Raw genomic sequence first — 115,343 nt, forward strand, 5'->3', positions numbered from 1 at the left:
AAAGACGCATTTGACTGCAATTTGATTCACCATAATATGTACAGTTAGCTTAGATTTATTTCTCCCAAAAAATGCTACTGTTGGAGAGGAGTAAACTTCACCTTGAACAGTTACAGTACTTTGGTCTTCTGCCTCGTTTAAATCTATAACAGTATTATCCTCATAACGCGTAGGTAAATATAGTATGAGATCTTCGACAGTGTTAATATTTAATTCTTGTAATACAGCTAAACGCTTCGGTCCTATACCCTTAATTTGATTTAATGGATAGGGACTTTCTATTAAATTGACTTTCGCCATATTCGATCACCTTGTTATGTATTAATCTTTAATCTATATTGTCACTTAAATAATACATTCATTCTACCATTTAGTTCCTTCAATGGTGGATTAAAACGCATTGATGTATTTTAGTTTACATAATATTTTTACGGACTATATACTATAGTATCTTAATGCTATTGTTATATGATGATTAACAAAAATAAAACGAGATAAAAGTAGTCAGAGTATTATTCTGAATATACTTTCAATCTCGTTTTATTCATTAAATATGTTTATTCAACAGCAAATAAATACTGATAAATAGGTTGTTGACCATTATGTTTTTCAATTTCAACATCTGGATACGTAGATTCTATCCATTCAACAAGTTGATCTGTTGTTTGTTGATTTGCATCTTCACCAACAATAATTGTTAAAATTTCACTATCTTCAGAAAGCATGGCTTCTAACAATTGTTTAGTAGCAGTATATTGATCAGCATCGCTTGTTATGATTTTATCTTCAACAAGACCCATAAATTCATCTTTTTTAATTTCAACACCATCAATTTTAGTGTCTCTCACTGCAAATGTAACCGAACCAGATTTAACGACATCTAATGCAGTAACCATATGACTCTTATTATCTTCTAATGAAGAACCTTCGTCATATTGGAATAAAGCTGCAATACCTTGAGGAACAGATTTTGTAGGAATCACTACTGCCTCTGCATCAACAATTTCTGCTGCTTGTTCACTGGCCATTAAAATATTTTTATTATTTGGTAAAATAATCGCACGCTTACATTCTGATTGCTCAATGACTTTAACTATATCTTCAGTAGATGGATTCATTGTTTGTCCACCACTGATAATATGTGTAGCTCCCATTGATTTAAATAAATCTGAGATACCATCACCCATAGAAATAGTAATAATAGCTGTTTCGACAGTTTGTGGTGTGTCATTTTTATGATTATTCGCTTCTTTTTTAATTACTTCACGGTGTTGCTCTCTCATATTTTCAACTTTAAGTTTAATTAATTCTCCATATTGTTGTCCGTAATTAAATACTTGTCCAGGATATTCTGTATGAACATGCACTTTAACAATTTCATCATCATTGATTACTAATAATGAATCGCCAAATTCGCTCATATCTTGACGGAATTCATCTTCTTTAAATTCTTTCTTATCTTTACCAAAACGAACCATCATTTCAGTACAATATCCATAAACAATATCTTCTGTATTAATCACGCCATGGAAATCATGCTCGTCATTAACTAACGTATCTGTATCTAATTTAGGTTTACTTGCTTCAATCGTTTCGCCATTTAAACCTTTTAAGAATCCTTCATATACAGATAATAATCCTTTACCACCACTATCTACAACGCCAACTTCTTTTAATACAGTTAGTAAATTAGGTGTATTGTCTAATGACTTTTCAGCAGCTTCAATCGTTGCTTCCATGATTTCAACACAATCTTTAGATGACTCAGCTTTATCAATAGCTGCTTGAGCTGCATCTTTAGCAACAGTTAAGATCGTCCCTTCAACTGGTTTCATTACAGCCTTATAAGCTGTTTCGACACCTGCTTGAAGACTTTCAGCTAACTGTTGTGCATCAATTTCAGATTCTGTCTCGATATTTTTACAGAATCCTCTAAATAATTGAGATAAAATAACGCCAGAGTTCCCTCTTGCACCCATTAATAAACCTTTAGAGAATGTTTTACCAAGTTCTCCAATATTTTGAGATAAATTATTTTCAACTTCCTCACGACCAGAAGTGATTGTTAGATTCATATTTGTCCCTGTATCTCCATCTGGAACTGGATATACATTAAGCGAATCCACTAAATCTGCATTATTAGATAAATTTTGTGCCCCTTGTATAATCATATCGGCAAATAATTTACCATTGATTTTGCTAATCATTTCACGTTGTCCTCCTAAATCTTTTTGCCCGTTTGGTTTAATCTAACACCTTGTACAAAGATATTAACTGAATTCACTTTTACATTAAGCGTAGACTCTAATGTATATTTAACAGTTGACTGAACATTGTTCGCCACTTCTGAAATTTTCACACCATAACTTACTATAATATACATGTCTATATCAACATTTCCGTCCTCTTCACGAACTTTGATGCCTCTTGCATAATTTTCATGGCCTAAAATTTCTGCGATGCCATCTCTTACTTGCTGTCTAGATGCCATACCAACAATGCCGTAACATTCAACAGCTTTTCCACCTACAACTGAGGCAATGACTTCATTCGAAATATCAATTTTACCGTAATCATTTGAAATTTCTAATGTCATATTAATATTCCTCCTGAAAATAAAAGTTATGTGTTTCTTGTCTTATATAGATAAGCAATCTCTTTGCTAGTCTGCATTAATTATTATTACTAATTCATTCGAATTTTTAATGTTTAAATTTCCTATTTCTTTAAAGTATCATACTATATTACTCCACAGCTTACAATTATATCATAATTTATCAAACGTTTCTGTATATAATTCATGATTTATATAACTATTTATTGCTAATCTTAAACAATTGTGGTATCTTAATAAAGTATATAAGTTGTGACGTGTATTTATATTTATTAAAGGAGGTACTTTCATGGGTAAACAATGTTACGTAACAGGTCGTAAAGCTTCGACTGGTAATAATCGTTCACACGCTTTAAATGCGAACAAACGCAGATGGAACGCTAACCTTCAAAAAGTTAGAATTCTTGTTGACGGAAAACCTAAAAAAGTTTGGGTTTCTGCACGTGCTTTAAAATCTGGTAAAGTTACTAGAGTTTAATAAATATAATGCACATATAAATAGTCCTTATGTGGAGGACATATTTTAAAAGAACTTAAAGGATATCCTTTAAGTTCTTTTTTTCTACAAGTCTTTACTTCTAATTTGTAACACAAGACCATTATGAATTTCTATTTTGGCATTAGGTTTTTCAACCTCATTAGAAATCGTTAATGTCGATCCCCTTACTAACTTTTCCTTTTCCAAATTATATTTAAATCCTGCCAACGTTAATACAGGTTCTCCACTCACGGGTATAAAGGAAACATATTGATATTGCGCATGTGGTGATATATTGTGCATACCAGAAGTCAATAGTATGATTTCATTTTGCTCATCTATTATTTTAAATTTGATACCTTTATTAATATATTCTGATTTCAACAAAATTTGAATGACACCCATAAAATGATCTAATCGACCACCAGTAGCACCATATATATGAATATCTTGATACCCCTCTTCAACAGCTTGAGCAACGCCTAAACCTAAATCTATATCATCTTTTTCAGCTTTAACAGGATGAATATTCAATTGTGTTGCTAAAAGTTGACGTTCTTGATTATTAACAGAATCAAAATCCCCCACTGAGAAAACAGGGTCAATTTGATTCTGAATTAAAATCAATGCTCCCCTATCAATACCAGCCCATGTTTCTTGAGCATGATGTTGAAATAGATCTTTAGGGATATATCTATCTGAACATAATAAATTGATTTTCATATTCAATCAGCCCTTTAACTTTTGTGTAACAGCTTGATAATCATCTTGTTTGAAGAAGTATGAACCTGTCACTAACATCGTAGCGCCATTTTTAACGCAAATTTCGGCTGTTTCTGCATTAATTCCACCATCAACTTCAATATCAAAAGTGAGTTGCTTTTCATTTTTTAAAGTATTTAATTCCAACACTTTATCCACACAATCCTCAATAAATGATTGGCCACCAAATCCAGGATTTACTGTCATAATTAAAACATAGTCCACTGCATTGATAATAGGTAAAATTTGGCTCACGGTTGTTCCCGGATTAATCACTACGCCTGCTTTTTTCCCTTTATTCTTAATTTGTTCGATAGCTCTATGGATATGTGCAGTCGCTTCTAAATGCACAGAAATTAAGTCTGCACCATGATCTGCAAAAAGTTCAATATACTGTTCTGGATTTTCAATCATCAAATGAACATCAATTGGTAACTTTGATTGTTGTCGCACAGCGTCTAAAATAGGTATGCCAATTGAAATATTTGGCACAAATTGTCCATCCATTACATCGAAATGTAAGCCATCTACACCTGCTTCTTCCAATTTAACTAATTCATCCTTTAAATTTAAAAAATCTACTGATAATAATGAAGGTAATACTTTTGTCATTTAATATCGTACCTTTCTTTCTGAAATTTCATTGAATAACTGTAAATAATGTTCATATCTAAATTGAGCAATATTCCCAACATCTAATTCTTCTTTGACTTTACATTTCGGTTCCTTTAAATGATTACAATTACGGAACTTACATTGTGTGCCATATTGTGCGATTTCGATGAAGTAATCTTTAAGTTCATCTTTATCAATATGATCAAAATCTAATGCGCTAAATCCAGGTGTATCTGCAATAAACCCATTAACTGTTTCGTGAAGTTCAACATGTCTTGTTGTATGTTTACCACGATTCAAAGATTTTGAAATATCGTTTGTATCAAGATTTAGTTCTGGTTTAAAACGATTTAAAAAGGTTGATTTACCAACACCAGATTGACCACTTAATACAATCAAACCCTCTCCCCATTCTTGTACCAAAGCATGTTGATCGTCATTAATACCAACAAATTGAGTTGAATAACCTATTTCTTCATATATAGCTAAATAACTATTGATTTTTTCAATTTGATTATCGTCAGCCATATCTTTTTTAGTAACTAATATTCTAGTATCTAAGCCGTAAGAATGTGCTATGACTAAGAATCTATCTAACAATTGAGTAGAAAACTGTGGTTCAACTGCACTCATGACTATAACTAATGTATCTATATTACTGACAGGTGGTCGTTTTAAAGCATTCTCTCTTTCATGAACATGTTGGATGTAACCTTCCGTTTCATTTTGAACATCAAAGTCAACAATATCGCCAACGATTGGTGAAAATTTCTTTTTTCTAAATAAGCCACGAGGCTTGGTATTATACCTTGTGCCATTCACATCAACTTGATAAACACCACTTATCAATTTTACAATTCGACCAGTCTTCAAAAGGACACCTCTCAATTTTATTTTACTGTTATTAGTATATCAAAATCATAACTATTTATATATCTTTCTATATATAAAAAGACGGTGAGTATTATTTTCAACTCACCGTCTGACCTGTTGTACTATATTGTATAGATTTAATCATCATATCCTACATCTTTATCTGCAACAACTTTATTATCTACTCTGATAGTATAACCAGCTGTTTTGCCTTTTTCGATTTTCATTGGAATATTGATAGATTTATTATCTTTGATTTCAAAGGATTGTATAGCCTCAGAACCATCATTATCTTTATCTCGAATATAAACTTCTACTTTTTGGCTTTTTCCTTTTTTACCAGAATAAGGTACTTCAACAGATTCATTGTAATTTTTTATGCCTTTTGCTGATGAATCCTCTGAATCATCTTCCTTAGATTTATCGTCATCAGAATCTGATTCTTTCCCCTTTGAAACGACTAATGAGATAGTAGAGCCTTCATCAATAGATTTACTCTTAGGTGATTGTGAAATAACATTGTTCTTTTTCATACTATCACTATACGTTTCAGAAACCTTTACTTTAAACCCTTTTGATTCAAGTTCTTTTTTAGCTGTAGAATATGATTTGTTTTCATAATTACTAACATAAACTTGTCTGACACCAAGTGATTCATAAATCTTTATATTATGATCATTTAATTTCACTTGTTTGTTAGCAGCAACATTTTGGTTAGCAATATAACCTTTTGGCGTATTCGCATTATAGGTTTGTTCAACAGCAACATCTTTAAGCCCTACTTTTTCAAGTTTATTCAAGGCTTCATTTTTTGATAATCCAACGACACTTGGCATTTTGACTGTTTCAGGTCCTTTTGATAAAACAATATCAATTTTGTCACCACGTTCTACACGTTCCCCTTTACCTGGACGTGACTTAATAACTTGGTTTTCAGGATATTTATTACTATAATCTCTCGAAATATCTCCAAGTTTTAATTGGTGATTTTTTAATATTTTCTCAGCTTGTTTTTCAGTTTTTCCTGATACATTTGGCATTTCCTCATATATACTACCGAATACAGCCATGCTGATAAAGGCAATCAAACCAATCAACAATAATGCGAAAATAAACGCAAATAAAAATTTCTTTTTCTTAGAACTTTTTTTACGAGGTGGCTCATAAATTGGACTTTCCATACTTTGAAATTGTTGATGGTTGACTTTTTGATCCATAATTGGAATTTGCATCGTCTCTTCAATGCTTTTTTCTTTTGGTGTATCATCTATTTTTTTAGAAATTTCATCCTTCGAAAACGACATTGTCTTTGTTTTCGTTTGATCTAACTCATATTTTTCTTCATTTGAACGATTTTCGTGTAGCGCACTACTTAAATCATCACGCATTTGTTGAATGGTACGATATCTATCTGCTCTATCTTTTTCCGTTGCTTTAAGTACAACGTTACTCAAAGCTTGTGGTACCTCTTCACGTTTTTCAGTAGTGATATTGGGAATCGTGTCCTGAATATGCTTAATGGCGATACTTACTGCTGTTTCACCATTAAATGGCGGTTCACCAACAAGCATTTCATAGAGTACAATACCTATTGAATAAATGTCAGTACCTTCATTAGTCGATTCACCTTTAGCTTGTTCAGGTGATAAGTATTGTACCGTCCCGAGCACATGGTTAGTTTGTGTCAATGATGTTTCACTAATCGCTTTAGCAATTCCAAAATCAAAGATTTTAAGTGTTTTATTTTTATCTATGAGTATATTTTGCGGTTTAATATCCCTATGTACAATTCTATTATCATGTGCATGTTTGATACCTTCAAGAATTTGTTGGGCAAATTGAATTGCTGTCTCTATACTTAAAGGTCCATGATTTTGAATATATTCAGACAATGTTGGACCTTCTATATATTCCATCACTAAAAAATAACAGTCGTCCTCTTCAGCTACATCATACATGCTCACAATATTTTTATGTGCTAATTGTGATGAATTATGCACTTCTCTTTCAAATCGACGTAGTGTTTCTTCCTTTTCTCTTGGAGGTATGGAAATCGCTTTGATAGCTACCTTGCGTTTAAGAATAAGATCTTCAGCAAGATACACAATGCTCATGCCACCTCCACCAAGTTTATCGATGACTTTGTAGCGTTCGTCAATCAGTTTATCGATCATACTCTATCACCTTCGATAGCAGATAAGATAAAACTGATATTATCTTTTGAATCATGAGCGAATGCTATACGCATGATACGCTCACCATGATCTTCTAAAGAGGCGTCTTGTTTTAATTCCTCTTGAATTTCCTCATTTCTAACATAATCTGTTAATCCATCAGAGCATAATAGTAAGAAGTCATAAAAATTTAAGCGCTTAATAAATAAGTCTGGTGACACGCGTTTATCAGTGCCCATAACTTTTGTAATAATATTTCTTTGTGGGTGACGGTATGCTTCTTCTTCTGTGATTTGACCTGTCATCACTAAATGATTGACAAAGGAGTGATCACTAGTAATTTGATCGATTTGCCTACTGTTTATAACATATGCACGAGAATCACCCACATTGGCAACGACAACAGTTTTATCAAATACTAATGCACAAACACAAGTCGTTCCCATACCATAATAATTTGGATTTTCTTGAGCATAATTGTACAAATCAAAATTAATATCTTTAATATTTGTACGCAACCATTCTTCAGCTTGATGTTCTTCTATTAAGTTTTCTGATTCAAAACGTTTTTGTAGCTCATAAGTAACAAACTGACTTGCAATTTCACCAGCTCTATGACCACCCATACCATCACACAAAACTAACATTTGTTGGTTGGTTTGGTTATAAAAAATACCACCTGCATCTTCATTCTTATCTCTATGTTGTCCAGTATCAGTGAAAAATTGTGCATTTAGCATTGCTCTTACCTCGTTTCTACTTGTCGTTCCTTCGCTCTTAATTGACCACATGCTGCATCAATATCTGACCCTTGTTCACGTCTTATTGTAGCATTGATGCCTAATCGTTTTAACTCTTTTTCAAATTTAAAAATGTCATCTTTAGGTGTTTTAACATAATTTCTTTCTGGAACATGGTTCACAGGTATTAAATTCACGTGACAATTTAACCCTTTAATGAGATGCGCTAAATCTCTTGCATGTTCCAATTGATCATTCACACCGCCGAATAAGCCATATTCAAATGTAATTCGTCGATTCGTCTTCTCTTGATAATATTCAATGGCTTCCATTAACTTTTCAACATTATATGCTCTGTTAATCGGCATTAATCTTGAACGCACTTCATCTTTTGCGCCATGTAAACTAACGGCAAAGTTAATTTGAATATCTTCCTCTGCGAAATCATAGATTCTAGGAATAATACCTGATGTTGATACAGTAATATGACGTGCACCTATATTTAAACTATTATCATCATTGACAATTCGCAAGAAATCCATCATTTCGTCATAATTTTCAAATGGCTCTCCGATTCCCATAATAACGATTTGAGAGACACGCTCTTCAGTTTCATCTAACGCCTTTTGTACAGTAAGCACTTGTGAAACAATTTCACCTGCTTCTAAATTACGTTTTAATCCTCCTAATGTTGAGGCACAGAATGTACAACCGATACGACAACCTACTTGCGTTGTTACACATACAGAATTCCCATATTCATGACGCATTAATACTGTCTCAATTGTATATCCATCTTGCAATTCAAATAAGAATTTAATTGTACCGTCTCTACTTTCTTGTTTAACTACAGTAGTTAATGTTGTCATAGCAAAGTTATCTTTTAAAAGTTGTCTTAAATCTTTAGATAAATTCGTCATTTCATCAATACTATCAACACGTTTTTGGTATAACCATTCAAATATTTGTTTTGCTCTGAACTTTTGTTGGCCATGTTCGATAAGCCAATTTTGCATTTCATCATATCTTAATGAATAAATAGACTGCTTCTCAAAATCAGGAAGGAATTTATTTTTCTTTTTCTTTTTATCAGTAATCATTTTAACTTTCCTTTCTTTTAATTCTAGCGATAAAGAATCCATCTGAGTGGTAGTCTTGAGGGAATACTTGTAATGTCTTCACCATTTCCCCTGTCATTGGGTGTTGGAATGGTTCGAATTCGAAATCTTTATTTTGTTTTAAAAATGTATAGACAACATTTTCGTTTTCCATTTGTTCAATCGTACATGTTGAATAAATAATTGAGCCACCTGGCTTCACGTTATGCTTAACATTCTCCACTATTTGTAATTGCAATTCAACTAATGATTGTATAGAATTTTTCGACTGCGTGTATTTTATTTCAGGTTTATGTCTTAATACACCAAAGCCACTACAAGGTGCATCTACTAGAATCTTGTCATATTGATTATTATAAGGTTTGGTTGCATCATGTTGATAAGCTTTAATATTTTTCAATCTAAGCTTTCTTATATTGAAATCTATTAATTTAATTTTATGGTCATGGATATCAGTTGCATCCACATGTCCCTCCGGAGATAAAATTTCGGCGATGTGACACGCTTTTCCTCCTGGTGCACTACATGCATCAAGGACTGAATCATCTCTGTTTAAGCCCATAATATGTGCAACAAACATAGAACTTTTATCTTGAATTGAAACTAAACCATCCTTAAATGCTCTTGAATTAACAATCGGTTTGCCTGAAATATGGAGACAAAATGGTAACACATCATCTCGTTCAACAGTATAATTCTCTTTCTCTAATGCACTAATAATGTTATCAATAGAACCTCTCGTAATATTTGCTCTAACAGTGGTTGCTACTGGCTCTAAAAATGACTGTGCAATTGCTTCTGTTTGTTCTAAACCGTAATGTGTTACCCAATGATCAACAAGCCATTTTGGTAAACTATATTGAATGGCGATACGTTTTTTATCATCTTGTATATCTTTAACATCAGGCAATTCACTTCTCATGATTGTACGTAGAATACCATTAACCACATTGCCGGTATAATAGCCGCCTTCTTCTTTTGCAATCTCAACCGCTTCATTAATAATGGCATGATTCGGTACCTTATCTAAATATACATATTGATAGATACTCATCCATAACAACTCACGTACCCAACCTTTTATCTTAGTTTTTAAGAAAGGCTTCAAATAAAAATCTAACGTGTATTTGCGTTTAACAGTCCCATATACAAGTTCAGTGAAAAGACCTTTATCTAAATCACTAATCTCATAAGTAGAGAGTACTTCATTGATTTCTAGATTGCTATATGCACCTTCATCTAATATTGCCTGTATTGTCTCAAATGCGAGACCTCTTATCGAATTTGTCATACTAATTTCTTCCCAACTAGTGATTCTTGAACACCACTTAAATAATTTGCTACTTGCATACGTTTTTTACCGGCTAATTGTATATCAGTTAGTGCAATACATTCATCTGAAGCTGTTGCAACAACAATTGCTTTTTTAGTCGTTTCTACAATCGTTCCAGGTTCTCCTTGTTTACCAGAAACGATGTGCGCACTATATATTTTTAAATTTTTATCATCCATGATGGTATAAGCTACTGGCCAAGGAGATAAGCCACGAATATGATTATGAATTACCTGTGCATCTTGGTTCCAATTAATTTTTTCATCTTCACGACTAATATTAGAAGCAAATGAAGCTTGAGCTTCATCTTGAACAATACTATCGTTTGTACCATTTAAGATAGACGGTAAAGTTTCTTTAAGTAAATCAGCACCTAAAAAACTTAGCTTATCATGCATAGAACCAACATTATCATCTTGTTCAATTGCAATTGCACGTTGTGAAATAATATTTCCTGCATCTAATTTTTTCACCATATACATGATCGTGATTCCTGTTTCTCTTTCACCATCAATAATCGCTTGGTGAATCGGTGCACCGCCACGATATTTAGGTAATAAAGATGCATGTACATTAATAGCACCTAATTTAGGTGAATCTAATAAAGATTCAGGTAAGATTTGCCCAAATGCAGCTGTAACAATTAAATCAGCATCCATGTCTAATAAAGTTTGTAATTCATCAGAATCTTTTATTTTTTCAGGTTGATATACTGGTATATCATGCTCTAATGCTACTTTTTTAACTGGTGGTGGTGTCATGACACGTTTTCTACCTACTGGTCTATCTGGTTGCGTTACTACTGCAACTACTTCTTGTTCTGCGATTAGCATTTCTAATACTTTTGTCGAAAAATCAGGTGTCCCCATAAAAATTATTTTACTCATATTCGAAATACGCCTCCATTTCTTCTTCACTTAGTATACGTTTAGCCTTTTCTGTGAAAAATATGCCATTGAGTTGATCTATCGTATGTAAAATCATTCTAGCTACATCATCATATGCTGTAAGTTCAACAGTATTCCCATTGATATCATTACTTTCTACAACAATCATTTTGCTACGTTCAACTTCACCAAACACATTTGGCAAACTGACTGACCCTTCTAAATCAGTAATGGTTTCTTCAGATTGTTTTTTTATTTTCGGGTTAATCAGTTGTAGCAATCCTTCCATTTCCATATCTACAATCGCTACTTGTTGGTTAATGCCAATTTGATTAGCACTGAGTGCAGACCCTTCCAAAGCATATAGACTATCTTCTGCATCTATTAACGTTTGCTTTAATTGATCATCAAAATGTTTAACTGGATTTGCAGGTTGATTAAAAATTGGATGTTCTGATTTTACTAATTTTTTTACTGACACATTTAACGCTCCTCATTAAAATTCATCAAACCATTATAACTTAATTAGCACAAAATTGCGACCTCTCCTAATCAGACTATAGGATGAGGTCAATGTCTTTGACTTTAATATTATATTTTATAAAATATAAATGAGTAGTATGTTTTGAAAATAGAAAAGTCTTTCAAAATCATTAATTTATTTTTTATAAAGTGAGGTGTAACCATTATGGAAGTCAATAAAGTCATTTACATTTTATTAGCAGTGTTTTTAGGAAGCTTTGGAATTCATAAATTCTATGCTGGTAAAACGATGCAAGGCATCTTACACATCTTATTCTGTTGGACAGCGATTCCTCATGTATTAGCAATTATTAGTGCTATTCTAACATTATTCAAGCCTGCAGATGAAAATGGTAATGTGACAATGTAATTTAGCATTGCACTACAACCTAACAAATAAAGCCATTGTGTGTCATCTTTATGTCACACAATGGCTTTTCTATTTACATCATCATTTGCGGATTAATGTCGATTTTTAATGCTAATTTGTCCTTAACATATTGATCATGATAGTAATCGTCTAAATATTGAAGTGCTTTATGAAGTTCAGGCTCCCGTTTGTATTTAACTAAAATTTGGAAACGATATTCGTTATTAATTCTAGATAGTGCTGCGGGTGATGGCCCTAAAACAAGCGCTTGATCTGTTAGGTGTTGTAATAAGATTTTATGAATATGCTTAGAAGCTTCCATTACTTTTTTCATTTCTTTATGTGAAATCGTGAAGTTAATTAAAAAGTAATACGGCGGATATTTTCCTAGTTTGCGATAAGTCATCTCTTGTTGATAAAACGTTAAATAATCATTTTTCTTAACATCTTCAATGGCATAATGTTCTGGATTATACGTTTGAATAATTACTTTACCTTCTTTTTCATGTCGACCTGCACGACCTGCCACTTGTGTTAATAATTGATATGTTCGTTCACTCGCTCTGAAATCAGGTAAATTGAGCATGGTATCTGCATTGAGCACCCCAACAAGAGTGATGTTTGGATAGTCTAGCCCTTTGGCAATCATCTGTGTGCCTAAAAGTATATCACCTTTACCATTTTCAAAATCATTGAGTAACTTTTCATGCGCACCTTTACGTGAAGTCGTATCAACATCCATTCGAATAATTTTGGCCTGTTCAAATTCTTGTTGTAATAACTCTTCAACTCTTTGTGTTCCCGTACCAACTTGTCTAATATGTTCACTCTCACAATTAGGACATCGATTAGGTGGTGTTTCTTGATATCCACAATAGTGACATTTCAGTAGATCTGTCGTCTTATGGTAGGTTAAAGAAATATCACAGTTCGGACATTGTGGTACATGACCACAATCACGACATAACATAAATGAAGCGTAGCCTCTTCGATTTAAGAATAATACAATTTGTTCATTGTTATTTAAACAATGTTGAATCGCATCTCTTAACGTTGATGAGAACATTGAACGGTTGCCTTCAGCGAGCTCTTCGCGCATGTCCACGATATCAATTTCTGGTAATGCTTGATTATTCACTCTATGTGGTAATGCAAGTAATTGATAGACATTTTTTTCAGCACGTGCATACGATTCTAAACTTGGTGTCGCACTGCCTAATATGACTGGACAATGGTGATAACGACTTCTCCATTGAGCAATATCTCTAGCATGATATCTAGGATAATCTTCTTGCTTATATGTAGACTCGTGCTCTTCATCGATGATGATTAATCCTAAGTTTTTAAATGGTGCGAATATACTAGAGCGTGCACCGACACTAACTTGTGCACGTCCATCACGAATTTTTTGCCATTCATCGTAACGTTCTCCATTTGATAAACCTGAATGTAATACAGCAACATCATCACCAAAACGACGTTTGACTCTTAATACCATTTGAGGTGTTAAAGCAATTTCAGGTACAAGCATCATAGCTTGTTTACCTTGATTTAGAGCGGATTCAATTGCTTGTAAATAGACCTCCGTTTTACCAGAACCTGTCACACCATGTAATAAAAAGGTTCTTTCTTCGTTGGCATCTATTTTCTCTTTGATTGCATCAAAAGCGCTTTGTTGGTCATGTGTTAATTGACGCTTATCTTCTTTCTCAAAAATTCGATTCGCAAATGGATCTCTTTCTATTTCAGCATCATATTTTTCCAAGTATCCCTTCTTAATAAGGGTATCTAAACTTGATTTAGAGAATCCCATTTCTTCAATTTCTTTTAAAAAGACATCTCTATGACGTTCATCTAATAAGTACGCATATAAATCATATTGTTTAAGCGCTTTTTCCAAATGATTAAGTATCTCATCCGGATTTCCTATTTCTGTCACTTTAACGGCACGTTGCGTTTTCTTCTTAATATTTTGCGATAAAATTGTTGTTTCTTTTATGATGTCTTGCTTTAGTAAATCATTCAACGCTTCTAAATCATCATTTTTTTGAGCATCTTTATAGAAATAATAACCTTCTTTATTAAATCGCTTTAAAAGTAATTCAGGTATATCATCACCTTTAAGAACCTCAAATGCCTTTTGATATTTAGCTTTTATTGCATTCGGTAACATCACTTCTAAAACAGATATACGTTTTGTTAAATGATAATGACTAAGCCATTCACTGAGTTCAATTAACTCAGGTGTTAGCTCTGGTTTAATATCTTGTATTTCTTTAATTTCCTTTAGCTTACTGATATCAATACCTTCATCAGGTTGACTTTGAATACTCATCACATAGCCTTGTATTGTTCTTGGTCCAAAAGGTACAATCACTCGCACACCTATTTGAACAAATGATTGCAGTCGTTCGGGAATGATATAATCAAACTTAAAGTCGACGCTTTTCGAAGGTATGTCCACAATAACCTTAGCTATCATTATTGCCACCTAGTTTCTAATTCGTCTAAAATATCGTTGGCAATTTCAACTTTTTTGCCTTTCTTAATATTGATCATATCTTGATTTTTAAAATGCATTGTTAATTCATTTTCATCTGAACTAAATCCAATTGAGTGGTCGCCTACATTATTTGAAATAATCACATCTGCATTTTTACGTTTTAATTTATCTTGTGCATACTTTTCAATATTTTGTGTTTCTGCTGCAAACCCTACTAAATATTGATGTGTTTTATGCTCACCAAGATATTTTAGTATGTCTTGTGTTCGTTTGAAATTAACAGTTACATCACCATCTTGTTTTTTCATTTTATGGTCTAGAACTTCTGATGGCGTATAATCTGAGACGGCAGCCGCTTTCACAACAATATCTTGCATATCATATCGTTTAGCGGTTTCCTGAAACATCTCTTCTGCGCTTTCAACATGAATAACTTCAATACCTTCTGGATCTGCCAATTGTGTCGGACCAGTGACCAACGTAACATGTGCACCACGTTTTTTTAACGCATTAGCAATAGCAAATCCCATTTTCCCTGAAGATCGATTAGATACAAATCTAACTGGATCAATAACTTCAATCGTTGGCCCTGCAGTAACTAATGCATGTTTATCATTAAATGAACTTTCCACTTGAATCTCTTGTTGATGGAAATATTGATTGATGACTGAAACTATTTGTAAAGGTTCTTCCATTCGTCCTTTAGCGACATATCCACACGCTAAGTAGCCGTCTCCTGGCTCTATAAATTGATAACCATCAGCTTTGAGCGTTTCTATATTATGTTGCGTGCGCTTATTTTCATACATATGTACATTCATTGCAGGTGCAATAAACGTTTGTGTTTCTGTTGCTAATAACGTTGACGTAATCATATCGTCTGCAATACCCACACTTAACTTCGCAATTGTATTGGCAGTTGCTGGTGCAACAATAATGACATCTGCCCAATCCCCCAATGCCACATGTTGAATTTCTTGCGGGTTTTCTTCTTTAAAAGTATTTGTATATACTGGATTTTTACTTATAGACTGAAAAGCCAATGGTGTTACAAATTCTTGTGCATGATTTGAAAGCATGACACGCACTTCGTAACCAGCTTGAGTAAGTTTACTTGTTAAATCAATTGCTTTATATGCTGCAATACCGCCTGTTACTGCTAATAAAATATGTTTCATTATCTACTTCTCCTTAAAACATTCTCATTTCACTGAATTCATTTCTTTAAATGAGGATATTCACACAATTTATATTCGCATCTATGTTCAAATTTATATTAATTATACACAAATTGTCGCTAATATAAAAAAAACACACCTCATCTACATGATATATCCATCACAAGATTGTAATGAAATATCTTCAAAAAGGTGTGTCATAAAATTAGTATATGATTATCCTAAAAATTCTTGCGGGATAACTGGTGATACTTTGCCATCTGCAATTTCTTCTAATGCTTTACCAACAGGCTTAGCTGAATGATATTCAGTTTCTAAAGCTGTTTCTGGTCTTTCGTCTAATTCACGAGCTCTTTTTGCGGCAGTCGTTGCGATAAGATATTTAGATGTAATCTTACCTGTTAATTGGTTTAATGGTGGATTTAACATTATTTTTTAGCCTCCAGTATCATTTTTCTATATTTAGCTTCTATACGCTCACGTTTAAGGTGCTCAGCTTCGACAATAGACTGAATTTTATGTTTAGCTAATTCTACTTCGTCGTTTACCACTACATAATCGTATAAGTTCATCATTTCTACTTCTTTACGTGCTTCGGCAACACGGCTTTGAATTTTCTCATCTGATTCAGTGCCTCTACCAACTAAACGATCCCTTAAATCATCAAGACTTGGTGGAGCAAGGAAAATAAATAATGCTTCAGGGAATTTCTTTCTTACTTGTTTTGCACCTTCGACTTCAATTTCTAAAAATACATCATGTCCTTGGTCCATAGTATCTCTAACATATTGAACAGGCGTCCCATAGTAATTACCTACATACTCGGCATATTCAATAAATTGATCATCTTTTATTAATGCTTCAAACTCTTCTTTCGTCTTGAAAAAGTAATCTACACCATCAACTTCGCCCTCGCGCATGCTACGAGTTGTCATTGATATAGAGTACTTATACGAAGTGTTTGGATCTTCAAATATTTTTTTTCTAACAGTTCCCTTACCAACACCAGAAGGACCTGAAAGAACAATTAACAATCCTTTTTCATTATCCATGCCTTACGACCTCTCTAAGCTATTCTTCTATTATTTAAATATGATATCATATTGCACTTGAAATTGTATAGAGATACTTTGAGCAGTTATCCTCATTTTTCAAATATTCAATGTTTTGAACACGATGTATGACCATTAGCACAATGCATGTTACAATAATGAGAATGAATAAAATGAAGGTGGCAGATAATTATGGCATATGATGGCCTATTTACAAAAAAGATGGTGACTTCTTTACAAGATTTAGTTACTGGACGAATCCATAAAATCAATCAACCAGAAAATGACACAATCATCATCGTTGTTCGCCAAAATCGTCAAAATCATCAATTACTTTTATCCATACATCCAAGCTTCTCTAGATTACAATTAACGAATAAAAAATATGATAATCCATTTGATCCCCCAATGTTTGCACGTGTCTTTCGTAAGCATTTAGAAGGTGGCATTATTAAATCCATTCGTCAAATTGGTAATGACCGAAGAGTTGAAATCGATGTACAAAGTAAAGATGAAATCGGTGATACGATACACCGTACAGTTATTTTAGAGATTATGGGCAAACACAGTAACTTGATCTTAGTAGATGACGAACGAAAAATTCTCGAAGGTTTTAAACATCTTACACCGAATACAAATCAATACCGTACAGTTATGCCTGGATTTAAATATGAAGCTCCACCTACACAACATAAACTTAACCCTTATGATGTATCAGGTGAAGATGTTTTAAAATATATCGATTTTAATGCAGGTAAAATTGCTAAACAGTTACTTAATACATTTGAAGGTTTTAGTCCTCTAATTACAAATGAAATTGTAAGTCGACGTCAGTTCATGACACCTGACACCTTACCAGAAGCATATGATGAAGTGATGGCTGAAACGCTTGAAGCTCCTACACCTGTATTTCATAAAAATCATCAATCAGGTAAAGAGGATTTCTACTTCATGACATTAAACCAATTTTATGATGATAAGGTTACCTATGAATCACTCAATGAATTACTTGATCGTTATTATGATGCGAGAGGTGAACGTGAACGTGTCAAACAACGTGCTAACGATTTAGTTCGGTTCGTTCAACAACAACTTCATAAATATCAAAATAAATTAAGTAAATTGTTACAAGAATACGAAGGTACTAAAGATAAAGATAACTATCAACTCTATGGCGAATTAATAACCGCTAATATTTATCGTATAAAACAAGGTGATGAATCTGTAACTGTACTTAATTATTACAATAATGAGGAAATCACTATTCCTTTAAATCCAACTAAATCTCCATCAGTGAACGCTCAATATTATTACAGACAGTATAATCGCATGAAGACTCGTGAACATGAGCTCCAGCATCAATTACAATTGACTAAAGAAAATATTGATTACTTTACAAGTATAGAACAACAACTTGAACATATTACTGTCAATGAAATTGATGATATTCGTGATGAATTAGCAGACCAAGGATTTATGAAGCAACGTAAAAATGTTAAGAAGAAGAAAAATGCTAAAATCCAATTACAATCGTATATATCATCAGATGGCGACACTATTTTAGTTGGTAAAAACAACAAACAGAATGATTACCTTACAAATAAAAAAGCACAAAAAAATCATATATGGTTCCATACCAAAGATATACCTGGTTCACACGTAGTCATACTTAACGACTCACCGTCAGAGGAAACGATTAAAGAAGCGGCGATGTTAGCCGGATATTTCTCTAAAGCTGGTAACTCTGGACAAATTCCTGTTGATTATACAGAAATTCGCCATGTGCATAAACCTTCTGGCGCTAAACCTGGATTTGTTACTTATGATAATCAAAAAACATTATATGCTACGCCTGATTACGACCATATACAAAAAATGAAATCTGACAGTTTAAATTAAATAAAGTAAAAGCACTGATTATGCATCATTAAATGCTAAAATCAGTGCTTTTTTATGTTATAGATTAATGTTTTTCTGGTAAAGCCAATTGGAAACTGACACCAAACTTATCTTGTACCCATGCAAATTCTCTATACGGAGGCATTTCTGTTTTAGGCATCAAAATGGCGCCCTCTTTTTTCAGACCGCTAAATAATCTTTCCATTTCCATAGGATCTTTAACAGTGACATAAAGTGACATCGCAGGGTTCATAGGTAATTCTTCACCATTGTTCGCATCAATAGCCATAAAAACTTGGCCATTGAGTGTAAATATTGAATGTTGGACGGTACCTGGTGTGCCTGGTCCATCTTCATCGTATTTAACCATTGTTATAATTTCACTGTCTTCAAATAAACTTGTATATAAATTGATAGCTTCTTCAGCTTGATCATTAAACATTAAAAATGTTGTTATTTTTGGTATTTCCATTTTAATCCCCCTAAAGGTATGTTTATTTTTCTTTAGTATAGTTTAACATGTGTAACGATTATTTTCTGTTATAGACCTTTTAAATCAGTGAATTCATAAAACTTTTTCAGCATATAAGTTGATAAATTTTGACTTATTATCATGAACAGTTAAAATTAAACTAAGTGAAAAGGAGGCCATAACATGACACATGTACTTATACCTTTATTAATATTAGTAATTGTTCTACTCATTGGATGGCTATTAACTAAAATATTCATTCGTTAATACAATATAGAGCGGTGTCCAATCTTTGTTTAAACACATTGACTGTACACCGCTCAACTATTATTATCACTTATTAACATGTAAATTCTCTAGAGCCTACTTACAACTCGCCTTTAACACGTAGGTTTTGCTTTGCTTTTTTAAATATATCACTTGAATGCACAAACGCATCTCGGCTCATCTCTTTCTGAAATTGAACCATCGTTGATTCATTAGTCTGAGCATCGGTGTATACATTTTCACGATAGTCCTCTTCTCTACTTAAAAATGCATTACAATGTTTTAAGGATGTATACAAATTATTATTATTGTTTTGTTTTTTCATGGTCATCCCACCTATGCTCTTATCTTATGATAAGTTATCTCTCCATTCAACTAATGTCTTAATATCATCTTCAGAAATTTCTCCTTGCTCTTTAGCAACGTCAATTAACTCATTATAATTACTTAATGTATAGAAAGGTATCTTCGCTTCATTAAATGTTTCATCAGCTTTGGCTAATCCATAAGTAAAGATAGCTACAACACCTAATACATCTGCACCACTTTCTTTTAATGCATCTACTGCAGTTATTGAAGAACCGCCAGTTGAAATTAAGTCTTCTATAACTACGACTTTCTTACCTTCACTTTTCGCACCTTCGATTTGATTTTGCTTACCATGACTTTTACTTTTTGAACGTACATAGTTCATAGGTGATTCCATTTTTTCTGAAATATATGCAGCGTGTGGAATCCCTGCTGTCGCAGTTCCTGATATCACTTCTACATCTTCGAATTTTTCGTTAATTAATTTGATTAAACCATCTCTAATCGCATTACGTACGAGTGGATAACCTAATGTAACACGATTATCACAATAGATAGGTGATTTAATTCCTGAACTCCATGTAAATAAATCATTGGGTGAAAGTGATACTGCCTTAATATCTAATAATGCCTTTGCAATTTCTTTAGCCATTTAACCTAACCAACTTTCTTTAATAATTTGATAACTTTTAACTGGATCATCACTCTGTGTTATAGGTCGTCCAACGACAATATGTGTTGAACCTAATTGTTTTGCTTGCTCGGGAGTTGTAATACGCTTTTGGTCGTTTTGAGCGGCACCTTCTGGTCTAATACCTGGTGTAACCTTCATAAAATCTTTACCTAGTTGAGCAGTTATTAACTCCGCTTCAAGTGGTGAACATACCACACCATCTAAACCAGCTTGTTGACTTAACTTAGCATAGTTTAATACAGCCTCTTCAATTGTCGTTTGAATGTTTTGTTCTTCGTGTAACTGTGTCTCTGTAGTTGATGTTAACTGAGTCACTGCAATGATTCTGGTATGTTTATTATGTTGACGTAATCCTTTAATAGCCGCTTCCATCATTGTCTTACCACCAGCTGCATGCACATTGACTAAATCCACATCTAGCTTCGCTAAACCTTCCATGGCTTTACTCACAGTGTTTGGAATATCATGTAATTTTAAATCCAAGAAAATACTATGTCCTCTATCTTTAATAGATTTAATCAGTTCAGGTCCGGTTTGATAGAATAATTCCATACCAACTTTAACAAATAATGGTTCATCGAATTGATCTAAAAATGCATTTACTTTATCAGCTGATTCAAAATCTAATGCAATAATTGGTAATTGTTTCATCGTGTAACTCCTTATATTGAAAGTTCTTCAACCATAGCTAAAAACTATGAATTGAAGAACTTATCTTAAAATAAATGTAGACTTTAGCTTATTTAATTGAACTTGTTTTACATATTTCTCATTGTAAATGTCATACTCTCTATAACATTTGTTAATGCACTTGCAGTATCAAGTGATGTAAGACATGGGATACCATTTTCTACCGTAGTACGACGAATTTGGAAGCCATCTCTTTCCACTTCTTTACCTTTTGTCATTGTGTTGATCACGATTTGTACATCACCATTTTGAATACGAGTGAGTAAATCATTTTCACCACCGATTTTGCCTACAACTTCTACTGGAATATCATTTTGATTTAATTTTTCAGCAGTACCTTTAGTGGCTAAAATCTTATAACCGACTTCATTAAGACGATGCGCAATTTTAACAATTTCTTCTTTATCTTTATCACTTACAGTCATCAATACAGTTCCATGATCTTTAACTTCAAATCCACTACCTGTTAACCCTTTGTATAGCGCTTTTTCTAATGTTTGATCTTTACCCATTACTTCACCAGTTGATTTCATCTCAGGTCCTAAAGTGATATCAACATTTTTCAATTTATTAAAGCTGAATACTGGTGCTTTAACAAATACCCCTTCTGAATACGGTTGAATACCTTCTTTATAACCAAGTGAAGATAATTTTGTACCCATAATGGCTTGCATTGCGAGTTGAGCCATTTGAATATCAGTGATTTTACTTAAGAATGGTACAGTACGACTTGAACGAGGGTTTACTTCTAAAACATAAACACCGTCATGTGCAATCACAAACTGAATGTTAATTAATCCAACGATATTCAAGCCTTTCGCTAGTCGAATCGTATAATCTTCTAATGTCTCAATTTCTTCTTGAGATAATGTTTGAGGTGGATATACTGCGATAGAATCACCACTATGGACACCTGCACGTTCAATATGTTCCATAATACCTGGAATAATTACTGTTTCACCATCTGAGATAGCATCGACTTCGATTTCTTTACCAGTTAAGTATCTATCAACTAACACTGGATGTTCTGGGCTAGCTTTAACTGCTTGTGTCATATAGTTTTCTAATTCTTTATCATTATCAACAATTTCCATTGCACGACCACCAAGTACATATGAAGGTCTTACAACAACTGGGTAACCAATATTACGTGCATTTTCTAATGCTTCTTTTGGTGAAGTCGCAGTTTTACCTTGAGGTTGTGGTACGTCAATTGTATGCAATAACGCTTCAAATTCTTTTCTATCTTCAGCTCTGTTTAAATCTTCTAAAGATGTTCCTAGAATTTGCACGCCATGTTTAGCTAATTTATCTGCTAAATTAATAGCTGTTTGTCCTCCAAATTGTACAACGACACCTTTTGGTTGTTCTAGATTAATGATACTCATCACATCTTCTTCAGTAAGAGGTTCAAAGTATAATTTATCTGAAATAGAGAAGTCAGTTGATACTGTTTCTGGGTTATTATTGACAATAATTGCTTCATATCCAGCATTTTGAATTGCCCACACAGCATGTACTGTTGCATAGTCAAATTCAACCCCTTGCCCTATACGAATAGGACCTGAACCTAAAACTAAAATTTTCTCTTTGTCTGTAACAATGGATTCATTTTCAGTTTCATAGGTACCATAATAATATGGTGTTGTTGATTCGAATTCAGCCGCACATGTATCTACCATTTTGTATACTGGCGTAATATTGTTGTTAATTCTCAATTGATAGACGTCTTCTTCTGTCATATCAAATCGATGAGCAATGACTTTGTCACTGAAACCATAATCTTTAGCATATTTAAGATATTCTAAATCGCCTTGATGTGCTTTTAATTCATGTTCAATATTAATAATATTCTGGAATTTATTTAAGAAGAAATAGTCAATTTTAGTCATATTATGAATTTCTTCTAGTGTTGTACCACGACGAATGGCTTCACCGATGAAGAATAATCTTTCGTCATCCTGATGACTAATTCTTTCTTTAATGTAATCTAAATCAAAACTTTCTCCATTTGGTAATCCTAAGTGATGCACACCATATTCTAATGAACGAATTGCTTTGAGTAATGATTCTTCGTAGGTACGGCCGATTGCCATTACTTCACCTGTTGCTTTCATTTGTGTGCCTAATTCGCGTTCACCTTTTTCAAATTTATCAAATGGGAAACGTGGAATTTTAGAGATTACATAATCCAATGTCGGTTCAAATGCTGCATATGAAGTACCTGTAATTGGATTTAACATTTCATCTAATGTTAATCCAACAGCAATCTTTGCAGCTAGTTTGGCAATTGGATAACCTGTTGCTTTAGATGCTAATGCTGATGAACGAGATACACGTGGATTGACTTCAATAATATAGTAATTAAATGAATCTGGATCTAACGCTAACTGAACATTACATCCACCTTCGATGCCTAAAGCTCGAATAACTTTTAATGAAACGTCTCTTAGCATTTGGTATTCCACGTCTGATAATGTTTGACTTGGTGCAACCACAATGGAATCACCTGTATGGATACCCACTGGGTCAATGTTTTCCATATTACATACTACAATGGCATTATCATTTTTATCACGCATAACTTCATATTCAATTTCTTTAAAACCTGCAATTGATTTTTCAATTAAACATTGTGTAGCTGGACTATAATGTAAACCATTTGTTACAACTTCTTTTAAATCATCATCGTTATAGCAAATACCGCCACCTGTACCACCCATTGTAAAGGCTGGTCGAACGATTAATGGATAACCCACTTCTTCTTTAAATTTAAAAGCTTGTTCAACTGTATTTACAATATCACTTTCTGGTACAGGAACATCTAAATCATTCATCAATGTTCTAAATAGTTCACGGTCTTCAGCTTGTTGAATTGATTCTAATTCAGTTCCCAGTAGTTTCACATTATTAGCAGCTAATACACCACTGTCATGTAACTGAATTGCCATATTTAAACCTGTTTGACCACCTAAAGTTGGTAACAAAGCATCAGGTTGTTCTTTACGAATGATACGTGCGATAAAATCATGTGTTAAAGGTTCAATATATACTTTATCTGCAATTTCTTTATCAGTCATAATTGTAGCTGGGTTAGAGTTAACCAAGATCACTCTATACCCTTCTTCTTTAAGTGCAAGACAGGCTTGAGTTCCTGCATAATCAAATTCCGCAGCTTGGCCAATAATAATTGGGCCCGATCCTACTACTAAAATTGTTTGAATATCGTTACGCTTAGGCATTTACATTACGCTCCTTTTCGATGAACTCATTCATCATAGTAATAAACTCGTCAAATAAATAATTAGAATCACTTGGACCTGGTCTTGCTTCTGGATGATACTGAACTGAAAAGGCAGGTAACGTTTTATGTCTTAAGCCTTCAACAGTACCATCATTTAATGCAATATGAGTGACTTCTAAGTCTGTATTTTCTAATGAATCTCGGTCAATTGAATAACCGTGGTTTTGACTTGTAATGTCGACTTTACCTGTTCTTAAGTTTTTAACAGGGTGGTTGGCACCTCTATGTCCAAACTTCATTTTGAATGATGTAGCACCTTGAGATAAAGCAAATAATTGGTGGCCTAGGCAAATACCAAAGAATGGAATTTTGCCAAGAATACCGTTAATCATTTTCACAGCAACATCAATTTCTTCTGGATCTCCAGGACCATTAGATAGCATTACACCGTCTGGAGACATTTTGATGATTTCTTCTGCAGATGTGTTATAAGGTACAACAGTCACATTACAACCACGCATGTTTAACTCTCGAACGATATTTTGTTTTTTACCAAAGTCGAGTAAGACAACACTTAAATCTGAACCTGTAGAAACATAAGGTGTTTTTGTAGAAACTGTCGATACTTCATCTCTAGGTAATTCAGTCGTTTTTAAATGTTGGACTAAGCTTTCAATGTCAGCTTTGTTATCTGTGAATCCGGCTCTTAATACACCGTGTTGACGAATCTTACGGGTAATACTTCTTGTATCTACCCCTGAGATACCTGGTATTTGGTATTGTACTAATACTTCGTGTAAAGTCTTTTGATTACGAAAATTACTAGGATGTGTACTTGCTTCTTTCACAACAACACCATTCAATGTTGGAGTTAAAGATTCAAAATCATCTCTATTGATACCGTAATTTCCAATTAATGGGTACGTAAATGTAATAATTTGACCCGTATATGATGGATCCGAAATCGTTTCTTGATAACCTGTCATAGCTGTATTAAATACAATTTCGCCAATTGAAAGTTCATCTGAACCTAATTGATACCCTTCATAATAAGAGCCGTCTTCAAATACTAGATAACGTTTTGAAAGCATCTATTTTTCCTCCTTAAATACTACTTCACCTTTAACCATTGTTAATACCGGATGTCCGAATACTTTTTCACCAATAAATGGTGTGTTGTCAGCTTTAGATAAGAAATCTTCACTTTTAATTTCTTTTTCATTTTCTAAATCAATAATTGTGATGTCTGCGTAACTATCTTTATGCAACTTACCATAATTAAGATTAAAGATAGTTGCTGGTTTAATTGTTAAGTAATCGATTAATTGTTTTAATGACCAATTACCATTTCTAACAAAGTGCGTATATAATAATGGGAATGCAGTTTCACTACCTACAATACCGAATGGTGCTTTTGTCATTGGTTGTTCTTTTTCTTCTTTCGCATGAGGTGCATGATCAGTTGCGATACAATCAATTGTTCCATCTAATAAACCTTCTAATAATGCATCACGATCTTCTGTACTTCTTAATGGTGGATTCATTTTGTAATTTGCATCATCACCTGGCACATCATTTTCAGTTAATAATAAGTGATGAGGTGTTACTTCTGCAGTTACATGAATGCCTGCTTTTTTAGCGTCACGAATGACACGAACACTTTCTTTAGTAGAAACGTGACATACATGGTAATGACAACCTGTCGCTTCTGCTAATAGAACGTCTCGGGCAATTTGAACTGATTCACATACATTTGGGATACCTGGAATACCTAATTCCTCACTACGTTTACCTTTGTGCATAGCACCACCGTATATTAAACTATTATCTTCACAATGTGCTACGATAGGTTTTTTCACTTTTGCAGCTTGTTTCATAGCAGCATACATCATACTTGCTTGTTGTACACCAACGCCATCATCAGTAAAGGCAAACACACCTTCATCTGCTAAAGCTTGGAAATCTACTAACTCTTTACCTGCTTGTCTAGTTGTAATAGAAGCGTATGGTAAGACACGAATTTGTGCTGAATCTTTGATTTTTTCTCTTAACGCTCTTATATTTTCCACTGAATCTGGTACTGGTCTTGTATTTGGCATTGGACAAATAGTTGTAAAACCACCTCTTGCAGCTGCTTTCGTACCAGTTTCAATTGTTTCTTTATGTTCTCCACCTGGTTCACGTAAATGTACATGAACATCTACAAATCCAGGCGCGATTAAATTTCCTTTAGCATCTATAACTTCAATATTTTCAGATGAAGAATCAATTTTACTGCTAATCGTTTTAATTCTTTTACCGTCAATAAGAATATCCGTATTTTTTAATTTTCCATTTTTTATAATTTTACCGTTCTTAATTAGTTTCATGATTTAAATACCCCTTCCTTATTTTAAAAGCTCATCAATGACTGCCATTCTTAAATACATGCCATTTTCCATTTGTTTAAAGATGCGTGATTGAGGTGCCTCTACTAGGTCACTTTCAATTTCAACACCTCTATTGACTGGAGCTGGATGCATGACAATAGCTTCTTTCTTTAATTTATCATATCTTTCCTTAGTTAACCCATATTGTTGATGATAATTTTCAGCTTCAAAGTTAGCTTTTCCTGTAATGCCGTGTCTTTCGTGCTGAACTCTAAGTAACATCACAATATCAACTTTTTCAATCACATCATCAATGTTAACGTATGATGCTTCTATTGTATCATCTACCCATTCATCAGGACTCGCGAACATGACATTTGCACCTAAAGCTTTTAAACTATGGAAATTACTTCTAGCAACACGTGAATTTTTAATATCACCACAAATTAATACGTTTAAACCTTCGAATTTTCCATATTCTTCATAAATAGTCATTAAATCAAGTAGGCTTTGAGTCGGGTGTTGTCCACTACCATCACCACCATTGGCAATAGGTATATTTAGTCCTTCCAAATCGTCATAATATGCATTTTGAGAGTGTCTGATTACTAACAAGTTTACACCAATACTTTCTAATGTCTTACAAGTATCATATAGTGATTCTCCTTTTTGTACAGACGACGTACTCGTTTCAAAATTAACTAAATTCAATCCTAGTTTTTGTTCGGCAACTTCAAAACTACATTTTGTTCTTGTTGAATTTTCAAAGAACAAATTAGCTACAAAATGATTTTTGTATTGTGGTACATTAACTTCTCCAGATTTAAACTGACTTGCTTTTTTGACTAAGCTATAAATTTCATCGTTTGATAAATCTTCCATTGATAATAAATGTTCCATTGTTTGCCTCCTCAGAATATCTAACTATTTTTTAGGTAAGATTAAATTTAAGATAATGCCTGATAAAGCTGATAATGCCATTCCTTCAAGTTGTAAGTTAACGCCGATACCTTTTAAATTGATTAATAAATTTCCTATTCCAATAACTAAGATGACTGATGCAATCACTAAGTTTCTATTGTTAGCAAAATCAACGTTGCTTTCTACAATCATTCTTAAACCACTTGCTGCGATAATGCCAAATAATAATATTGACACGCCACCCATAACCGGTGTTGGTATGGAAGAAATAAGTGCTGTAAATTTACCAATGAATGCAAGTACGATTGCGATGACTGCAGCACCACCAATGACATAGATACTGTAAATTTTCGTGATCGCTAATACACCAATGTTTTCACCATAAGTTGTACTTGGTGGTCCACCTATAATACTTGCAACCATTGTGGATACACCGTCACCTATGATTGATTTATCTAAACCTGGATCTTTAAAGAAGTTTTTACCTACAATTTTGTTGATTACCATTTGATGTCCGATGTGCTCACTGACAGTTACAAATACAACTGGAATCATGACAAGCACTAATCCTAAATGGAAGGAAGGTACATAATCTTTAAATGGTAAGTAAATATCCGGGAATGCTAACCATTTTGCTTTTGCAATCGGTGCAAATTTAACCAATCCCATAAAGATAGAGACGATATAACCCACTATGATCCCTATTAATACAGGAATTAATGATAAGAATCCTTTGAAGAATCCTTGTACAACGATTGTTACAATCAGCGTAATTAATGCAACGACTAAATAGCTTAAGTTATAACCTTTCATGTCTGCAGAATTTTCATACATTGCCATGTTAACTGCAGTTGGTGCAAGGCTTAATCCAATGACCATAATGACAGGTCCAACTACAACTGGTGGTAATAAGTGCATCAACCAACCTGTCCCACTAAAACGGATTAAGAAACCAATAATGACGTACATTAAACCACTCATGAAGAGTGCGACTAACATGTCTCCTAAACTATGTGTACTTAATCCCGTAATGATTGGTGTGATAAATGCAAAGCTAGATCCCAAATATGCTGGAATTTTAGCTTTGGTAATAAGTATGTATAACAAAGTTCCAATTCCTGATGCTAATAATGCTGCTGAAATAGGCAGTCCGGTTAAAAATGGTACAAGTACTGTCGATCCAAACATTGCAAATAAGTGTTGCAAGCTTAAAAACGCCCACTGTGCTGGCTTTGGTTTGTCTTGTACATCTAATACTGGTTGTACCGTTCTTTCAAACATTTGTTCATTTTCCATGGTGATTCATTTCCTTTCATAAAAAAATCTCTTTACATACAGTTATGCAAAGAGACTAAAGCGAATGATATGAAGTATTTAAGCTATTTAAATACAGTAGTTAACATAATAATTCTATTGTAACTACTTTGCTCATATATTCATTTCACCTTTTTCAGTCTCTCGTACTGCTTTAAAAGGGATATTATTCTATTATAACTGCATTAGTTGAATCCTTTTCAGTTAAGTATACTTTAACGGATTCATCGCGTGCAGTTGGTATATTTTTTCCTACAAAATCTGCGCGAATTGGAAGCTCTCTGTGGCCTCGATCAACTAGCGTAGCTAATCCAATTTTAATTGGTCTCTCATGTAATAAGATGGCATCTAATGACGCTCTAACCGTTCTTCCAGTGTATAAGACGTCATCAATGATAATAACAACTTTTCCTGTAATATCTACATCTATTTCAAAAGCTTTGTCGAATGATTGCTTCGAAACATGATCGATATCATCACGGAATTGTGTAATATCAATTGTGCCTGTTGGTAGAAGTTGTTGCTCTATCATATTTATTTTTTCTTGAATACGATAAGCTAAATATGCACCACGTGTTTTAATGCCTAGTAATACCAAATTCTCAGTACCTTTGTTATACTCTAATATTTCATGTGCAATTCGAGTAACTGTACGTTGAATTGCTGCTTCATCCATTATGATACGTTCAGACATTGTCTCACCTCTATCTCTTATTCATATCAAAAAAACCTCACGTCTTTAACAAAGACATGAGGTTGATATATAGATAATGCGTGATATCAATTTAGCCCTAGTGTAACTAAACAATATTCCACACATATTCTTAACTGTTTGTTATGCAATCATTCAATGATTGATCGTTAGTTATCATCTCATTAAATTAATAACAATCATGTATATCAGTATCATTTTCATGTCTTTGAAGCCTCTCTGGACTTATCTTTAAAGACTACTTTTATATTTAAACTGTTATTAGTTTAATCCTAAAGTTGCAAATAGTCAACGTCTTTTCTAAGAAAATACTTGATTGATTAACATTTTTTAAATGTTTACTATATTATGTCATTTGCATCGCTAGCGGTATTTTATTTAATCACAGACTTGGTACGTTTTTTTTATATTTTTATAATACAAAAGCATAACTAAAATATTTGCAATTGCGATACTGATAATCATTACATCTTGATAACCATTAAAAAACATACTAATGATAAATGATAAAACCAACAGTATTGCGCCGATTATAATATAATTGATGTTTTTAAGTTCTTTATGAAAATATGTCGTATTAATCCAAACACCAATATAAAATAATAAAATACTACCATGCATCATACAGATTTCAAACTTTGAACTTAACTGATGAGAATCACTAAAAATAACAGCAGCATTTAAAATACCTAATGCGATATTAATTAATAAGTGTGTATAAACGAGTTGGAAACCAATGGTCGTTTGATGTAAATTAATATGACTTTCAGTCACTAACCAATATGTTCCGAATAAACTTACAACGATTAAAAATTGAAATATATAAATATAATTGAAATGCTCAATACTAAATATAGATGTTAAACCAACTAAAACCTCACCAAATATAATAATCGTCAACAACGAGAATCTTTCAACTAAATGTGATAAATTCACAGGTGATTGATATAAATATTTTCGGTATGGAATCAAGCCTGTTGAAGCAATAAATAATCCTAAAAACCCTGGAATATAATGAATACTTTTTGGTAATACAAGAGATACTAATGAAAGGATTGCAACGATTAATGCAACAATTGCAAATGCCTGACACGTTTTATAATCAGATTTATGCTTTGTTTTATTTAAATGCAAACTATATTGAATACTTATACTCAAATATAGAATTCCAATACATAGAAAGAATGGAAAGAATGTCTTTTCGAAATCAGGATATAAACTATTTGATAAAAATACTAATACAAACAAGTTAAACATCATAAATATGACATCTTTAGTTGTCGTTTCTCCAAATCTATTTGTATAAAATGTTTGATGCGACCATAATATCCATAAAAACACACTCATAATGATATACTTTAAAAATAATTCAGATGATATGGTCCCCCCATGTACATTTAAAATGACATGTGCCATCTTCTGCATTGCATAAACAAATATTAAATCAAAAAATAATTCATGAAATCCCGCACTTTTCTCTTGTAAATGTCGAGGTTGATACGATGTTTCCATTTAGTTTGTTCCTACTTTCACTTTGTTTTCAACATATCATAGCATATTACATGTTATGTTCATATATTTTATTCTATAGAACCTATAACTCATTTTATAATTACTCTATAAATGAACTTCCTACATTATTTAACATATTTCTTTTGATTATAAAAAAGCCCCTAAATGACAATGGGACATCATTTAAGAGCTGTGATAGTATTTATTATTTTTATGCCATTTTCTAGGCATCTCTTTTTCTAATATCGGCTAATAAATCTTCAAATTCTTGAGGTAACTCTGCTGTTCTTTCAATATATTCATGAGTAACTGGATGCTCAAATCCTATTACACCTGCATGTAAGGCTTGTCCGCCAATATCTAATGTTTTTTTAGGACCATATTTAGGGTCTCCAACTAATGGGAAACCGATATATTTCATATGCACACGAATTTGGTGCGTACGGCCTGTTTCGAGTTCACATTCTATTAAAGTATAATCTTTAAAATGTTCTAAAACGTTAAAATGTGTTACTGCTTCTTTTCCATCATCTACTACTGCCATCGCTTGACGGTCTTTTTTATTACGTCCAATAGGTGCATCCACTGTTCCATAGTCATGTGGAATATTACCATGAACTAATGCAACATATTTACGCTTAACTGATTTAGCCATTAATTGTTCAACTAAACCACGGTGTGCAATGTCATTTTTAGCAACCATCAATAAACCAGATGTATCCATATCAATACGATGCACGATACCTGGACGAATTTCACCGTTAATACCAGATAAATTTTTAATTTGATACATCAACCCATTAACTAACGTACCAGTGTAATGGCCTGGTGATGGATGAACTACCATCCCTTTTGGTTTATAAACAATAGCTACATCATCATCTTCATAATATATATCAAGATTTAAATTTTCCGGTGTGATATCTGCTTCAACGACTTCTTGTTCAGTCACAACGATATTGTCATTTTGCTTCACTTTATAATTGGGTTTGACCACTTTGTCATTAACTTTCACAAGATCTTCTTTAATCCAATCTTGAATTTGGCTACGTGACCAATCACTATTTAATTCTGGTAATACTTTATCTAATCTCTGTCCAACATGATTACTATCTGTAATCGTATATTCATACGTTTCCATAATCAGACCTCCTAACCTTTATTTGTTGTATCTTTAAGTAGTGCAATAATGACTAATATCACACCAATTGTTAAACTTGAATCGGCTACATTGAAGATAGGAAAATCATATCCAAAAATATTTGTATCAATAAAATCAACAACTTCTCCATTTAATAAACGATCAATGAAATTTCCTAAAGCACCTGCAAATAATAAACTTATCGCTAACTGCATAAATAAATTATATTGCGCTTCTTTTATAAAGAACAATACGAGCACAATTAAAATAATCACTGTAATAATATAAAAGAAGAACATTTTACCGCTTAATATTCCCCAAGCAGCACCATTATTTCTATGTGACGTTATATTTAAAAAATTGGGTATCACTTCGTAAGAATCGCCTATTTTCATTGAACTAGCAATAATCCATTTTGTCACTTGGTCAATGACTATGATTAAAAAGGCTACGAGTAATGAAATACCGACATAATATTTCTTTTTCATTCATGTTCCTCCATTCAGAACCATTCATCACTTTTTACAACAACTTTCATTATATCTTAAACAAGAGTATAAAAACAGGTTAGCTTCATAATAAATATTTGCTAAAACATATAGGAGTAAGGCAGAAATAATAAAGAAACACTAATCATTTATGATGTAGTGGTTCTTACGCATTAGCCGCAGCTAATATGTACTTTAAAATAGAAATACATGAGTGAAACTCATGCATAAGAAATACTAATTTCTAAAGTAAAAGTATTTCTTTATTGTTGTCCATCCCCAACTTGCATTGTCTGTAGATTTTCTTTTCGAAATTCTCTATGTTTGGGGCCCGTCCCCACGGCAAGGTTGACTAGAAACGAAAAAGCTTGGTACATTAGACCGTCTTTGTAATTTATTACTTAGACGGTTTTATGCATGAACTTTAGTTCATGTATACCTCTAAAGCTTAATTTGAACACATGAGTCAATACTCATGTGTAAGTCACCTACAGCCTATATATGAATGTAACTTGAAATATATTAATATCCTAGCCTGCACTCATTTCATCATTAGGATATATGTTGATTTTCTTTAGGATGAATATATTGATATTGATCAACGTCATTCGCTGGTATAGTTCTATTTGATATTTCATATGGCTTTTTAAAATTCATTTCTGAAATGTATAATGATTGATCCTCGTTCACTTTTTCAATATAGGCTACATGACCATATTTCCCTTCAGTCGTCTGTAAAATCGAACCTTCTTTAGGATGTTGATTGACTTTATATTGATCTTTTTTAGCATTTTTCGCCCAATCTTTAGCGTCATGCCAAGAGTTTGCAATTTGATGATGGTCTTCTCTCACCTTATCGAAAACATAATATGTACATTGTCCTTTTTGATACGTATTATATTTCATCGGATTAAAATCGAATAAATGATTTTTAGGTTCAGTCATATCTTGATTATTCAAACCATCAAAAATTGCTGCTAGCGTTAGGCTAATCGTAATAAATAACATCCAAACAATACTTTTCTTCACTTCATCACGCTTCTTTTATAAAATTAAATCTAAAGTATATCCCATCTGGTCCTTTGATATTTAAATGTGTCGTTTCAGGATAATGAAAGTCTACAAGCGCTAAGCCATAAGAATGTGCATTATCCACCCGTTTGGTTCCAGAAATCCATTGATTTAGTGCTAAATGATGATGATAATGTTGTGAGGATAAAAAGAGCGAGTAATCATCCATATATGCAGATTCTTCCAAACCAAAATAATTGAAATAGTATGGTTTAACTTCAGAAATACGAATCGACTTCAAATGCAAGGTACCTATTTTTGTGTCATCTGGTATACCATGCCATTTTTCATCTGATACTTCATTTAATAAACGTGGTACATTAATTGGTACGATATTAAGTAACACTTTGTCATCTTCATAATGCCATTCTTCAAAATCTTGATCGACATAGAACTTCAAACCATTTCCTTCTGGATCTTCGATAAATAGAGATGTGGCTACACTTTGTTCCCCACCATTTACCGGGATTTCATAGTCGCTTAATTGTACTAACAAATCAGCTAAATCCGATAATGAAGGCAGCATAATGCCTATATTGAATAACCCAGCTTCTGACATTAGAGGTTCTCTACCATTAGCAATTTCATTTAAAGTAATAAAATGGTTTGACATGCCCACTTCATATTGAATACTTGTCATCGTTTCATTGACAATATTAAATCCTAAAATCTGTTCGTAAAATGGTTTGAGCGCATCTTTATCTCTCACATTAATCGTTATTCCGTTGACAAAATTTGCATCTTTATTATGAAACATTCCATGTACCTCTTTCAAAATAACTTATCTATATAACTATCTTTACTTATGAATTATGACTCATATTTTAAATATTATGCAAAAAAATCAAAACAAAAGCAACTTAATTGCAATGCTTATCAATACGATTTATTTATACCCATACTGTCTCAAGTCATTGCAAAATAAAAACTGTTAGCAAAATCATTCGACTTTGCTAACAGTTTGAATATTACATTAACGATTAAATTAGTGTTTTAACGACTTCTTGGCAACGTGGACATAAATGATCTAGTTCACCAACAGAACCTAATTGATCACTATAGTTCCAACATCTTTCACATTTTTCACCTTCTGCATGTTCAATACGGATGTCACCATGTTGATATGATACGCCGTTATCAACTTGATCAACAACCTCCGCTTGTGACGTAATGAATAATTGTTGTAAATCATCAAATTGTTGTAAGAACTCTGTAGCATTAAAGTCTTGATTACTACCAATCACAACTTTAGCTTCTAATGATTTACCAATTACTTTTTCATTACGTGCTGCTTCTAAAGCACGGTTCACATCATCACGTAAATTCATAAATGTATTCCATTTATCTAATAATTGTTGATCTACCTCTTCAACTTTAGGCATATCAGCTAAGTGAACACTTTCCTCTTTAACGTGAGGTGTATGTGACCAAACTTCCTCTGCTGTATGCACTAAAATTGGTGCAAGCAACTTAGTCATATCAACTAAGATTTGATAAAGTACTGTTTGCATACTACGACGTTTATGTGAAGAACGTTCTTCGATATATAGAATATCTTTACCATAATCTAAGTAGAAGTTACTTAATTCAACATTAATAAAGTTTTGAACTTCTTGATAGATATTAAGATAATCAAAGTTTTCATAATTGTTAATTGTGCTTGCAGTAAATTCACGTAAACGATGTAATAAATAACGATCTACTTCTAATAACTCCGCTTCAGCAATGCTATCAGTTTCAGGATTGAAATCACTCACATTACCTAACATAAATCTTAATGTATTTCTGATTTTACGATATACATCAGATGTTTGTTTTAAGATTTCATCTGAAATACGTACATCTGCTAAATAGTCTGTACTACTTACCCAAAGACGTGCAATATCAGCACCTTTTTGTTTAACGACTTGATCAGGAACGATGACATTACCTAATGATTTACTCATTTTCTTACCTTCTCCGTCCATAACGAAACCATGAGATAATAAGAATTTATATGGTGCTTGTCCTCTTGTAGCAACAGAAGTTGTAATAGATGAGTTAAACCAACCACGGTATTGGTCACTACCTTCAAAGTATAAGTCAGCTGGGAAACTTAATTCTGGACGTGTTTCAAGCACACCTCTATGAGATGAACCAGAATCAAACCAAACATCCATGATGTCATTTTCTTTCGTAAATTCACCATTTGGACTACCTGGATGTGTGAAGCCTTCAGGTAATAAATCTTTGGCTTCTTTTTCAAACCAAATATTAGAACCATGTTGTTCAAATAAATCTGCAACGTGATTTACAGTTTCTTTGGTCATGATGATGTCACCATTTTCTGCATAAAACACAGGAAGTGGTACGCCCCAAACACGTTGACGTGAAATTACCCATTCACCACGGTCACGAATCATATTATAAATACGTGTTTTACCCCAATCTACTTTAAATTGAGTATCTTCAATTGCATCTAAAATGTCTTGTCTCACTTTATTAATAGATGCAAACCATTGTGGTGTTGCACGGAAGATAACTGGTTTTTTCGTTCTCCAATCGTGAGGATAACTATGCGTAATAAAGTTTAATTTTAACAATGCATCTTTCTCAGTTAATAAGTCTGTTACTGCTTTATTCGCTTTATCATAGAACATACCTTCAAAAGGTCCACCTTCTTCAGTGAAGACACCTTTATCATTTAATGGACTAATCACTGGTAAATCATATTTTTGTCCAACAATGTAGTCGTCTTCCCCGTGTCCAGGTGCTGTATGAACACAACCTGTACCAGCATCAGTTGTAACATGTTCACCGTTAATAACTAATGAAGTACGATCTAAGAATGGATGTTGTGCTTCAACATATTCTAATTCTTTACCTGTAAATTCTTTTTCAAGTTGAATCGTATCTTGATCCCATTCTAAAGCTTCTGCTACTGTTTCAGCTAATGCTTGAGCAATAATATATTTTTTGCCATTTACATTGTATTGTCCGTATTTTAATTCCGGATGAACAGTAATCGCAACATTAGAAGGAATTGTCCAAGGTGTAGTTGTCCAGATAATGAATTGAGCATCTTTATCTACTACACCTTTATCATCTTTAACATCAAATGCAACGTAAATTGATGCTGAACGTTTATCATGATATTCGATTTCCGCTTCTGCTAGAGATGATTCACTAGATGGTGACCAATAGACTGGCTTTTTACCTTTATAAATAAGTCCTTTTTCTGCCATTTCACCGAATAATCGAATTTGAGCAGCTTCATATTCAGGTTTCAATGTGATATATGGATCGTTAAAGTCACCACGTACACCTAGACGTTTGAAATCTTTCTTTTGAATTTCAATTTGCTCTAGAGCGAATTCTTTACATTTTTCTCTAAATTCGGCTGTAGACATTTTTTTACGATCTACACCTTTTTTAGTCAATGCTTGTTCAATTGGAAGACCATGTGTATCCCAACCTGGTACATATGGTGCATAAAAACCTTGCATTGTTTTATAACGTACAATAAAGTCTTTAATAATTTTGTTTAATGCATGACCCATATGTAAACTACCATTCGCGTATGGTGGTCCATCGTGTAAAATATATGAGGCATTACCTTTGTTTTTCTCTAAAGCTTTTTGATATTGATTGTCTGCATCCCATTGCTCTTGGATTTTTGGTTCTTTATTTGGTAAACCGCCTCGCATTGGAAATTCTGTTTTGGGCATTAATAACGTATCTTTATAATTCATATACTTTCATTCCTCCTAATTATAAAAAAGAACTCTAAGTTCAATTAACAGGGACGGTTATACCGCGGTACCACCCTGATTAACTCAACTTAGAGTTCTCTCTTGGTTCTTTATTCATCATTATCAGTCAGTGATATAAGAAACAGTCTTATATTAGGCTCCCACCATTTCCTAATTCGCTGTAATAAGTGTAGTGTTTCTTACGTGTCTGACTTCAAATTTAATTATTATTTTAAACTCGTTGATTCGGATTGACTTGTACTTGTTGAATCGCTTTGAGACGTTGATGTAGTCTCTGAAGTTTGTGTTGATTGTGATTGACTTTGCGCATTATTTTTCATAGCTTTTTCTTCTTCTGTTAAATCGTTATCATTCAAATGATGAATATCTTCTAAAGTGACCTGTTCAGCATCTAAATCATAATTTAATAAGTAATCCCAATCTTCATTCTTTAATAAGTCTAATTGCGCTTCAACTAGCATACGGAAACGTGATCTAAATACTTTAGATTGACGTTTCATATCTTCAGTTTGGAAAGCTAAGCGACGTGCTTTCTCGATTGCATCGTTAACAATTTGGTCTGCTTGCGCTTGTGCTTTAGCAATTGTTGCCTCTGCATCCTTATTCGCTGCTAATTTTGTTTCTTCACCAGCTTTTTGAGCTTGTACTAAAGCATCGCTAACTGATTGGTGAACATCTTGATAAGACTTAATATTAGTATCTCTTTCTTCGATGACTTTTTCAAGTTGTTTTTTATCTTCTTTTAAACGTTCTATTTCAGTACTTAACTGGTCTAAATAGTTTGCAACTTCAGTAGGTTCTAAACCATTTTTCACACGAGTAAACTCTTTGCTTTTAATTTCACTTGGTGTAAAAGGCATTGTGTATCCTCCTTAATTTTACACTATTTAAATAATGTATGATAGGTTATGTGTATTTTATCTTTTTTCGTTCTTCCACCAATATCGGTTACTTGAGCTCTTCCGAATCCTTGTATGGAAAGTAAGTCATTCATTTCTAATTGAAAATCTGGTGAATCAATAATGGTATGATTCACTTTGACTCTCTTCTTCTCTATAAGTTGTTTCGCAATAGATCTTGATTTATGAATCATGTCTTTTAATACAACATCAAGTCTAAGTGCACTCACTGTTGAACTGTGAATCTTCCAATTCTCTTCTGATTGTATCATATCTTTCAACGGAATAGAATTAAGTTTAATTGTAGCACCTTTGATTCTAGTGAATTCTAACATAATAAATGATTCTAATGCTTTTGTCAAAACAAATTGAATACGTTCTCCAACAATGATATCGCCAAGTTGACTTCTATCGATTCCTAAAGACATCAACGTACCTAAAACGTGTTGATGTTGAATAGTTACAAACTTTTCAGGATAATCTATTTCAATTAATGTGAGTTCAAAGTCACTTTCATCTGGTTCATAATATGATGGTGCAATCACGGCACGTTGTCGTTCTGCTCTCGGTCCACCATTAAAATATACTTTCAAATCTTCGTAACTGCCGACTATCACTTCTAAAATATATTGCCCTCTTGGGTCTAGGAATGTGGTTAGTACAGGCGAATAGTGACGTTCAGCTTGTTCACATTTATCAATTAAAATATCAATCATGCTTTGTTCTTCTTTTCTAAAATGTTGATAAATATCGATTGCTCATCCCTCACTTAACTTTAATGTGATTTATTTAAAATATCATTTTTATAACTAAACAATAATAAAACGAGGCAACATGGAATGCTTCCAATCACCTCGTTTATGATCATCATATCTATATTGCTGTTTATTCTAACTATCTCGCTAAATAAGCTAAAATCATGTTAAAAATAGTTACTAGTCCTCTTTGGAATAAAACTAATACTATAATTGCAGCAATTGATGAAATATCAATCATTCCAATCGGAGGAATGATTTTTCTAAATGGTTCTAAAAATGGTTCATAAATTTTTCCCAGTATTTCACCAAATTTAGATTCACGTATACTTGGTACCCAAGATGTAAAGAAATATACAATCATACCAAAATAATAAATTTGGACAATCCAAATGATAAATTGGAAAATTGTATTAAGTAATCCAATGTCCATACGTTAGCTCCTTATTCGTAATGTTGCTCCATGTTTTCAATATGATCTGTAATACTACCAGCAACTTCGACGTTATCAGGCGTACATAAGAAAATATCTGTACCAACACGTTGGATATCGCCACCAATGGCATAAACAGTACCACTTAAGAAATCAATGATACGTTTTGCAGATACTTTGTCGATTCGTTGTAAGTTAACTAATGTCGCACGACGATTTTTTAATTCATCTGCGATATCTTGAGTATCTGAGAAAACACGTGGTTCAAATAAACACATTTTTGAACTTTCTTGTGCAGCGTAATTTGATTGAACGTTATTATTCATTGTTACAACATTTCTTGTATTCGATTTAGAATTATTACTCATACGATAATTCCTTTCTTCGGAAGTTGTATTATATCTTGATGTACTTTTTTGAGGTACAGATTTAATCGCACTTGTTTTAGATGCTGCTGGTTGTTGCACAGGTTCTTTTGGCGATTCTACTTCACGTTCTGGTTTACGATCACGCTCAGGTTCACGTTCCTCAGGTACTTCCACTTCTTCTTCATCTTCAACAACAAAAAATCCATTAAATAAATCTTTTAAAGCCAAGGGGCTCACTCCTATTCTCCTACAAGTTTAGTCCCAATTCTCACAAATGTTGCACCTTCTTTAATTGCAATTGGATAGTCATTACTCATACCCATCGACAATTCTTCACATGGTGCATATTCTAAATTGAGTTGTTTAATTTCATCTCTTTTTGTTCGTAATTTTCTAAATAATGACTGTATGTACCCATCGTCATCTGTATATGGTGCCATCGTCATTAAACCGACTATTTTTATATTTTCGAATTGTTTAATTTCATCAATAAAAGCATTTACTTCATCTAAACTAATCCCATGTTTGGATGATTCACCTGAAACATTCACTTGTAAGAAACAAGATATTGTATGCTCGGCACGCTTATTAATTTCTTTAGCTAAACTCATTCTATCTAAAGCATGAAAATAATCAACATCATTGATGACATCTTTAACCTTTCTAGATTGTAAAGAGCCAATAAAATGAAGTACAGCATCTTTTGGTAATGCTTCTTTTTTCTCTTTAAACCCTTCAAGTCTATTTTCTCCAAAATGTCGAACTCCAGCTTGATATGCTTCTTTAGCTCGCTCTATTGTAACATACTTTGTTACTGCAATCACGTTAGGCTGTGTTGAAATGTTACTTTTTTCTCTATGCTCATTGATTTCTGAATTGATTTGTGCGAGATTCTCTTTCACTTCATGCATTATGAATCACCTTGCTTTCTTCCTATAAATGCTAACATTCGTCCAGTTTGTCCTTTTTCAACTCTATAAGAAAAGAAATAATCTAAGTTTTCAGATGTAGCATAGTCTGTAATATAAATATTACTTTCCGGTACACCTACACTTTGTAATAATAATGAGTTGGCCTTTTTTAAATCTATACCGTGTCTATCACTATCACGTGTATCAATAAATTGAGTTGTATCAATATCTAGACTTTCAAATTTCATTTTAATATCATCATTAATCTCATATGAATTAGATGTAGCTGGACCGATAACTACATTTAAGTCAGTTAAATCAAAATCAATATGTCGAACCATTTCTTTAACGATTTCTCCGTATGTACCACGCCAACCTGCATGAGCGAGTCCAATATAATGATGCTTCTCGCTATAGAAATAAACAGGCACACAATCTGCGTAACACATCGTTAATAATATATTGGGCTCATATGTATACAATCCATCTATACCATGTAAATCATTCGTAATAGCATCAATATTTACACCTTTATCATTCGATGTTATCTTAGCAATTTTATTCTCATGTGTTTGTATCGGAAAAACCCATTCATTACGGGGGAAGCCAATCATATTAGCTAATATGGTTTGATGATGTGTAATGTTTTCTTGTCGATCATCAACATATCTAGCCATATTAAAGGCTTTTTCAGGATACATACTTAAGCCACCCTCACGTGTCGTAAAACCAAGAGTAGTATGTGTCATTTTATCGTCTTTATATGCTAAAAAATGATTTTGTTTTATAAATTTTTCAGTCAACTATTTCACAACCTTAAGTATGAATTTTCATTAATAACGATTAAAGTGTCTAAATATGTTTTATAGAACTATTATATAGCATTCTTATTCGTATTTAAATTAAAACTATTATTTCTATTCTTAAAACTAATTATTTTAAAAACAATTAAATTATGCTTCAACGACTATTTAAAAATCACTATTCAAATAAATTAAAAAGTCATCAGAAATAATTCTGATGACTTTAAATATTATGGTTAAGATACGATTAACGTCTTGTTCTTCTTGAACGTCTTTCTTCTCTATTTCTGATAAAGCTTGGAATATCATCGTCTTTAGTCGTATGACTTCCTTCAGTCGCACTATCAGATGATGAACTTGATGCAGAACTGCTCATTGATTCTTCTTTACCAACTGAAGAAGTTGATGAAGTGCTATTTACACTTGAACCAAATCCAGTACTAGACGCTTTACGACCTTGAGATGATGGTTTATCTTCAAATCCAGTAGCAATAACTGTTACTACAATTTCATCTTGTAATTCTGGATTGATTACTGTACCGAAGATCATATTTACATCTTCATCTGCAGCATCTTGTACGATATCCGCAGCTTCTTGTGCTTCGAATAATGATAGTGATTCGCCACCAGTAATATTCATAAGCACACCTTGAGCACCAACAATTGATGTTTCAAGTAATGGGGAAGAAATTGCTTTTTTAGCTGCTTCAACTGCTCTATTTTCACCAGATGAAACACCAATACCCATTAATGCTGAACCTTGGTTAGACATGATTGTCTTAACGTCAGCAAAGTCTAAGTTAACTTCACCAGATACAGCAATTAAATCAGAGATACCTTGTACACCTTGACGTAATACGTTGTCAGCTTCTTTAAATGCTTCCATCATAGGTGTTGATTTGTCTACGATATCTAATAAACGGTCGTTAGGAATAACGATTAATGTATCTACAGCAGCTTTCATTGATTCAACGCCGGCAGCAGCTTGTGTTTGACGTTTACGTCCTTCGAAACCAAATGGACGAGTAACAACACCAACTGTTAATGCTCCCATTTCTTTAGCAATCTTAGCTACTACAGGAGCAGCACCAGTACCAGTACCGCCACCCATACCTGCAGTTACGAATACCATATCTGCACCTTGGATAGCATCTTCAATTTGTTCGCGTGATTCTTCAGCAGCTTTTTTACCAATTTCTGGGTTAGCACCAGCACCTAATCCACGAGTTAATTTTTCACCAATTTGGATTTTTGATTCAGCTTTAGATAAGTTTAAAGCTTGTCCATCCGTATTAATAGCGATAAATTCTACATTATTCATTCCGTGGTCAATCATACGGTTTACAGCATTGTTACCGCCGCCACCTACACCGATGACTTTTAAAGTCGCTAAATGATTAAATCCTTGTTCAAATTCTAACATTTAAATTTCCTCCTAGTTTTAATGGCCAATAATCATTCAAATAAAGATTTCATGAGTTTTTTAAATTTACCTTCTTCTTTGTCTTTACCTTGAGCATTATGATGATCTTCTTCTAGATGAGCTTCGCGGTCGTCATATTCTTCATGAGGTGCTTCAGGCTCATCCTCATAAACATCTTTTTTGTTCGATTTGCGTTTGAACCAATCGAAACCGCTTGATTTAGAGTCAGTATCTCTTTCATCAGATTCGATAACTTCCTCTTCAAATTCCTCATTATCATGATAATTAATTGTAACATAATCTAATAACTCATCAAAAGTGATACTACTAGAAATAGTAGAAATCGCAGATGAAAATTCTGGTTTTCTAATTCCCATTTGTGAAGGTGTGTGAATTCTCACTTTTTCACTAACCATATCTTGTAATAATTCTCTTACGCCTAATAGATTAGCTGAACCACCTGTTACAACGAAACCACCGTTAACTTTAGTTAAACCTAACTCTTGTAATACATCAAATACTTCGAAGAATATATCTTCAACTCTTGCTTCAATAAAGTCGCTTAAATCTTTTTGAGTATACTGAACATGTTCTTCACTATCAATTTGATCTACTGTGAATACATCTTGGCTTGAAGCTGAATCATAAAATGCATGTCCATATTGATGTTTTATCTTTTCAGCCGTGTCATATGACGTATTTAAACCTTGTGCCACATCATCAGTAATATCACGACCAGCCATTTCTATTGAATCAGCATCTACTAATTCGCCACGTTCATAGAAGGCAATTTGTGTTAAATCTTCACCGATATCAATCACACATGCGCCAAGTTCTTTCTCAGTTGCTGATAAGATTGATCCGTAGTTATATGCATCAGAATATACATCTAATACATCTACACCACATGATTCAACACATTTAATCATATTAATTAAAATTGATTTTTGAATAGCAATAACGCCAGCATCCACTTTAAGTGAGTGTCTTGCGATTAATTCTTTTGGATCTGATACTTCATTTTCCTTATCTACAACAAATCGAATTGGGAAAACGTTAATCACTTCTGTTTCAGGAACATCATTTTTATTTCTAATACCCTCAAGTACAGATTCAATGTGAGTTCCGTTAATTTCAGTATCTTCATAAAATTCTATTTCATTTGATTCATCATACACTTCAGTTCCTATGATAGGTAATTTTAAGAATACTTCTTTGATGTCTACACCTGAAGCGATAGAAGCCTTTTTAATTGTATCCTTGACAGCTTGTCTAGCAATATCAAAGTCATCAATTAAACCATTTTTTATACCGCTTGTATAGGTTTGTCCTGTACCTATCACATTTATTCCATTGTGAAATTTTTCGCCTACTATTGTTTTAACACTTGATGAACCAATATCTATGCTTACATAGTAATGTTCCTCCATAGATAGGCACCTCCTGACAAGTTACTATTAAAATACACTATGTTTAGTTTACAATACGTTGATAAGCTTGTGAACTATAAACACATACTAATATCAAAATTTTTTAATTATTTTCTTTTGAATCTTTATTAATTTTATTTAACACACTCTGAAGTTCTTCTTTAGCATCTGTTTCTTTCTGTGATGTTTGCGATACACTTTGTTCAGATTCTGATTGTGCACCTGTACTATTTTTATATGGAATAAATGATGCACCTACTGAGAGATCAATGTATCCATCTGTTTTTAAGTCGCCAGAATCACTTCGAGATAATGATTCTGACATTTGAGGATAATACTTCATTTTATCCGCAATAGTCGTAATGTCACCAATCACTTGAATGTTATCTTTAGTGAAAATTTTAATTCTGTTTTGTTTATTCTTATCTGGCGCATAGCTTATTTCTGCAATTAAATTTCTTGCCTTAGGTGACATTTCAGATAGTGCTTGTATCATTTTTTCTTTTTTGCCTTCTTTAAATCCATCGATAATTGGTACATCATGTGAAATATCGCCTTTATAATCTTTTAATTCTTTGCCATCTTCTAACACAGGTACATAGTTATCTTTAGATTTTTCCAAGCCAACAACCTGATATTCAGTTACGTTTACATTTAATGTATTAGGTATTACTTTTGTTATTTTAACATCTTTAATTAATTCTTTTTCCTTCAAATTGTTCCGAGCTTTACTTTTACTAAATGTATACATACGTGAGCTTGGCTTTACATCTAATGCCTTATTTATCTGACTTTTACTCACATTATGATTACCTTCAATTTTCACATTAGAAATTTTACTTAATGGTGTAAACATATAAAGTAAAAATATCACGATTAATAACACCAATACTGTTATGACTGTATATTGAATTCTTTTTTGTCGTTGTCGACGTTGTGCTCTTTTTTCTTCTAATGTAGGTGAATTAAATTGTGTCACCTTACTATCGTAATCCTGTTGTTTGCGATCGGTTTTAGCTTCCTTATCAGATGACTTTGGCTTTCCTGTTAACTTTTGAAACCAATTCTCTTTAGATTTTTTATCTTTATTTTTATGTTTTTTAGTAGCTGTTTTGGTCTTAGTTGCAGTACTGTTTATATCATTTGACGATTCATTCTTCTCTATGTCACGTTCAGTTTCATGATAATCATCTGAATATGACTGTTCCAACTCTTGAGTGGTGTGCATAGATTCCGCATCAGGTTGATTTTGGCCATAATGTTCATACTGATGAGTATTATGATCTTCATATTGCCTAGAATCCATTTCATTGTTGTTCCTATTTTTTCTCTCTTTGTCATTGTCATCAAAACTCGATGAAAATGATTGCTCATCGTCAACTTTATCTTTAAACTTCTTCCTTTTTCTAGTTCTAAAGTCGTTACTTCTACGGAACATACTTAAATCATCATTTTGATTATTTTCGTGATTCGTTTGCTTGTTATGGTTGTTTTTATTTGTTTTACCGTCCATATGATTTCACGCCCTTTTAGTATGATGGCAAGTGTGCACGGAAACTTTCTATGAATTTCTCACCACGTTCTTCGAATGTGTTGTATTGATCCCAACTTGCACATGCAGGAGATAATAATACAACATCGTTAGGCTCAATGACATCTTGGATTTTATCTACAGCATCTTGTACATCTGTAGCCTTAATGACATATTTACCTTGGCTATTACCTAACTTGGCAAATTTTTCTTGTGTCTCACCAAATACAACCATCACTCTGACATTTTTCATATATGGGATTAATTCATCAAATTCATTACCTCTATCTAATCCACCACATAACCAAATAATAGGTTGATTAAATGAATTAAGTGCGAATTGAGTAGCTAACGTATTTGTAGCTTTAGAGTCATTGTAGTATTTATTTGTTCTATTAGTACCAATATACTGTAGTCTATGTTCAATACCTGAGAAGGTAGTTAAACTATCTGCAATCGCTTTGATCGGTACACCAGCTAGGATTGCAGCTAACACTGCAGCTAAAATATTTTCTAAATTGTGTTCTCCTGGTAAAACTAAATCTTCTACACTTATAATGCGTACGCCTTTATATTCTATAAAGCCATCTTTAATATAAATGCCATCAACTTCTTGTTGTGTTGAGAAATACAATGTTTTAGCTTTTAAATTTTCTGATTCGATAAGATGACGCTGATGATAATTACAAATTAAATAATCATCTTCTGTTTGATTTTTGTATATTTGCTTTTTAGCATTTTGATAATTTTCAAGTGACTCATGATAATCTAGATGCGCAGAATAAATGTTAGTGATAATTGCGATATGAGGCTTATATTGTTCTATACCGAGTAATTGGAATGAAGATAATTCAGTAATTAAATACTCTTTAGAACTTACTTCTTGTGCTACTTTCGAAGCAACATAGCCAATATTGCCTGACAATCTACCAGTAAGTCTACTGTTTTTAAACATGTCTCCTATAAGTGAAGTTACTGTTGTTTTACCGTTAGTTCCTGTAACTGCAATAATAGGTGCTTCTGAAATAAGATAACTCAATTCCACTTCAGTTAGTACTTTTAATCCTCTTTTCACTGCTTCATCAATGATAGATACAGTATATGGAATACCTGGGTTTTTAATAATAATGGGATTATTATCTAGTAATGACGTAGGATGTGAACCACTTACAACTTTTATACCCATCGCTTCTAGATCTTTAGCATGTGCATCTTGAGATAAGTCTTTACCATCATTAACTGTTACCTTCGCACCCAATTTACTCAATAATTTTGCTGCTTCATAACCGCTTTTTGCTAAGCCTACGACTAATACTTCTTTATTTTCTAATCCTGTGTAATTTAGCATCTTAGTGCACTCCAATCCATAAGCCAATTAGACCTGTAATTAAACCGACTGACCAAAATACAGTTACAACTTTCCATTCATTCCAACCACATAATTCGAAATGGTGATGAATAGGACTCATTTTGAAAATACGTTTTTTAGTTAATTTATAAGATGCAACTTGTAGCATAACTGATAGTGTTTCTACTACAAATACGAAACCAATAAATACAAGTGATAATTCTTGATTTAACATGATTGAAATGGTAGCAAAAATACCACCAAGTGCTAAACTACCAGTATCTCCCATAAATACTTTAGCTGGATTTAAGTTATATGGTAAAAATCCTAATAAAGCAAATACCATGATAATACAGAAGATACCAATAGCAGGTGCATCTAATACAAAACTCATGATAGCGTACATCGCAAAGCCAATAATTGATAGACCGGTTGCCAAACCATCAAGTCCATCTGTTAAATTTACTGCGTTTGAAAATCCAACTTGCCAAAAGATGATAAAGATGACATAGGCAAATGAAAGTGGGATGCCAGCGTCAGTAAATGGAATATGTAATGTTGTTGAGAAGTTAACTAAATTAAACACGTTACTTAGCACGAAAAATATAACTGCAATAAGTATTTGAGCTAGGAATTTTTGTTTACTTGTTAAACCTTGATTGTTCTTTTTAACAACAATGATGTAATCATCGATAAAACCAATCAATCCAAATCCTAATGTCACAAATAATAATAAAATAATTGGATTCGAGTGATCCACAAAAATAATGGCAACTACTGAAGTAATAATAATACTAATTAAGAATGTTAAGCCACCCATAGTCGGTGTGCCCGTTTTCTTCATGTGGCTTTGTGGTCCTTCTTCTCGAATACTTTGTCCAAATTTCATTCTTTTTAACGTTGGAATAAGTATGGGTACAAGTACAAAAGTTATTAGAAGCGATAACATCGCATATACAAAAATCATAATGATCTCCTTTTCTTTTATCCGTCAATTTACATATTTTATTATATGTATCTTTAATCTATAACCTTTAATATTTTATCAGTTTTGGTTCAATTTTTATATGTTAAATCACAACATATTAAGAAAGAGAGCGGGATAAAATCAATCCCAATCTCTTCCTCACATGCTTAATATCTATGTTGTCTTAACTAGAGCTTGAATCTTTCTTCTTAGATTTATCTTTCTTATCACTAGACTTATCTAATGATTGTTTACTACTTTCATCTGTTGTACCGTCAGTCGACTCAGCAGAAAGCGTCACTTCTATGTTGTCAGATTTTTTAAGCTTTTGACCTTGCGTCACTGATTGTTTTGAAACAAATCCGCTTCCAGTTGTTTTAACTTTGATGTTTGTTAACTCTTGGAAAGCTAAGATATCTTCTTTAGTCCAACCTTTCATGTCTGGCATAGTCAAATCTCCATCTGTTACTAACAATACTTTACTATTTGGTAAAGTTTTTGTATCTGCATCTACTGATTGAGATTTAACTTTTTTACCACTGCCAATGACAACTGGTTTAAGAGACTTAGCATTCAAACTATCCTTGGCTTTGTCGATGGATTGCCCTTCTACATTCGGTACTTTACTAAATTCATTTTTAGAAGCATCGTCTTTAGATTTACCGACATTTAAGTATTTCAATGTGTTTTCCATAATAGGTTTAAATGCTTTACTTACACCCATTTCATAGGCTTCTTGGTCATTTTTCTGAGCTAAACTCATCCCTGCATAAACAATGACTTTAGGGTTTTTCTTAGGTGCATCCCCGATAAAGCTAACAAAGTATGGGTTCTCACCTTTAACGTAACCGCCACCTTCTGAATCTGCTACTTGGGCAGTACCTGTTTTACCTTCGATATCATAACCATCTACACGATAGTTTTTAGCGTGACTATCTTCACTATTCACTACCTTGTCTAGTTCGGTTTCAACTTTGCTAGCAGTGTCTTTAGTGATTGGTTTACCAGCATAAGTTTTTTCGCCTTTATAGAAGTTCTTTTTCGAAATCGGGTTATCAATACTACTTACGAACCACGGTTTCAACATGTTTCCATTATTGAAAAAGGCTGATTGTGCTTGAATCATTTGCACTGGTGTCACTGTCGTTGATTGACCAAATGCAGATGTTTTTTGTTGTAATGCATTTTCCCAAGCGATGTGTCCGGTAGCTTCTCCATCAAACATACCATTGGTAGATTTACCAAAACCGAAACGTTCATACCAAGATTTCATTTTATCTGTACCTACTTCATCTTGTAGGTGCATCATTAATGTATTAGAAGAATATGTGAATCCTAGTGTTTCAGAGATTTTGCCCCATCCTGTTTTATTCCAGTCTGAGATACGTGAACCCATAATATCTCTATGTCCAGATTCATATTTTTCGTTTGGTTTAAACTTACCTTCTTGTATAGCTGCTGCTAATCCATAAGATTTGAATGTCGAACCTGGTTCGTATGTGTTTTGATACAAGTCATTAGCCCATTTTTTCCCAAAATCTTTACCAGTTTCTGGGTTAAATGTAGGTCTCTGACTAAATGCTAATATTTCACCTGTTTTCGCATCCATAACAACTGCAAAGACATCTTTAGGATTGTAATGTTCAACCATTCCGTCTAATGCTTCTTCTACAAAGACTTGAATATTTGAATCTATAGTTAAATGAACATCATCACCACGTTTAGGTTGTTTCTCCGATTTTGTATTCGGAGCAATATATCCCCAAATATCGTATATATATTTAAGTGAACCTTTAGTACCATTTAGGTAACTATTGAATATTTTTTCAACACCCATAGCTCCATTTAATTCACCAGTATCTGGGTCCTTTTGTGCCATACCTATTAAATGAGACGCAAAGTTACCATTAGGATAGAATCTTTCTGTCTCAGGATATAAGGTGATACCTGGTAAATTTTTCTTTTCTAATTTTTCTTTATCCTGATATGTTAAATCAGTACCTTTTTGTCCAAATTCAACTTGGAAGGCCTTTTTTTGATTTAATCTTTTTTCAATTTCTTCGGGCTTCATATCTATTATTTTTGATAATTCTTTGGCTGTTTTCTTTTTATCTACTACATGTCGTGGTTTCTTACTGTTTTCACTTGCCTTTTTATCGACAACAGCAACAACTTTATACCTCTCAACATCTTCGGCTAAGACTTTACCGTTTCTATCATAGATTTTACCGCGTTCTGGTTGTTCTTGGTTATTGACTAAATACTTTTGGTTAGCTTTCATAATTAAATCTTGTCCATTCGAGTGTCCAGTAATCATTATGTATGAAAACCTTAAAACCAATATAAAAAAGAGCAGTCCGAATAAACCAACTAGCAGGACTGCCCCTATTTTATTTTTTTTAATTTTAATTTTTCGTTTCGCCATTATTACGCACTACCTTTACATTATCGTTCTCGAGGCTCATACCTTGCTTCTTAGCCTTGTCGTAAATGCGTTCGTATGAAGAATTTTTCTTAATTTCAGATTTTAAGGCGCTGTTTTCGCTAGATTGTTGTTCGATTTTATGATCTAAATCTGCAATTTTTCCTCGCGTATCATACGCATCCATTTTTAAAGATAGCATATATATACTAATCATAGCAATAACAGAGACTAGTGTTATGTATAAAATCTTCTCAAATTTCGTAAGTTGAACGACAACTTTACGTTTAACGGTTTGCTTTTGTGGAGAGGTTTGCGGTTGTCTTTTTGGAACACTGGTTTGTGTTGCATTATCATATGGTTGATAAACTTTTTCTACAGCCATGTTGAATTACTCCTTATTTTAATATTTCTGCAATACGTAGTTTCGCACTTCGCGCTCGGTTATTGTCGTCTAAATCTTCGTCTGTTGCTGTGATCGGTTTTCGGTTAACGCGTTTTAATTTTGGCGTATACGCTTCTGGAATCACTGGTAACCCTCTTGGTACATCGGGTCCCTTTTCATACTCTTGAAACATCTGCTTACATAATCTATCCTCTAATGAATGGAATGTAATGACAGATATACGTCCGTTAACTTTCACTAACTCAATTGCTTGTTCAATTGAATCTTCAAATGCAGACAATTCGTCATTAACTGCAATTCGAATTGCTTGGAACACTCTTTTAGCAGGGTGTCCACCCTTTCTTCTCGCTTTAGCAGGGATACCTTCTTTAATAACTTCTACTAATTCTAATGTTGTTTCTATAGGTTGTTTTTCCCTATTCGCTTCGATTCTTCTTGCGATTTGTTTTGAGAACTTTTCTTCACCATAACGATAGAAAATTTTTACCAATGCTTCATATGGCCATTCATTTACTACTTCATAAGCGGACAATGATTGTGTTTGATCCATACGCATGTCTAATTTAGCATCGTGATGATAACTAAAGCCTCTTTCTGGTACATCTAATTGAGGGCTTGAAACACCCAAGTCATAGTAAATACCATCAACTTTTTCAATGTTTAATTCATTTAATATTTGTGTCAATTCTCTAAAATTACTGTGTATAAAAGTGACTTTATGTAAGTGTTCTTTTAGAACATCTTTAGCATTTTCTATTGCAGTTAAGTCTTGATCAATTGCAATAAGTCTACCTTCATCACTTAATTGATTTAATAAATATAAGGCATGTCCTGCTCCACCTAACGTACAGTCAACATACACACCATCTTCCTTTATATTTAGATAATCAATGGTTTCGTTTAACATTACGCTTATATGATGAAACACTGTCATACCTCCAATTTAAAAATCAAAATCTATTAAATCTTCAGCAATATCTTCGAAACTATCTTCTGATTCTTCATAGAAATCATTCCAAGTTTCTCTATCCCAAATCTCTATACGATTTGAAACACCTATTACTGTACATTCCTTATTTAAGTTAGCGTACTTCCTTAAATTCTGAGGAATATTAATACGCCCTTGCTTATCCAACTCTACTTCAACAGCACCAGAGAAGAACATACGCATAAATTTACGTGCGTCTTTTTTTGTCATAGGTAAGGTTTTCATCTTCTCTTCAATCTGTTGCCATTCTTCTAAAGTATAGCCGAATAAACACTTATCAAGGCCTCGGGTGATAATAAAACGTTCATTTAAGTCATAACGAAACTTGGACGGTATAATCATACGTCCTTTTGTATCTAATTGATGATCGTATTCTCCCATGAACATTTTTTCTCACCTCACCTTATCTATAATTTACCACATCTCCCCACTATCCTCCACTAATTATGTAAAAATAGTTCAAAATATTTGATTTTATAAAAAAATGCCCGCCTTATCTTTTAGATAAAGCGGGCTTAATCCCTGTTATATCAGTCTTTTATAATTATATGATCAAAAGTGTAAGAAAGTGGTGGATAGGTGGAGGGGTTGAACACATCTTTCCCAAAATCATTCATAATTTGAAGTGGATTCCATATTCTTTCTTGTAATACTCCCATTACATGGAGATGATTGTTAATTTCTCTAAAATGTCTCATGCTAATATCATTTTCACGTTCAATATTTAACAAGTAACGTTTTTTCAAGTAATCATATTGTCTTTGATGAATCTCATTATTTTTAGTTACTAGATTTTCGTTATCCGTGTTCCCTTTCACTTCATTAAATAAGGATTGATATAGTTGCTCCTGTTGTTGTTTCATATGTTCAATTTCATTTAAGAATGTCTCGGAGGCTTGTTCACGAATAAACTTCTGTTTATCTTCTTCAATTCCATTTGCAATAACATGCTCCAACTGAAGATGATATTGACTCAATAATTTCTGTGTTCGATGATATAAATACGTTATTCTCATTCTAGGTAATACAATGGGCATTTCTATATTTAAGAGCTGGAATACATCATGTAATTCTGCCCAATATTTAATTTCACTAGGACCACCAATAAACGCCACTGTATTGAATAACCACTCTTCCATTATTGGTCGCGTTACTACATTATTTGAAAACCTTTCAGGCTCCTGTTCTAAAATATCCAACAATTGTTGCTGACTATATGTGCGTGTCGATTTACTTAGATGAAATACACCATCTTGATATGTTAATAATTGGCGCATACCATCTTCATGCAAAAACAAATGAACATTTGTATCAGTTTGTATCATTTGTGAGAAACCATTGTCTAAAGTCTGTTGTTGATTATTTCTAAATGCTTCATCAATTTCTTGATGCTTCAAAATCATTTCTTTTAATAGTGGTTTTTCTAATTGTCTTAATGCGTGATTTTGTGCATCGATGAATAGCACACCATAGTCCTTAAAGATTTCATGTAAAAGTACTTTAAACATGTTTGTCCAATTATGATGATTTTCAATGATATTCATGCACATTTGATATATATCTTTACTATGTTCTGTCTCTTTTAACTGTTTAAAATAATCGTTTAATACTTCTATCATTTGCGATTGGTCTAGATCAAACCGTGAAACGTTACTTTCCGGTGGTGTCATTGTGTGGTATTTAACTTTGTGCAATTGTGCATCTTGTGAGTTAAATGCATAAGTGTGATTTACTTCATCAAAATCATGATCTTCTCCAGCAATCCAGAAAATAGGGACCACCGTTTGTTGATATTCTTTCGTTAATTGTTGACTCAATGTAATGAGTGAAAATATTTTATGAATCGTATATAAAGGACCACCAAATAAACCAGCTTGTTGTCCCCCAATAACAACTTTAGCTCCATTAGCTAATGATGTCATATGCGCTTCTTGTTGATCTGTCATTGTTAAATCTTTCATATATGATTGAATCACTTCAGCAAGCTTTTTTTCCCTGCCATTTGGAGATGCACCCATTTTTATTTTGTAACTATCTTTTGACATCGCATCATATTGGTAAAATGGCATGAGCTTGTCATCACTATTTATTATCTTGGAAATAAACTGATCATCATTGTTTAATTTTACTATTTTACAGTCCATTGTTTTTCTCCTTAAGTATCACTATTCCTAATATAGTATAAAGACTATACTCACTTCTGACAATTTTACGGCTTATAAAATATTTGAATAACTTAAATTCCATTCAATACCAATGTATGATATTTAACATTTCATTATTGATATAAAGTATAAATCGATGAAAAAACATATAGTTTAAGGTATAATATAAGAAAGATATAAAGGGGGACAAAATGATGAGTGACGTAAAAAGATTAGAAATTAATTACAAAACAGATGAGTTATTTGAAGACTTCAGAGAATTTGGTAATAAAGATCTTTATATGGTTGAAGAATTTAATGGGCAAATGATTGATGCAAGTTCTGACTCGCCATTTTATGGCATATTTGTAGGTGATAAATTAGCTGCAAGAATGGCCTTATTAAATAAAGGTGAAGTAGAAGAATCATACTTCCCTGATTGTGATGATTATCTATTATTATGGAAATTAGAAGTATTAGAAAAATATCAAAACAGAGGTTATTCTAAACAATTAATCGATTTTGCGAAATCATTTAATCTTCCTATTAAAGCCATTGCAAGAAATAACTCAAAATCATATTTTGAAAACCAAGGCTTCACAGACGTTAAGGCAAAGAACCCAGAAGGCCATGATGTTTTAATTTGGCAGCCGTAAAGATACAAATAAATATAAATAAATATATTGATCCTAAGCGAAAAGCACGAAGTTGATTTTAAATTGAGTAAATTCATCTTCGTGCTTTTATTATTACACTTATTTCCTGTTATTTTAACCTATTCAACAATATGAATTAATTCCTTAAGTGATTTAATTTCATAATCAGGTTGAATTGATGTTTGATTTTCTTTACCTCTCAAGTTAAACCAACATGTTGCAATTCGTGCATTATAGCCGCCTAAAATATCTGATGTTAATGAATCTCCTACTATTATTGCGCTTTCTCTCTGTTGTTCACCTATTTCTTTAAATATGTAATCAAAGAATTCTGGCATTGGCTTTTGAAAACCAGTTTGTTCTGAAATGTATATACCATTTAATGTTTCGTTAAATGTTGTTTGTGCTATACGACGTTGTTGAGTTTCTATCACACCATTCGTAACGATATATATATATTGTGATTTTCCCTTAAATAATCTATTGTTTCTAAAGTATCATCAAAGAAACTTGGTTTCGCTTTAGCTAATTCATCTCTAAATATATGATCAGCTTGTTTACCATCTACCTCTATTTGATAATCTTTAAAATAATTTACAAACCTTTGTGTTAATACTTCTTCTTTAGTTAACTTATTTTCTTGAAATGCCTCCCAGTGAGATTGGTTTACCTCTCTAAAGTGATAAAAATCATCTTTTGTTGGATTGTGATTAAAATGCTTTGCCATATTGTAAAATGCTTTCTCTTCTGCATCATAAAAATCAACTATCGTATCGTCAAAGTCTAATAATATTGTTTTGTAAGTCATTGAAATCTCCCTTGTTCCATATAGTCTCTATTTACAATAACAAACTTTACATCACATTGCTTATTTAACGTAAAAAAGACCAGAGCGCTTGCCCTGGTCAATGATAGTTAAATGAATTAAAATCCAAATAATTTACTTAATACACCTACACCGTTTTCTACGATGCTTACGATGCTTGTTCCTAATTTCGCGCCGTCATGTCCTTGTGCCGCTTGTACTGTGTTTGCGATTGCTTCCGCTAATTTTGTCATAATATATAATCTCCTTTATTGTTTATGATTTTGTAGTTTTAGATTTTCGACTTAGAATCCGAATAATTTACCTAATACACCTACACCGTTTTCTACGATGCTTACGATGCTTGTTCCTAATTTCGCGCCGTCATGTCCTTGTGCTGCTTTCACTGTGTTTGCGATTGCTTCTGCTAATTTTGTCATAGTATATAATCTCCTTTATTGTTTATGATTTTTTTAGTTTTTTAGTTTCGACTTAGAATCCGAATAATTTACCTAATACACTTACACCGTTTTCTACGATGCTTACAATGCTTGTTCCTAATTTCGCGCCGTCATGTCCTTGTGCTGCTTGTACTGTGTTTGCGATTGCTTCTGCTAATTTTGTCATAATTCAAAACTCCCTTTATTTAGATATTTTTATAATTAAAATCCGAATAATTTACTTAACACACCTACACCGTTTTCTACGATGCCTACGATGCTCGTTCCTAATTTCGCGCCGTCGTTATTAACGCCAGCTTCAACAGTATCTTTAATTGCTTTGATTAAACCTTCCACAATAAACACTCCTTAATATTTATAGTTCAAAAGTTACTTTCAAAAACTGTTGTTATTGATGTCGTGTTGTTTATCTATCGTTTTGTTATCTATACTATATAACTTGTACGCAATTATTTGAAGATTTATTCTTAATTAGACAATTAGAGCTCAAAACTGTTAAATCGCTTACAAAATCAAACAGTTAGGCACACTAAACTGAATTGTATTCAATTTAATTGGCCTTGAACCTTAACCCTAATGAAGTTTGAGTTGATTTTCTGTTTAATAACACTACTATAGTGAAAAATATAAACATTTTTTATGACATAACTATTGCTAATTAATGATTATTTAGCTATAATAATTCTTGTGTTAAAAAATGTCCTGGTAGCTCAGCTGGATAGAGCAATGGCCTTCTAAGCCATCGGTCGGGGGTTCGAATCCCTCCCAGGACGCTAATAAGAGTTGTAATCTATTACGATTACAACTCTTTTTTTATATGCAAACAAATTAACAGTTAGGCAATATTGAATGCCTAACTGTTTTCTAATTTAAATTCAATTGTATCTATCACTTTATCTTCACGATTTCTAAAATTCAAAGTACATTTTAATGTCGTATCATCAATGAGAAGTTCCGCATAGGTTTCTTCGACATTACTTCTTGATTGTGAAATACTTCCCGGATTAATAACATGCACGTTTGCAATATTTTCATATTTAGCGACATGTGTATGTCCATAAAATGCTAATTGCGCACCAACTGTCTTAGCTTTTTCAGCTAATTTCATTCTTGTTTGGTTGACCCCGTACAAATGGCCATGTGTATAAAATGCATGAACATCATGATGTGTAATAAATTGCTCCTCTGGAAATTCTGGATAAAAATCACAATTTCCTTTAACTCGATGATATAAGCTCAATTCTGTATCATCATATTGAAATTCAGAATCACCAAGATGAAGGAATACATCTGCATCTTGATGTTGATCATACACTTGGTACAGGATACCTGTTTCATTATGATTATCACTCACTATAATCCATTTACTCATTATTCTCACCTGCTAAAAATTGTTGTAACTGTTTTATAGCATGACCTCGATGGCTAATTTTAGCTTTTTCAGAATCTGATAATTGTGCCATCGTTTTATTTAAAGAAGGTACATAAAAAATGGGATCATATCCAAATCCATTATCTCCGATTGGTTCTGTAGTTATTTCGCCTGTTACTGTCCCTTTAAATTGGGTCGTCTCACCATTAGGTGCACTCATACTAATCACACACACAAATTGTGCATTTCTATCAGAGATATTTTCCATATTTTTTAATAATTTATTAATATTGTCTTGGTCATTTTTATCTAATCCTGCATATCTTGCAGAATAGACACCTGGTTCACCATTTAATGCTTGGACTTCTAAACCACTATCATCAGCAATGACTTGTTTATTTAAAGCTTTAGCCGCTGCAACAGATTTTAATTTAGCATTTTCTTCAAATGTCGTTCCTGTCTCTTCTACATCAAAATCTTTAATCAATTCACTAATACCTATGACATTATGGTTAGGAAATATAGCTTTAAAATCATTGATCTTACCTTTATTATTAGATGCTATTACAATATCTTCCATTAACAATTCCTCCATTTAACCTACTGAGATACGCTCTACTTTAGTATCCATACCTAGCCATTCTTTAATAATATTTTCAATATGTGTTGTATCTCCAGTTGCAAAGAAACGATGTGGCGGATGTTGTGTATAACTTGCATGTTCGTTACTAAATGTTAATAATGCACTGACTTCTCTAGCTGTTTCCAATCCTGAAGAAATAACTGTTTTTTTACCACCAAAATAATCATTGATAGGTTGATATAACAATGGATAGTGCGTACAACCTAAAATAACTGTATCAGCTTCGCTATTACGCCATTGTTTCAAGGTTTGATGTATGACAATACTTGTAATTGTCGGATCATTATATCTCATTTGCTCAACTAAAGGTACAAAGCCTGGACAAGCAATACCATATACCTCTACGTTAGGATTAATTCGCTTAATATGCTTTCTATAAGCTTCTGATTTTATCGTTCCTTCTGTGCCTAAAATTAAAACATTTTGATTCTTAGTCGTCATAATAGCTGTTCGAGCACCGGGTTCAATGACACCGATTACTGGTATAGGTAATATGTTCTGTAAATGTTCTAATGCTACTGCAGTAGCTGTATTACAAGCTATCACGAGCATTTTAATATCGAATTCGACAAGTTTCTGTGCTATTTCAGTTGTGAATTGTTTAACTTCTTCACCTGATCTAGGTCCATATGGACATCTTCCAATATCACCTAAATAATAAATGGTTTCATTAGGAAGTTGTCTCATTATCTCTTTAGCTACTGTTAAACCACCCACACCTGAATCTATTACTCCAATTGGTCTATTCATAGTCTTACATCCTTATTTTATAGTTAAACTTTATTTTATCATATGCATACTTAAGTGTTGATTAATTCGAACGAAATCACTAATGCTATTTTATCAATCAATACACAAAAAAGCGGCACTCCTATGTGGAGTACCGCTAACAATTCAATATTAGTCAACTTTGTGATCAGAGCCGAAGAATGATTTAAACATATGGAATGATGTTTCTCTGTTCATTGCTGCAATAGATGTAGTCAATGGAATACCTTTTGGACAAGCATTCACACAGTTTTGTGAATTACCACATTGTTGTAATCCACCTGCACCCATTAAAGCATCTAAACGTTCATCTTTAGTCATAGCACCTGTTGGATGTAAGTCGAATAAACGTACTTGAGAGATGGCTTGCGCACCAACGAAATCATTTTTTTGAGTGACGTTAGGACAAACTTCTAAACAAACACCACAAGTCATACATTTAGATAATTCATAAGCTGTTTGACGTTTTTTCTCAGGCATACGAGGACCTGGACCTAAATCATACGTACCATCAATTGGAATCCAAGCTTTCATACGTTTCAAGTTGTCAAACATTCTTGAACGATCAACTTGTAAGTCACGAATAACTGGGAACGTACTCATTGGTTCTAAACGTATAGGTTGTTCTAATTGATCAACGATAGCAGAACATGATTGTCTTGCACGGCCATTAATCACCATTGAACAAGCACCACATACTTCTTCTAAACAGTTCATATCCCAAGTTACAGGCGTTGTCTTTTCACCTTTACTATTAACTGGGTTACGTCTAATTTCCATTAAACATGCGATAACATTTAAATTTTCTTTGTAAGGAACTTCAAATGTTTCTTCATATGGTTTAGATTCGCTATCATCTTGACGTTTAATAATCAATTTAACCGTTTTTTGTTTAGGTTGATTATTTTGTTCTTCTGTTGGTTGATTACCTTGAGTTTCTGGAGTGTCTTTTACTGATTGTTCAGCCATTATTTTTTACCTCCTTTAGACTTACTAGTGTAATCACGTTTACGTGGTGGAATTAAGCTAATATCAACTGGTTCATAAGTGAATTTAGGCGCTTCAGTTCTACCTTGGTAGTGAGCCATAGTTGTTTTTAACCATTCTTCGTCATTACGTTCTGGGAATTCTGGTTTGTAGTGTGCACCACGCGATTCGTTACGGTTATAAGCTCCGATAGTGATTACACGTGCTAGTACAAGCATATTCCATAATTGACGTGTGAAGAATACGGCTTGGTTACTCCAAGTTTGTGTATCTTCCATATCAATATCTTCGTAACGCTTCATCAATTCTTGAATTTTCTTATCTGTTTCTAACAATTTATCATTTTCACGCACAACAGTTACGTTTGCTGTCATGATTTCACCTAATTCACGGTGAAGTTTATAAGCATTTTCGCTACCGCGCATGTTTAATAATTTATCGAAACGTTCTTGTTCTTCTTTAACACGTGCTTCATAGATACTATCATCTAGATCAGTGTATGAAGTTTCGATTTCATCAAGATATTTAATTGCATTTGGACCTGCAACTGTACCACCATAAATAGCAGATAATAATGAGTTAGCACCAAGTCTATTACCACCATGTTGTGAGAAGTCACATTCCCCTGCTGCAAATAAACCTTTAATATTTGTCATTTGATCATAATCTACATATAATCCACCCATTGAGTAGTGTACTGCTGGGAAGATTTTCATTGGTACTTTACGTGGATCGTCACCAGTGAATTTTTCATAAATCTCGATAATTCCACCAAGTTTAACATCTAACTCATGTGGATCTTTATGTGATAAATCAAGGTAAACCATGTTTTCACCGTTGATACCTAATTTTTGGTTAATACATACATCGAAGATTTCACGTGTCGCGATGTCACGAGGTACTAAGTTACCATAGTCAGGATATTTCTCTTCTAAGAAGTACCAAGGTTTACCATCTTTATATGTCCAAATTCGTCCACCTTCACCACGTGCTGATTCACTCATTAGACGTAGTTTATCATCACCAGGAATAGCAGTAGGATGAATTTGAATGAATTCACCATTAGCATAAATAGCACCTTGTTGATAAACGATTGATGCTGCTGAACCTGTGTTAATCATTGAGTTAGTTGTTTTACCAAAGATAATACCAGGACCACCAGTAGCCATAATTACAGCATCTGATCCAAATGATTGAATTTCAGAAGTCGTCATATTTTGTGCAACAATACCTCTAGCAGTATTGTCGTCATCTTTGACTATACCTAAGAATTCCCAACCTTCGTATTTCGTTACTAATCCATCTACTTCATAAGCACGAACTTGTTCATCCAATGCATATAGTAATTGTTGACCTGTTGTTGCTCCGGCAAATGCTGTTCTGTGATATAACGTACCACCAAAACGTCTGAAGTCAAGTAAGCCTTCATTCGTTCTACTAAACATTACACCCATACGATCTAATAAATGAATAATATTAGGCGCAGCTTCAGCCATTGCTTTTACAGGTGGTTGGTTAGCTAAGAAGTCCCCACCATAAACAGTATCATCAAAGTGAATCCAAGGTGAGTCACCTTCACCTTTAGTATTTACCGCACCATTAATACCACCTTGGGCACAAACTGAATGCGAACGTTTTACAGGTACTAATGAGAATAAATCTACATGTGCACCTTTTTCTGCTGCTTTAATTGTTGACATCAGACCGGCAAGCCCTCCACCGACAACAATAATTTTTTTCTCTGCCATAGAAATGTCACTCCCCTGAAATATTAAAACTAAGACTAGTTAATGTGTATTCTTTACATAAATGCAATGACAGCTGAAACGCCGATATAAGAAATGATTAAAAATACAATTAACGATACCCATGTGAAGACACGTTGTGATTTTTTAGATTGTAAAATACCCCATGTTACTAAGAATGACCATAATCCGTTAGAAAAGTGGAATACAACTGCAATAACACAAACAATGTAGAAAATAGCCCACAATGGATTATGTAACGTTTCGTGCATCATATTATAATCAACTGCTTTACCGAAGAATGCCTTTTGTAGACGTGTTTGCCATAAGTGCATTGCGATAAAGATAAAGGCTAAAATACCACTTATTCTTTGGAAGAAGAACATCCAGTTTCTGAATAAAGAGTAATGTCCAACATTCTCTTTTGCTGTGAATGCAATGTGTAATCCAAATAAACCATGATATAACAGCGGAATATAGATTAATACAAATTCAACTACCAATAAGAATGGTAATGATTCCATAAAACCTGATGCTTTGTTAAAAGCTTCCGCCCCTTGTGTTGCTTGATGATTGACCAATAAGTGAACAATTAAGAATGCACCGATTGGGATAATACCTAATAACGAGTGAATTCGTCTTAGATAGAATTCATTTTTTGATTGAGCCAAAAGGAGTCCCCCCTGTAAACATTTAATTAATTGACTAAAATTAAAAAGTTGTATGTAAACTGCCGTAAAAAACCATATAAAATACTAGCTTCTTTTACTTCTTTATTTGGTACTCGTCTCCATTGATTAACTTTAGATACTTTGGAAGCATCCTAATCAAAGTTAAAAAGAAAACAAGTATGGCATAAAAAAGAAAAGGGCTAGTCATGTTATAGATTTCATATAATGATGTCGTAGAATGTCTGTACTATAGCAATTCATGTAACCCTACATGATTGATAACAATTCTCAATTAGAAAACGCTTCCAAACAACTTTAAAAAAATAGCCTTTTGTTAACTATATTGTAACATTATTTAAAGCATTTTTGGACATGAGAATAATTCTCATGTCCAAAAATTGAAATTTTATTTGTTTTGAAGTGCGTGTTGTAAGTTTTTTGCAACATTTTCCGGAAGTCCAGATTTTTTTAAATCTTCTAATGATGCCTCTTTCATTTTCTTAATCGAGCCAAATGTTCTTAATAATTTCGTTTTCCGTTTCGCTCCGATACCATCGATATCATCAAGCACGGATTTAAGTCCTGTCTTCTGTCTCGTCTGCCTATGGAATGTAATGGCAAATCGATGCACTTCATCTTGAATGCGGTGAAGTAAATAGAAGGCTTGACTATTTTTCTTTAAAGGTACGATTTCTGCACTTGCACCATATAACAACTCGGACGTTTGGTGCTTATCGTTTTTTTGTAATCCAGCCACTGGTATATCTAAGCCTAGTTCATTTTCAAGTACATCCATAACGCCGTTCATATGTCCTTTACCTCCATCGACAATGATGAGATCAGGTAAAGGTGTACCTTCATTTAGTACACGAGTATATCGGCGTCGAACAACTTCTCTCATTGATTTATAGTCATCAGGACCTTCAACTGTTTTAATTTTATATTTACGATAGCCCTTTTTATCTGGTTTACCATCAACAAAAGTTACCATCGCAGATACAGGATCCACACCTTGTATATTGGAATTATCGAATGCTTCGATTCTAATAGGTGTTTGGATCCCCATTCTTTCACCAAGTTCTTCAATTGCTTTGATCGTTCTAGATTCATCTCTAGCAATCAATTCAAACTTATTATTGAGCGAAACTTCTGCATTATGATTTGCCAAATCAATCATTTCTTTTTTCGCACCACGAGAAGGTTGTACAATTTTCGTATCAACAACCGATTGAATAATGTCTTTATCTAAGTGTTTCGGCACATGTACTTCTTTCGGTAATATATGTTGGTTTAAACTATAAAATTGACCGATAAAGGTATAAAACTCTTCTTCTTCAGTTTGTTGAATTGGAATCATCGTAGTATCTCTTTTAATCATATTCCCTTGTCTAATGAAAAAGACTTGAATGCACATCCAACCTTTCGACACGCTATAACCAAAGACATCACGAATCGTATTATCTGTTGACATAATTTTTTGCTTTTTAGTGAGATTATGAATATGTTGGATTAAATCACGGTACTCTTTTGCACGTTCGAAATCGAGAGACTCACTCGCTTTTTCCATACGTTCTTGTAAATGGTTTAATATTGTTTTGTCCTCACCATGTAAGAAATCACTAATTTCTTTTGTCATTTGTGCATATTTATCTAAATCGATATCATACACACACGGGCCCATACATTGACCAATATGATAATAAAGACATAATTTATCTGGCATTTTATCACATTTTCTAAATGGATATATACGATCTAATAATTTTTTTGTTTCTTGTGCGGAATAAGCATTAGGATATGGACCAAAATATTTGCCAGTCCCTTTTTTAACGGTTCTAGTTACAATTAATCTTGGATGTTTTTCTTTAGTAATCTTGATAAAAGGATAACTTTTATCATCTTTTAATAAAATATTATAACGAGGCTGGTATTGTTTAATTAAGTTTAATTCTAAAAGTAAGGATTCTGTTTCACTTGATGTCACTATAAACTCGAAATTACGAATTTCACTTACTAAGCGAGTTGTTTTAGCATCATGCGCACCCGTAAAATAAGAACGTAATCGATTACGTAGTTTTTTAGCTTTACCAACATAAATCACTTGATCATTACGATCTTTCATCAAATAGCACCCTGGCTCTAATGGCACTACATTTAGTTTTGTTTTAATTTTTTCTTGATACGTCTCCATCTACGTCCTCCTCTCTTCGAAAATTTTTATTAGCCAAACATGCTCTTATCCATTCTTAATGGGCACGTTAATATATACATACACAAAACAAAGCTGGAGCATTTATGAAAATGCCCCAGTCTCAGGTTCTATATTCTTATAGATGTTTGTCTAATACTTCTGCTAAGTTTTCTTTAGGTTGGAAACCTACTACTTTATCAACTGGTTGTCCGTCTTTAAATACGATTAATGTTGGAATACTCATTACTTCATATTTAGCAGCAGTTGATGGGTTTTCATCTACATCTAATTTTAAGATATCTGCTTTACCTTCATAGTCCCCTGCTAATTCTTCTAAAACTGGAGCGATCATTTTACATGGTCCACACCAAGTAGCCCAGAAATCTACTAATTTAACACCAGATTCAATTTTACTATCAAAATCAGAATCAGTTACTTTTACGATTGCCATAATTGCCAATCCTCCTTAATTTTTAAATGATGAGCAAATTATAACAGAATTTATAAGGTAATGCATTGCAATCTGCTTATGCTCGTTTAAAAAATCAAATTTTTAAAGCCATTTGTAGAAGTGTCCTCAAATAGAAACATCATCATTTAAGCATATTTCTAAGACGATTATCTATTTTAGGGATGCAACGGTAACGCCAAATCCACCTTCACTTGGCATACCACCTCTAAATGTCTTCACGCTTTTATGTCTTTTTAGATGTTGTTGCACACCTTTTTGTAATGCTCCTGTACCCTTACCATGAATAATATAAACTTGTTCAAAATTACTTAAAACAGCTTGATCTAAATATTGATCTAATTCAATTAAAGCATCTTCATAGCGATATCCTCTTAAATCAAGTTCAGTTTTAACTGTCTGTCTGTTAGATCTTGTAACCATTTTAGTTGGTTTTTCTTTTTTCTTTTTCATTTTTTCTAAATCTTCAATTGGTAATTTCATTTTCAATATTCCCATTTGAACAACTGCTTCTTCTTCTCCAACTAATTCTAGCACTTCACCTTTTTGACCATATGATAATACTTTAACTTCATCACCAGCTTGGATTTTATCGTATTTTTGTTTTTGAACATTTTGTTTGATTGATTTCGCTTCATATTGATCATCAAGTTGCTTTTTCTTATCAATAAGTTCATGTTCTTTAACATCCGCGCCTTTTTGATCTCTAAGTTCTCTTAATTCTTTAAGAATAGCATCTGCCTCTTTTGTAGCAGATTTGACACGTTGATTTGCTTTTTCTTTCGCTTCATCCATCAATGATTTCTCATAATTTTGATATTGTTGATATTGTTTTGCTAACTCATCATGTGTCGCCTGTGCTTCTTTAACTAATCTATCTAATTCAATACGTTGTTCATCCACACGTTTTGAATTTTTCTCTAATGATTCAATCATATTATTAATTTCTTGTTCATCTGTACCAATCATTGTTTTAGCTTTATTAATAATATTAAGGCTCAAGCCCAATTTTTTTGAAATATCAAATGCATTAGATCGCCCTGGAACACCCATTAATAACTTATATGTTGGACTTAACGTTTCCACATCGAATTCAACACTTGCATTCATCACACCTTCACGGTTATAACTATATGCTTTTAGTTCGGGATAATGGGTAGTTGCCATCACGAGTGCACCTAGATTCCTTACATGATCTAATATACTCATAGCAAGCGCAGCACCTTCACTCGGATCTGTTCCAGCACCTAATTCATCAAATAGTATCAAGCTATTTTTATCTGCTTCTTTTAAGATTTCTACAATATTTTTCATATGAGATGAAAATGTTGATAGTGATTGCTCAATAGATTGTTCATCACCAATATCACAATATACATTCTCAAAGACACTGAGCTGGCTACCATCTAATGTTGGAATAAGCATGCCTGATTGAGCCATAACAATAATAAGGCCTAATGTTTTTAATGTGACAGTTTTACCACCTGTGTTAGGTCCTGTGATAATCACTGTTTCTATATCATCTACAAACTCAATTGTATTTGCTACAACCGTATTATGATCTAATAAAGGATGATATGCATTAGATAAATAAACTGTTCTTTCTTTATGAAATGTAGGCTTCGTACCTTTGATCGCACGGGCATATCTTGCTTTTGCAATTAAAAAGTCAAGATGTCCCATTATCGATTCAGCTAATAATAATGCATCTGATTCTACAGCGACTTGCGAAGTCAACTCAGCTAATATACGTTCACGTTCAACTGCCTCATCATTACGCAAGCGACTAATTTGATTATTCATTTCAACTACAGATGATGGTTCTATATACAATGTTTGACCTGAGGCAGATTGGTCATGAACAATACCATTAAAATCTTGTCTATATTCCGCTTTTACTGGAATGACGTTTCTATCATTTCGAACAGTTACAATCGCATCTGATAATTTCTTTTGGTTAGCCTGACTTTTAACCACTCGATCTAAATTCTGTCTAATTCGTTGATTTGTACTTGATATTTTACTTCGAATACTTTGTAACTCGTAACTAGCATGGTCGTATAAATCATGGGCGTCACATTTATCATTAATGTCCTTAAATAAATCCGTTAAAATTGGTAACTGTGCCATTTGACTATCTAAGATAGGGTATTTAACTTCTTCATCTTCTTCTAATAATTGATTATAAAATGTCTTAAACTGATTTTGAACTTGAATTAAGCGTTTAATCGCATTTAATTCGGTCACATTTAACACACCACCAATAGTTGAACGGTGAATGTACTGTGCTACTTTAGATAGGCCACTTAAACTTGGCAATCGATGTTTATTATAAATTTGTGATATTTCATCTGTTTCATTAATTTGAAATTCTACAGTTTCAAAATCTGTTGCTGGAGACATTTCTGCGACTTTTTCACGTCCTAAATCACTAATAGCTTCGTTAGCTACAAATGATTTTATTTTATCAAATTCTAAGACGTCTAATGTTTTTTGTCTCATGCAATCCCTCTATTTCTTCAATTTTTTATTGTCTTTAATAAATGATTTAAATGCTTCTCTAGACATCGTATTAATCACACGATCTTTAGTTACAAATCCTTTTTGAGCAGTAGCAACACCATATTTCATAAATTCTAAATGATCAACATGATGCGCATCCGTATTAATAGTTAACTTTACATTTGGATATTGGCGTACGGTTTGTGCATTTAGGTCTAAACGTTTAGGATTTGCATTGATTTCTAATATGGTATTTGTTTCTTCAGCTAATTGCGCTAACTTTTCTATATTAGGTTCATAACCGGGACGACGTCCAATAATGCGACCTGTTGGGTGAGCAATATGACGCACATATGGATTACGACAAGCATTTTCTAAACGTTGCATAATTTCCGCTTCTGATTGATTAAAACTTTGATGAATGGCTGCAATAACATAATCTAGTTGTGCCAATATCTCATCATCATAATCTAAAGAACCATCCGGTAATATATCCATTTCAATGCCAGAGTATATATCAATCTCATCATATTCTTTATTTAATTGCTTAATTTCTTCATTTTGGCGAAGTAAGCGTTCAACTTGTAGACCATTGGCTACTCTTAAACTTTGTGAATGATCTGTAATAACCATGAATTCATAACCTTTAGCAATATTAGCCTCAACCATATCTCTAATAGAAAATGCACCATCACTATAAGTAGTATGCATGTGAAGATCACCTTTAATATCGTCGAGTTGTATAATCTGACTTAAATCTTTATCAAATTCACTGCCATCTTCACGTATTGAAGGTTCAATCCACGATACACCGAAATGTTCATAAATCTCCGCCTCGCTATTGAATTGAAGTAATTCTCCATTGGCTTTTTCAATGCCATACTCACTCACTTTTTCTTCTTGTGCTTTTGCTAATTGTCTAATTCGAATGTTATGATCTTTTGAACCTGTGAAATGTTGTAATGTGTGATAAAAAGCTGCAGGTTCAATTAATCTAAAATCAACACCAATCGTTTCATCGTCGTACTCTAATTCTACAGATACTTTGGTTGACCCAACTGCAACATCCTTTACCTTATTAGGGATTTCCAATAATTGTTGTTGAACTTTTTCAGGGTTATTTGTACTTATAATAAAATCCAAATCTTTACTTTGTTCTTTATATCTTCTAAAGCTACCTGCCGAAGCATATTGATCTATGTCATCTAGCTGACTAATATAATCAATAATTTGATGATTAAGTCCTCTCATTTGATCAATAGGATAATTTTCTTTCTTAGCTCCTAACGCTTTGACTGCTTCTAAGATATTTTGTTCAGTTTTTTTCGCAAAACCGCTTAATTCACTGACTTTTCCTGCTTCACAAGCCTCTTGTAATGACGTTTTGTCAGTGATATTTAATTCTTTATATAATTTAGCAATTTTCTTACTACCTAAACCTTGTATTTTCAATAATGGTACCAATCCTTCTGGGACTTCTTTTTGTAAGTCTTCTAAAGCTGTAGACTGACCATTTTGTCTATATTCATTAATCACATCGCCTACACCTTTACCGATACCTTTAAGTTCTGTTACATCTTCTATTTCATCTAACGGTCTTTCGTCTACTTCTAAACTTTGTGCTGCCTTACGATATGCTGATACTTTAAAGGCATTCTCTCCTTTTAATTCCATATAGGTAGCAATCTTTTCTAGTAATTGAATCACATCTTTTTTAGTCATATACATCTCTCCATAAAAAGAAGACCAGGACATTTCTCATTTTTCAAATTGTCTGTCCTGACCTCAATATCATTTTCTTTATAAATTTAAAATCATTTGTGAAACACAAGGTGTATGCAATAAAATTTGCTTGGCAAGTAATGAATGCCCTAATTGACTTTGTAGCATTGTATTAGGATATAACGCTATGATATACGTCAATATTTGTATGATAATCACACCGATGAATAGGCTTAATACAATACCTAAAGTGCGGCTTATGATATTTAAAGGTTGATATGCCACTATATTATCAAATGTGACGATGATTAGATATAAAATCAACTTACAGCTAATAGCAATCACAATAAAAGCAATTATTGATTCAAAACGATACTGTAAATGATTAAAATGAATTGCATATTGCGTATCAAATGCGACTGTCTTTGGAAATGGTAAAAAAACAATTAATCGTTGCGCAATCTCTCGATAAAATTGTTGCGCAATCCATAACGATGCAAGCGTACATATCACATGAATGCTCGAAAGCCATAATCCCCGTCGAAATCCAACAATTGAAACATAGCATAATATAATAAGTACAACGATATCTAATAGCATCTAGTCTTCTCGTTGCTTAATTTGATCTAATTCGTGTTGTAATCGACGATTTTCTTCTTCTAAACTCACTTTGTCATGCATCACGTTCACTGCTGTTAAAATCGCTTTTCTAGTGGTATCTAAACCTGCAGATTTTCGTCCTAATTCTTTCATTTTTTCATCCACTAAATGTGCAACATGTCTTATATGTTCCGGGCTATCATCGCCGATTATTGTGAAATGTTGATCGTTGATTGTAACATTTATCCTATTCTTAAACTCACCCATATCGATATCTCCTGACTTTTAATTAAATTATTCCGTTTCTGTGTTTAATTTAACCAAAATCATGTTTCTATATTATTTTGAACATAACATAATATTAATGTTTGGTTTTATACATTTACTTATCATTAAACATTATACATGAGTCATCTTTATTTTGTAAGTAGTGAGATGATAAAGAATAACTTTATATTCATTTAGAGCTTGAGTCTTATAAACTAAAAAATATTTTCATTTTGTCATCATTCTAAGGTAATAAATGTTATGATATCATTTAATTATTATGAAAAGAATTTAACAAAGAGAGGTCTAACGATATATGGCAAATGTTGTCCATAAACTAACAACAACTGAGATTCAATCATTAATGTCTAAGATTAAATTTGATACATCCCAATTACCCCAGGGTATGAAAGCACGAGCAAAACATAATAATGCTGTGATCAATATTTACAATTCTGGAAAAGTGATGTTTCAAGGAAAAAATGCTGAAATAGTTGCACAACAATTGCTACCTGACAAAAGTAGTTCAACTTCAACTTCTTCAATATCTAAAAACGCAACTTCTTCGATTAAATATAATCAATATAACTGTATTGGTAGTGATGAAGCTGGTAGCGGTGACTATTTTGGTCCTCTCACAGTATGTGCTGCATATGTCACAAAGGATCACGTCAAAATATTGAAAGAATTGGGTGTAGATGATTCTAAAAAGTTAACCGACGCTAAAATCGTCGAACTTGCCGAACAACTTGTGACATTCATTCCACATTCGCTGCTCACACTTGATAACGTTAAATATAATGAGCGCCAACGTGCAGGTTGGTCACAGGTGAAAATGAAAGCAGTCTTACATAATCAAGCAATCGCTAATGTTGTTCAAAAAATTGATACGCATGCTTTAGATTATATTGTGATTGATCAATTTGCTGAACGTGGTGTTTATCAACGTTATGCCTTGTCCGATTTACCTTTCCCAAATAAAACAAAGTTTGAAACGAAGGGTGAATCTAAGTCATTAGCTATCGCAGCTGCGAGTATTATCTCTAGATATGCATTTGTTAAACATATGGATCAAATGTCTAAATCAATTAAAATGGATGTACCTAAAGGTGCTAGCAATAAAGTCGATTTATTCGCTGCAAAACTCATTGAAAAATTAGGTATCGAACAACTCGACGCTATTTCAAAACAACATTTTAAAAATAGAGAAAAAGCACAAACTTTAGTGAATAAAAAATATCAATAAATTTATGTATATTAAAACGGCAAGTTCTATTTGTACAAACATTAGAACTTGCCGTTTCTTTTTATATTTAATTATCTAATTGTAGCACCTTTTGCTTTTAATGCTTCGATGATTTGATCATGTACTTTCGTTACACGTTCATCTGTTAAAGTATTCTCAGTATCTAAATAATACAATCTAATAGCAACTGATTTTTTACCTTCATCTAAATGCTCACCTTCATAAACATCAAATACAAGTGTATCTTGAAGAATATCAGCACCGCGTTGATGAATCGTATTTGTTAATTCAGAAGCAGGTACATCATGTTCAACTTCTAATGCAATATCACGAGATACACCAGGATATTTAGGTATTGGTTGATAATTGATATAGCCTACTGATACATTCATCATTTCTCCATAGTTCAATTCAAAGACATATGTGCGTTTTAAATCATTATCATTAGCTACTGTAGGATGCAATTCTCCAATGAAACCAATATCTTTACCATTTAAAGATACCATCGCAGTTCTTCCAGGATGTAAACCATCGATTTCAGTAGCACGATATTCAAAATTTAAGTTGAGTTTTTGTGCTACACGGTCAATGACACCTTTAGCTAAGTAAAAGTCAACAGCTTCTTTTTTACCTTGCCACTGATTTACAACATATTCACCTGTCATAATACCACTTAAATATTCTACTTCATCAGGCAATTGACCTTCACCATTACCGAAGAATACACGACCAATTTCGTATAATTTAACATCTTGATTTTTACGTGCAACATTATACGCAGCCGCTTCGATTAAATGTGGTAATAAACTTTGTCGTAAAGTTGAATGTGCTTCGCTCATTGGCATTAATAATTCTATAGTCGGTCTATCTTGTAATGCAAAGTCTTTCGCATGTGATTTTGACACGAGTGAATACGTGATCGCTTGGTTTAAACCTGCACCTTCAATGGTTTCTTTAACTGTTCTTGTTTTATGTTGACGATCAGTTAGTGCACCATTCGTAACATCTTCAAATACTGGTAACGTTGATGGAATTTCATCGTAACCATATATACGGGCAACTTCTTCAATCAAATCTTCTTTGATAGAAATATCTTTACGTCTTGATGGTACATAAACAGTAAGCTCATCTTGTTGAGTTTCAGTTTCAAACCCTAATTGTTCAAAGATATTTTTAATTTCTTCAGTAGATAAGTTAAATCCTATTGTACGATTAATTTTATCTGTTGTAATTTGAATCGGTGTAATGAAAGCTCCTAAATCTCCTTCAGCTACACGATCTTTAAGTACACGACCTGACGCATAAGTTTCTAATAAATAACATGCGCGATCCACTGCTTCGTTGACAAATTCTGTAGCAATACCTTTTTCAAATCGACTTGATGCTTCACTACGTAAATTCAAACGTCTTGATGTATGACGAATTGATGCTGAATCAAATATAGCATCTTCTATAACTACATTTGTCGTTTTGTCGCTAACCTCTGAAAAGTCACCGCCCATCACACCACCAAGTGCAATTGGAGATTGTCCGTTTGTTATAACTATATCTGACTCAAGTAATGTTCTTTCTTGATCATCTAAAGTTGTCATCGTTTCATTTTGATGTGCTTGGCGAACTTCAATATGATTTGAACCAATTTGATCTTGGTCAAACATGTGTAACGGTTGTCCATATTCTAATAGTACGTAGTTAGAAATATCAACGACATTATTGATTGGTCGGATACCTGCTTTCATTAAACGTGCTTGCATCCATATTGGCGATGGTGCAATAGTGACATTTTTAACGATTCTAGCACTATAGTATGGAACTTTATCACTATTTTTTACTGTCACTTGCAATTCGTCCATTGCAGAGTTAGTCTCTTCATTACTATTTGTTTCTGGTTTAGTCATTTTTGTGTCGTATAGTGCTGCAACTTCATAAGCTGTACCGACCATGCTTAGAGCGTCTGCACGGTTTGGTGTTAAATCAAATTCCATAATTTGATCATTTAAATACAATGCGTCCAATGCATTTGTACCCGGTGTCATTGCTTCTGGGAATACGAAAATACCATTTTCAAACGCTTTAGGCACAACATTACTTGAAATACCAATTTCCTGTAATGAACAAATCATACCTTCAGAGCGTTCCCCACGTAATTTAGCACGTTTAATTTTAATGCCACCTGGTAATCTGCCCCCCACTTTAGCAACAATGACATATTGTCCTTCATCAACATTTGGTGCCCCACAAACAATTTGTACAGGTGCTTCCTCACCAATATCAACTTGGCAAATATTTAATTTGTCAGCATCAGGGTGAGATGCTTTAGATATAATATGGCCTACTACTAAGTTTTTAATATCTTTTGTTAAATCAACTAAATCATCTACCTCGATACCAGTACGTGTAATACGTTCAGCTAAATCTTGAACATTTTGTTCAACGTCAACATAATCTTTTAACCATTCATTTGAAATTAACATTACGCTTCACCTCTATCTTCTACAGCCTTAAATTGATCTAAGAATCGCACATCGTTTGTATAGAAGTGTCGAATATCTTCAATACCGTACTTCAACATAGCGATACGGTCAGGTCCCATACCAAACGCGAATCCAGAGTATTCATTAGCATCAAACCCTGCCATTGTTAATACATTAGGGTGCACCATTCCTGCACCTAAAATTTCAATCCAGCCTGTATGTTTACATACATTACAACCTTGCCCTTTACATTTAAAACATGATACATCAACTTCTACAGAGGGTTCAGTGAATGGGAAGTAACTTGGACGTAAACGAATTTCTCTATCTGCACCGAACAATTCTTTAGCTAATAATTCTAATGTACCTTTTAAATCACTCATCTTAATATTTTTATCTACAACTAAACCTTCAATTTGTGTAAATTGATGACTATGCGTCGCATCATCTGAGTCACGACGGTATACTTTACCTGGACAAATGATTTTCACTGGACCTTGTCCATTACGTTGTTCCATAGTACGTGCTTGTACTGGAGACGTATGCGTTCTCATTAAAGTCTCTTCCGTAATATAAAAACTATCTTGCATATCACGTGCGGGATGTGATTTAGGTAAGTTTAATGCCTCAAAATTATAATGATCTTGTTCAACTTCATAACCATCAACAATTTCGTAACCTAGACCTAGGAATAAATCTTCTATCTCTTCAATCGTACGTGTTAATGGATGTTTAGAGCCGATTTCTATTTGGCGGCTAGGTAATGTCACATCGATTGTTTCTTCAGCAAGTTGTTGATTTAACTTTTCATTGGCTAAAATCGTTTGTCTTTCATCTAATTCTTGTTGAATCGTTTGTCTTAATTCATTTACCTTTTGTCCGTATGCTGGTTTTTCTTCATTTGGTAAGTCTTTCATATTTTTCATTAAACCACTTACTGAACCTTTTTTACCTAAATATTTTACTTTGACATCTTGTAATGCTTTTTCATCATTTGCTGCATTAATATCAACTAACGCTTGTTGTTTTAATTCACTCATATGATCATTTTGAGTCATTTTAACTTCCTCCTTAGTGCCAATAGATATTTTAAACTAAGACATTTATTAATATCCCAGTCTGCTTTCTCTTATTTTATTTCATTAAATAAAAAAGACTCTCGCCCGATAACTGGGACGAAAGCCTTCCGTGGTACCACCCAAATTTATGCTTATGCATACACTTGTATACGTTGCTAACGAAGACGTACTCCGACTTAAATCTCTTTAAGTAGCCAAAAAGATGAAAAAAACTAATCAAAGTTGGAATAACTTTCAGTCACGATTATTCTCCCTTATACAACTTTATACATTAATTTAAGTCTTTTTATAGGCTAATGATTCACTTTTATATCAGTTAATATTTATTGTTATGAATTCATCATTCATTATAGACGATTTAGATATATAGGGTCAACCTACAATCGCGCCATAGCACATTATGAAAATCAGATTTATCATTTAATGTCTATAAATTACCCTTTGAGTTGATATAACAAGATACTCCCCGCAATGGCTACATTTAAGCTTTCAGCTTGTCCATATATTGGAATCGTTATATTTTGCGTAGTATGTTCTAATAGTGCAGGATCTACACCTTCACCTTCATTACCAAGAATCAATGCAAATGTCTCTTGTGCTTCTATCTCTTTAAAACTTACTGCGTTATCTAATGCAGTACCATAAACAGGACCATTAAAGGTATTAATGTACGACTGTAAAGACTCTGATATAACTGGAATATGAAATACACTTCCTTGACTGGCGCGTAACACTTTATCTTGATAAGGATCTGCTGTTCCCTTTTCCATTACAATCAGATCTATTCCTGCAGCATCTGCCGTACGAATCAAAGTCCCTAGATTCCCTGGATCTTGTATTCTATCAATTAATAATACTTGTTTGGCTGTTGTTACATCATAATCCGGTTTCTTGATGACAGCAAAAAAGCCTTGAGGCGTTACAGTTCCAGATAATGATTCAGCTACCTTTAAATTGATTTCAAATGTTTCATTGGCATATTCAATTAAGTCACTATCAGTTCTACTTGGATCAACAACGAATAATTGTACAATTACTAACCCGCTTTGATAAGCTTCTTCAATTAAATGTACACCTTCTATAAGCGCTAATCCTGTTTTATCTCGATCTTTCTTTTTCTTTAATTTATTCGCATTTTTAATTTTATTATTCTGTGCCGATGTAATTTGTTCCATATATCTAATCTCCAATATGATGATTTCTTATTCAATTTAATTGTATATGATTGAGCTACTTTTTTAAATAAAGAAAGTGAGTCCATGATTTGATTATGTTATTTACTGTAAAAGCAACTAAAGTATTTTATCCTGTTAAATATATGATAATAAATAAAAAATATCCTAATTGAAATGACTATTCCAATTAGGATATTTATTGATATCTAAAATTATTTAGATACGATTTCTTCACCATTGTAAGAACCACAGTTTTTACAAACACGGTGAGATAATTTGTATTCGCCACAACTTGGGCATTCAGTCATACCAGGTACTGAAATTTTGAAATGAGTACGACGTTTGTTTTTTCTTGTTTTAGACGTTCTTCTTTTAGGTACTGCCATGATTTATCCTCCTTAAAATTAAACACATCATTAAATGATATCAGTTTATTTAACAATATTATATCATTAATTAAACTGCTATTGGTCTTTATCGTATAATTGTTGTAATTTCTGAAGCCTTGGATCAACTTGCTTTCTGTCTGAATCATCATCTTCTTGGTCTTGAACAAGTTCCTCGAATTCATCTTCATCAATCACTTCCCAACCATTGCCTTCAGTTAACATTTGATTGCTATTGTCTGAATATGCTCTCATCGGTTTCTCGATAATGACAAAATCTTCAACAATATCTTTAATGTTAATCATACCGTCAGTCGCTGAATGATAATGCTCATCCTGCTCTTCTTCGTCGGTATAATAATCACTGCCTTCTAAATCAAACACTTCGGAAGTTTCGACATCTAGCGGTACTTCAACAGGTACTAATGTACGTGCACACGGCATCGTATAAGTACCAGTGATATGCATATCTGCAATAACTTCGTTTGATTTAACAGTTAATTGACCTTCAACATTGATTTCAGAAAGATCGATAAGATCTAATGATTCTTTTAAATGTTCAAAATTCACCGTTTGATTAAACTCAAATGGTTTACCTTGATATTTTCTTAATTGTGTTATTGACCATTTCATATGGCTTCACCTCTAACAAGCACAAAATTTATTTTAACTTTCTCAGTATAATATGTCAAGATTTTTTCTTAACATACGTACTTCTGTTACAATACTAATAATGAATTCTGAAAGGACGAATTGCAAATGAAAAGTGTTGGCATTATATCTGAATATAATCCATTCCATAACGGGCATTTATACCATGCACAACAATCCAAATTACTATCCCAAACAGATGTATCCATTGCCTTCATGAGTGGCAACTTTGTCATGCGAGGCGAACCCGCTTTATTTAATAAATTCATTCGTACTCAAATGGCCCTATCAGCTGTTGATTTAGTAGTTGAACTTCCTACCATTGCTAGCCTTTCATCGGGTGATTATTTTGGTGAAATGGCAATTAAATTGGCTGATTATTTAGATGTCAATACCATATCATTTGGAAGTGAACATGGAAATATTAATGCCTTAAAAGAAGCAGCGCAACAGGTTCTTGATTTGGAAAATAGTGATGCCTTTAAATCAAAATTAAAAGAAGGTAAAAGTTATCCTAGAATCATTAACGAATTAATCCAACATCAATCTACGAATGATATTTTACAATCACCTAATAATATTCTAAGTATTGGATATTTAAAAGGGATTCAGCAGTTCGCACCTCAAATTGAAGCCATTACGATTCGTCGTGATACAGCACAGCATCGCGAGCAAACAATTCAACATCAACAATTTGCCAGTGGATCATCCATACGCCAATCTATCATTCACCATCACTCTGACTGGGAAAATGTTGTACCAGGGGCAATTAAATCATTATATCATTCACAATTCACAACTGTGGAGCACGCCTTTCCCTATATAAAATATCAATTGTTAACACAACGTACGTCAACACTTAAAACTATATACACTATGAGTGAAGGATTGGAAAATCGATTAATCTCTATGATTAAGGATGCACACTCATTTAAAGATTTGTTAACTAAAGTCAAAACGAAACGATACACTTATACGCATATCCAGCGTATATTAATGAACATTTTACTTAACATTCAACAAACTGATATTAACCATAATATCTATGCCGCTAGAATATTAGGTATGAATGAAAATGGTCGAGCATATTTAAAATACCTGAAACATCAGTTCCCAGAACGTCATTTTATTACAAATATCAATCAATCATCTTCCGCTTACTTTCCAATTGAAATTAAAGCAACTCATATTTATAATCTTATGACCGAACAATCTGATGATGATTTCAATACACCAGTTATCAAATCTTAAAAAATGTACTGTTACATAATGTGATTCGCATTATATAACAGTACAATTTTTATTATATATGATATTTTTCTTTTAAGGCTTTTGCTACAATGGTTGGCACAAATTCTGAAATATCAGCTTTATATGCTGCTACTTCTTTAACTATACTCGAACTAATAAATGAATAATTCGTACTAGTCATCATATACATGGTTTCGATATCACTGTTTAACTTTTTATTCATAGATGTTAATCGTAGTTCATATTCAAAATCACTTACCGCTCTCAAACCTCGGATAATTGTTTTTGCACCTACTTGCTTACAAAAATCTACTAACAAACCATTATAATGGTGGACTTCCACATTAGATAAATGTGCTACTGAACCCCTAATTAAATCCATACGTTCTTCTAAATTGAAAGTGCCACCCTTGCTACTATTTTTTAAAACACAAACATGTATTTCGTCAAAACGATCTGCACTTCTTTCTATAATATCTAAATGACCATATGTAATTGGATCGAAACTCCCGGGAATGACTGCTTTCGTCTTATTCATATTATTCTCCTTTTTCTAATAACAAAGTATCTGTCAAACCATAATGATATCTTTTTATTTCTTTAAACGGTGCGCTTTGAATATGTTCATCATTACTAAACTCACAAATGATAATACCATTTTCTTTTAGTAAATTAAACTCTGTAATGCTTTTTAATGCTTCATCAATCAAACCTTTTTTATATGGTGGATCTAGAAAAATGTAATCGAATTGTATGTCTCTTTTAGCTAATGCTTTCAAAGCTCGGTCTGCATTATTTTTATAGACTTCTGATTGTGACATCAAATCGAGTTGTTTAAGATTTGATTTGATTACTTTAACTGCTTTAAAGTTTTGATCTACGAAAATGACCTTCTCCATACCCCGAGATAAGGCTTCAATACCAAGGGCACCACTACCGGCAAACAAATCTAAACCAAGACCTGATACTTCATGTAAACTATTGAAGATGCCTTCTTTGACCTTATCCATAGTTGGTCTAGTATTACGACCTTCTAAACTTTCTAACGCTTTACTTTTATGTATTCCTGCTATCACACGCATTCCATTCACACTTCCATTTCACTATGTAATTTAATATAATTTGACTTAAAAGGAGACTGATTTAACATATGAAACAATCATTTATTGTCTTGGGCGAAGGTTTAACAGATTTGTTTGAATTTACTACACTGATCGACTATAACCATTCACGCATTGATAAAATTATTTATTTTCATTCACCACAAACTGAGAAACAATTATCATCTGTCGCTATTGTCATGCAACCAACCGAAGGTAATTATTTTCAAGCAATGTACATGATGATGAATGCAGTAAAATATCCTTATCCTGATAGCAATAAAAAGTTTGAAATGATTAACAACAAGGCCGAAGCCTATGATATTCCAGTTTTAGGCATAGACGTTCAACCACCTGAAGCATTTCATGACAATGACTTATATTTTAATTATTTAATTAGTGTGCTAAGACTTCAACGATGGATTCCACCGTTACAATAAAATACGTCATCTAAAACACGAGTTATAGAACTTCGTGTTTTTCTTTTTCATAGGTTTTCTTTAAAAATCGATAAGGTGATCCATCGATATGTCTTACATACTTTAATTTCATTAATTTATTTACAACATCATCCGCTTCATTCTCATTAACATACATAATGACGTATTTACGTTGTCTATTAGAATGAACGATGTGCCCATATTTTCTAATTTGTCTCTCGTGTTTAATGTGTTTTAAGTAAACGACGAGGCTTACTCTAGGAACTAAGTTCATCTCTCTTCACTCCATTTGATATACAGTTTTTATCATATCATGAGTTTAAATTTTATGAAATAACAATCACTTTCTAATATAAACTAGAGAATGGCATTTGGAAACACATTTAATTCGCTAAATATCTTGTCATTTATTTGATTGTTAACACATTCTATTTCAATACGCACTTCATTTTCCATATGTAACTGATATCTGTTAATATTACTTTAATAACTTAAGGAGGATATTAAATGGTTAAACTAAATAAGTGGTTAGTTAATGGCTCATTAGCAGCGGCAAGTATAATAGGAAGTGTGCTTTATGTTAATCAAAATAAAAAGCCACGTGAAATTAATGCAATCCCTCCATTCTTTTCAGGTGTAGCACCATATCTGTTTGCTCATAGAGGTGGTATGGCCGTAAGACCTGAACAAACTAAATTAGCATTCGATAATGCGGTTCAATATGGTATGGATGGTTTTGAAACGGATGTACGATTAACCAAAGATAAAGCACTCATTGTTTTCCATGATGCAACGGTAGATCGTACTACGAATGGATCAGGTAAAGTATGCGAACACACACTTGCTGAATTAAGAAAACTAGATGCCGGTTATTATTTTACAGATATTAATCGTCAATACCCATATCGTGGACATTCAGACGCAAAAATTCTTACGTTTGAAGAGTTATTAGAACTTTACCCAGAAATGTACATCAATGTAGATTTGAAAGATCATCCTGATAGCTATGAAGGTGCCATAGCTCCTGGAGTACTTTATGATCAAATTTCTAAACATCAAGCAGAACATCGTGTATTAGTCACAAGTTTTCACAAAGAACAAATAGAACGCTTTGACCAATTAAGTAAAGGTACAGTTGCAATTGGTGCAAGTCAAAGTGAAGTTACTGAAGCTTTCATTAAGTTCAATACCTTTAGAGGTAACACTTATCATCCTAAAGCGAATACATTCCAAATGCCTACCGAATTTAAAGGTATCCGACTTACATCTGCAAGATTTATTAAATGGTTAACACTATTAAACATCGTACCAGGATATTATGGGATCAATAGCATTGACTTAATGACAGACCTATATCAAAAAGGTGCGCATACCCTTGTAACTGATCGTCCTGATTTAGCTCAACAATTTAAAGAAACATTAAAATAATAAATGGCAAGGTCTAAAGTTTACCTTAGACCTTGCCATTTATCTTTCTATAGTGAGCAATTACATGATCCTCCGGAGGCACATCCATGTGCAGTTGTTTGAAAAAATGGATTACCCGTCTCAATTTTCACATTATCTGATACTGCTAATGCAATTTTGCTAATTACTTCATCAATTAAATTTTGTAATTCCACTTCTTTAGATTTATAGTCCATGACCACACGCAACATTTCATACGCGCGTTTTCGTTGACGTGTTTCCATCATAATGGTTTTATAATCCGGGTGATATCTACCAAAGCGCATGACATCATCATACTTATCTTTAGACTTTAAGAACGCAGAGTATAATAAGTGTGCTTCATCATCCTGATTTAATAATTCCTTTGCTTCGATATAGTCATGATATATTTCAGAATCTACTATCATATCAGACAATGCTTCGATATCGTCTAAAATAGACAATGTTTCCTCATTTATCATTTGTCATTTTCCCCTCACTTATTTTTCTAAGAAAATTAATGAATAATAATCTTTCATCACTTCTCCACCCATCTCATCATACTTGGTATTTAACATTCTTGAGCGATGAATATCCGAATTCATCCAACTATGAATTAATGTTGGAACGTCATCAAAGTTATAACCCACATTCTGACTTGTAGAAGTATAACTAATATCTCGTTCATCTAATTGTTGTTTCAATGCATTTTCAGTGAATTCAACTGAATCATAGCCGCTCTTTGTCGCATCAAATAAATTAAAAGAGGCAATATGTGCAATATCGTTATTTACTTTTAATGGTTTTAACCCTTTTAATTTTCTCATCTCATTTGTCACTTCATACAGTGTCATTAATTGATTCGTATTTTGTTCATATGGTAAATCTTTATGTTTACTATTAGATGAAGATTGAGATTCATTTGTTTTATACGGTTGTAGAGATGCTAATGTATCTTTATCTAAAAAGCGAATCGCCATAATTTTATTAGTTTGTTGATCAGAATACACTTGAGCATACACATTACCATATTTAATTAATGTTTGTGTTTTTAAATCCTCATCAGACAACTCAAACTCATAAACCTTACCTTTAGATTTAATGGTTGGTTCTGGGTTAATACTTGTATTTTCGTAGATTTTAGAATTTTGTTCACCAATATGCAGTGGGCTTACATTTACATCCTTGCCAGTTGCATATACAGATTTAATATGATTGTCTTTAACACTTACAATGTAATATTGATCTTTCTTTTTAAAAACATAATTTTTATAACCATCTCTAAAAGGATACGTACGACTAGCTTGTCTATACTTTTTAGTAAGTTGATTGATATCTTTTCCAATCCAGGTACCTACACCTTTTTTAGGCTTTGGATTTTCAATATCTTTATTTGTATTTTTAAACTGTTCAGTTCGCTCAGTTTTATGATTTTTATTAGGATTTTCTAAAACATCAAACTTTAAACGTGGTGAGTAAAATAAATAGATTAGAAAAGAAACTAAAAAGACAACACCTAATATGCGTATTACTAATTTTTTCATCTTTCACCCACCTTAATAGAATTATTATCATTGTACATAAATATATATTTCATAATCAAGATAAGTCTATTTTCATCATGAATTTCATTATAAATACTTTCACCTAAATATGTTTGTAATATGAATTAAAGACATAAGAATATTAAAAAACTGATAAAACTTTCAATCAAGTTTTATCAGTTCACTTAAATTATAAACCTAAAGTCGCTTTAATTAACGATGTTGTTTCGCCGCCTGGATATAAGATGTATAAAAGTAAATATACTGCCACACCAGTAATAGCTGTAAAGAACCAAATAATTGAAGCAATAGGTCCAATTTTTCTATGAATATTAAATTTATCTTTGAAGGCCGTAAAAATTTGTATTAAGCCTAATACCCCACCAATTGTTGCTAGGTTAATATGGAATACTAAGAAAATCGTATAGTAAATTTTAATACTATCTGGACCACCAAATGCAGTATTTCCTATAAAGATTGTACGACTAGCATAAATAATAAAGAATGTAGCTGCGAAAATAGCTGCCCATAGCATTACTTTTTTATGCTTATCAATTTGTTTTTTCCAAATAAGTCTCCAACCAATTGCCACTAATATCGCACTAATAACAATGCATGAGGTACTTAACGTTGGTAATATAGGTACGTTCATATGTTTCATCCTTACTTAATTTTATATTTATATCATTTTAATAAGTGATACGACTACAACTAGTACAAAGAAAACGACTAAATAGTTTAACGAATAGATAAACATAGTGGTTGCCCATTTAGTTTGATTAGTATTACGTTTGAATGATGTAAAACCGAGTGCCATCCAACCTAAATTTAATAATGTAGCTAATACTATAAATGTAGTACCTAAATTAGATAACATGAATGGAATTGGTAATAATAATACTAACCAAATGAACATGCTTATACGTGTTCTATTGAATCCTTTGACAGATGGCAACATTGGAATATTTGCTAATGAATATTCATCACTACGTTTAATAGCTAAAGCATAGAAATGAATAGGTTGCCAACAAAATACTACCAAAAATAATGCTATTGCTGCAACACTGATAGAACCATCAATAGCTACCCAACCAATTAATGGTGGTACAGCACCTGGGAAACTACCTACAACAGTATTCCAAGTTGTGTGTCGTTTAGACCAAATCGAATAATAAGAAACGTATCCTACGATACCAATTAATCCTAATACGCCTGATGGAATATTGAGTAAAAATAAACATGCCTCACCTACTAACATCATACCAAAGCTTAAAATTAATAAGTGTTTATTTGAAATTCTATCATTTACAGTGGGTCTATTTTGTTTACTAGGCATGATTTGATCAATATCTTGATCATAATAGTTATTTAGTGCACATGCACCGCCCATAATCAATGTAGAACCTATAATCATTAATAAAATTTGAGGTATAGACGATAGGAAGGAATGGTTTGTCATTACAACAGCCAACCAAGCCCCGGCAAATGCAGGAATCAAATTCCCTTGAACAAGGCCCATCTTAATAATCTGTTGTAATTCTTTAAATGTCACACGGCCCGTATCTTGTGACAACGTTTGTTCTCTGTTCATAATTCCCCTCCTTGAACTTTTTCATATAATATAATGATATAGCAAATAGTTATAAAAGACTAGGTTTTAAAAAATTAAATTGTGACACTTTAACGACATTCTAAATAGTTGATTTTGTATAGCATTTAAAAATGGTATCATTAATATAATGTAGAAGAAAAATATATACGTTAATTTAAAGGAATGATCTAACATGAAATACGTGATTAGACGGAGTACTTTAATTTAATGATGGGGTGTTTATCATTGTTTAGAAAAGAAAACCTTAAATGGTTAAGTGTCTTAGCAACAATTATCATGACATTTGTACAATTAGGTGGTGCACTCGTCACTAAAACTGGTTCCGAAGATGGTTGTGGTTCCTCTTGGCCATTATGTAATGGTGCATTTCTACCACAGAATTTACCTATACAAACCATTATCGAATTGAGTCACAGAGCTGTATCAGCATTGTCACTTATCGTGGTATTGTGGCTAGTGATTACTGCATGGAAACATATCGGATATATCAAAGAGATCAAACCATTATCTATCATAAGTGTTGGCTTTTTATTACTGCAAGCTTTAGTAGGGGCTGCAGCGGTTATTTGGCAACAAAACGATTATGTTTTAGCGCTACATTTTGGTATATCTCTTGTAAGTTTCTCTTCTGTATTCTTAATAACACTTATTGTTTTCTCAATTGATCAAAAGTATGAAGCTGATGAGGTAATCATTAAAAAGCCATTACGTACATTGACTTGGTTAATGGCGATTATTGTTTATCTTACAATCTACACTGGTGCATTAGTAAGACATACTGATTCTAGTTTAGCTTATGGTGCATGGCCAGTACCTTTTGAGGATATTGTCCCACACAACGTACATGATTGGGTACAGTTCGCACATAGAGGTATGGCATTGGTTACTTTCATGTGGATTATGTTCACATTTATTCATGCCGTGAAAAATTATGCTGATAATCGTACCATCAAATATGGTTACACAGCTGCATTTATTTTAGTTATTTTACAAGTTGTCACTGGTGCATTATCAGTCATTACAAATGTTAATTTGTTTATTGCTTTACTTCATGCTTTATTTATTACTTATTTATTTGGTATGATTGCCTACTTCATTTTATTAATGTTAAGAACAACAAGAAGTTTAAAAAACAAATCATAATTCAAAGCCCAAACATTCATCTTAATGATTGAATGTTTGGGCTTTTTAATTAGTTCGCTTCTTTTTCAATTTCTATTAATAAATCACCTGTTGCAATCGCATCACCACTAGATACAGTGACACGTTTAATTACACCATCAAATGGCGCTTGAACAGTTGTTTCCATTTTCATTGCTTCAGTGATAAGTAGCGCTTGATTTGCCTTTACTTTATCCCCAACTGCTACTTTCACTTCAGTCACAGAGCCAGGCATTTGCGCCCCTATATGACTAGGATTAGTTTTATCTGCTTTTGGTTTTACATTTACATTCGCTTTAACATTTTCATCTTTGATATATATACGTCTTGCTTGACCATTCATTGAGAAATAAATGGTTCTTTGACCATTTTCATCTGGTTCACTAATCGTTTCTAACTTAATGATTAATCGTTTACCTGTATCAATTTCTATTTCAACAGTTTCTCCATTTCTCATTCCAAACAAGAATGTAGGTGTATCTAATAATGATAAGTCACCAAATTGCTCTTTCGTTGTAATAAATTGTTTGTATACTTTTGGATATAATACGTAACTAATAATGTCTTGTTCTGTCACTTCAGTGTTTTGTAATGAAACTAATTTCTGTTTTACTTCCTCAAAATCAACAGGTTCTAAATATTCTCCAGGTCTATTTTCTAACGCTGTTTGTCCTTTTAAAATCACTTTTTGAAGTTGTGCATTAAATCCATTTACAGGTTGACCAATTTCACCTTTAAAGAATGAAACGACAGATTCTGGGAAATCTAATTTATGTCCTTGATTAATGACATCCTCTTCGTTCAAATCATTTTGAACCATAAATAGTGCCATATCTCCGACTACTTTCGAAGATGGTGTTACTTTGACAATATCACCAAATAAGAAATTCACACGACGATACATATCTTTAACTTCATCGAAGCGTTCTCCTAAACCAAGGCTTTTAGCTTGTTGACTTAAATTCGAATATTGTCCGCCAGGCATTTCATGTTGGTAAATTTCTGTATTTGGAGATTTGATATCACTTTCAAAATCAACATAATAAGGGCGCACTGTTGACCAGTAATGACTTATTTCTTCTAACCCATTTATATCTGCTCTCAATTGACGTGGGAAGCCGTTTAAAGCATAGTATAATGAATTGGCACTAGGTTGACTTGTTAAACCACTCATTGATGCTACAGCCGTATCGATGATATCTACACCTGCATCAATCGCTTGCATATACGTTAATAAACCATTGCCACTTGTATCATGAGTATGAAGATGTATCGGCATATCAACTGCTGCACGTAAATGTCCAATAAGTTCATAGGCTGCTTTCGGTTTTAATAAGCCGGCCATATCTTTAATGGCTAAAATATGGAATCCTTCTTTTTCTAATTCTTTTGCTAATTTCACATAGTAGTCCAATGTATATATATTAGATCTTTCAGGATTTAAGATATCTCCTGTATAACAAATAGTACCTTCTGAAATCTTTCCTGCTTCTTGAACTGCTTCGTTCGCCACTTTCATTTGATCTACCCAGTTTAATGAGTCAAAAATTCTGAATACATCAACACCTGCTTCTGCACTTTCTTTCACAAATTTTTGTATAACATTATCTGGATAATTTTTATAACCCACGGCATTTGAAGCACGTAATAACATCTGAAATAGCACATTAGGTATTGCTTGACGCAATCTTTCAAGTCGTTCCCACGGATTTTCTTTTAAGAAGTTATATGCTACATCAAACGTTGCACCGCCCCACATTTCAAGTGAAAAATTATCTTTAAATACTTCTGCTGTTTTAGAAGCAATATTCAACATATCTTTAGTACGTACACGTGTGGCTAATAAAGATTGATGAGCATCTCTAAATGTTGTATCTGTCATTAAAACATCTTCTTGTTCGCGTACCCAATTTGCCACACCTTTAGGGCCTTGTTGATCTAATAACTGTTTCGTACCTGAAAACGTAGCTATTTTCTTTTGCGATACTTTAGGAATAGATGCAGCTTCATAAAGTGGTTTAGGTCGTTGTTCAACATTAGGGAACCCATTAATAGTTACATTACCTATGTATTCTAATGTTTTCGTACCTCTATCTAAAGTTGGTTCTATATTAAATAATTCAGGTGTCTCTTCTATAAATTTAGTTGTATAATCGCCACTTCTAAATTGTTCATTTCTCATCACATTGATTAAAAATGGTATATTCGTTTTCACACCTCGAATACGCATTTCTCTTAATGAACGTTCCATCTTTTCTTCAGCTTGTTTGAATGACATAGCATGCGTCGATAGTTTTACTAATAATGAATCATAATATGGCGAAATCTCTGCACCTTGGAAACCATCGCCAGCATCTAAACGGACTCCAAATCCACCACTAGAACGATATGCAATAATTGTGCCAGAGTCAGGCATAAAATCATTGAGTGGATCTTCAGTAGTAATACGACACTGGATCGCATAACCTAATGTTTGAATATCTTTTTGCTTTGGCATACCTATTTCTTCACTAAATAATTTTGCACCATCAGCAACTAATATTTGCGTTTTAACGATATCAATACCTGTAATCATCTCTGTGATTGTGTGTTCCACTTGTACACGTGGATTGACTTCTATAAAGAAGAATTCATTACCTGATACTAAAAATTCGACTGTTCCTGCGTTTACATATTTGATATGAGACATTAATTGAAGCGCAGCGTCACATATTTTCTTTCTTAAAGTTTCAGGTAATCCGACAGACGGTGCTACTTCGACTACCTTTTGATGACGACGTTGAACAGAACAATCTCTCTCATAAAGATGTACTAGATTACCATAGTCATCGCCTATAACTTGTACTTCAATATGTTTAGGGTTATCAATGTAACGTTCTATATATATTTCACTATTACCAAATGATTTTTCTGCTTCAGATTTAGCACGATGGAATGCATCTTCAAGCTCACTTTCTTCGTGAACGATACGCATACCTTTACCGCCACCACCACTGGTAGCTTTAATCATCAATGGATAACCTGCTTCGTTAGCGAAAGTTCGTGCAGCCTCATAGCTTTCTATAGGTCCATCTGTGCCTGGTATAACTGGTAAGTTAGCTTTAAGTGCAGTAGCTCTAGCTTTAACTTTATCTCCAAACATATCCAAATGTTCTAGATGTGGTCCAATAAATTTGATGTCCTCTTCTGCACATCTGCGCGCAAAATGTTCATTTTCACTTAAAAATCCATAACCTGGGTGGATCGCATCTACATTTGCTCTTTTAGCTACATCAATAATGCGTTCAATATTCAAGTAACTTTCAGCTGGTCCTAAATCACTACCAACTAAGTAGGACTCATCAGCTTTATATCTATGTAACGATGATTTATCTTCTTTAGAGTATATGGCTACTGTATTAATATTTAATTCTGCAGCAGCTCTAAAAATTCTGATAGCGATTTCCCCACGATTGGCTACTAATAACTTTTTAATATGTTTCAAAAGTGATCACACCCCTGTTAAATTTTCGGAATTTTCTTACTAATCTGATACTAAGATTTTATCTTATATAGATTGCTTTTTCTATAGTTATTGCATATTAGTCATAATTCTTTAATTTATATGTCACATAAGATAAATATTCTTATTGTGCAGCTAACTCTAGTTATAAAATTCATACAAACTTATCATAAACAATAACTTTATATTATCATTGCATCAATCATATTTCCAGTTAAATCTTGTATGTTTAATAAATATTTATAATAAAAAAAGCTAATCTCTATAACTTTAGAAAATTCAATATAATGAATTTTCTAAAGCGAGATTAGCTAAATACTTATTGATATCGTCGTTTAATATCGACTTTATGTTGTTTGGCCCTTTTTTCATCCATTTTGATTTGTTTAGCGGTAATGAGCAATAAGCCCATTGCTATACTTAAACTAATCATAGCAGACCCACCAAAACTTATAAATGGTAATGGTACCCCTGTTAATGGGATCGTTGCTGAAATACCACCTAAGTTAACAAATGTTTGACTTCCAATATAACTGGCGATACCAACACAAACTAATTTGTAAAAATATGAGTTTGTTTTATTCGCAAGTTGGAAAGCTCTATAAACAATGAAAAATTCAAGCAAAATGACAAACAAGCCGCCTACTAAACCTAACTCTTCACAGATTACCGCAAAAATAAAGTCAGTATGTGGTTCGGGTAAATAGCCTAATTTCATAATACTATTACCTAAACCTCGGCCAAATAGACCGCCATTACCTATTGCCATCAGTGAATTCGATATGTGATAACCTGTTCCGGATTCAGCACTAAACGGATTAGTTAATGTACTAAATCTTGCTTCTAGGTAGCTTGGTAATAAGCCTGCAATAAGAACTAATACAGAAATCAAAATCCCTGCAATTGCTACCATAACACCGTATTTCAAAACATTGTGTACACCGATTCCAGCATAAAACATGATTGAAAAGAATATAATTAATATTAATAGTGTTTGTCCTACGTCCTTTTGTAAAAAGACTAATGCGACACAACTAGCAACTAAAATAATAGGTGCTGAAATTAATTTAATTTTATTACGCACTGCCGGCATTTTCTTTTCTATCATAAATGGCAAATATAATATAATAGCAATTTTAAGTAATTCTGATGCTTGTAAGTTCATAAATCCTAAGTTGATCCAACTTTTTGAACCGTTAATATTTTTACCAATGACTAGCGTAATTAATAGTAAAACAAATATACCTATCATCATCCATTTTTGGACATTGGGTTGTTTCAAGATCTTTACATTCATGATAAATGCCATAAAAAAGACAATAGCAAAGCTCATAATGACGTATAGCAACTGTCTTGTGTAGAAATATGTTCCCGATACTTCAGCGCCACCTGTTAAAGTACCTTTTGTAGCAGCAACCATACTGGCACTATAAACCATAACTAGACCAATTAAACATAGGATGACGTATGTGACCAACAATGGATAATCGATAAATTTAGATGTTTTTCCAATATATCGCATTATATTTTTAAAATTTTTCATATACTTGTACATCCAATTCGAATTTTTTGAGAGTTGATTTTAAGAGTCCCGAAATAAATAATCACTAACTCTAAAACCTATCTTTTTTATTATAAACTTCCTATGTATCACAAAACAAATATAAACTTAACGATTATTCAAAAAAGATAAAATGACTGAGAAAATATCAATTATGATACTATCTCAGCCACCATTTATACAATGTGCAAGTTGCGATTTCACATTTTATTTCAACATGAAAGTGTTGTCATAAATGTATTAAGTGAATACTAGTAACATTAATATCACTATATCAACACATCAAATTTATATAAAAATTAAACGTTTGTAAATGCTTCGTGTAGTTTTGAAAGTTCTTTTTCAAGTCTTAACATTAGATTTTTACCGTCTTCTTTCTCAACTAGCCCGAGTTGTACAGCAAAATCTACTTCTTTTTGAAGACCGAACATTTGTGTATCTAAAACTTCTTCATATAGTGGACAAGAAGGTACTGTTAAATTGTCCATTTGAACTTTAATAAGATGTAATATTCTATCTGCATCTTTGTTCAGTTGGTCATAAGCCGCATTATTTAGTTTCGACTGATTAGCCATGACACGCACTCCCCCTATCATTTCATTAAATATCTTCAATATATAAAATTCTATCTTACTGAATGTTAAAAAGCAAGTATCTTTAAATTAAGTATAACGTATTTTATGATAAAATAATATAAGATAAAAATTTAGGGAGTGGGCAAGATGATTCAAATAAAAGGTGCGGTAAATTTCCCCATCACATTAGATAGTACAACATGGATTTTCGATGATAGAAAGGTTAGCATCGAAGACTTAGAACAAGGCGTGTTCGATGGCACTAAACCAATTCAATTCGAGGATAATCGCGAGTGGAATCGTGCTATCTTAGAAGGTCAAACGAATCCACCAACATTAAATTCTGAAATTAAATACAAAAAGCGTTCTGTACTAGAAGGTTCATTTGTAATTAATATGACACCCTTCTTTAAAACTGCAGAACCACAATCAAATGCAACTGCTATTAAATTATTTAATGATGAAGATTCTATTGAAGTGCCATTAGATTTATTACCATATTTATTCTTCCAATTTGCTAAAGATGGTAAACGTCTATATGACGATAACTCTGTGGATAGTTTTGTATATGATACTGAAAAAGGTTATAGCTATGAATTTAAGTATGTAAAATATATTGAGGTGATTTAATTGGTTCCAGTCAAATGTATCATTTGTGATACTACAGTACATATTGATGAAAACACTGTAGAAGCAAAACGACTTAGAAATAATCCTATTCGCACATTTATGTGTGATGATTGTAAAAGTCGTCTAGATACACCTAAACAGCCTCAACCATTTGTAACAAATAATCATAAAAAAGAAAATGACTAATTAACTAGCGTATGATTGTAGCGTCTTTATATAAGAAGTTGTAATCATACGTTTTTTATATGAGCACATAGTTTATTCTAATTAATTTATGATGTACTTGTTTAATATTAAAAAAAGAAAACCACTTGAGAATTGAATACAATCAATAATCAAGTGGTTTGTAAATAGTGAAATAGACGATAATTATTCTTCGTCAGACATCATTTGTTTAACACGTTTAGCTTCTTTTTCACGTACTGATTTGTTTAATAATTTCTTTCTTAAACGAATACTTTCAGGTGTTACCTCTACTAATTCATCATCATTGATAAATTGTAACGCTTCTTCAAGTGTTAGTACTCGAGGACGGTTCATAGTTTGTGTTTGGTCTTTCGTAGCAGAACGTACGTTAGTTTGGTGTTTTGTTTTAGTGATATTAACTGTTAAGTCATTTTCACGGTTATGTTCACCAACAATCATACCTTCATAAACTTCAGTACCTGGCTCCATGAAGTTAACGCCTCTGTCTTCTAAACCTAAAATCGCATACGTACTAGCAGAACCTTGATCCATTGAAATTAATGCACCATTTCTTCTGCCACCGATTTTAGCTTTAATACGAGGTCTGAATTCTTCAAATGTATGGTTGATAATACCATAACCACGTGTCATTGACATAAATTCTGTAGTATAACCAATCATTCCACGTGCTGGTACCATAAAGATAAGACGAGTAAGACCATTATCAGTCGTCATCATATCTAACATTTCACCTTTACGTGCACCTAAAGATTCAATAACAGCACCAGAATTTTCTTGAGGTACTTCACATTGAACTCTTTCAAATGGTTCACACATAACGCCATCAATTTCTCTAATGATAACTTGTGGTTTAGATACTTGAAGCTCATAACCTTCACGACGCATATTTTCAATTAAAATAGATAAATGTAATTCACCACGTCCAGCAACTACCCAAGCATCTGGTGAATCTGTTGGTGTAACTTTTAATGATACGTCTGTTTCAAGTTGTTGATCTAAACGTTCTTGAATTTGACGTGCTGTTACAAAATCACCTTCACGTCCTGCAAACGGTGAATTATTAACTCTAAATGTCATCTCAAGTGTTGGTTCATCAATACGTAATACTGGTAACGCATCTTGATGATCATGTGGTGTAACTGTTTCACCTACGTTGATATCTTCCATACCAGAAACCGCAATTAAGTCCCCTGCTTGTGCTTCTTCAATTTCTTCACGTTTTAATCCGAAGTAACCAAATATTTTTGTTACACGGAAATTTTTAACGCTACCATCTAATTTGATCAGTGATACATTATCTCCTACACGCATTTTACCTCTGAAAACACGTCCTACACCGATACGTCCAACATAGTCATTATAATCTAATAACGCTACTTGGAATTGTAATGGTTCATCACTATTATCAACTGGTGCTGGTACGTAATCGATAATAGTTTCATATAATGATTGCATGTTTTCATCTTGTTGTTCTGAATTTAAACTTGCAGTTCCATTAACAGCTGAAGCATATACAACAGGGAAATCAAGTTGTTCATCGTTAGCTTCTAATTCGATAAATAAATCTAATACTTCATCAACTACACCTTCTGGTCTTGCAGATGGTTTATCAATTTTATTTACTACTACCACTGGTTTTAAATTTTGTTCTAATGCTTTTTTAAGTACGAAACGTGTTTGAGGCATTGTACCTTCATACGCATCGACTACTAATACAACACCATCAACCATTTTCATGATACGTTCAACTTCGCCACCGAAGTCAGCGTGTCCTGGTGTATCTAAGATATTAATTCGTGTACCTTTATAGTCAACCGCAGTATTTTTCGCAAGAATTGTAATACCACGTTCTCTTTCTAAGTCATTAGAGTCCATAGCACGATCGTCAACATGTTCGTTCTCTCTAAAAATTCCTGATTGCTTTAATAATTCATCTACTAACGTCGTTTTACCATGGTCAACGTGCGCAATAATTGCTATATTACGTACATCTTCTCTTATATTCGTCATATTATAAATTTCCTTTCTTAAGTAAACTCCCACTTTTAATTACAACTTTTTTATTATATCATAGATTAGAGAAAAAATAAGTAAAAGGTGGGGTATGGGATGCAACAAAAAAAATCTAAAGGCATTTTCTGGATATTCTCAATTTTAGCTTTAATCTTTTTATTGCTATTTAGCTTTAGTATTGGTGCAGCAAATGTTCCAATGATGATTTTAACATTTATATTACTCGTTGCAACATTTGGCGTCGGTTTCACAGTGAAAAAGAAATATCGCGAAAATGACTGGTTATAGATGATATAACCCAATATCAATAAAATAAAACTTTATTTAAAATCAAGTGTTAGTTGCAATTTATTATAAGATTCATTGATTAAAATGGCTGTCTCATGGTTAGTCAAACGAATATTAATCAACATGATTAAACATTTGAGAAATATCCATTTAAAATCTTGGCATCATCGAACCATAACTACTTTCTCCTTTTGTGGGAAGTATTCTTACAAATATGTTTATTTAAATTTTAAATAAAAAGACAAAGCCTGGAACGTAATACGAAGTCCCATGCTTTGTCTTTTATTATATTAATTACCAAAACGTTTTTTATGATGTGTTCTTAAAGTACCTTCATGATCTTTTAAGTATTTCTTCATTATTTCATCGTGTAATGAATGATTGGCCATGACAATAGAATTGGGGTGAGTAATAGATAACGTTTCTCCAAGTAAATTCGTTCCTTTTCCACCGACTTCATTGAGTATCATTAAACCACCAGCATAATCCCATGGTTGTAGTCTTGGCGTCAGATAGGCATCTAATTGTCCTTTAGCTACACTCACAATTTCCAATGCTGCACTGCCATAAGCTCTTGCACTACGTGCATCATTCACTATTGGTGCAAAAATGGGCCCCATAATAGGTTTAGTTAGCCAATTGGGGTTAATGCCAATAATACTTGTTTTTAAATGCGTGTCATTTAAAGGTTCTAAAGCATGATTATTTTCAAATGCACCTTCCCCTACTTTGGTATGATATAAAATATCTCTCATCACATCGTATACAAAGCCAGCATATGGTTGACCATCGTGATAAATACCAATTGAAATAGCGAAGTTTTCTTGTTGATGAACAAAGTTTAACGTGCCATCTATCGGATCAACTACCCAAACGATTCCAGACGTATCAATCAAGTCATGACCATGACCCTCTTCGCCAATCACTTTATGCTCTGGATAATTTTGATGTATCATATCATAAATATAATCTTCAGTTGCTTTATCTACATTTGTTACTAAGTCATTAGGATTAGATTTAGTTTCAATATTTAATTCATCTTTCATCATCAAGCGTACTTTATTACCCGCTTCTAATACTAACCCTTTTGCAAAATCGTAAAGTGCCATGGTATCATCTCCTATTTATCTCTATTATACATGATTATGGTCTTGATTTTATATTTATAGGCTCCCCTATTTTTAACAATTTATGCATTCTTTTGAAACTGCAATTTAGAATTTTAATGCTTTGTTATGCTACAATAATTTTAATCATTATCCTAGGAGGCAAATCATGACTAAATACACATTTTCACCTCAAAATTTTAAAGCCTTTGATGTGGATGGCTTAGATGCTAGAATGGAAGCACTCAATGAGCATGTTAGACCGCAATTGCATCAATTAGGAGAGTATTTCACTGAATACTTTACAACTCAAACAGGTGAAACATTTTATCCTCACGTGGCAAAACATGCTAGAAGAAGTGTCAATCCACCTAAAGATACGTGGGTTGCATTTGCTCCAAATAAACGCGGCTACAAAATGTTACCTCATTTCCAAATCGGCTTATTTAGAGACCAATTATTTATAATGTTTGGTGTCATGCACGAAGCAAAAGATAAGGCTGAACGAGTTAAAATATTTGATAAACATTTTGATACGTTAAGAAACCTACCGTCAGATTATAGCATTTGTCTTGATCATATGAAGCCTGAAAAGACGCTTATCAAAGACTGTACTGATGTGCAATTACACGAAGCCATTGATCGTGTCAAAAATGTTAAAAAAGGTGAATTCTTCGTAGCTAGATCTATTACACCAGATGACCAAAGGTTAAAAACTGATAAAGCTTTTATTCAATTTGTTGAAGAAACATTTGATCAATTCTTAAAATTCTATTCTGCTTAAGTCAAAAGAGTTTCACGATATTTGAACCTGCGACATTCACTCATGTCCAGGTTTTTTTGTTTCGCAAAATATTTTTAGGTTGACCTAAAAAAACATTAGGTTAATATATCAATATATTTTAAGTTAGAGGTGAGTTTTGTTTATGAATAAGCAATCAGTCGACCAAGAACATCAAAAAAGCTTAGACGAAATTAATAATACGATTGATTTTGACTATAAAAGTAATTCAAGTCAAAAACTTTTGGCTTTCTTAGGACCTGGATTATTAGTCGCTGTGGGATATATGGATCCAGGTAACTGGATAACTTCTATGCAAGGTGGCGCACAATTTGGATATACCCTCCTATTTGTAATACTAATTTCTAGTTTAGCTGCAATGTTATTACAAAGTATGACAGTAAGATTGGGAATTGCTACGGGTAAAGATTTAGCTCAAATGACGCGACATTTTTTATCTAAACCCATCGCGATTATTTTCTGGATAATCGCAGAATTAGCTATCATTGCTACAGATATTGCCGAAGTTATTGGTAGTGCAATTTCACTTAATTTACTATTTAATATTCCATTGATAGTTGGCGCTTTAATTACAGTATGTGATGTATTTTTATTATTATTTATTATGAAATTTGGATTTAGAAAAATAGAAGCCATAGTAGGTACACTTATATTTACAGTTTTAGCCATTTTCACCTTTGAAGTTTATATTTCTTCACCTAATATATTGAATTTATTAAATGGCTTTGTACCACATACTGAAATCATTACGAATCAAGGTATCTTATATATTGCTTTAGGTATCGTAGGGGCAACTATTATGCCACACAATCTATATTTACATTCTTCTATTGTTCAATCTCGGAAATATGATAGAAATAACAATGAAGATAAAGCACAAGCCATTAAATATGCAACGATTGACTCCAACATCCAATTATCCGTTGCATTTGTAGTTAATTGCTTGCTATTAACACTGGGGGCAGCACTTTTCTTCGGTACTAACACTGATGAATTAGGTGGATTTTACGATTTATACCACGCTTTAAAAACACAACCATTATTAGGTGCAACATTAGGTGGTGTCATGAGTACCTTATTTGCAGTTGCTTTACTTGCTTCAGGACAAAACTCAACAATTACAGGGACATTAGCAGGTCAGATTGTAATGGAAGGTTTCTTGAGATTACGTATACCTAATTGGCTCCGTCGTCTCATCACACGTTCTTTAGCTGTTATTCCCGTTATTATATGCTTAATCATCTTTAATGGTAATGCCGCCAAAATTGAACAATTATTAGTATTCTCACAAGTATTTTTAAGTATAGCGTTACCTTTTAGTTTAATACCACTGCAATTAGCAACTAGTAATAAAAAGTTAATGGGACCATTTATTAATAAAACATGTGTTAATATTATTTCATGGTCACTTATCATTATTTTAAGTATCTTGAATGTCTACCTCATTATCCAGACGTTCCAAGAATTGTAAAATCAAAACTTTAATAAAAACCGGTTGAATGCCTTAGCATTTCAACCGGTTTTTGATATATCATGATACTTGTATAAATTTATTAATAGGTATATGGTTTGTCCTTTTGTTGATGTTCTTTTAATTCTTTTTCAGGATCCCACTCATCTTTCTTAGAAATATCCTCTTGATGATTATTTACAGCATGGTCAGTTTTAGGTCTCTGTTGATTAGATTTTGTTAATAGCATAATACCTGCAATGAACCATAAAATCATAGCTATGATATTCGTTGCCATAATACCAACCACTGCTGCAGCAATTAATAAACTGGCTCCCAATTTATGTCTGCCTTTTACTGTTAATGCACCCACAATACCTAAAATAGTAGAAAATGCAAGCACACCCATAGATAAGGCGATCGAAGCAGTAAGCATCTCCATCGACATTTCTTGATTTCCGCCCATCATTTGATTAACCATTTCCTTATTTTGAGATGCACCACTTCCTGATTTCATCGCAAAATAACCTATGATTACAAATAGTAAATATAAACTACTTAAACCATTCGCTATCCATGCTAATATCAATTCAGTTTTTCTTTTCATTACAGTACCTCCTTTAACTCTTACATTAATCATACTAAAAACTATCTTTACATGCTATTCAATATCATAAAAATCTATTTATAACAAAAAATACCAAAAGTGAATGTTAATTATCACTTTTGGTATTGTAATTAATTATTTTTGATTGTCATTTTCGTCAATTTTTTGATGATCTTGTTTCACTTGATCTCTCATATCTTTTTCCGTATCACCAAACATTTGACGACGTTCTTCATAGTTCATTCTTCTTTGACTAACCGCACTCGGTTGATTCTTACGTTTTTCTTTCATACGTTGATTATATGCTTTACGCTTTTCTTTCTTCTTAGCACGAATTTCAGCTTTTTCTCGTTTGCGTTGCGCTTTAAGCTCTTTAGGATCAACTTGAGGTTCTTCATTATATTGATTAGATGACTCTACATCATCTTGCTCATGATATACATCTTGATTATTTGTAGAAGCCTTATCTGAAGATGACTTTTTATTATATTTTGCTTGACGTGATAATATTGTCGGTTCTTCATCGTGCTCATTATCGTCTGAACGATATTCACTTTCTACAGCACGTTTAGGGAACTGTTCATATTTATCATCATATGATTCTTGTTCGTTTTGTATTTGATCTGTTGAACCTGTTGTTGTGTCAAATGCTTGTTCTTTACGCTCCATGCTACGACGTGATGGACGTCTACGCTGTTGTGGCTCTTCAACTGGTTCACTTTCAGTTTCATTATGATGCGCATGAGCTTCTTGTTCTGGCATTTCCTCATATGGTTGATAACCATATCCACCATTATAATAGCTCGGTACTGTTTCAACCTTATTCTTTCTAACAAACATCATAATAGCAATGATGAAGAATAAAATTGGAATAATTAATGTTACTACAAGTAATACTAAAGGTATCGTGATGATTGCAGATAACAAGAATAAGAAACCAGATAGAATTCTAATGTTCATAGAAATTAAAGCTAAAAATGAAATCAATAAACAAACGATGAAATACACTATAATAGCCCAAACACCATTTTGTAACCATATCACAAATTGTGTAGTACTTAAGCTATTATTTGCTAATACTTGTTGAATAAGATCATTATTATTTAATGTATTCTCTAAGTTAGCAATAGATGTATCATTACTAAATGACACTAAAGCTATAAACATCGTGACTATTGTCAAAATTAATAAGAATACCCAACTAAGCCACCCTAAAACCTTTTCTGTTAGTCGACTGACTGGACGTTTAATTTGAGTATATTGCTCTCCTGTCATTCGTTACAACTCCTTACTTTACTTATCAAGTTATTATATCGAATATAACAAAAAATAACTACCATTTTCATTTTACTTTAACGACATTTTAAAATTTAAAAAACTTTCGTTATAATCACTTAATGTATCTTGACCTAAATCTTGATATACTTCCAATCTTTGTTGTTCTTTTTTAGTTGGATAAAATCGATGATCGTTTCTAATATCTTTTGGTAACATCTTTCTTGCTTCTTTATTTGGTGTAGCATAACCTACCCATTCAGTATTCTGCTTATTATTTTTTTCATCTAGAAGAAAATTCATAAAGCGATATGCGCCTTCTTTATTTTGTGCCGTTTTAGGTATTACCATATTATCAAACCATAAATTTGATCCTTCTTTTGGAATAACATAATTGTATTTGTCCCCTTCTTGAACTAATGGTGCAGCGACTCCACTCCATACAACTGCAATACTTCCTTCGTTTTGTTCAAGCATCATTGTGATTTCATCACCTACAACACCTCTGACTTGTGGCGCTAAATGATGTAAATCAGATTCCGCTTTTTTGATATGTTGTGGATTTTTATCATTCAAACTATATCCTAATTTATTAAGTCCCAAACCTATTATTTCTCGAGCACCATCAACTAATAATACTTCATTTTTATATTTAGATTTATACAAATCTTGCCAACTATTAAAAGACTCATTAGGGTACTTATCTTTATTATATAATATTCCAACTGTTCCAAAGAAATATGGCAATGAATATTGATTATGTCGGTCATATGGCATATTCATATAATCTGAATCTAAATTTTTAATATTAGGTATTTTCTTATGATCTAATGGTTCTAATAAATGTGCACGTTTTAATTTTTGCACTGTATATTCGCTTGGAAAAGCGACATCATAATGTGTGCCTCCATTACGAATTTTAGCTTCCATAGCTTCATTCGAATCAAATGTTTCATAAACCACTTGGATACCTGTTTCTTTTTCAAACTTTTTAATGAGGCTTGGGTCAATATATTCTCCCCAATTATAGACATAAATTTTTTGATTAGTGTCTGTATTTTCTTTCGATTTAAACCATTGACTTATACCTAAACATAAAACACCGACAATAATTGACATCAAAATCAATTGTAAAAATCGTTTCATGTATTGACACCTCGTTTCGGATGCTTTTTACGTTGAACGAGGTGTTGAATTGCATAGTTACCAATAACACCTATCACGATTACACCGAATAAAATTGTTGAAATTGCATTAATTTCCATGCTTATACCTTTTCTAGCCATTGCATAAACTTCTACGGATAATACACTGAATCCATTACCTGTTACGAAGAAACTCACTGTAAAATCATCTAGTGAATAAGTTAATGCCATAAAGAAACCACCGATGATCGCTGGCATAATATTCGGTATAACCACACTACTTAATAATTGCGATTCTGTAGCACCTAAGTCTCTAGCAGCATTCAACATGCTATCATTCATTTCATATAATTGTGGCAATACAACAATAACAACAATTGGAATACAAAATGCGATATGAGATGCTAACACTGTCCAAAATCCAAGGCCTAATCCTGTAAAATGACCAATTGCAGTAAACATAATTAAAAATGATGCACCAATAACAACATCTGAAGATACCATAAGCACATTATTGAGCGTTAATAACGTGACTTTAAACTGTTTATGTCTCAAATGATATATTGCAATCGCACCAAATGTTCCAATCAATGTAGAAATTGCTGCTGCTATTAATGCGACGGCAACAGTATTAAATATGACTGACATTAATTTATCATTTTGGAATAAGGTTTGATAATGTTCTAGTGTGAAATGTTCAAAATTAACCATATTACCTGCTGAATTAAACGAATATACCATTAAAAATAATATAGGTATATATAATACAGCTATTAATATACCTATATATAGCTTGCCATACCATTTCACACGACTCACCCTTTCCTATGATTAGATTTTGATTTTGTCATAATTAAAATAAATGCCATAAAAATGATTAGGAATAACGCTATTGTTGAACCCATACCATAATTTTGAATAGTTAAGAATTGTTCTTCGATAGCTGTACCAATATTGATTACTTTATTACCAGCGATTAAACGCGTAATCATGAATAGTGATAATGCAGGTATAAAGGTCACTTGAACACCAGTCATAACGCCTTCCCTCGTTAGTGGCACAATCACTTTACCAAATGTTGTCAGAGGATTAGCGCCTAAATCACTTGATGCTTGTAGTAAATTATTAGGGATTGCTTTCATACTATTAAAGATTGGTAATATCATAAATGGTATATAGATATAACTTGATACTACTATGAATGCGCCTGCTGTAAATAACATATTAATTGGAGATAGATTAAAGATGTTAAATAATTGATTGATTAATCCATCATGACTTAACAAACCAATAAATGCATATGTTTTTAATAATAAGTTAATCCATGTAGGAATAATCATAATCATCAATAGTAAATTCTGATATTTAGATTGAGCGATATAATAAGCTGCTGGATAACTTATCAATAACGTGACAAGCGTAATAATCACAGCAAATAAGATAGAATCAGCAAACATTTTTAAATAACTCAATGTAAAAATATTTTCATAGTTAGTTAAGCTAAAATGACCTTGATTATCTAAAAAAGAATAATAAACAAGCAATACTACTGGAATAATTATGAATAGTACCATCCAAATCAAGTATGGAATGAGCAATAAACGATTAGTATTACGCATTTTCAACATCCTCATAACTTTCAATTCGTTTATCAAACTCTTCTTCTGTTTCACCTGGTACCATGATGTGAATTGCTTCTGGCTCAAAGTATAAGCCAACTTCACTACCTACTTCAGCTTTACGTGTTGATTGGATAACCCATTCATATCCCTTTCGATCAACCACACAAATTTCGTAATGTACACCTCTAAAGAGCATAGAATCTACTTTTACTTGGAACAAACCTTTATCTGCTTCAATCAATGAAATATCTTCAGGACGAATCACAACTTCTACTTTTTTATTTGCAGGTATCCCCATATCTACACAATCAAAATCTTGACCATAAATATTTACAACATAATCTTCTACCATTCGACCTTCTACAATATTAGATTCTCCAATAAAATCAGCTACGAAACGGTTGACTGGCTCGTCATAAATATCGTTTGGTGTTCCAAATTGTTGAATTTTACCATCTTTCATAACAAAAATATAATCACTTAAAGCTAGTGCTTCTTCTTGATCATGTGTAACAAAAATAAATGTAATTCCTAAACGTGATTGTAATTCTCTTAGTTCATATTGCATTTCAGTTCTTAATTTTAAATCTAAAGCTGAGAGAGACTCATCTAGTAATAGAATTTCTGGTTCATTAACAATGGCTCTAGCGATAGCTACACGCTGTTTTTGACCACCACTCATGCCATTAATATTACGGTCTTCATAACCTGATAGCTTAACAAGTCGAAGTGCTTCTTCTACCTTTGCTTTAATAGCGTTTTTACTCATTTTCTTTAATTTCAAACCGTAGGCGATGTTCTCGAACACATTAAGATGAGGAAACAAGGCATAATCTTGGAAAACGGTATTTACTTTACGTTTGTTTGGGGGTAATTTTCCAATTGGCTTATTTTGATAAATCACTTCTCCTTGGTCAGGATACTCAAAGCCGGCAATTAATTTTAAAATGGTTGTTTTACCACAACCTGAAGGTCCTAATAATGTATAAAAATGACCTGATTCTATGTCTATATCAATTTCATTTAATATTTGAACGTCATCATATCCTTTGCTTACGCCTTTAAACGATAATAATGGTGCCAATATTCACAACTCCTTATAAATATGATGCTGTTGCAACAATTAATATTTTCACTTCCTGCTTTCCTTCATTAAAAAGACGATGATCATCATTTGCTTTAAAGTAAAACACATCTTCTTTACTGGCATGGTAACAAACATTACCCAATTGCAACGTCACTTGTCCTTGTAAACAATAAACGAATGTATCCGATTCTGAAGGGTTAAATGTTTTATACGATGCACCAGGTTTCAATGTTAAAAGTAGTGGTTCCATCTCAAATTCATTAGATTTAGTAACTAGCCAATTTAGAATATAGCCTCTATCGTATTCATCATAGATGACTTGCTCTTCTTTTTTATAAATGACTTTTTGTTGTTCTGTTTCTTTAAAGAAGTCACTAGCCGATGTTCCTAGAACCTCTAAGATATTTAGAAATGTTTCCATACTAGGCGATGCATTTTGACTTTCAATCTGGGATATGTATCCTTTAGATAGATCTGTTCTTTCTGCCAATTCCTCTTGTGTTAAATTTTTAATTTTTCTCAGATTTTTCAATTTATATCCTATTTCCATAATGAAACCACCTAAAAAGAGCTATATTAAGTTTACTTTTATCAAACATTTTGTTTAACGCTTAATAAAAATACCAAAATATAGCTCTACAATCAATACTTTTTATTGTTTTAAGACAAACATTTTACATTCACAACATTTTGCTTTTTGTTTAGTCAGTTTTACTTAAGATTTTGCAGAAAAAACTTGTTGATCAGGGTTCTTATTTACCTCTTGGACTACCTTATAGCTATTATAACCACTACTTTTTTCAAATTCTTTAAAAAGTTGCTTCTCTTCAGCTTTACCAGGCACAATTTGTTTGAAATTTTGATAAGCTTTTTTAACTGCTTCACCTTTAACTGATGATTCATAATAGTTCTCAATTTTATTAAAGAAATGAATGACATCCATCATTTCGTCATTTGTCCAATCTAAATCTAATGGGTATTGATATTCCAAGTTGATTCACTCCTATAGTTTAATTAGATTACAGAATTAGTGTATCTGAGATGATTTAAACTGACAAATCGTTTATCAATGATAAGCCCATATAGACTAATATTCACAAGTGAGTATCATTAACTTTATTGTAATAAAACAACAAAAAAACTGGCAACAAGTACTGTTGCCAGTTTAATTTAACGTCATGTTAAATTACATAGTATGGATTGGGTAGCCAATTGCTTTTTCAGCTGCTTCCATAGACATTTCACCTAAAGTTGGGTGAGCATGTACAGTTAATGCAATATCTTCAGCATTCATACCTGATTCGATTGCTAAACCTAATTCAGAAATAATATCTGAAGCGCCAGTACCTACTACTTGAGCACCAATTAATGTGTCATCTTCTTTAAGTGTAATTAATTTAACGAAACCGTTTGTATCATCTAATGATAATGCACGGCCGTTAGCTGCATAAGGGAATTTAGAAGCTTTAATTGATAAACCTTCTTCTTTCGCTTGAGCTTCAGTATAACCTACTTGAGCTAATTCTGGTTCAGTGAAGCATACTGCAGGCATACCAATGTAATCAACTTCTGCTGCTTGTCCATCAATAGCTTCTGCAGCTACTTTTGCTTCATAGCTTGCTTTATGAGCAAGAGGTAATCCTGGAACGATATCACCAATTGCATAGATATTATTGATTGAAGTACGGCTTTGTTTATCAACTTCGATTAATCCGCGTTCACCAAATTTAAGACCTAATTCTTCTAAGCCTAATTCATCAGTATTTGGACGACGACCTACAGTTACTAATACATAATCCGCTTCGATAGTTTGCTCTTCACCTTTAGCTTCATAAGTAACTTTTACGCCATTTTCAGTTTCTTCAGCTGATTTAGCCATTGCTTCAGTAACGATTTCGATACCTTTTTCTTTCATGCCTTTTTTAACTGGTTGAGTCATTTGTTTCTCAAAGCCACCTAAGATATCTTTAGCACCTTCAAGAATAGTCACTTCAGAACCAAAGTTAGCAAATGCAGTACCAAGTTCTGAACCGATATAACCGCCACCAACTACTACTAATTTACCAGGTACTTCTTGTAAGTTTAATGCACCTGTTGAATCGATAACACGGTTACCAAATTCAAAATTAGGAATTTCAATTGGTCTAGAACCAGTTGCAATAATTGCATTTTTGAAATTGTAAGTTTGAGCACTCTTTTCGTCCATTACACGTAAGCTATTGTTATCAACAAAGTAAGCTTCGCCTTTAACGATTTCAACTTTATTACCTTTTAATAATCCTTCAACCCCACCAGTTAATTTATTAACAACTGATGATTTGAACTCTTGAACTTTTTCATAGTTTAAAGAAACACTTTCAGCAATTACCCCTAAGTTTTCTGAATGTTGTGCTTCAACAAAACGATGAGATGCGTGTAATAAAGCTTTTGAAGGAATACAACCAACGTTTAAGCAAACGCCACCTAAATTACCTTTCTCAACGATTGTTACTTTTTGTCCAAGTTGCGCTGCACGAATTGCTGCAACATAACCTCCAGGACCTGCTCCGATTACAATAGTATCTGTTTCAATTGGGAAATCTCCAACTACCATCTTTTTACCCCTCCATTAATAATAATTCTGGATTATTTAATAAACGCTTGATGTGATTCATAGCATTTTGTCCAGTTGCACCATCAATTTGTCTGTGGTCAAAGCTTAATGATAATGCAAGAACTGGAGCAGCTACAATTTCTCCATCTTTAACAATCGGTTTTTGAGCGATACGCCCAATTCCTAAGATAGCTACTTCTGGGTGATTAATAACTGGAGTGAACCATTGTCCACCAGCTGAACCGATATTACTGATTGTACATGTTGCACCTTTCATTTCATCAGATGTTAATTTACCGTCACGTGCTTTTACAGCAAGTTCGTTAATTTCATCTGAGATTTGGAAGATTGATTTACGATCTGCATGTTTAACAACAGGCACTAATAAACCTCTGTCTGTATCTGCAGCGATACCAATGTTCCAATAGTGTTTGTGTACAATCTCTCCAGCTTCTTCATTAAATGATGTATTAAGTGCTGGATATTTTTTAAGTGCAGAAACAAGTGCTTTCACTACATATGGTAAGAAAGTAAGTTTTGTACCTTGTTCAGCTGCGATTTCTTTGAATTTCTTACGGTGATCCCATAATTGTTGAACATCAATTTCATCCATTAATGTAACATGTGGTGCTGTGTGTTTAGAATTAACCATTGCTTTGGCAATTGCTTTACGCATAGCTGGGATTTTTTCAGTTGTTTCTGGGAAGTCGCCTTCTGGTACTGATTGAGTTGCTGCTGTAGTTGTAGTCTCTTCAGAAGTACTTGCTGCACTTTCATTAGATGTTGCTTGAGTAGCGCCACCGTTTAAGTGTGCGTCAATATCTTCTTTTGTGATTCGACCATTTTTACCAGAACCAGCAACTGCTTTAATATTCACGCCATTGTCACGTGCATATTTACGTACTGAAGGCATTGCTTTAATTGTTCTATTTTCATCAACTTCAGCATCTTGAGTATTTGCTGCAGGTTGACTTTCTTGTGATGAAGCACTTTCTTCTTTTGCTGCTTCTTCTTTTGGTTCTTCACTTGATGAATCATCACTGTGATTACCTTTGAATTGCATTTCTTCAGCATCTGGTGCATCAATTTTAACAATAATGTCACCAACAACTGCTACTGTACCCTCATCTACTAATACTTCTTCAACTGTACCACTTACTGGTGAAGGGATTTCTACAACAGATTTGTCATTTTGGACTTCTGCTAAGACATCGTCTTCTTCAATTGTATCTCCAGCTTTTACAAACCATTTTACAATTTCACCTTCGTGGATACCTTCCCCGATGTCGGGTAATCTAAATTCAAATGCCACGGTCTTTTTCCTCCTAAGATTTTCTTAATAAAGAAATCACTTTTTAATTTAAACTTTATTTAAAGATTAAAACTCTAAAGTTGCTTTTGCTTTTTCTACAATATCATTTTTGTTTGGTAACCAAACATTTTCAGCTTGAGTAAATGGATATACTGTATCTGCTGCTGCTACACGTGCAATAGGTGCTTCTAATGAAAGAATTGTACGTTCAGCTAATTCAGCTGCAACTTGTGCACCAACACCTGCTTGACGTTGAGCTTCTTGAACGACTACAGCTCTGTTCGTTTTTTCAACTGAAGCAACTAATGTATCGATATCAATTGGTTGAACTGTACGTAAATCAATCACTTCAACTGAATAACCTTCTTTTTCTAATTCTTCAGCTGCTTTTAATGATTCTTGTACCATTGCACCGTATGCGATTAAAGTAATGTCATTACCCTCTTTTTTCACATTAGCTTTTCCAATATCAATTGTGTATTCTTCTTCAGGAACTTCTTCTCTGAATGAACGATATAATTTCATATGCTCTAAATATACAACTGGATCATTACTTCTAATTGAAGAAATTAATAATCCTTTAGCATCATATGGGCCTGATGGGATAACCACTTTCAAACCAGGAGATTGAGCTAAAATACCTTCTAAATTATCTGCGTGCAATTCTGGTGTATGCACACCGCCACCAAATGGGCTACGAATAGTTACAGGTGCAGTTTTAGAACCACCTGAACGGAAACGAGTACGTGCAATTTGTCCAGCTACTGAGTCAAATACTTCAAATACGAATCCTAAGAATTGGATTTCCATTACAGGACGGAAACCTTCAACAGCTAAACCTAAAGCTAAGCCACCAATTCCTGATTCTGCAAGTGGTGTATCGAATACACGATCTTCACCAAATTCTTTTTGTAAACCTTCAGTAACACGGAATACACCGCCGTTAACACCAACGTCTTCACCGAAAACTAAAACGTCTTCGTCATTTTTAAGTTCAGTTTTAAGCGCATCATTAATCGCTTGAACCATTGTCATTTGTGCCATGGCTTACTTCGACTCCTTCTCTTTGTAAATTTCATATTGTTCTGCTAAATTTTGAGGCATTTCTTCATACATAATTTCCATTAGAGAAGTAACAGTTTGTTTTTCTGTTTTGTCGGCCTCTTTAATAGCTGCTTTGATGTCTGATTTAGCACGTTCAATAACTTCATTTTCTTTGTCTTCGTTCCAAAGACCTTTATTTTCTAAGAATTTTCTGAAACGAACTAATGGATCTTTTTTCTCCCATTCTGCGTCTTCATCTGAAGTTCTGTAACGTGTAGGGTCGTCACCAGCCATAGTATGTGGTCCGTAACGATATGTCATTGTTTCGATTAATGTTGGGCCTTCACCTGCAACTGCACGTTCACGAGCTTCTTTAGTAGCTTGATATACTGCTAATGCATCCATACCATCAACTTGGATACCAGGGATACCAACAGCAATTGCTTTTTGAGCTAATGAAGTTGCTGCAGTTTGTTTACTACGTGGTGTTGAAATCGCGTAGTTGTTATTTTGAATAACAAAAATTGCTGGTGCTTTATATGCTGAAGCAAAGTTAATACCTTCATAGAAGTCACCTTGAGATGAACCACCATCACCAGTATAAGTAATTGCAACTGCATTTTTGCCTCGTTTTTTAAGACCAAACGCAACACCTGCTGTTTGAACATACTGTGCACCGATAATGATTTGTGGACTCAGTGCATTCACACCCTCAGGGAATTGGTTACCTTTAAAGTGGCCTCTTGAGAATAAGAATGCTTCAGTTAAAGGTAAACCATGCCAAATAATTTGTGGCACATCACGATAACCAGGAAGAATAAAATCTTCTTTTTCTAACGCATATTGAGATGCTAATTGTGATGCTTCTTGTCCAGCTGTTGGTGCATAGAAACCTAAACGACCTTGTCTATTTAAAGAAATAGAGCGTTGATCAAGAATACGTGTCCATACCATTCTTTCCATTAATTCTACTAATTCTTCATCTGTTAAATCAGGTACTAAGTCTTCATTTACAACGTTGCCATCTACGTCTAAAATTTGAACCATTTCAAATTTCGACTGTGTGTCATTTAGTACTTTTACTGCATCGAATTGGGCTTGTAACTTAGGAGCCATTCAATTCACCATACCTTTCCCATATATAAATAGAAATTCATTTTATCCATAACAATTGTATCACAAATAAATAAGCCTGTTAAACGATTTCATAAAGTTCTGTTTCATAGAAAAAAGATACAGACACAAGAACTGTACTACTACATTCTTCATATCTGTATCAGTCAAGGAATTATTTTAATTGATCTACATCTTGCTTTTCCTTATTTACCTTATTCATCGCTTTTGAATACGCTTTAAACTTCTTGTTCATGTCTTTATATGCTTTGCCTAATTCTTTTGATTTTTCATCTACTTGGTCTTGTGTTGCACCATCTTTATTGATGAAACTAAACAGTGATTTTTCTTTTCCAAGCGCTTTTTTGTAAGCCTTTGCATAATCGCTATGTGATTTATATTTATCTTTAATTGCTTTATCTAATTCTTCAACTTCTTTTTTCTTATCTTTATTATCGATATTATCGATATGTGATTCTGCCTTTTTAAATTCTTTTTCAGAATCGTCTAACGCCTTTTCTTCTTTCTTAAATTCCTTTTCACGTTTTTCTACATTTTCAACAATGTCATCAGCTGCTTTTTCTCTTGTTTGTTGGTCTTTCTCGTTAGCCTTTTTAAATAACTTTTGTTTTTCTTCTTCTAATTTATTAATTTTTTTACTCACATTTGCAACTGGTTTCTCTTTATCAAAAGCATTTTGGACTTGTTCATCATATGCTTTAATTTCTTTTTTATCTGTTGTACATCCAGCTAATAACACTGCCGATGTTGCAACAACCGCTATTGTTTTGTTTAATTTCATTTCTGTATCCTCCTCAAAGTTGTACGCTTGTTATCATAAATAAATCTCTCTCATAAATCAATGAAATTGGATAAGCGTCTGATCTCTGTTTAATTACTAATCATTAGAGGTTGAGACATAAAGTTTTTGTGCTTCTGGGAAACCGATTAACGGCGTCCCAAAAGCAGGATTATCGGCAGAAGGGACCCAACATAGAGAAATTGGTATTCCAATTTCTGCAAATAATGCAAGTTGGGCAAACGCTCACGATTCGACAAAATTCGGAAAACAATTCAAATGAACAAACTCAACTATTGAGTTTGTAAGAACTACTAACCTATGAATAAGGAAGTAGTTCTTTATCATCGTTCGGTTCTGCTCAAATCCTAAACGCTTTTGTCCCGACCTCTTATAATTCACACATATATCACGTTGACGTATCTTTCTATTCAATTTTTAATGTCACTTTCTAAACACATAATATGTCATGTGTATTCTTATTTTAACTTTTATTTTCATTTTCTACTAATAATCTAATTTACTTCAATGTACTTCTACCTATTATATTTGGTATATTTGTAGTTAAGGAAGGTGTCAGACATGATAACAATGAAAGATATAATAAGAGATGGTCATCCTACACTTCGTGAAAAAGCTCAAGAATTAAGTTTTCCTTTATCAAATGAAGATAAAGAAACATTAAAAGCTATGCGAGAGTTTTTAATCAATAGTCAAGATGACGACATCGCTAAAAAATATGGTTTACGCTCAGGTGTAGGTTTAGCCGCACCACAAATTAATGTATCAAAAAGAATGATTGCCGTGTATTTACCAAACGACGGAAATGGAAAATCTTATGATTACATGCTAGTTAATCCAAAAGTGATGAGTTACAGTGTTCAAGAAGCCTATTTACCAACTGGTGAAGGTTGTCTAAGTGTAGACGAAAATATCCCAGGTTTAGTTCATCGTCATAATAGAGTTACAATTAAAGCTCAAGATATCGATGGTAATGACGTTAAATTACGTTTAAAAGGCTATCCTGCTATCATTTTCCAACACGAAATTGATCATTTAAATGGTATTATGTTCTATGATCATATTGATGATGCTAATCCATTAGCACCGCATCCAGATGCAGTAGAAGCATAATTTGATTTAACCTCGAAAGTAACATGACTTTCGAGGTTTTTTATTTAATAGATTTCAATCAAATAAAACAATAGCCTTTAAATAAATAAGTTTGAAGCTGTGTCTAAAGTTAAATATTGTTTTTCTCTATTCTAAATACAGATTAAAAGTTCTTACTATTATATGTGTCTGTTCGCTCACTTAATGATAAAACTGCTTTATTTCTTTTAGTACATCATGTAAAATATACATTAACTGAAATCTTAGTGAATTAATCCTATTTTTCAAAATTTGAACGACATGATTTCCCTGGAAAACATACTCGGCAGTGAAATTAAATAATTATAGTTATATATTTATTTAGATTAGCTAGTATGTCTATTATTAAATTTAAATACACATACTTTTATTGAAGAACAATATCAAAGACAAAATCTGATTTCTATCTTTAATAACCCGAGCTATCAACCACGGGACTTGAATAAATATTAAAAACAATCCTTAGGAGGAATTATATCAATGGCAGTATTTAAAGTATTCTATCAACATAATAAAGATGAAGTAATCGTGCGTGAAAATACGCAAACGATTTATGTTGAAGCACAAACTGAAGAACAAGTAAGACGTTATTTAAAAGACCGTAATTTTAATATCGAATTTATCACTAAATTAGAGGGCGCACATTTAGATTACGAAAAAGAACATTCAGATCATTTTAATGTGGAGAATGCTGAATAATGAAGCAATTACATCAAAATGAAGTAGGTGTATATGCACTTGGTGGTTTAGGTGAAGTAGGTAAAAACACATATGCTATCGAGTACAAAAATGAAATCGTGATTATTGATGCAGGGATTAAATTCCCAGATGATAATCTACTAGGAATTGATTATGTAATTCCTGATTACACTTACTTAGAACAGAACCAAGATAAAATCGTTGGTCTGTTTATCACTCATGGACACGAAGATCATATAGGTGGTGTGCCCTTCCTATTAAAGCAAATTAATGTACCTATTTACGGTGGTCCATTAGCTTTAGGTTTGATTAGAAACAAATTAGAAGAACATAATTTATTACGTACCGCTCAATTAAACGAAATTAATGAGGATAGTGTGATTAAATCCAAACACTTTGAAATATCATTCTATCTAACAACACACAGTATCCCTGAAGCCTATGGTGTTATTGTCGATACACCTGAAGGTAAAATTGTTCATACTGGTGACTTTAAATTTGATTTCACACCTGTAGGTGAACCAGCAAATATTGCAAAAATGGCTAAATTAGGTGAAGAAGGCGTACTTTGTCTGCTTTCTGATTCTACAAATGCATTAGTTCCGGACTTTACGCTTAGTGAACGAGAAGTAGGACAAAATGTTGATAAAATTTTCCGTAATTGTAAAGGTCGTATCATTTTCGCGACATTTGCTTCGAATATCTATCGTGTTCAACAAGCTGTTGAAGCAGCAGTTAAGCATAATAGGAAAATTGTTACATTTGGTCGTTCAATGGAAAATAATATTAAAATAGGTATGGAGCTCGGATACATTAAAGCCCCACCAGAAACATTTGTAGAACCTGGAAAAATCAATAATATCCCTAAACATGAATTACTTATTTTATGTACTGGTTCTCAAGGTGAACCAATGGCAGCATTATCTCGTATCGCTAATGGTACACATAAACAAATCAAGATTATCCCAGAAGATACTGTCGTATTTAGTTCATCACCTATTCCAGGTAATACTAAGAGTATAAATCGTACAATTAACGCTTTATATAAAGCTGGTGCAGATGTTATTCATAGTAAAATTTCTAACATCCATACTTCTGGACATGGATCACAAGGCGATCAACAATTGATGTTACGTTTAATCCAACCTAAATACTTCTTACCTATTCATGGTGAGTATCGTATGCTCAAAGCACATGGTGAAACTGGTGTTGATTGTGGCGTTGACGAAGATAACGTCTTTATCTTCGATATCGGAGATGTACTTGCTTTAACTCATGATTCAGCACGTAAAGCAGGTAGAATTCCATCAGGTAATGTACTTGTTGATGGTAGTGGTATTGGTGATATCGGTAATGTTGTTATTAGAGACCGTAAATTATTATCTGAAGAAGGCCTAGTTATTGTTGTTGTAAGCATTGACTTCAACACAAACACATTACTTTCTGGTCCTGATATCATTTCACGTGGCTTTGTGTACATGCGTGAATCTGGTCAACTAATTTATGATGCTCAACGTCGTATTAAAACTGATGTTATTTCTAAATTAAACCAAAATAAAGACATTCAATGGCATCAAATTAAATCATCAATTATTGAAACTTTACAACCATACTTATTTGAAAAAACAGCTCGTAGACCAATGATCTTACCTGTCATTATGAAAGTTAATGAAGATAAAAAGAAATAATATTAAAATATCCCATAAGCAACTATCATTCTAATGATATGGCTTATGGGATTTCTTTATAAAAAATGGTTTAGCCAAGATCATTGACTAAACCATTTTTTATTTAGCTATATTCTTTTCAAATCGACCTAAGTCATTATCATGACCAATCATGATTAGGATATCACCAATTTCAATATTTAAATTTGGATCTGGTGACACAATAAACTGCTTACCTCTTTTAATCGCAATAATATTAATACCATATTGCGCACGAATATCTAAATCAATAATTGTTTGGCCAGTCATTTTTTCAGTAGCTTTTAATTCAACAATAGAGTGTTCATCTGCTAATTCTAGATAATCGAGCACACTCGCACTAGCCACATTGTGTGCAATACGACGGCCCATATCACGTTCTGGATGGACAACCGTATCCGCACCTATTTTATTTAATATTTTAGCATGATAATCATTTTGTGCTTTGGCAGTTACCTTTTTAACACCTAATTCTTTTAAAATAAGTGTTGTTAATGTACTAGATTGAATATTTTCACCGATAGCAACAATAACATGGTCAAAGTTTCTTATTCCCAAACTTTTCATGACTGCTTCATCAGTAGTATCCGCTACTACAGCATGCGTCGCAATATCACTATATTCATTAACTCTGTTCTCATCACTATCAATGGCCATAACATCCATATCTAAGGCGTTAAGCTCTCTAACAATACTGCCACCAAAGCGTCCTAAACCAATTACTACGTATTCCTTTTCCATATAGTC

112 protein-coding genes, 1 tRNA gene and 1 pseudogene (1 of these 114 cut by a window edge) are annotated in these 115,343 nt (G+C 33.0%); 18 read left to right on the forward strand and 96 right to left on the reverse strand.

The genetic code is table 11. The features are described 5' to 3' along the window. The 3 genes from recG to ssp1_RS07780 all read right to left on the reverse strand — a co-directional run. Positions 1–300, reverse strand: partial view of an ATP-dependent DNA helicase RecG gene (recG, locus tag ssp1_RS07770; protein WP_107535787.1) — the 5' portion only. It extends 1,749 nt beyond the left edge of the window; only the first 300 of its 2,049 coding nucleotides appear in the window; it begins with the start codon at positions 298–300; the stop codon falls past the left edge of the window. Positions 301–557: 257 nt separating this feature from the next. After that, entirely contained in the window at positions 558–2,207 is a 1,650-nt protein-coding gene (gene fakA / locus ssp1_RS07775) for a fatty acid kinase catalytic subunit FakA (protein ID WP_118828174.1), read from the reverse strand. Positions 2,208–2,221: 14 nt separating this feature from the next. After that, entirely contained in the window at positions 2,222–2,596 is a 375-nt protein-coding gene (locus ssp1_RS07780) for an Asp23/Gls24 family envelope stress response protein (protein WP_002466916.1), read from the reverse strand. A gap of 307 nt (positions 2,597–2,903) precedes the next feature. Between ssp1_RS07780 and rpmB the strand changes: the two genes are divergently transcribed. After that, positions 2,904–3,092, forward strand: a complete 189-nt coding sequence (gene rpmB, locus ssp1_RS07785; RefSeq protein WP_002435210.1) for a 50S ribosomal protein L28 — start codon at positions 2,904–2,906, stop codon at positions 3,090–3,092. A gap of 84 nt (positions 3,093–3,176) precedes the next feature. On the opposite strand, the gene ssp1_RS07790 is transcribed toward rpmB, so the two are convergent. From ssp1_RS07790 to ssp1_RS07830, 9 genes are all read right to left on the reverse strand, one after another. After that, positions 3,177–3,815, reverse strand: coding sequence for a thiamine diphosphokinase (locus ssp1_RS07790; RefSeq protein ID WP_118828175.1), 639 nt, complete (start codon positions 3,813–3,815; stop codon positions 3,177–3,179). Positions 3,816–3,821: 6 nt separating this feature from the next. After that, entirely contained in the window at positions 3,822–4,466 is a 645-nt protein-coding gene (gene rpe, locus ssp1_RS07795; protein ID WP_107536100.1) for a ribulose-phosphate 3-epimerase, read from the reverse strand. Next, positions 4,467–5,342, reverse strand: a complete 876-nt coding sequence (gene rsgA / locus ssp1_RS07800; RefSeq protein WP_049424982.1) for a ribosome small subunit-dependent GTPase A — start codon at positions 5,340–5,342, stop codon at positions 4,467–4,469. A gap of 137 nt (positions 5,343–5,479) precedes the next feature. Continuing rightward, positions 5,480–7,516: a Stk1 family PASTA domain-containing Ser/Thr kinase gene (pknB, locus tag ssp1_RS07805; protein ID WP_075779034.1), complete on the reverse strand. Its 2,037-nt coding sequence runs from the start codon at positions 7,514–7,516 to the stop codon at positions 5,480–5,482. After that, entirely contained in the window at positions 7,513–8,256 is a 744-nt protein-coding gene (locus ssp1_RS07810) for a Stp1/IreP family PP2C-type Ser/Thr phosphatase (RefSeq protein WP_002450590.1), read from the reverse strand. Before ssp1_RS07810 ends, pknB begins: the two co-directional genes overlap by 4 nt. Positions 8,257–8,261: 5 nt before the next feature. Beyond that, positions 8,262–9,356: a dual-specificity RNA methyltransferase RlmN gene (gene rlmN / locus ssp1_RS07815; RefSeq protein ID WP_002450591.1), complete on the reverse strand. Its 1,095-nt coding sequence runs from the start codon at positions 9,354–9,356 to the stop codon at positions 8,262–8,264. A 1-nt stretch (position 9,357) separates the two neighbouring features. Further along, the gene (rsmB, locus tag ssp1_RS07820; protein WP_075779033.1) at positions 9,358–10,665 is read right to left on the reverse strand and encodes a 16S rRNA (cytosine(967)-C(5))-methyltransferase RsmB; all 1,308 of its coding nucleotides are present in this window, start codon (positions 10,663–10,665) and stop codon (positions 9,358–9,360) included. After that, positions 10,662–11,594 carry a methionyl-tRNA formyltransferase gene (gene fmt, locus ssp1_RS07825; protein ID WP_075779032.1) on the reverse strand — a complete coding sequence of 311 codons (933 nt, stop codon included), beginning with the start codon at positions 11,592–11,594 and terminating at the stop codon, positions 10,662–10,664. The genes rsmB and fmt overlap by 4 nt, the downstream gene beginning before the upstream one ends. Further along, entirely contained in the window at positions 11,587–12,075 is a 489-nt protein-coding gene (locus tag ssp1_RS07830) for a peptide deformylase (protein WP_107536099.1), read from the reverse strand. Before ssp1_RS07830 ends, fmt begins: the two co-directional genes overlap by 8 nt. 207 nt (positions 12,076–12,282) lie before the next feature. Here ssp1_RS07830 and ssp1_RS07835 point away from each other — a divergent pair, with 207 nt between their 5' ends. Further along, positions 12,283–12,486, forward strand: a complete 204-nt coding sequence (locus ssp1_RS07835; RefSeq protein ID WP_002450595.1) for a TM2 domain-containing protein — start codon at positions 12,283–12,285, stop codon at positions 12,484–12,486. Positions 12,487–12,559: 73 nt separating this feature from the next. On the opposite strand, the gene priA is transcribed toward ssp1_RS07835, so the two are convergent. The 4 genes from priA to gmk form a co-directional block, all read right to left on the reverse strand. Further along, positions 12,560–14,968: a primosomal protein N' gene (priA, locus tag ssp1_RS07840; RefSeq protein ID WP_118828176.1), complete on the reverse strand. Its 2,409-nt coding sequence runs from the start codon at positions 14,966–14,968 to the stop codon at positions 12,560–12,562. After that, entirely contained in the window at positions 14,968–16,167 is a 1,200-nt protein-coding gene (gene coaBC, locus ssp1_RS07845; protein WP_075779029.1) for a bifunctional phosphopantothenoylcysteine decarboxylase/phosphopantothenate--cysteine ligase CoaBC, read from the reverse strand. The genes priA and coaBC overlap by 1 nt, the downstream gene beginning before the upstream one ends. A gap of 216 nt (positions 16,168–16,383) precedes the next feature. After that, on the reverse strand, positions 16,384–16,596 hold the full coding sequence (gene rpoZ / locus ssp1_RS07850; protein ID WP_002450598.1) for a DNA-directed RNA polymerase subunit omega: 213 nt from the start codon (positions 16,594–16,596) through the stop codon (positions 16,384–16,386). Continuing rightward, positions 16,596–17,219, reverse strand: a complete 624-nt coding sequence (gmk, locus tag ssp1_RS07855) for a guanylate kinase (protein WP_002450599.1) — start codon at positions 17,217–17,219, stop codon at positions 16,596–16,598. Before gmk ends, rpoZ begins: the two co-directional genes overlap by 1 nt. 192 nt (positions 17,220–17,411) lie before the next feature. Between gmk and ssp1_RS07860 the strand changes: the two genes are divergently transcribed. Then, positions 17,412–19,118: an Rqc2 family fibronectin-binding protein gene (locus ssp1_RS07860; protein ID WP_075779028.1), complete on the forward strand. Its 1,707-nt coding sequence runs from the start codon at positions 17,412–17,414 to the stop codon at positions 19,116–19,118. 64 nt (positions 19,119–19,182) lie between these two features. Here the strand turns inward: ssp1_RS07860 and ssp1_RS07865 are convergent, their stop codons facing one another. The 32 genes from ssp1_RS07865 to bshC form a co-directional block, all read right to left on the reverse strand. Further along, positions 19,183–19,590 (reverse strand): VOC family protein, encoded by a 408-nt coding sequence (locus ssp1_RS07865; protein ID WP_002450601.1) that lies wholly within the window; start codon positions 19,588–19,590, stop codon positions 19,183–19,185. A gap of 367 nt (positions 19,591–19,957) precedes the next feature. Then, a complete protein-coding gene (locus ssp1_RS07870) occupies positions 19,958–20,182 on the reverse strand; it encodes a hypothetical protein (protein ID WP_002450602.1) in 225 nt (74 codons plus the stop codon). Positions 20,183–20,206: 24 nt separating this feature from the next. Further along, positions 20,207–20,818 carry an orotate phosphoribosyltransferase gene (gene pyrE, locus ssp1_RS07875; protein ID WP_118828177.1) on the reverse strand — a complete coding sequence of 204 codons (612 nt, stop codon included), beginning with the start codon at positions 20,816–20,818 and terminating at the stop codon, positions 20,207–20,209. Next, positions 20,819–21,511 carry an orotidine-5'-phosphate decarboxylase gene (gene pyrF, locus ssp1_RS07880; RefSeq protein WP_002450604.1) on the reverse strand — a complete coding sequence of 231 codons (693 nt, stop codon included), beginning with the start codon at positions 21,509–21,511 and terminating at the stop codon, positions 20,819–20,821. Between the two features lie 107 nt (positions 21,512–21,618). Continuing rightward, positions 21,619–24,792, reverse strand: a complete 3,174-nt coding sequence (gene carB / locus ssp1_RS07885; RefSeq protein WP_002450605.1) for a carbamoyl-phosphate synthase large subunit — start codon at positions 24,790–24,792, stop codon at positions 21,619–21,621. Then, complete coding sequence (locus ssp1_RS07890) at positions 24,785–25,885, reverse strand: carbamoyl phosphate synthase small subunit (RefSeq protein WP_049425266.1); 1,101 nt, start codon at positions 25,883–25,885, stop codon at positions 24,785–24,787. The genes carB and ssp1_RS07890 overlap by 8 nt, the downstream gene beginning before the upstream one ends. Further along, positions 25,886–27,163 (reverse strand): dihydroorotase, encoded by a 1,278-nt coding sequence (locus ssp1_RS07895; protein WP_049425267.1) that lies wholly within the window; start codon positions 27,161–27,163, stop codon positions 25,886–25,888. Between the two features lie 18 nt (positions 27,164–27,181). Next, the gene (locus ssp1_RS07900; RefSeq protein WP_075779024.1) at positions 27,182–28,063 is read right to left on the reverse strand and encodes an aspartate carbamoyltransferase catalytic subunit; all 882 of its coding nucleotides are present in this window, start codon (positions 28,061–28,063) and stop codon (positions 27,182–27,184) included. A gap of 24 nt (positions 28,064–28,087) precedes the next feature. Beyond that, on the reverse strand, positions 28,088–29,380 hold the full coding sequence (locus tag ssp1_RS07905; protein ID WP_002450609.1) for a uracil-xanthine permease family protein: 1,293 nt from the start codon (positions 29,378–29,380) through the stop codon (positions 28,088–28,090). Positions 29,381–29,564: 184 nt separating this feature from the next. Further along, positions 29,565–30,092: a bifunctional pyr operon transcriptional regulator/uracil phosphoribosyltransferase PyrR gene (gene pyrR / locus ssp1_RS07910; RefSeq protein ID WP_118828178.1), complete on the reverse strand. Its 528-nt coding sequence runs from the start codon at positions 30,090–30,092 to the stop codon at positions 29,565–29,567. A 396-nt stretch (positions 30,093–30,488) separates the two neighbouring features. Then, a complete protein-coding gene (locus ssp1_RS07915; RefSeq protein ID WP_118828179.1) occupies positions 30,489–31,622 on the reverse strand; it encodes a low temperature requirement protein A in 1,134 nt (377 codons plus the stop codon). A 223-nt stretch (positions 31,623–31,845) separates the two neighbouring features. Beyond that, the gene (locus ssp1_RS07920; protein ID WP_075779020.1) at positions 31,846–32,763 is read right to left on the reverse strand and encodes an RluA family pseudouridine synthase; all 918 of its coding nucleotides are present in this window, start codon (positions 32,761–32,763) and stop codon (positions 31,846–31,848) included. Positions 32,764–32,774: 11 nt separating this feature from the next. Next, complete coding sequence (gene lspA, locus ssp1_RS07925) at positions 32,775–33,251, reverse strand: signal peptidase II (RefSeq protein WP_075779019.1); 477 nt, start codon at positions 33,249–33,251, stop codon at positions 32,775–32,777. 552 nt (positions 33,252–33,803) lie between these two features. After that, positions 33,804–34,280, reverse strand: a complete 477-nt coding sequence (locus ssp1_RS07930; RefSeq protein WP_002450615.1) for a CHAP domain-containing protein — start codon at positions 34,278–34,280, stop codon at positions 33,804–33,806. 4 nt (positions 34,281–34,284) lie between these two features. Further along, positions 34,285–35,079: a VOC family protein gene (locus ssp1_RS07935; protein ID WP_075777734.1), complete on the reverse strand. Its 795-nt coding sequence runs from the start codon at positions 35,077–35,079 to the stop codon at positions 34,285–34,287. Between the two features lie 223 nt (positions 35,080–35,302). Further along, positions 35,303–38,053: an isoleucine--tRNA ligase gene (gene ileS, locus ssp1_RS07940; RefSeq protein ID WP_002450618.1), complete on the reverse strand. Its 2,751-nt coding sequence runs from the start codon at positions 38,051–38,053 to the stop codon at positions 35,303–35,305. A gap of 227 nt (positions 38,054–38,280) precedes the next feature. Continuing rightward, positions 38,281–38,934, reverse strand: a complete 654-nt coding sequence (locus tag ssp1_RS07945; RefSeq protein ID WP_002450619.1) for a DivIVA domain-containing protein — start codon at positions 38,932–38,934, stop codon at positions 38,281–38,283. Between the two features lie 23 nt (positions 38,935–38,957). After that, complete coding sequence (locus ssp1_RS07950; RefSeq protein WP_080496595.1) at positions 38,958–39,689, reverse strand: YlmH family RNA-binding protein; 732 nt, start codon at positions 39,687–39,689, stop codon at positions 38,958–38,960. Between the two features lie 178 nt (positions 39,690–39,867). After that, complete coding sequence (locus tag ssp1_RS07955; RefSeq protein WP_002450621.1) at positions 39,868–40,161, reverse strand: YggT family protein; 294 nt, start codon at positions 40,159–40,161, stop codon at positions 39,868–39,870. An 11-nt stretch (positions 40,162–40,172) separates the two neighbouring features. Next, entirely contained in the window at positions 40,173–40,766 is a 594-nt protein-coding gene (locus tag ssp1_RS07960) for a cell division protein SepF (protein ID WP_107536088.1), read from the reverse strand. Between the two features lie 2 nt (positions 40,767–40,768). Further along, positions 40,769–41,431: a YggS family pyridoxal phosphate-dependent enzyme gene (locus ssp1_RS07965; protein WP_171970099.1), complete on the reverse strand. Its 663-nt coding sequence runs from the start codon at positions 41,429–41,431 to the stop codon at positions 40,769–40,771. Between the two features lie 8 nt (positions 41,432–41,439). Further along, positions 41,440–42,243 (reverse strand): peptidoglycan editing factor PgeF, encoded by an 804-nt coding sequence (gene pgeF, locus ssp1_RS07970; protein ID WP_002450624.1) that lies wholly within the window; start codon positions 42,241–42,243, stop codon positions 41,440–41,442. Between the two features lie 247 nt (positions 42,244–42,490). Further along, positions 42,491–43,666, reverse strand: coding sequence for a cell division protein FtsZ (gene ftsZ / locus ssp1_RS07975; protein ID WP_118828180.1), 1,176 nt, complete (start codon positions 43,664–43,666; stop codon positions 42,491–42,493). 32 nt (positions 43,667–43,698) lie between these two features. Continuing rightward, complete coding sequence (ftsA, locus tag ssp1_RS07980) at positions 43,699–45,096, reverse strand: cell division protein FtsA (RefSeq protein WP_075777730.1); 1,398 nt, start codon at positions 45,094–45,096, stop codon at positions 43,699–43,701. A 103-nt stretch (positions 45,097–45,199) separates the two neighbouring features. Next, positions 45,200–46,609 (reverse strand): cell division protein FtsQ/DivIB, encoded by a 1,410-nt coding sequence (locus tag ssp1_RS07985; RefSeq protein ID WP_075777729.1) that lies wholly within the window; start codon positions 46,607–46,609, stop codon positions 45,200–45,202. Between the two features lie 16 nt (positions 46,610–46,625). Beyond that, on the reverse strand, positions 46,626–47,975 hold the full coding sequence (gene murD, locus ssp1_RS07990) for a UDP-N-acetylmuramoyl-L-alanine--D-glutamate ligase (protein WP_002450628.1): 1,350 nt from the start codon (positions 47,973–47,975) through the stop codon (positions 46,626–46,628). A 1-nt stretch (position 47,976) separates the two neighbouring features. Beyond that, positions 47,977–48,942 (reverse strand): phospho-N-acetylmuramoyl-pentapeptide-transferase, encoded by a 966-nt coding sequence (gene mraY / locus ssp1_RS07995; RefSeq protein WP_002450629.1) that lies wholly within the window; start codon positions 48,940–48,942, stop codon positions 47,977–47,979. A 184-nt stretch (positions 48,943–49,126) separates the two neighbouring features. Next, a complete protein-coding gene (locus tag ssp1_RS08000; RefSeq protein ID WP_118828181.1) occupies positions 49,127–51,367 on the reverse strand; it encodes a penicillin-binding protein in 2,241 nt (746 codons plus the stop codon). After that, positions 51,348–51,749: a cell division protein FtsL gene (gene ftsL / locus ssp1_RS08005; protein WP_002450631.1), complete on the reverse strand. Its 402-nt coding sequence runs from the start codon at positions 51,747–51,749 to the stop codon at positions 51,348–51,350. The genes ssp1_RS08000 and ftsL overlap by 20 nt, the downstream gene beginning before the upstream one ends. A gap of 13 nt (positions 51,750–51,762) precedes the next feature. Next, the gene (gene rsmH, locus ssp1_RS08010) at positions 51,763–52,698 is read right to left on the reverse strand and encodes a 16S rRNA (cytosine(1402)-N(4))-methyltransferase RsmH (protein ID WP_002450632.1); all 936 of its coding nucleotides are present in this window, start codon (positions 52,696–52,698) and stop codon (positions 51,763–51,765) included. 15 nt (positions 52,699–52,713) lie between these two features. Next, positions 52,714–53,145 carry a division/cell wall cluster transcriptional repressor MraZ gene (mraZ, locus tag ssp1_RS08015; RefSeq protein WP_002450633.1) on the reverse strand — a complete coding sequence of 144 codons (432 nt, stop codon included), beginning with the start codon at positions 53,143–53,145 and terminating at the stop codon, positions 52,714–52,716. A 143-nt stretch (positions 53,146–53,288) separates the two neighbouring features. Continuing rightward, positions 53,289–54,902, reverse strand: a complete 1,614-nt coding sequence (gene bshC, locus ssp1_RS08020) for a bacillithiol biosynthesis cysteine-adding enzyme BshC (RefSeq protein WP_118828182.1) — start codon at positions 54,900–54,902, stop codon at positions 53,289–53,291. Between the two features lie 215 nt (positions 54,903–55,117). On the opposite strand from bshC, the gene ssp1_RS08025 reads away from it, so the two are divergent. Continuing rightward, a complete protein-coding gene (locus ssp1_RS08025; RefSeq protein ID WP_049425610.1) occupies positions 55,118–55,558 on the forward strand; it encodes an N-acetyltransferase in 441 nt (146 codons plus the stop codon). 119 nt (positions 55,559–55,677) lie between these two features. Here ssp1_RS08025 and ssp1_RS08030 read toward each other — a convergent pair. From ssp1_RS08030 to ssp1_RS08050, 5 genes and pseudogenes are all read right to left on the reverse strand, one after another. Further along, positions 55,678–56,366: pseudogene (locus tag ssp1_RS08030) on the reverse strand (YjjG family noncanonical pyrimidine nucleotidase). A gap of 116 nt (positions 56,367–56,482) precedes the next feature. Further along, on the reverse strand, positions 56,483–56,617 hold the full coding sequence (locus tag ssp1_RS08035) for a beta-class phenol-soluble modulin (RefSeq protein ID WP_002466004.1): 135 nt from the start codon (positions 56,615–56,617) through the stop codon (positions 56,483–56,485). 51 nt (positions 56,618–56,668) lie between these two features. Continuing rightward, positions 56,669–56,803, reverse strand: a complete 135-nt coding sequence (locus ssp1_RS08040) for a beta-class phenol-soluble modulin (protein WP_107536087.1) — start codon at positions 56,801–56,803, stop codon at positions 56,669–56,671. A 52-nt stretch (positions 56,804–56,855) separates the two neighbouring features. Then, a complete protein-coding gene (locus ssp1_RS08045; protein ID WP_002450638.1) occupies positions 56,856–56,990 on the reverse strand; it encodes a beta-class phenol-soluble modulin in 135 nt (44 codons plus the stop codon). 35 nt (positions 56,991–57,025) lie between these two features. Then, on the reverse strand, positions 57,026–57,160 hold the full coding sequence (locus ssp1_RS08050) for a beta-class phenol-soluble modulin (RefSeq protein WP_002450639.1): 135 nt from the start codon (positions 57,158–57,160) through the stop codon (positions 57,026–57,028). A 363-nt stretch (positions 57,161–57,523) separates the two neighbouring features. Here ssp1_RS08050 and ssp1_RS08055 point away from each other — a divergent pair. Further along, positions 57,524–57,597 (forward strand) — tRNA-Arg (locus ssp1_RS08055). Between the two features lie 80 nt (positions 57,598–57,677). Here the strand turns inward: ssp1_RS08055 and ssp1_RS08060 are convergent. The 12 genes from ssp1_RS08060 to zapA all read right to left on the reverse strand — a co-directional run bounded on the left by ssp1_RS08060 (position 57,678) and on the right by zapA (position 70,761). Next, the gene (locus ssp1_RS08060; RefSeq protein WP_049423865.1) at positions 57,678–58,196 is read right to left on the reverse strand and encodes a YfcE family phosphodiesterase; all 519 of its coding nucleotides are present in this window, start codon (positions 58,194–58,196) and stop codon (positions 57,678–57,680) included. Further along, on the reverse strand, positions 58,189–58,776 hold the full coding sequence (locus ssp1_RS08065) for an XTP/dITP diphosphatase (protein WP_002450641.1): 588 nt from the start codon (positions 58,774–58,776) through the stop codon (positions 58,189–58,191). The genes ssp1_RS08060 and ssp1_RS08065 overlap by 8 nt, the downstream gene beginning before the upstream one ends. Positions 58,777–58,791: 15 nt before the next feature. Beyond that, positions 58,792–59,589, reverse strand: a complete 798-nt coding sequence (gene racE, locus ssp1_RS08070) for a glutamate racemase (protein WP_002450642.1) — start codon at positions 59,587–59,589, stop codon at positions 58,792–58,794. Between the two features lie 150 nt (positions 59,590–59,739). Further along, positions 59,740–60,576 carry a succinate dehydrogenase iron-sulfur subunit gene (sdhB, locus tag ssp1_RS08075; RefSeq protein WP_002450643.1) on the reverse strand — a complete coding sequence of 279 codons (837 nt, stop codon included), beginning with the start codon at positions 60,574–60,576 and terminating at the stop codon, positions 59,740–59,742. Then, positions 60,576–62,342 (reverse strand): succinate dehydrogenase flavoprotein subunit, encoded by a 1,767-nt coding sequence (sdhA, locus tag ssp1_RS08080; RefSeq protein WP_002450644.1) that lies wholly within the window; start codon positions 62,340–62,342, stop codon positions 60,576–60,578. Before sdhA ends, sdhB begins: the two co-directional genes overlap by 1 nt. A gap of 53 nt (positions 62,343–62,395) precedes the next feature. Then, the gene (locus ssp1_RS08085) at positions 62,396–63,010 is read right to left on the reverse strand and encodes a succinate dehydrogenase cytochrome b558 subunit (protein ID WP_002450645.1); all 615 of its coding nucleotides are present in this window, start codon (positions 63,008–63,010) and stop codon (positions 62,396–62,398) included. Positions 63,011–63,416: 406 nt separating this feature from the next. Then, complete coding sequence (gene uvrC / locus ssp1_RS08090; protein ID WP_107535863.1) at positions 63,417–65,201, reverse strand: excinuclease ABC subunit UvrC; 1,785 nt, start codon at positions 65,199–65,201, stop codon at positions 63,417–63,419. Between the two features lie 136 nt (positions 65,202–65,337). Then, a complete protein-coding gene (gene trxA, locus ssp1_RS08095) occupies positions 65,338–65,652 on the reverse strand; it encodes a thioredoxin (protein WP_002450647.1) in 315 nt (104 codons plus the stop codon). A gap of 171 nt (positions 65,653–65,823) precedes the next feature. Next, positions 65,824–68,172: an endonuclease MutS2 gene (locus ssp1_RS08100; protein WP_075778532.1), complete on the reverse strand. Its 2,349-nt coding sequence runs from the start codon at positions 68,170–68,172 to the stop codon at positions 65,824–65,826. Between the two features lie 9 nt (positions 68,173–68,181). Beyond that, the gene (gene polX / locus ssp1_RS08105) at positions 68,182–69,894 is read right to left on the reverse strand and encodes a DNA polymerase/3'-5' exonuclease PolX (protein ID WP_107535865.1); all 1,713 of its coding nucleotides are present in this window, start codon (positions 69,892–69,894) and stop codon (positions 68,182–68,184) included. 78 nt (positions 69,895–69,972) lie between these two features. Beyond that, positions 69,973–70,494, reverse strand: a complete 522-nt coding sequence (locus ssp1_RS08110) for a CvpA family protein (protein ID WP_107535866.1) — start codon at positions 70,492–70,494, stop codon at positions 69,973–69,975. Then, on the reverse strand, positions 70,495–70,761 hold the full coding sequence (gene zapA, locus ssp1_RS08115) for a cell division protein ZapA (protein WP_002450651.1): 267 nt from the start codon (positions 70,759–70,761) through the stop codon (positions 70,495–70,497). Between the two features lie 316 nt (positions 70,762–71,077). Between zapA and rnhC the strand changes: the two genes are divergently transcribed. Further along, positions 71,078–72,007, forward strand: coding sequence for a ribonuclease HIII (rnhC, locus tag ssp1_RS08120; protein ID WP_107535867.1), 930 nt, complete (start codon positions 71,078–71,080; stop codon positions 72,005–72,007). A 71-nt stretch (positions 72,008–72,078) separates the two neighbouring features. On the opposite strand, the gene pheT is transcribed toward rnhC, so the two are convergent. From pheT to ssp1_RS08145, 5 genes are all read right to left on the reverse strand, one after another. Further along, the gene (gene pheT / locus ssp1_RS08125; protein WP_075778528.1) at positions 72,079–74,481 is read right to left on the reverse strand and encodes a phenylalanine--tRNA ligase subunit beta; all 2,403 of its coding nucleotides are present in this window, start codon (positions 74,479–74,481) and stop codon (positions 72,079–72,081) included. After that, positions 74,481–75,539 carry a phenylalanine--tRNA ligase subunit alpha gene (gene pheS, locus ssp1_RS08130; protein WP_049423882.1) on the reverse strand — a complete coding sequence of 353 codons (1,059 nt, stop codon included), beginning with the start codon at positions 75,537–75,539 and terminating at the stop codon, positions 74,481–74,483. Before pheS ends, pheT begins: the two co-directional genes overlap by 1 nt. Before the next feature lie 455 nt (positions 75,540–75,994). Next, positions 75,995–76,735: a TrmH family RNA methyltransferase gene (locus tag ssp1_RS08135; protein WP_075778527.1), complete on the reverse strand. Its 741-nt coding sequence runs from the start codon at positions 76,733–76,735 to the stop codon at positions 75,995–75,997. A 212-nt stretch (positions 76,736–76,947) separates the two neighbouring features. After that, the gene (gene rpmF / locus ssp1_RS08140; protein ID WP_002442221.1) at positions 76,948–77,121 is read right to left on the reverse strand and encodes a 50S ribosomal protein L32; all 174 of its coding nucleotides are present in this window, start codon (positions 77,119–77,121) and stop codon (positions 76,948–76,950) included. Positions 77,122–77,199: 78 nt separating this feature from the next. Then, complete coding sequence (locus tag ssp1_RS08145) at positions 77,200–77,754, reverse strand: YceD family protein (RefSeq protein ID WP_002450656.1); 555 nt, start codon at positions 77,752–77,754, stop codon at positions 77,200–77,202. A 126-nt stretch (positions 77,755–77,880) separates the two neighbouring features. Here ssp1_RS08145 and ssp1_RS08150 point away from each other — a divergent pair, with 126 nt between their 5' ends. Then, a complete protein-coding gene (locus ssp1_RS08150; RefSeq protein WP_075778526.1) occupies positions 77,881–79,023 on the forward strand; it encodes a nucleotidyltransferase in 1,143 nt (380 codons plus the stop codon). Between the two features lie 52 nt (positions 79,024–79,075). On the opposite strand, the gene coaD is transcribed toward ssp1_RS08150, so the two are convergent. Further along, complete coding sequence (gene coaD / locus ssp1_RS08155) at positions 79,076–79,561, reverse strand: pantetheine-phosphate adenylyltransferase (protein ID WP_075778525.1); 486 nt, start codon at positions 79,559–79,561, stop codon at positions 79,076–79,078. 1 nt (position 79,562) lies between these two features. Next, positions 79,563–80,105, reverse strand: coding sequence for a 16S rRNA (guanine(966)-N(2))-methyltransferase RsmD (gene rsmD / locus ssp1_RS08160; protein ID WP_075778524.1), 543 nt, complete (start codon positions 80,103–80,105; stop codon positions 79,563–79,565). Positions 80,106–80,173: 68 nt separating this feature from the next. On the opposite strand from rsmD, the gene ssp1_RS08165 reads away from it, so the two are divergent. Further along, the gene (locus tag ssp1_RS08165) at positions 80,174–80,563 is read left to right on the forward strand and encodes a DUF7147 family protein (RefSeq protein WP_002450660.1); all 390 of its coding nucleotides are present in this window, start codon (positions 80,174–80,176) and stop codon (positions 80,561–80,563) included. A 22-nt stretch (positions 80,564–80,585) separates the two neighbouring features. On the opposite strand, the gene ssp1_RS08170 is transcribed toward ssp1_RS08165, so the two are convergent. Further along, entirely contained in the window at positions 80,586–80,837 is a 252-nt protein-coding gene (locus ssp1_RS08170; protein WP_002450661.1) for a DUF2129 domain-containing protein, read from the reverse strand. A 233-nt stretch (positions 80,838–81,070) separates the two neighbouring features. On the opposite strand from ssp1_RS08170, the gene ssp1_RS08175 reads away from it, so the two are divergent. Beyond that, positions 81,071–81,991, forward strand: coding sequence for a lysophosphatidylglycerol phospholipase D (locus ssp1_RS08175; RefSeq protein ID WP_118828183.1), 921 nt, complete (start codon positions 81,071–81,073; stop codon positions 81,989–81,991). A 47-nt stretch (positions 81,992–82,038) separates the two neighbouring features. Here the strand turns inward: ssp1_RS08175 and ssp1_RS08180 are convergent, their stop codons facing one another. From ssp1_RS08180 to cyoE, 4 genes are all read right to left on the reverse strand, one after another. After that, the gene (locus ssp1_RS08180) at positions 82,039–82,473 is read right to left on the reverse strand and encodes a YlbF/YmcA family competence regulator (protein ID WP_075778523.1); all 435 of its coding nucleotides are present in this window, start codon (positions 82,471–82,473) and stop codon (positions 82,039–82,041) included. 18 nt (positions 82,474–82,491) lie between these two features. Next, positions 82,492–83,535, reverse strand: coding sequence for a CAP-associated domain-containing protein (locus tag ssp1_RS08185; protein ID WP_118828184.1), 1,044 nt, complete (start codon positions 83,533–83,535; stop codon positions 82,492–82,494). Between the two features lie 190 nt (positions 83,536–83,725). Then, positions 83,726–84,187, reverse strand: coding sequence for a DUF420 domain-containing protein (locus ssp1_RS08190; protein ID WP_002450665.1), 462 nt, complete (start codon positions 84,185–84,187; stop codon positions 83,726–83,728). 27 nt (positions 84,188–84,214) lie between these two features. Then, positions 84,215–85,126, reverse strand: coding sequence for a heme o synthase (gene cyoE / locus ssp1_RS08195; protein WP_075778521.1), 912 nt, complete (start codon positions 85,124–85,126; stop codon positions 84,215–84,217). A 246-nt stretch (positions 85,127–85,372) separates the two neighbouring features. Here cyoE and ssp1_RS08200 point away from each other — a divergent pair, with 246 nt between their 5' ends. Beyond that, positions 85,373–86,290: a COX15/CtaA family protein gene (locus ssp1_RS08200; RefSeq protein ID WP_075778520.1), complete on the forward strand. Its 918-nt coding sequence runs from the start codon at positions 85,373–85,375 to the stop codon at positions 86,288–86,290. A gap of 49 nt (positions 86,291–86,339) precedes the next feature. Here ssp1_RS08200 and ssp1_RS08205 read toward each other — a convergent pair whose 3' ends face one another. The 3 genes from ssp1_RS08205 to ssp1_RS08215 form a co-directional block, all read right to left on the reverse strand. Further along, complete coding sequence (locus tag ssp1_RS08205) at positions 86,340–89,792, reverse strand: pyruvate carboxylase (protein ID WP_118828185.1); 3,453 nt, start codon at positions 89,790–89,792, stop codon at positions 86,340–86,342. A 337-nt stretch (positions 89,793–90,129) separates the two neighbouring features. Further along, the gene (gene ftsW / locus ssp1_RS08210; protein ID WP_002450670.1) at positions 90,130–91,353 is read right to left on the reverse strand and encodes a cell division peptidoglycan polymerase FtsW; all 1,224 of its coding nucleotides are present in this window, start codon (positions 91,351–91,353) and stop codon (positions 90,130–90,132) included. A 317-nt stretch (positions 91,354–91,670) separates the two neighbouring features. Continuing rightward, positions 91,671–91,946, reverse strand: coding sequence for an Fpa/YlaN family protein (locus tag ssp1_RS08215; protein WP_002450671.1), 276 nt, complete (start codon positions 91,944–91,946; stop codon positions 91,671–91,673). A gap of 147 nt (positions 91,947–92,093) precedes the next feature. Here ssp1_RS08215 and ssp1_RS08220 point away from each other — a divergent pair, with 147 nt between their 5' ends. Next, positions 92,094–92,576 (forward strand): hypothetical protein, encoded by a 483-nt coding sequence (locus tag ssp1_RS08220; RefSeq protein WP_075778518.1) that lies wholly within the window; start codon positions 92,094–92,096, stop codon positions 92,574–92,576. Then, positions 92,577–92,762, forward strand: a complete 186-nt coding sequence (locus tag ssp1_RS08225; protein WP_075778517.1) for a DUF2197 domain-containing protein — start codon at positions 92,577–92,579, stop codon at positions 92,760–92,762. It begins immediately after the preceding gene. Positions 92,763–92,945: 183 nt separating this feature from the next. Here ssp1_RS08225 and typA read toward each other — a convergent pair whose 3' ends face one another. Then, entirely contained in the window at positions 92,946–94,793 is a 1,848-nt protein-coding gene (gene typA, locus ssp1_RS08230; RefSeq protein ID WP_002450674.1) for a translational GTPase TypA, read from the reverse strand. Between the two features lie 99 nt (positions 94,794–94,892). Here typA and ssp1_RS08235 point away from each other — a divergent pair, with 99 nt between their 5' ends. Next, a complete protein-coding gene (locus tag ssp1_RS08235) occupies positions 94,893–95,084 on the forward strand; it encodes a DUF5325 family protein (protein WP_023375088.1) in 192 nt (63 codons plus the stop codon). Positions 95,085–95,374: 290 nt separating this feature from the next. Here ssp1_RS08235 and ssp1_RS08240 read toward each other — a convergent pair whose 3' ends face one another. Next, on the reverse strand, positions 95,375–96,193 hold the full coding sequence (locus ssp1_RS08240) for an inositol monophosphatase family protein (protein WP_075778516.1): 819 nt from the start codon (positions 96,191–96,193) through the stop codon (positions 95,375–95,377). 166 nt (positions 96,194–96,359) lie between these two features. Between ssp1_RS08240 and ssp1_RS08245 the strand changes: the two genes are divergently transcribed. Continuing rightward, the gene (locus ssp1_RS08245) at positions 96,360–96,974 is read left to right on the forward strand and encodes a YktB family protein (RefSeq protein WP_049424258.1); all 615 of its coding nucleotides are present in this window, start codon (positions 96,360–96,362) and stop codon (positions 96,972–96,974) included. A gap of 142 nt (positions 96,975–97,116) precedes the next feature. Beyond that, positions 97,117–98,463, forward strand: a complete 1,347-nt coding sequence (locus tag ssp1_RS08250) for an Nramp family divalent metal transporter (RefSeq protein ID WP_118828186.1) — start codon at positions 97,117–97,119, stop codon at positions 98,461–98,463. Between the two features lie 82 nt (positions 98,464–98,545). On the opposite strand, the gene ssp1_RS08255 is transcribed toward ssp1_RS08250, so the two are convergent. From ssp1_RS08255 to ssp1_RS08315, 13 genes are all read right to left on the reverse strand, one after another. Then, complete coding sequence (locus ssp1_RS08255; protein WP_002450679.1) at positions 98,546–99,049, reverse strand: DUF4064 domain-containing protein; 504 nt, start codon at positions 99,047–99,049, stop codon at positions 98,546–98,548. Between the two features lie 135 nt (positions 99,050–99,184). Continuing rightward, positions 99,185–100,324, reverse strand: coding sequence for a lipoteichoic acid stability factor AuxB (gene auxB / locus ssp1_RS08260; RefSeq protein ID WP_002450680.1), 1,140 nt, complete (start codon positions 100,322–100,324; stop codon positions 99,185–99,187). A 72-nt stretch (positions 100,325–100,396) separates the two neighbouring features. Beyond that, positions 100,397–101,470, reverse strand: coding sequence for an ABC transporter substrate-binding protein (locus ssp1_RS08265; protein WP_002450681.1), 1,074 nt, complete (start codon positions 101,468–101,470; stop codon positions 100,397–100,399). Next, positions 101,467–102,279, reverse strand: coding sequence for an ABC transporter permease (locus ssp1_RS08270; protein WP_075778515.1), 813 nt, complete (start codon positions 102,277–102,279; stop codon positions 101,467–101,469). Before ssp1_RS08270 ends, ssp1_RS08265 begins: the two co-directional genes overlap by 4 nt. 5 nt (positions 102,280–102,284) lie before the next feature. Next, positions 102,285–103,088, reverse strand: a complete 804-nt coding sequence (locus ssp1_RS08275) for an ABC transporter permease (protein WP_002450683.1) — start codon at positions 103,086–103,088, stop codon at positions 102,285–102,287. Further along, complete coding sequence (locus ssp1_RS08280) at positions 103,081–104,175, reverse strand: ABC transporter ATP-binding protein (protein ID WP_002450684.1); 1,095 nt, start codon at positions 104,173–104,175, stop codon at positions 103,081–103,083. The genes ssp1_RS08275 and ssp1_RS08280 overlap by 8 nt, the downstream gene beginning before the upstream one ends. A 13-nt stretch (positions 104,176–104,188) precedes the next feature. Then, positions 104,189–104,728, reverse strand: coding sequence for a helix-turn-helix domain-containing protein (locus ssp1_RS08285; protein ID WP_002450685.1), 540 nt, complete (start codon positions 104,726–104,728; stop codon positions 104,189–104,191). A gap of 165 nt (positions 104,729–104,893) precedes the next feature. Then, positions 104,894–105,169: a UPF0223 family protein gene (locus ssp1_RS08290; RefSeq protein ID WP_002450686.1), complete on the reverse strand. Its 276-nt coding sequence runs from the start codon at positions 105,167–105,169 to the stop codon at positions 104,894–104,896. 195 nt (positions 105,170–105,364) lie between these two features. Further along, positions 105,365–106,771 (reverse strand): dihydrolipoyl dehydrogenase, encoded by a 1,407-nt coding sequence (gene lpdA, locus ssp1_RS08295; RefSeq protein WP_002450687.1) that lies wholly within the window; start codon positions 106,769–106,771, stop codon positions 105,365–105,367. A gap of 4 nt (positions 106,772–106,775) precedes the next feature. Further along, positions 106,776–108,083, reverse strand: coding sequence for a dihydrolipoamide acetyltransferase family protein (locus ssp1_RS08300; protein ID WP_075778514.1), 1,308 nt, complete (start codon positions 108,081–108,083; stop codon positions 106,776–106,778). A gap of 66 nt (positions 108,084–108,149) precedes the next feature. Next, the gene (locus ssp1_RS08305) at positions 108,150–109,127 is read right to left on the reverse strand and encodes an alpha-ketoacid dehydrogenase subunit beta (protein WP_002450689.1); all 978 of its coding nucleotides are present in this window, start codon (positions 109,125–109,127) and stop codon (positions 108,150–108,152) included. A 3-nt stretch (positions 109,128–109,130) separates the two neighbouring features. Continuing rightward, entirely contained in the window at positions 109,131–110,243 is a 1,113-nt protein-coding gene (gene pdhA / locus ssp1_RS08310) for a pyruvate dehydrogenase (acetyl-transferring) E1 component subunit alpha (RefSeq protein ID WP_015365191.1), read from the reverse strand. Positions 110,244–110,415: 172 nt separating this feature from the next. Beyond that, positions 110,416–111,042, reverse strand: a complete 627-nt coding sequence (locus ssp1_RS08315; RefSeq protein ID WP_002450691.1) for a YkyA family protein — start codon at positions 111,040–111,042, stop codon at positions 110,416–110,418. A 579-nt stretch (positions 111,043–111,621) separates the two neighbouring features. On the opposite strand from ssp1_RS08315, the gene def reads away from it, so the two are divergent. The 3 genes from def (at position 111,622) to rnjA (ending at position 114,578) form a co-directional block, all read left to right on the forward strand. Then, positions 111,622–112,173, forward strand: a complete 552-nt coding sequence (gene def / locus ssp1_RS08320; RefSeq protein ID WP_118828187.1) for a peptide deformylase — start codon at positions 111,622–111,624, stop codon at positions 112,171–112,173. Between the two features lie 498 nt (positions 112,174–112,671). Next, positions 112,672–112,890: a DNA-dependent RNA polymerase subunit epsilon gene (locus ssp1_RS08325; protein ID WP_002450694.1), complete on the forward strand. Its 219-nt coding sequence runs from the start codon at positions 112,672–112,674 to the stop codon at positions 112,888–112,890. After that, complete coding sequence (gene rnjA, locus ssp1_RS08330) at positions 112,890–114,578, forward strand: ribonuclease J1 (protein ID WP_049423571.1); 1,689 nt, start codon at positions 112,890–112,892, stop codon at positions 114,576–114,578. Before ssp1_RS08325 ends, rnjA begins: the two co-directional genes overlap by 1 nt. A gap of 99 nt (positions 114,579–114,677) precedes the next feature. Here the strand turns inward: rnjA and ssp1_RS08335 are convergent, their stop codons facing one another. Continuing rightward, positions 114,678–115,337 carry a potassium channel family protein gene (locus tag ssp1_RS08335; protein ID WP_002450696.1) on the reverse strand — a complete coding sequence of 220 codons (660 nt, stop codon included), beginning with the start codon at positions 115,335–115,337 and terminating at the stop codon, positions 114,678–114,680. Positions 115,338–115,343 lie beyond the last annotated feature (6 nt).

The organism is Staphylococcus sp. M0911 (assembly GCF_003491325.1).
GTDB lineage: Bacteria > Bacillota > Bacilli > Staphylococcales > Staphylococcaceae > Staphylococcus > Staphylococcus warneri_A.

Bases quoted from the DNA above. Each gene is read 5' to 3' on its own strand.
- rlmN (WP_002450591.1), bottom strand. From the start codon at position 9,356: ATGATTACTGATAAAAAGAAAAAGAAAAATAAATTCCTTCCTGATTTT.
- pyrR (WP_118828178.1), bottom strand. From the start codon at position 30,092: ATGTCTGAACGTATCATAATGGATGAAGCAGCAATTCAACGTACAGTT.
- ssp1_RS08315 (WP_002450691.1), bottom strand. From the start codon at position 111,042: ATGAAATTAAACAAAACAATAGCGGTTGTTGCAACATCGGCAGTGTTA.
- ftsL (WP_002450631.1), bottom strand. From the start codon at position 51,749: ATGGCTGTAGAAAAAGTTTATCAACCATATGATAATGCAACACAAACC.
- sdhA (WP_002450644.1), bottom strand. From the start codon at position 62,342: ATGGCAGAGAAAAAAATTATTGTTGTCGGTGGAGGGCTTGCCGGTCTG.
- ssp1_RS08190 (WP_002450665.1), bottom strand. From the start codon at position 84,187: ATGAACGTACCTATATTACCAACGTTAAGTACCTCATGCATTGTTATT.
- pknB (WP_075779034.1), bottom strand. From the start codon at position 7,516: ATGATCGATAAACTGATTGACGAACGCTACAAAGTCATCGATAAACTT.
- racE (WP_002450642.1), bottom strand. From the start codon at position 59,589: ATGAATAGACCAATTGGAGTAATAGATTCAGGTGTGGGTGGTTTAACA.
- ssp1_RS08305 (WP_002450689.1), bottom strand. From the start codon at position 109,127: ATGGCACAAATGACAATGGTTCAAGCGATTAATGATGCGCTTAAAACT.
- rpmB (WP_002435210.1), top strand. From the start codon at position 2,904: ATGGGTAAACAATGTTACGTAACAGGTCGTAAAGCTTCGACTGGTAAT.
- rnhC (WP_107535867.1), top strand. From the start codon at position 71,078: ATGGCAAATGTTGTCCATAAACTAACAACAACTGAGATTCAATCATTA.
- ssp1_RS08045 (WP_002450638.1), bottom strand. From the start codon at position 56,990: ATGACAAAATTAGCAGAAGCAATCGCAAACACAGTACAAGCAGCACAA.
- ssp1_RS08060 (WP_049423865.1), bottom strand. From the start codon at position 58,196: ATGAGTAAATGGATTATAGTGAGTGATAATCATAATGAAACAGGTATC.
- ssp1_RS08035 (WP_002466004.1), bottom strand. From the start codon at position 56,617: ATGACAAAATTAGCGGAAGCAATCGCAAACACAGTACAAGCGGCACAA.
- pheT (WP_075778528.1), bottom strand. From the start codon at position 74,481: ATGTTAATTTCAAATGAATGGTTAAAAGATTATGTTGACGTTGAACAA.
- rpmF (WP_002442221.1), bottom strand. From the start codon at position 77,121: ATGGCAGTACCTAAAAGAAGAACGTCTAAAACAAGAAAAAACAAACGT.
- ssp1_RS07955 (WP_002450621.1), bottom strand. From the start codon at position 40,161: ATGGACATTGGATTACTTAATACAATTTTCCAATTTATCATTTGGATT.
- ssp1_RS07810 (WP_002450590.1), bottom strand. From the start codon at position 8,256: ATGCTAAATGCACAATTTTTCACTGATACTGGACAACATAGAGATAAG.
- coaD (WP_075778525.1), bottom strand. From the start codon at position 79,561: ATGAATAAGACGAAAGCAGTCATTCCCGGGAGTTTCGATCCAATTACA.
- typA (WP_002450674.1), bottom strand. From the start codon at position 94,793: ATGACGAATATAAGAGAAGATGTACGTAATATAGCAATTATTGCGCAC.
- ssp1_RS08065 (WP_002450641.1), bottom strand. From the start codon at position 58,776: ATGGAAGATATTGTAATAGCATCTAATAATAAAGGTAAGATCAATGAT.
- auxB (WP_002450680.1), bottom strand. From the start codon at position 100,324: ATGACAGGAGAGCAATATACTCAAATTAAACGTCCAGTCAGTCGACTA.
- pheS (WP_049423882.1), bottom strand. From the start codon at position 75,539: ATGACTCAAAATGATCATATGAGTGAATTAAAACAACAAGCGTTAGTT.
- ssp1_RS07835 (WP_002450595.1), top strand. From the start codon at position 12,283: ATGGAAGTCAATAAAGTCATTTACATTTTATTAGCAGTGTTTTTAGGA.
- lspA (WP_075779019.1), bottom strand. From the start codon at position 33,251: ATGAAAAAGAAATATTATGTCGGTATTTCATTACTCGTAGCCTTTTTA.
- trxA (WP_002450647.1), bottom strand. From the start codon at position 65,652: ATGGCAATCGTAAAAGTAACTGATTCTGATTTTGATAGTAAAATTGAA.
- ssp1_RS07900 (WP_075779024.1), bottom strand. From the start codon at position 28,063: ATGGAACATTTATTATCAATGGAAGATTTATCAAACGATGAAATTTAT.
- ssp1_RS07945 (WP_002450619.1), bottom strand. From the start codon at position 38,934: ATGCCTTTTACACCAAGTGAAATTAAAAGCAAAGAGTTTACTCGTGTG.
- ssp1_RS07865 (WP_002450601.1), bottom strand. From the start codon at position 19,590: ATGGAAATACCAAAAATAACAACATTTTTAATGTTTAATGATCAAGCT.
- cyoE (WP_075778521.1), bottom strand. From the start codon at position 85,126: ATGAACAGAGAACAAACGTTGTCACAAGATACGGGCCGTGTGACATTT.
- uvrC (WP_107535863.1), bottom strand. From the start codon at position 65,201: ATGGAGACGTATCAAGAAAAAATTAAAACAAAACTAAATGTAGTGCCA.
- mraZ (WP_002450633.1), bottom strand. From the start codon at position 53,145: ATGTTCATGGGAGAATACGATCATCAATTAGATACAAAAGGACGTATG.
- ssp1_RS08245 (WP_049424258.1), top strand. From the start codon at position 96,360: ATGACTAAATACACATTTTCACCTCAAAATTTTAAAGCCTTTGATGTG.
- rsmB (WP_075779033.1), bottom strand. From the start codon at position 10,665: ATGACAAATTCGATAAGAGGTCTCGCATTTGAGACAATACAGGCAATA.
- ssp1_RS07920 (WP_075779020.1), bottom strand. From the start codon at position 32,763: ATGGAAACGTATGAATATACGATTACAGATAGTAATCATGTTGGACAG.
- ileS (WP_002450618.1), bottom strand. From the start codon at position 38,053: ATGAATTATAAAGATACGTTATTAATGCCCAAAACAGAATTTCCAATG.
- fakA (WP_118828174.1), bottom strand. From the start codon at position 2,207: ATGATTAGCAAAATCAATGGTAAATTATTTGCCGATATGATTATACAA.
- ssp1_RS07870 (WP_002450602.1), bottom strand. From the start codon at position 20,182: ATGAAAAAACAAAACAATAATAATAATTTGTATACATCCTTAAAACAT.
- ssp1_RS08240 (WP_075778516.1), bottom strand. From the start codon at position 96,193: ATGGCACTTTACGATTTTGCAAAAGGGTTAGTATTAGAAGCGGGTAAT.
- ssp1_RS08135 (WP_075778527.1), bottom strand. From the start codon at position 76,735: ATGGAACAAATTACATCGGCACAGAATAATAAAATTAAAAATGCGAAT.
- ftsZ (WP_118828180.1), bottom strand. From the start codon at position 43,666: ATGTTAGAATTTGAACAAGGATTTAATCATTTAGCGACTTTAAAAGTC.
- ssp1_RS08325 (WP_002450694.1), top strand. From the start codon at position 112,672: ATGGCAGTATTTAAAGTATTCTATCAACATAATAAAGATGAAGTAATC.
- murD (WP_002450628.1), bottom strand. From the start codon at position 47,975: ATGCTAAATTACACAGGATTAGAAAATAAAGAAGTATTAGTCGTAGGC.
- zapA (WP_002450651.1), bottom strand. From the start codon at position 70,761: ATGGGTGAGTTTAAGAATAGGATAAATGTTACAATCAACGATCAACAT.
- ssp1_RS07950 (WP_080496595.1), bottom strand. From the start codon at position 39,689: ATGATTGATATTTTAATTGATAAATGTGAACAAGCTGAACGTCACTAT.
- ssp1_RS07780 (WP_002466916.1), bottom strand. From the start codon at position 2,596: ATGACATTAGAAATTTCAAATGATTACGGTAAAATTGATATTTCGAAT.
- pdhA (WP_015365191.1), bottom strand. From the start codon at position 110,243: ATGGCTCCTAAGTTACAAGCCCAATTCGATGCAGTAAAAGTACTAAAT.
- ssp1_RS07915 (WP_118828179.1), bottom strand. From the start codon at position 31,622: ATGGAAACATCGTATCAACCTCGACATTTACAAGAGAAAAGTGCGGGA.
- ssp1_RS08180 (WP_075778523.1), bottom strand. From the start codon at position 82,473: ATGATAAATGAGGAAACATTGTCTATTTTAGACGATATCGAAGCATTG.
- ssp1_RS08215 (WP_002450671.1), bottom strand. From the start codon at position 91,946: ATGGCTAATCAGTCGAAACTAAATAATGCGGCTTATGACCAACTGAAC.
- sdhB (WP_002450643.1), bottom strand. From the start codon at position 60,576: ATGGCTGAACAATCAGTAAAAGACACTCCAGAAACTCAAGGTAATCAA.
- ssp1_RS08255 (WP_002450679.1), bottom strand. From the start codon at position 99,049: ATGAAAAGAAAAACTGAATTGATATTAGCATGGATAGCGAATGGTTTA.
- pyrF (WP_002450604.1), bottom strand. From the start codon at position 21,511: ATGAAACAATTACCAATTATTGCATTAGATTTTGAATCAGCTGATAAA.
- pyrE (WP_118828177.1), bottom strand. From the start codon at position 20,818: ATGGCTAAAGAAATTGCAAAGGCATTATTAGATATTAAGGCAGTATCA.
- ssp1_RS07860 (WP_075779028.1), top strand. From the start codon at position 17,412: ATGGCATATGATGGCCTATTTACAAAAAAGATGGTGACTTCTTTACAA.
- rpe (WP_107536100.1), bottom strand. From the start codon at position 4,466: ATGACAAAAGTATTACCTTCATTATTATCAGTAGATTTTTTAAATTTA.
- ssp1_RS08145 (WP_002450656.1), bottom strand. From the start codon at position 77,754: ATGAAATGGTCAATAACACAATTAAGAAAATATCAAGGTAAACCATTT.
- ssp1_RS07895 (WP_049425267.1), bottom strand. From the start codon at position 27,163: ATGAAACTAATTAAGAACGGTAAAATTATAAAAAATGGAAAATTAAAA.
- polX (WP_107535865.1), bottom strand. From the start codon at position 69,894: ATGACTAAAAAAGATGTGATTCAATTACTAGAAAAGATTGCTACCTAT.
- ssp1_RS08000 (WP_118828181.1), bottom strand. From the start codon at position 51,367: ATGGCGAAACGAAAAATTAAAATTAAAAAAAATAAAATAGGGGCAGTC.
- fmt (WP_075779032.1), bottom strand. From the start codon at position 11,594: ATGAGTAAAATAATTTTTATGGGGACACCTGATTTTTCGACAAAAGTA.
- mraY (WP_002450629.1), bottom strand. From the start codon at position 48,942: ATGATTTTTGTATATGCGATGTTATCGCTTCTAATAACTTTTGTACTT.
- gmk (WP_002450599.1), bottom strand. From the start codon at position 17,219: ATGGATAATGAAAAAGGATTGTTAATTGTTCTTTCAGGTCCTTCTGGT.
- ssp1_RS07790 (WP_118828175.1), bottom strand. From the start codon at position 3,815: ATGAAAATCAATTTATTATGTTCAGATAGATATATCCCTAAAGATCTA.
- ssp1_RS08275 (WP_002450683.1), bottom strand. From the start codon at position 103,088: ATGCGTAATACTAATCGTTTATTGCTCATTCCATACTTGATTTGGATG.
- ssp1_RS08175 (WP_118828183.1), top strand. From the start codon at position 81,071: ATGGTTAAACTAAATAAGTGGTTAGTTAATGGCTCATTAGCAGCGGCA.
- ssp1_RS08185 (WP_118828184.1), bottom strand. From the start codon at position 83,535: ATGAAAAAATTAGTAATACGCATATTAGGTGTTGTCTTTTTAGTTTCT.
- ssp1_RS08025 (WP_049425610.1), top strand. From the start codon at position 55,118: ATGAGTGACGTAAAAAGATTAGAAATTAATTACAAAACAGATGAGTTA.
- ssp1_RS07890 (WP_049425266.1), bottom strand. From the start codon at position 25,885: ATGCTTTCAAAACGTTATCTAGTATTTGAAGACGGCTCTTATTATGAA.
- ssp1_RS08285 (WP_002450685.1), bottom strand. From the start codon at position 104,728: ATGGAAATAGGATATAAATTGAAAAATCTGAGAAAAATTAAAAATTTA.
- ssp1_RS08220 (WP_075778518.1), top strand. From the start codon at position 92,094: ATGATTCAAATAAAAGGTGCGGTAAATTTCCCCATCACATTAGATAGT.
- ssp1_RS08265 (WP_002450681.1), bottom strand. From the start codon at position 101,470: ATGAAACGATTTTTACAATTGATTTTGATGTCAATTATTGTCGGTGTT.
- bshC (WP_118828182.1), bottom strand. From the start codon at position 54,902: ATGGACTGTAAAATAGTAAAATTAAACAATGATGATCAGTTTATTTCC.
- ssp1_RS08150 (WP_075778526.1), top strand. From the start codon at position 77,881: ATGAAAAGTGTTGGCATTATATCTGAATATAATCCATTCCATAACGGG.
- priA (WP_118828176.1), bottom strand. From the start codon at position 14,968: ATGATAGCTAAGGTTATTGTGGACATACCTTCGAAAAGCGTCGACTTT.
- coaBC (WP_075779029.1), bottom strand. From the start codon at position 16,167: ATGAAACATATTTTATTAGCAGTAACAGGCGGTATTGCAGCATATAAA.
- rsmD (WP_075778524.1), bottom strand. From the start codon at position 80,105: ATGCGTGTGATAGCAGGAATACATAAAAGTAAAGCGTTAGAAAGTTTA.
- def (WP_118828187.1), top strand. From the start codon at position 111,622: ATGATAACAATGAAAGATATAATAAGAGATGGTCATCCTACACTTCGT.
- ssp1_RS08100 (WP_075778532.1), bottom strand. From the start codon at position 68,172: ATGAGACAAAAAACATTAGACGTCTTAGAATTTGATAAAATAAAATCA.
- ssp1_RS08335 (WP_002450696.1), bottom strand. From the start codon at position 115,337: ATGGAAAAGGAATACGTAGTAATTGGTTTAGGACGCTTTGGTGGCAGT.
- ssp1_RS08235 (WP_023375088.1), top strand. From the start codon at position 94,893: ATGCAACAAAAAAAATCTAAAGGCATTTTCTGGATATTCTCAATTTTA.
- carB (WP_002450605.1), bottom strand. From the start codon at position 24,792: ATGCCTAAGCGTAACGATATTCAAACAATTTTAGTAGTAGGATCGGGC.
- ssp1_RS08110 (WP_107535866.1), bottom strand. From the start codon at position 70,494: ATGCTATTAGATATCGTTGTACTTATTATATTATGCTATGTTTCAATT.
- rpoZ (WP_002450598.1), bottom strand. From the start codon at position 16,596: ATGTTAAATCCACCATTAAACCAATTAACAGGTAAGATTACATCTAAA.
- ssp1_RS07935 (WP_075777734.1), bottom strand. From the start codon at position 35,079: ATGTTTCATAATAAAGATGCAAATTTTGTCAACGGAATAACGATTAAT.
- ftsA (WP_075777730.1), bottom strand. From the start codon at position 45,096: ATGGAGGAACATTACTATGTAAGCATAGATATTGGTTCATCAAGTGTT.
- lpdA (WP_002450687.1), bottom strand. From the start codon at position 106,771: ATGGTAGTTGGAGATTTCCCAATTGAAACAGATACTATTGTAATCGGA.
- rnjA (WP_049423571.1), top strand. From the start codon at position 112,890: ATGAAGCAATTACATCAAAATGAAGTAGGTGTATATGCACTTGGTGGT.
- ftsW (WP_002450670.1), bottom strand. From the start codon at position 91,353: ATGAAAAATTTTAAAAATATAATGCGATATATTGGAAAAACATCTAAA.
- ssp1_RS08170 (WP_002450661.1), bottom strand. From the start codon at position 80,837: ATGAACTTAGTTCCTAGAGTAAGCCTCGTCGTTTACTTAAAACACATT.
- ssp1_RS08250 (WP_118828186.1), top strand. From the start codon at position 97,117: ATGAATAAGCAATCAGTCGACCAAGAACATCAAAAAAGCTTAGACGAA.
- ssp1_RS08165 (WP_002450660.1), top strand. From the start codon at position 80,174: ATGAAACAATCATTTATTGTCTTGGGCGAAGGTTTAACAGATTTGTTT.
- ssp1_RS08040 (WP_107536087.1), bottom strand. From the start codon at position 56,803: ATGACAAAATTAGCAGAAGCAATCGCAAACACAGTGAAAGCAGCACAA.
- ssp1_RS07985 (WP_075777729.1), bottom strand. From the start codon at position 46,609: ATGGACGGTAAAACAAATAAAAACAACCATAACAAGCAAACGAATCAC.
- ssp1_RS07905 (WP_002450609.1), bottom strand. From the start codon at position 29,380: ATGGAAAATGAACAAATGTTTGAAAGAACGGTACAACCAGTATTAGAT.